We start from the raw sequence: 115343 nt of genomic DNA on the forward strand, positions 1-115343 counted from the left end.
TAGGAAAGATATCGCCTTCGGGTAAATTGCCGTTTACGTTCCCCATACGCTTGGAAGACTCTCCCGCTTATAGCCTGAAAGTATATCCGCAGGACGAACGCCAGAAACAGGATGATATCTTCGTGAATCTGGTAGACGAAAAGGAAACGGATCAGAAGAGCGGACCGACTGCCGATTATGCTGAAGGTATATTTGTAGGTTACCGCTGGTACGACACCAAGCATGTCCCCGTACAATATCCGTTCGGACACGGACTTTCCTATACCACTTTCAACTATTCCGATCTGCAAGTCAAGGCGGACAATGAGAAATTGTATGTAGAACTGAACCTCAGCAATACAGGCAAACGCAGCGGAGAAGAGGTCGTACAAATCTACGTCAGCCGCCCCGATTCCAAGATTGAACGCCCGCTGAAGGAGTTGAAAGGATTCCAACGGGTAGCTTTGCAAGCGGATGAAAGTAAATCTGTAAAGATAGAAATTCCTCTTGAGAAGCTGCGCCATTGGGATGAAGCAGCCAATGATTGGAAGTTGGAACCGGGTGCTGTGGAAGTACAAGCAGGCGGTTCGTCACAAGACATCAAGCTAAACCAGACAATAGATATTAAATAGATTCTCAGACACCAGTCCCTGTCATGACAAACACTTGTGTTTGTTGTGACAGACACTTGTGTTTGTCACGATAGACACTGGTGTCTGTCATGACAGGGACTGGCGTCTGTCAAACGCCTCAATATCAATGCTGAAGACATCCCTTTTATTCTCCGAACAGCCACTTATTCAGCCATCGGTTTATATAGACATTCGCTACCGAGCACCCGATGCCGATTGCCGCTCCCGCCAATACATCGGTCGGATAATGCACCCCCTCGTTCATACGCGAGACTCCTACGGAGCAAGCCCACAAAGCAGACGGCGCTATCACATACCACTTGGGATACTTTATGCACAAAGAGGTGGCAAGCGCAAAGGCTGTTGACGTATGCGACGAAGGAAAAGAAGGACTGCTCTCATAACTGTACGGATGCACGCGGTCAGGATATCTGTCATAAGGGCGTGCGCGGTCTACCAAGTATTTCAGACCATAAGTCACAACAAACGTTCCGGCAACGCTTGTCCCCACATACACCGCATCTTTCAATAATTGCTTATCATGTTTTACCCAGGCCGCCACAGCCATTGCTACCGGAATACCGAGAACAACATAAGGTTCCGACCGGGAAATTATCTTATTATAATTACGGATAAATTTACCATCCCAACTGTTTATCTCGTGCAGAGTATTGATATCCCAATTTTGCGCCGAAAGACTGAATACAACAATGGAGATAAAATATACAAAAAAAAAGGTCCTTTTCATGAAGTCTTCACGTTAGTTTGGCGCAAAGATAGTCCAAATAGTTAGAGTTTTCATAAAAATATCCTATCTTTGTTGCCACATTTATAATAATTCGCCTATCATTTCATGACATTGGATACTTGTTGTACGCGGCAAATTGACTGTGCGTTATGTCCCCAAAAATCAGAAGGAGTATTGATCTACAGACAATACCCCCAAGGGCAACATTTTTCTGCTGAAAAGTGCACACAAAACTGCATGATATTTTTGCTAAAAGGTGAATTGCTTGTAAATAGCGAAGAATATCCCGGTACTACTCTTCAAAGTCGCCAGTTCATACTGCAAGCAATCGGCTCCAAAGTCGAACTTTTAGCATTGAGCAATGTAGAATATATCGTTTATTGGTTTACCGAACTTCCGGTACTCTGCGAGGAACGTTACAAAGAAATTCTGAAAAGTGCGGAATCTCCTTTGACGTATGCCCCGCTAACAGCCGTTTCCATACTCGAAAACCTGCTGAAAAACCTTGCCGGCTACTTCAGGGAACAACCCTATGCCTGCAGCAAGTATGTCGACATCAAATGCCAGGAACTGGTGTATATCCTGACCTGTTACTATCCGCTACGTCAGATCAGTACCTTCTTCTATCCTATCAGCACTTATACGGAAAGCTTCCAGTACTTCGTCATGCAGAACTATGACAAGGTGAAGAATGTGGAAGAATTTGCCCATCTTGGCGGATATACCACCACCACATTCCGCCGTCTTTTTAAAAACATGTATGGAGTGCCGGTGTACGAATGGATTCTGGACAAGAAACGCGAAGGCATATTGAACGACCTCCAATATACCAAGCAACGTATATCCGTCATCAGTGCCCGCTATGGTTTCGACTCCTTATCCCACTTTGCACACTTCTGCAAGGACTCTTTCGGAGATACCCCCCGCTCCTTGCGGAAACGTGCGGCCAACGGAGAGAAAATTTCCATAATCTGTAAGGAAAGAGGAGACGCTTCGGGCAGGGAACAAGAAGACGAGGAAGAATAATCTGTTTCCTGCCTTATTCTCTTATCAACTTCCTCCCTCCCCGATTACGGAATTATTTCTTTAATCGCTTGTTTAATCAAGGTATTTCATCTATTTTTGCGAGAAATTAGCATAACGTCTCTTAATAGAATATATTTTCAAACTATTAAATAACTTAAATTCAATCATTTATGTGGTTAAGTAATTCATCTGTAGGAAGGAAAGTGGTGATGAGCGTTACCGGTATCGCCCTTGTCCTGTTTCTGACGTTTCACATGGCGATGAACCTGGTTGCATTGATCTCGGCCGAGGGATACAACATGGTTTGTGAGTTCCTGGGAGCAAACTGGTATGCCCTGGTGGCTACGGTAGGTTTGGCTGCCCTCTTCATCATTCACATCATCTACGCTTTCTGGCTGACGATGCAAAACCGCAAGGCACGCGGTAGTGAACGTTATGCAGTAGTAGACAAACCTAAAACCGTAGAATGGGCTTCTCAAAACATGCTCGTGCTGGGTCTTATCGTAATTGTAGGTTTGGGTCTGCACCTGGTAAACTTCTGGTCTAAAATGCAGCTTCCCGAGTTGATGCACAACATGGGCATGAATGCCGATGCCGGTGCTCTGGCGTATGCTGCCAACGGTGTTTATCACATTGAGAACACATTCGGCAATCCGGTGTACGTAGTGCTTTACCTCGTTTGGCTGGGCGCATTGTGGTTCCACCTGACTCACGGTTTCTGGAGCTCCATGCAATCTTTGGGTTGGAACAACAAAGTATGGATTAACCGTTGGAAATGCATCTCCAACATCTACTCCACTATCGTTGTTGTATGCTTCGCCCTGGTAGTTGTCGTATTTTTTGCTAAATCATTATGCGGCGCTTGCTAAATTATAAATTGTAAATGATTAAATTGTAATAGCATTATGACTAAGATAGATTCTAAAATACCGGAAGGACCGGTGGCTGAGAAATGGACCAACTATAAAGCTCACCAAAAATTAGTAAACCCCGCTAACAAGCGCCGTTTGGACATCATCGTAGTAGGAACCGGACTGGCAGGTGCCAGTGCTGCCGCTTCACTCGGTGAAATGGGTTTCAGAGTATTCAACTTCTGCATCCAGGATTCTCCGCGCCGTGCACACTCCATCGCTGCACAGGGAGGTATCAATGCTGCCAAGAATTACCAAAACGACGGTGACTCCATCTACCGTCTGTTCTACGATACAGTAAAGGGCGGTGACTACCGTGCCCGCGAAGCCAACGTTTACCGTCTGGCCGAAGTTTCAAACAGTATTATCGACCAGTGCGTGGCACAAGGCGTACCTTTCGCCCGCGAATACGGCGGTTTGCTCGACAACCGTTCTTTTGGTGGCGCACAGGTATCACGTACATTCTACGCTAAAGGCCAGACCGGTCAGCAGCTGTTGCTGGGTGCTTACTCTGCACTGAGCCGCCAGGTGAACGTAGGTACTGTGAAACTCTTTACCCGCTATGAAATGCAGGACGTTGTCCTCATCGACGGACGCGCCCGCGGTATCATCGCAAAGAACCTCGTAACCGGTAAGCTGGAACGCTTCGCTGCTCATGCAGTGGTAATCGCTACCGGTGGTTACGGAAATGCATACTTCCTCTCTACCAACGCTATGACTTGTAACTGTACAGCTGCTGTAGCTTGCTACCGCAAGGGTGCTTGGATGGCGAACCCCGCTTACGTACAGATTCACCCGACTTGTATCCCCGTACATGGTGACAAGCAGTCCAAGCTGACTTTGATGTCCGAGTCTCTGCGTAACGACGGTCGTATCTGGGTTCCCAAGAAACTGGAAGACGCCAAGAAGTTGCAGGAAGGCACTCTGCAAGGAAAAGATATCCCCGAAGAAGACCGCGACTATTACTTGGAACGCCGCTATCCGGCATTCGGTAACCTCGTTCCGCGTGACGTTGCCAGCCGCGCTGCCAAAGAACGTTGCGACAAGGGCTTCGGTGTAAATAACACCGGTCTGGCCGTATTCCTCGACTTCTCCGATGCTATCAACCGTCTGGGCAAAGACGTAGTGGCACAACGCTACGGTAACCTCTTCGATATGTACGAAGAAATCACCGACGTCAGTCCGTACGATAATCCGATGATGATTTATCCGGCTATCCACTATACGATGGGTGGTATCTGGGTAGACTACGAACTGATGACCTCTATCAAAGGTCTGTTCGCTATCGGCGAATGTAACTTCTCCGACCACGGTGCCAACCGCCTCGGTGCTTCTGCATTGATGCAAGGTCTGGCCGACGGTTATTTTGTATTACCTTACACCATTCAGAACTATCTGGCCGACCAGATCACCGTTCCCCGCTTCTCTACCGATCTGCCCGAGTTTGCAGCTGCCGAAAAGGCTATCCAGGACAAGATTAACTGGATGATGAACATCAAGGGTAAGAAGTCCGTAGACTCCATCCACAAGGAACTGGGCCACGTGATGTGGGAATATGTAGGTATGGGACGTACTGCCGAAGGCTTGAAGACCGGTATCCAGAAGATGAAAGAAATCCGCAAGGAATTCGAAACCAACCTCTTCATCCCCGGCGATAAAGAAGGTATGAACGTAGAACTCGACAAGGCCATTCGTCTGTATGACTTCATCATCATGGGCGAATTGGTAGCTTACGATGCCCTGAACCGCGACGAAAGCTGCGGTGGTCACTTCCGTGAAGAATATCAGACCGAAGAAGGCGAAGCCAAGCGCGACGACGAAAACTTCTTCTACGTGGCTTGCTGGGAATACCAAGGCTCCGACGAAAAGGCTCCGGTATTGCTGAAAGAACCGCTGGTTTACGAAGCAATCAAGGTACAGACTCGTAACTATAAGAGCTAATCGGGAAGTTGAACATTTAAAGAACTAAAGAAAATGGATAAAAATATATCATTTACGCTCAAGGTATGGCGCCAGAAGGGTCCGAAAGCGAAAGGCGCTTTTGAAACATACCAAATGAAAGATATCCCCGGTGATACTTCATTCCTCGAAATGCTGGATATCCTGAACGAACAGCTCATCAGCGAAGGTAAAGAACCGGTTGTATTCGACCACGACTGCCGCGAAGGTATCTGCGGTATGTGCTCGCTCTACATCAACGGACACCCGCACGGACCGGCAACCGGTGCTACCACTTGCCAGATCTACATGCGTCGTTTCAAGGATGGCGATACTATCACCGTAGAACCGTGGCGTTCTGCCGGTTTCCCGGTTATCAAGGACTTGATGGTAGACCGTACGGCTTATGACAAGATTATGCAGGCCGGTGGTTACATCAGCATACGTACAGGTGCTCCTCAGGATGCCAACGCTATCTTGATTCCGAAGCAGGTTGCCGACGAGGCTATGGATGCTGCCAGTTGCATCGGTTGCGGTGCTTGTGTAGCAGCTTGTAAGAATGGTTCTGCCATGTTGTTCGTTTCTGCCAAGGTAAGCCAGTTGAACCTGCTGCCCCAAGGCAAACCGGAAGCATTGCGCCGTGCCAAAGCTATGCTGAGCAAGATGGACGAACTTGGTTTCGGTAACTGTACAAACACCCGTGCATGCGAGGCCGAATGCCCGAAGAACGTTTCTATCAGCAACATCGCCCGCTTGAACCGCGACTTTATCATCGCAAAGCTGAAAGACTAATCAGCCTTATTTGATTAATATCACAAGAAGCTCCTCTGCCGGGAAACTGGTGGGGGAGCTTTTTTTACAAGTAGCCTGCATCTTCATCACCCGACATATACTTCCACGAAAGCGCACACAAATACAACCAAAAGCGTTATCTTTGCAGTCATTATCCCAAAGAAGAAGATTATGAAAGTCATTGTCGACAATAAAATACCCTTCATAAAAGAAGCGATCGAAAAGATAGCTGATGAGGTGGTTTACCTTCCCGGAAAAGACTTTACGCCTGTAGCGGTAAAAGATGCGGATGCACTGATTATCCGTACCCGCACCCATTGCAACCGGGCACTGCTGGAAGGCAGTAAAGTCCGCTTCATAGCTACCGCTACCATCGGTTTCGACCACATCGACACGGAATACTGTCGTGAAGCCGGTATCATCTGGACCAATGCTCCGGGTTGTAACTCCGCTTCTGTAGCCCAATACTTGCAATCTTCCTTCCTATTATTACAGGAAATTCGGGGGAAAAAGTTATCCGAACTGACATTGGGAATTGTGGGAATAGGCAACGTAGGCAGTAAAATCGTTGAGGTGGCCCATGAAATGGGGATGCGCGTACTGCAAAACGACCTGCCCCGCGAAGACAAAGAAGGAAAAGCAAACTTCTGTTCCTTACAAACACTGGCGGAAGAATGTGATATCCTCACCTTTCATGTACCTTTATATAAAGAAGGGAAATACAAAACCTACCACCTGGCAGATGATGCTTTCTTTCAATCACTAAAGCGTCGCCCGGTCATCATCAACACCTCGCGCGGCGAAGTAATTGAAACCGGCGCATTGCTGAGCGCCTTAGAGAACGGACAAGTTTCCGATGCCATTATCGATGTTTGGGAGAACGAACCGGACATCAACCTTACCTTATTATATAAGGTGTTCCTTGGAACTCCACATATTGCCGGCTACTCTGCCGACGGAAAAGCGAACGCCACACGCATGTCGCTCGACTCACTTTGCCGCTTTTTCCATATAGAAGCAGACTACCACATCACACCACCCGAACCGGAGAATCCCATCATCATTGCAAACACACCGGCAGAGGCATACTTGCAGATGTACGATCCGCGACGAGACAGCGAAGCGTTAAAGAATCATCCCGAACTATTCGAGAAACTGCGTGGCGACTATCCCCTAAGAAGAGAAAAAGGTGCTTTCACACTGGGTTCAGAAGTTCTTCAATAATCTTCGGATAGTACTCGTATTCCAAAGCATGGATGCGCTGCGCCAACTCATCCAGAGTATCTTCCGGCAGTACGGGGCACTTCACTTGGCAGATAACGGCACCTTCATCATAGCGTTCATTCGTATAATGTATCGTGATACCACTTTCCTTTTCGCCCGCTTCTATCACCGCCTCGTGCACACGGTCGCCATACATTCCCTTCCCACCGAACTTAGGCAAGAGTGAAGGATGTATATTTATCATTTTATTAGGATAAGCATGCAAAATGTTATCCGGTACGCGCGCCAGAAAGCCTGCCAATACAACAAAGTCAATGTTGTGCTCGCGCAGCATCGATAAAATGGCCTCGCCACTTTCCCAATCACTCTTGGCAAAGTACGCACAAGACACTTCCAGCCCCCGTGCACGCTCTAAGACGAACGCATTCTGACGGTTAGTCAAAACCAAACAGACACATGCCGACCCTTTTTCGCGGAAATAACGGATAATATTCTCGGCATTCGTACCGCTACCGGATGCAAAAATAGCTATGTTTTTACTCATAAACCCTCCAATCTCTGCACAAAACCGTGAAAATTGTGCAAAAAACTGCATTTAATTCATCAAATATTTGCGAGGAACGATAAATATTTATTCCTTTGCACCGCAAATTTAAAGAAATAAAACTAATTATTAATTAAAAACTTAAAGTTATGTCTGAAATTGCATCAAGAGTGAAAGCTATTATCGTCGACAAATTGGGCGTTGAAGAATCAGAAGTAAAAACTGAAGCTAGCTTCACTAACGATCTGGGAGCAGATTCACTTGACACTGTAGAACTTATCATGGAATTCGAAAAAGAATTCGGCATTTCTATCCCTGATGACCAAGCTGAAAAGATTGCTACTGTGGGCGATGCCGTTACTTACATCGAAGAACACGCTAAGTAATTATCCATCAGTTACAAAACATGGAATTAAAAAGAGTTGTAGTAACAGGTCTTGGCGCCATTACTCCTATTGGCAACAGTGTTCCCGAATTTTGGGAAAACCTTGTGAATGGGCTTAGTGGAGCTGGACCTATTACTCATTTCGATGCTTCCCTTTTCAAGACTCAATTTGCATGCGAAGTGAAAGGCTTCGATGCCACCAAATATATAGACCGCAAAGAAGCTCGCAAGATGGACTTGTACACGCAATATGCCATCGCCGTAGCCCAAGAAGCGGTAGGTGATTCTGGTCTTGACGTCGAAAATGAGGATTTAAACAGAATCGGTGTCATCTTTGGCGCCGGTATCGGTGGTATCCGTACGTTCGAGGAAGAGGCAGGAAACTATGCCTTGACCGGTAAGGAAAACGGTCCCAAGTTCAATCCGTTCTTCATCCCCAAGATGATTTCGGACATCGCTGCCGGACAAATTTCCATCATGTACGGTTTCCATGGTCCCAACTACGCAACATGTTCTGCATGCGCTACCTCTACCAACGCTATTGCCGATGCATTCAACCTGATCCGTCTGGGCAAGGCCAATGTAATCGTGAGTGGCGGTTCGGAAGCTGCTATCGCCGCTTGCGGTGTAGGTGGTTTCAATGCCATGCATGCATTGTCAACCCGTAATGATTCTCCTGAAAACGCATCCCGCCCGTTCAGTGCAAGCCGTGACGGTTTCGTGATGGGTGAAGGTGGCGGTTGCCTCATTCTCGAAGAATTGGAGCACGCCAAAGCACGTGGTGCTAAGATTTATGCGGAAGTTGCAGGCGTAGGTATGTCTGCCGATGCTCATCACCTGACAGCTTCTCATCCCGAAGGTTTGGGAGCCAAGTTAGTGATGCTGAATGCGTTGGAAGATGCAGAAATGAACCCCGAAGAAGTAGATTATATCAATGTTCACGGTACATCTACTCCGGTAGGTGATATCTCGGAAGCTAAAGCCATCAAAGAGGTATTCGGTCAGCATGCTTATGAACTGAACATCAGTTCTACGAAGTCCATGACCGGTCACTTGCTGGGTGCAGCCGGAGCGGTAGAATCCATTGCAAGTATTCTTGCAATTAAGAATGGTATTGTTCCTCCGACCATCAACCACGAAGAGGGTGATAATGACGAGAACATCGACTATGACCTGAACTTCACGTTCAACAAAGCACAAAAGCGCGAGGTGAACGTAGCTTTGTCCAATACATTTGGATTCGGCGGTCATAATGCATGTGTTATTTTCAAGAAATACGCAGAATAATAGTCGTGTTACGCAATCAAATAGACAAGATAAGACTCCTATTCCGTAAGGATAGAGAGTCTTATCTTTGTTTTTATAAGATACTCGGCTTCTTTCCACGCGATATTCAGGTTTATCAGCAGGCATTGCTGCATAAGTCCATTTCCCTGCGCTCCGAAAAGGGACGCCCCATCAACAACGAGCGGCTGGAATTTCTGGGTGACGCCATACTCGACGCCATCGTGGGGGATATCGTCTTCAAGCATTTCGAAGGCCGTCGCGAAGGTTTCCTCACCAATACACGTTCCAAGATAGTGCAGCGCGAGACGCTGAACAAGCTGGCGGTAGAAATAGGGCTGGATAAACTGGTAAAATACTCCGCCCGCTCCTCTTCACACAACAGTTACATGTACGGCAATGCCTTCGAAGCATTTATCGGTGCCATCTACCTGGACCAGGGCTACGACCGCTGCATGGAATTCATGGTGAAGAAAATATTCAAGAATCACATCGACCTCGACAAAATGTCCCGCAAAGAGGTCAACTTCAAGTCAAAGCTCATTGAGTGGAGCCAGAAGAACAAGATGAAGGTATCTTTCGAGCTTATCGAACAGTTCCTTGATGCCGATTACAATCCGATGTTCCATACCGAAGTGCACATTGAAGGTGTTTCGGCAGGCACCGGCACGGGATATTCCAAGAAAGAGTCGCAACAGAATGCCGCACAAATGGCATTAAAGAAAATCAAGAACGACGATGCTTTCAAAGCAGAGATCCAGGCTGCCAAGGAGCGCAACCACACAACAGACACTCCCGCAGAAGAAGAAACCTCTGCGGAAGAAGAATGTCTTATAGAGCAAGAGAACCTTGCAGAACCGGAATCAGCCGAAACAGATTCCCATCCTACGGCCTTGAACGACTAAATCAGTGTCTTCGGTCACCAGCTTCAGCTTACCGGCAATCTCATCCAAGGGTGCAGAAGAAATCTCATCCCCTTTCAGTGTAACCATACGTCCGAACTGTCCGGTCGCAATCAGCTCCGTGGCATGTCCGCCCATGCGGGTAGACAGGTTACGGTCAAAAGGCGTAGGCGAACCGCCGCGCTGAATATACCCTAACACCGTTTCGCGGGTTTCAATCCCTGTCTCATATTCTATTTCCTGCGCAATGTACTCGGCAGCACGCTTCCGGCCGTCCGTAAGGATACCTTCGGCCACAACTACGATGGAATACGGTTTCCCTTTCTTCAAGCGGTTCAGAATGGTTTCGCCGATATTATGGATGTTATAAGGTATTTCCGGTATCAGAATGACGTCTCCGCCACCCGCCATACCGGAGTATAGAGCAATCCAGCCGGCCTTATGCCCCATTACCTCAATCACCATCACACGTTTGTGCGAGCTGGCAGTGGAGTGCAACCGGTCTATGGCATCCGTAGCAATGCTCACGGCAGAATCGAAGCCGAAAGAGAAGTCGGTACCCCAAATGTCATTGTCAATAGTTTTGGGCACGGAGACGATGTTCAACCCCATAGCGGCAAGCTTTGACGCAGTCTTCTGCGTACCGTTGCCACCGATGCAGACAACGCAGTCCAGCCCCAATTCTTTGACGTTCTCCTCTATCAGAGCCGGTTTATTTACATCAGACATCACCCCGTTCTTCTTGAACGGTTTCTCGCGGGAAGTGCCCAGCATAGTGCCTCCGAGATTCAGCAATCCCGACAAGGATTTATCGGTAAAAGACTCCACGTCTTTGGTCAACAGTCCCTGGAAACCGCTATGAATACCAATCACTTCCATTCCATAATGGTTAATGGCTGTTTTGCACACGCCGCGAATCGTAGCGTTAATGCCGGGACAGTCGCCTCCTGAAGTCAAGATACCTATTCTCATGGCAAATATGTTTAAATGTCGTTTCTTTTTGCATATACGGACGTAAAGATAGAAAAAAAACAGAAAAAAGATAGAGATGCCAATAAATAAGATTATTTTTGCGCTTTAAATTAGATTTCAACAAGAACGATGAATATAACAAAGTTTCTGAATAAGGTATACTTTACCCCCCGTCTGAAAGAAATCGAACAATACACCAGCCATGCCGGTGAATTGCAGCAGCGTGTATTGCAGCGTCTTCTCCGCATGGCGGCAGGCACAGAATGGGGGAAGAAACACGATTATGCCTCTATCCGTACTTACGAAGATTTCAAAAAACGCCTACCTATACAAACTTACGAAGAAATCAAGCCCTACGTGACCCGTCTTCGGGCCGGCGAGCAGAATTTACTCTGGCCTTCGGAAATACGCTGGTTTGCCAAGTCGTCGGGCACTACCAACGATAAGAGTAAGTTCCTCCCGGTGAGTAAGGAGTCCCTGCACGACACGCATTACAAAGGAGGCCGGGACGCTGTTGCCGTCTACCTGGCACAGAATCCAGAAAGCCGTTTCTTCTCCGGCAAGGGGCTTATCCTTGGAGGCAGCCACGCCCCCAACCTTAACACCAACCACAGCCTTGTAGGCGACCTTTCCGCCATCCTGATAGAAAACATAAACCCACTGGTAAACTTCGCCCGTGTACCGAGCAAACAGACTGCTCTGATGGAACACTTCGAGCCGAAGATGGAAGCCATTGCCCGCGAAACGATCCACAGTAACGTCAGCAGCCTTTCAGGCGTACCTTCGTGGATGCTCGTACTCATCAAGCATATACTCGAAAAGACAGGCAAGCAAACCCTGGATGAAGTATGGCCCAACCTGGAAGTGTTCTTCCACGGCGGTGTAGCCTTCACGCCCTATCGCGAACAATATAAGGAAGTGATCCGTAGCAGCAACATGCACTATGTAGAAACTTACAATGCCTCCGAGGGTTACTTCGGCACGCAGAACGACCCGAACGATCCGTCTATGTTGCTGATGATTGACTACGGTATCTTCTACGAATTCATCCCGCTGGAAGATATCGAGAAAGAGAATCCCCGCACCTACTGCCTCGAAGAGGTAGAACTGAATAAGAATTATGCAATGATAATCTCCACCTCCGCCGGCTTGTGGCGATACATGATTGGAGATACGGTGAAGTTCACCAGCAAGAATCCCTACAAGTTTGTTATCACAGGACGTACCAAGCACTACATCAATGCTTTCGGCGAAGAGCTGATTGTGGATAATGCTGAAAAAGGACTGGCCAAAGCATGTGCCGAGACCGGTGCACAGATTGTAGACTATTCTGCCGCTCCCGTCTTTATGGATGCACGTGCCAAGTGCCGCCACCAATGGCTGATAGAGTTTGCCCAGATGCCGGACAGCCTGGAACGCTTTGCCAAGATACTGGACGATACCCTGAAAGAAGTGAATTCCGACTACGAAGCGAAGCGGCAAAACAATCTGGCGTTGCAACCGTTAGAGGTTATCACTGCTCGCAAAGACTTATTCCACGATTGGCTGGATAGCAAAGGAAAGTTGGGCGGACAACACAAGGTGCCACGCCTCAGCAATACAAGAAAATACATTGAAGAGATGCTGAGACTCAACAAATAAGGATTTCCTACGAACAGATACAAAAGAAAGAGACTGTGCAAGAAGGCGACAAACCTTTACACAGTCTCTTTTCGTTTTATAATAGTTGCAAGCAATCAGAAGTTATACGCCAACCCAATGCCCAGAACTTCTTTAAACTGCACCTTCGCTCCCTTCTTTACCCCGTTGTCATCAAATGTTTTCACATCGTTGTCATACTTCAGAGTTGTATTTATAGTAGCCGATAATACTTTATTAATCTTCATGCTGATAAGTACATCCCAATTTACGTCTACATTTCCAAAATCCTTGTTATAAGGAGTAAAAAAATCAGCCGTAGTAATCAGATTTACATTTTCCATCAGCGGCATTTCCGCGCGGGCTTTCACAAAAGCACCGGCTTCTATCTTGAAGTGGTCGCCCGGATCTACTCCAAACGCCCCCAAATCGGAGAGATAGTCATCGCATACAAAAGTCATTTTAGTAGAGGCAGGCGAAAGCAGCAAAGAGTAATTGCTCTTAGGACGCCATTCCATACCTAAGGCGATATTCGAATAGGCAGGAGCAAAGAAATTGGAAATCTCGTGTTCCTTATCGGGATAGTCGTACCCCTTGGCAAATTGTGTATTCAAATCGCCCATAAGCGTATAAAACCAGACATTGTTGGTAGAATAGCCCAATTGGGTGGAAAGCCCGATTTTATCACTGCTTTTTCTCACTCCCTGAGACTTGGTTTTGGACAAACCATAGTCCAGTACCACATTACTCACCCAAAGCCAGTTCCCCTTTTTATGCGTCAGCGATGCGTTCATATAAGCATTTCCGGCAATGGAGTTCTCACCTCCCGCCGACCAGTTCGACATAGCAGTCTGTGACATATTGAGGCCGGTTACTCCTTTCAGTACCCAAGCTCCCTCTTTATATCCTTTATCATCCGTCTGGGCATAGGTCATGGTTGCCATAGCGGCAAATAACATTACAATATATATCCGTTTCATATTACAGTTCGTTTTAAAAGTTTCTCATAAAAAGACGTCTCGTAAGATTAACAAGATTTACGTTCTTTTTGTTCGAGATAGAATAAAACGGATGTTGTAATCAAATAATAATGCCGCCACCCAGCAACAGCCCGCCTTCATCGTAGAAAGCCGCCGCCTGGCCCGGTGCAATAGCCTCCAAAGGCTCTATCAGACGAACGTGCAGCAGCCCCTCCACCGTGAGGCTCACCTTGCAACGGTTTGCCTGCTTGCGATAGCGTATCTTCACAATCACTTCCGCCGCACCCAGCACGCGTCTGGTCTCAATCAGGTTCCATTCCTTCAACCACATCTCCTGTTTATACAATGAAGAGAGTGGCGCAAGAACCACCTCGTTTCTTTCGACAGAGATTTCCTTGACGAAGACAGCTTTATTCAGTTGGATGCCCAAGCCTCTGCGCTGACCGATGGTATAGAAAGGATAACCCTCGTGCCAACCCAGGAAATCCCCGTTTTCATCGATGAATTTCCCTCTGCCGGGCAGTTTTTGGGCACCCACCTCCTGCCGCAGGAAGGAACGGTAATCCAACGGGCAGAAGCATACGCCGATACTGTCTTTCTTCGTTGCCACGCGCTCAAAGCCACGGGCGGCGGCATAAGCACGGGCTTCGTTCTTGGTGAGTTCCCCCATCGGCAGAAGCATACGTTGCAAGATGTCCTGCTTCAAGCCCCAAAGGAAGAAAGTCTGGTCTTTATCTCTATCGGCAGCAGGGGCTATGTAGAACTTGTCATCTATTAAGGCCTTGCGTACATAGTGCCCGGTAGAGATCCAATAAATGCCCTTTTCATCGGCAATTTTAGCCAGGAGCGTCCACTTCAGTTCGTTGTTGCAGAGGGTGCAGGGAACGGGAGTATGCCCCATCAGATATTCATCGAGAAAATAGCGGATGATACGCGAGCGGAACACTTGCCGTGCATCGTAAGTAATGTGTTCTATTCCAAGTCTCGCAGCCAGTGCACGTGCGTCTTCCAAGTATTGTGTCTGCCCTTCTGCCTCGTAGAAACGAAAGGTCACGCCGACCACCTCATAACCCGCTTCTTGCAACTTCATGGCAGCAACAGAACTGTCCGTACCGCCGCTCATACCTAATATTACACGTTTATCTGACTTCATGGATGCAAAAGTAACAAAGGAAAAATTAATTCACTACATTTGCACCGCTTAAAACAATAAAAACAGAACTACTATGGACAATCATTTTAATTACAGCTCAGTACCCTTCCATTACATCCACTGCCTTAACCAGGCTTGTCCACGCGGTGAAAACTGCCTGCGCAGAGTAGTCGCGCTACATGTTCCCAAAGAGGTGCCGGCTGTCATGACCGTAAATCCGGCCCTTTATCCCAAAGACGCCAACCGCTGTCCCTACTTCCGCAGTACCGAGAAATTCCGTTATGCCTGGGGGATAAATGCACTTTTCGACGAAATCCCCTACAAACAGGCGCTGCTACTGAAAAGAGAAATGCACGACCTCTATCCCAAGACAACTTACTACCGCATCTTACACCAAGAACGCCCCCTCTCGCCGGCAGAGCAAGCTGTCATTGCCCGGCTGTTTACAAAAAGCGGTGTCTCCACGGCGCCGGTATTCGACTACTATACTGAAGAGTATAACTGGGAGATGTAACACATCCCTCCGTAAAAAACGCGTATAATACACTTACTATCAAGCACATCAAGGTCCCACCATTTTCTTTCATAGTGGGACCTTAGTTCCGTCGTATAGGGAGGGTAGTTCCATCGTATAGGGAGTGTACTTCCATCGTATAGGGAAAGTACTTCCCCCGTATTGGGACTATGCCTCTATATACTTTCACGCCATACTCCATATACCAGCCGGGCGGGCCGAAGAAGCTTCTTTGCTCTACTATTAATACCCCGGATTTTGTTCCAAGTTAGGATTCTGGTCCAGTACAGATTGGGATATAGGCAACTTATAATAGTTCTTATTGAACAGATTACCCAACGGTGCACGCCCTGCATCACGGTTTGGAAGTGAATTCATCACCTCTTCCACCTTTCCCCAACGTACAAGGTCATACCAACGTTGTCCTTCCAACGCCAGTTCAAGCCTGCGCTCTTTCATCAAGGCTTCAAAGGCTGCTTCCTTGCCAGAAGAAGCAGAAGGAGACAATTCAGCCAGTCCGGCACGATGCCTTACCTGATTAATAATACCTACCGCTTCACTCACATTGCCACTACCCAACAACAGAGCCTCAGCCTTCAACAGCAACACATCCGCATAACGATATTTGATGACCGTGGAATAAGAAGAACGGATCTTATACATAAACGGATAATGTTCTCTCGGGTAGTGATTATCCCACTGACTTTGATAATAAACCACCGTTTCATTCAGACGTTTCTTATCCCCTGCCTCTTCGAAAGCCGCCAGCAAGTCTCTGGACGGTGTTATCCATTTGGCATACGTAAACTGTTTTTCCCAATCGTCCAGGAAGCGTCCTAAAATATTAGGCAACCAAGTCCCGCTTCCGGAAAAGTATTGCGCTTCTAAAATAGATTCAATTGTATTTCTGCATTTGGCATCTATTGCCGGATTATTCAAGCCCGGAGGCAAGGTATCATCCTGAAGTTTCACACCAAACAAGTCATTAAAATCATCTACCAAGCGGAAACCGTCAGCCTCCACCTCGTCGCAATATTTAATGACCTTCGCATAATCACGAAGAGGCTCTTCCGCATACACCTTGGCCAATAAAGTACGGGCTACAGATTTGCTGAAACGCGTCTTATCTACCGGATTATTATCCGGGGCAGCCGTAAGAGCTTCCAGCAGGTCTTTCTCTATCTGAAGATATACTTCCTCCTCTGTGTTCTGCGAAGGGAAATAAGCCGGATATACCTCTTCTACCGTTTCTGAAGTAATATCCCCGGCCTCGGTAGTTACCACCGGCACTCTGCCCCAATTACGCACCATATCAAAATAAATCATGGCTCTGAAAATTTTGGCCTGAGCTTTATAAGACTCACGTTCCTGTACGGTTAATGAGGCATCCGGCACCGCATCAATGTTGCATATCAGTTTGTTTGCCCGTGCAATATCCTCCATAAAGCGGTTCCATCCACGTTGCAAAGGGGGAATTGTACTTGGAATCGTATTACTTTCAAAATATTGCGGAGCACCCGACCGTGTTCCGGCGTATGCATTGTCAGCATGTGTGTCTCCAATCAGGAACATATCTTGATACCAGTGTTCCTGGCGATCACGCATCTGGTCATAAAGGGTCTGCAAGTGGGCCTCCACCGCTGCTTTATCTTTAAAGACAACTCCTTTATCTTCTTCCTTCTGTACTCCTTCCGTTACATCCGAGTACATATCAACCGGATCGTAATCCAGTGAGCACGAGGCAGCAGTAAGGATCAGGCTGCTTACCAATAATCTGAGAATAGATATATGTTTCATAGTCCGTTTCATTTAAAATTCAATATTAATACCAAATACAAACGACTTGCTGTGAGGATAAGATCCCCAGTCAATACCTTGTACCCCACCGTCATTACCCCATTCGTTCACTTCAGGGTCCATACCTTTGTAACCGGTAATTGTCAGCAGGTTATTTGCCGTGAAATAAGGTTGTAAACGCGTAACTCCCCAACGTTTCAATAATTTTCCGGTGAAGTTATAGGAGAAAGTCAAATTCTTGAGCCGCAGATAACTGCCATCTTCTACAAAATAAGAAGAGTTCTTGATCGCAAATCCTGCTTTCGGAACATCCGTAATCTGTCCCGGCTCTCTCCACCTCTTCAGTACCCGTGTAGATTGATTCTTACCGTCAAACATGGCCTCTGTCTCAATACGCGAAGCATTATACACATCATTCCCTTGAGAACCCTGAATAAAGAAACTCAGATTGAAGTTCTTCCAGGAGAAGGTATTCGTCATACCATACGTAAAATCCGGATTAGGATCACCGATATACGTGCGGTCCAAGGCAGAGATAATACCGTCGTCATTCAAGTCCCGATACATCAACTCTCCGGTTTGAGGGTCAACTCCGTCACTGATATAGCCATAGAAGCCTCCCAAGGGGCGTCCCGGTTCATTGCGTACCACATATTCTTTCAGGATATCACTGCTGAGTTGTGCTCCCGAGTATATCTTCTGTAATTCCAGCTTTTCAAGGCGGTTTCTGTTGAAGGATATATTGAAGTCCGTGTTCCAGGTAAAGGCGCCTCTAAAATTCTGTGTACTGACAGAGAATTCAAAACCTTTATTGGTCATTTCTCCCTCGTTACGCACAATATTGTTGGCAGCAGCGGCACCGGCAGGTAAAGAAACATACATCAACATATCGGTAGTCCGCTTGTAATAATAATCCATGGTAACATTGACACGGCTGTTGAACAAAGTTATATCCAGGCCGATATCTGTTTGGGAAGTGGTTTCCCAAGTCAAATCGGAAGTACGCAGATTGGCTTGCGTAATGGTAGGCAGAGCATTGTCATTACCTTCTTTGAACCACTCCTGACGGGTGATGTTATATTTCTGCAAATATGCATAATCGCCTACTCCCGACTGATTACCGGTTTGCCCCCAACTGGCGCGTACTTTCAGATCGTCCAGCCATTCCAAACCGCTCATAAACTTCTCGGAAGACATGCGCCATGCCGCTGATACGGAAGGGAATGTGCCCCAACGATGGTCCGGGTGTAACTTGGATGATCCGTCTCTACGTACATTGGCAGTCACCATGTATTTCCCGTCAAAGTTATAGGACAAACGCCCGAAGTAGGACATGATTCCCCATTCTGAAGCACCGGTACCCGTATTATTCCAGGCTATTTTATTAGCTACGTTCAGTGTTATGATATCGGAGTTCCTGAAATGCGAACCATTAATCCAACTATTCTTATAATTGGAGGTAGTCCATGAAGTACCTGCCATGCCTTCCACATTATGCTTATTGAAAATCTTGTGATAAGTAAGCACATTATCAAAAACAATCACCGTATTCATATTCCGGTTATCCGAAGCACTACCCCATTCGTCAATGCCCTCGATATGTACAGGCGGAGTAAAAGTGGTCTTGATATAGTTCCTACGGTCCAACGTAAAAGAACTCTTTAAGGATAACTCCGGCAGGAAGGTAACAGTTGCATTTCCCGAAGCAATCAAACGGGTTTCCTGGGCTTTATTATCTTTACCGTTCTCCATAGCCTCCACAGGATTCACCAGGTTCATGCCATAGAAATTGCGGTTATAATAATTGTTTTCATCGTTCCATACCGGTACACTGGTCGGAAGATTGATAACAGCCAGCACCACGCCACCACGGTTAGAACCCATTCCGGTAGTAATACCGTTCTTGGCATTATCCGAATAAGAGATATTGGCACCCACTTTCAGCCAGTCCCTTACCTTATTTTCCAGATTGGCACGAAAGTTATACCTGCGGAAGAAAGCTGCCTTCAACACGCCTTGCTCATCCAGATATCCTGCAGACAAATAATACTTGAACTTTTCATTTCCATTCGATACAGATACTTGATAGTTCTGGGTAAGTCCGGTTTGATAGACCTCATCATGCCAGTCGGTAAGATCGGTAGTACCCGGATTGAGGATTGCTCCTACCTCTTCCTGCAACTCCTTGTATTGCACAGCATTCAGGGATTCTATCTTATTAGATACCGAATTGATGCCAATCTGCGCGTTCAGTGCAACCTTCGCCTTCCCCGTCTCTCCTGCTTTGGTAGTAATCATAATCACACCATTCGCCGCCCGGGAGCCGTAAATGGCTGCCGAAGAAGCATCCTTCAATATCTGCATACTGGCAATGTCATTGGGAGAAAGGAAATTGATATTATCCACTGCTACTCCATCCACAACATACAGCGGATCGTTACTGCCATTGAAGGAAGTAGTACCACGCACGCGGATAGACATTTCGGCACCCGGCGTACCGCTGGGTTGCATCACATATACTCCGGCTGCCTTTCCCTGCAATGCCTGTGCAGCCGATACAATAGGACGTTCGTCAAGATCCTTTGTCGATACGCTGGAAATTGCCGTTGTCACATCCTTACGCTTCTGTGTACCATAGCCGATAACCACAATTTCGTCCAGCAACTCCCCATCTTCTTTCATGCGGATAATCAGGTTAGTCTGCTGTCCTACTTTTACTTCTTCCGTCTGATAACCGATATAACTGAAAACAAGAGTTGCATCGGCCGAAGAGACATTCACCTGGAAGTTACCATCCATATCGGTGATGCCTCCGGTTGTCGTACCTTTCACTTGTACGGACACTCCGATCATTGTCTCTCCCGTCACATTATCAAACACCTGCCCTTTGATTGTTCTTTGTTGCCCGTAGGCTTCAAGAGCAAATAGTTGTGCCAGCATAAGCAGCGCCAGCATCCATAAATTTTCTTTTTTCATGTGTATCAATTTAAGTTCAACTGTTTATTGTACGTCTATAAATCCATCCGTTTCCATACTTTTATCCCTTACACCTGCTGCTTTTGCCTTCTCCCTGGCATCCTGACGCTGCTGGCGCAAGTATTTCGAGGCATCATTGCCGGTCATTACCAACGGAGGCGGTATCTCTCCGAAGTTCTGCATATAGTCCTGCAGCTTCTGCAACATTTCTTTGGCCTTCTCCGGATATTTGTGGTATACGTTGTATTGTTCGCCTACATCTTCCCGAAGATTGAAAAGTAATGTATCATGGGCTGCAGTGGAAGTTCTCCAGAAGTTGCCTTTAATGCCGGGAGCAGGTAGAGAGATTTTCCAGTCACCGGAACGGTAATCGGTTATGTCGCGGTTATTGCGGAAGTAGGCATAATCTTCGCTTGCGCGCTTGCCACTTCCCTTCAATACATTTGTGATGTCATATCCGTCCAGTCGCACTTCCGGCAAAGAGGCTCCGCTTAGATTGGTTACCGTCGGAAGCCAGTCCAGCAGACTCATGACATCCGTATTTACCATCGGCTTTATTTGTCCTTTCCAGTAGGCTATACAAGGTACACGTACCCCACCTTCATAGGCTGTGGTCTTGCCCTCGCGCAGCGGTAAAGCCCTGCCACCCAACGGCCCCTCCTGCAACCATGGACCATTATCACTTGTAAACACAACCAATGTATTATCATCAAGTCCCAATTCACGAAGAGTCTCCATGATTCTCCCTACGCTCCAGTCCACTTCCAACACCGCATCACCGTAAATACCGGCACCGGACTTTCCTGCAAATTCTTCGGAAACATAAATAGGTACATGCATCATGCTATGAGCCAGGAAAAGGAAGAAAGGCTGGTCAGCTTTTCTGCGGATATAGTCGATGGCTTCCTCCGTATATTTCTTGGTCACATTGTTGATGTCTATATGAAACTCTTCCACTTCATTGCCCCGCAGATAGACCTGGGCACTCATATCATTGCTATACGGAATACCGAAATATTCGTCGAAGCCTTGCTGCAACGGCAAAAACTTTTCACGGTTTCCCAAGTGCCACTTTCCGATACAAGCCGTTGCATAGCCTTGCGTTTTAAGGACTTCCGCCATTGTAACCTCATCCGGCGCCATGCCGGTATAGCTGTCCGGATAGAATACGCCCTGAATCCCCATACGCGCCGGATAGCGTCCGGTCAGGAAACCCGCGCGGGAAGGGCTTGAAATTGGCGAAGCTGCATAGCAGTCCGTAAACTTGATGCCTTGTTCTGCCAAGGCATCGATGTTCGGAGTCGTCCATCTGGTCTCTCCATAACAACTGACGTCCGAATAGCCCATATCGTCCATATAAATAAAGACGAAGTTAGGCTTTTCACTTTTGGGAAGAGTGGATGCCGTACAAGAAACTCCGATAGCTCCCAATGCACTTCCCCATACCCAATTAAGATAATTCCTCATGCTTTTCATACTAAATAGTTTTTGGATGAGGCAAAAATAGGAGGAAAAAGCAGGCGGATTTTAGCGGTTAAGTCGAAATGAAGATTAATGAAGTCATCTAAGAAGTCAATAACTTAATATACAATTGATTACCACCCATCTCATTTAGGGAAAAATGAGATAAAGAGGAAAAGGATAAGAAGAAATAAAGCTGATTTATTCGGTAGACAGCGTACCGATTTTCATAATCAGTGACTCAAAAGATTCCTTGGAAACCACAGACTTGTTCTTAGCTTTGGAGCGTATATTATAAATCGTATTAATGGAATAACGAAGCATACGGGCAATTGTAGCACTGTCACTGAACCCTAAACGTATCAACGCAAATACACGCAACTCGGAAGTCAACGTTTTACGTTCCCTTTGCTTGTCAGTCAATAGTATTTTGTTTTCTTCTGCCATCAGTTTATTGTATTCTTCGATGAAATGGGGGAATATGGAGAGGAAGGCCTCATCAAAGTTGGCATAGAATTCCTCTAAATCTTCATTATCCGCGCTGGTGCATAAAGTCATTCGGAGTGCTTCCTCGACTTTCCCTTTCCGAAGGGCTTTATTAATTTCCAGTTTAAACTTCTGGTTCTTGTCTATATACTCAGAGTTCAATCGAATGAAATGTGCCACATAATTCTCTTTGATATAGTTGTTCTCTACCAGCTCATTATTTATATCATTCAAATGCACATTAACGTCCGCCAGTTTCCGGCTCAAAGCATTCAAACTGTCATTAGATTCCTGTAGTTTACGATGCATGCGCGAGAGTTTATTCTTCTGTACCACTACAATAACCAATATGCCTACGCAGAAGAAGAACAACAAGAAGATAACCACTACCCGTGTACGAAGGCTAGTGATATAACTCTGATTTTTCTTTTCATAAGCCTGGGTTACCACCGGGAGTGTCTTGGCAATTTGCAAACTACGCAGATTGGCATTATAAAAATAAACATCTTCCATACATATCTGTATATAACTTGCCGCCCGCGACACTTCGTCCCAATCGTACAAAGTACGGGCTATGCGATGCAAAGAAGCATGATCCTTAATACACTGCCGCATATCTTCCACGGCAGAGTTCAACATAGCCTCAAAGAAGCCCTCTTTATCCCCCATACTATTCTTTGCATCCCCAATATTATACCAGACAGCAGCACACTCCCTGTCTCCGGGCACGAGTAATGCCAACCGATTCTCCGACAATTCCAAGGCCTCGACATATCTCTTTTCATCCATATACTTCTGTATATAAACCTCATAACAGATGGTAGAACCACTATCCACCACCGCAAGCAGAGAATCCTGATATACCTTTGCCAACGGAGCAAACATTTGTTCCGCAAGGATTTTGTCTTTGGAGATATAAGCCTTTTGACGATAGATAAGGTTATAAGCCCGGTAATACGTATCAAGCAGTTCTTCGCTGACCTCTGTCCTCTTGATAGAATCCATAAGTACCAGCGCTTCCAGATACATACCCGATTTAGCAAGATAAATGGCCAGCGATATCTCTGACTCCATCGTCTTATAAGGGTCCTTCAGTTGTTTGGAGAGCTTGATGTTTTCATAGATGTAGTATATCAGTGAATCGCATATATAGCCCCGATACAATTGCTGTATATCTTTATTCAGGTCATATCTTTTTGGAGACAGTGCCGGAAGCCTGCCTAATATTTTTTTGGTATTCTTGATATCTTGCTCTTTTTTCTCCTGAAACTGGGGACGCAGGTCAATGAGGCTATCGAGTGTAGCCAACTGCTTCTTATATAATGATACAGGAGACTGACGGTCTGCACATGCAGCAAAACCAATTGCAAAAACAATCAGGACAAAGAGGTAGTATCGATGAAAAAGAGATGTAGCAGTGTTCTTCATATAGATAGTATCGTTATAGTGCGGTTTACTTCTATCAGGCATAGAATATTTGCGCAAAAATAGCAATAAATACAATTTACTCTCTATAAACTCCTGAAATTAACCTTTACCCTAAAACCAGGTTTTGCAGGATTATCTCTCTCTGCCTGGTAGTATTAGCTTTAAAAATCCTTACCAAGAGGCATATCTTCATATATTTATTATACCTTTGTGCTCTTAAAAGAATTAATATTCAAACGTTATGGAACATCAATTGACGATTTACAACACCTTAGATAGGAGAAAAGAGCTATTCGTGCCTCTGCACGCTCCGCATGTAGGCATGTACGTTTGCGGACCGACTGTTTACGGCGACCCGCACCTGGGGCATGCACGTCCTGCCATTACTTTTGATTTACTTTTCCGCTACCTTACCCAACTGGGCTACAAGGTACGTTACGTACGCAATATCACCGACGTAGGCCACTTGGAGCACGATGCCGACGAAGGCGAAGATAAGATTGCCAAGAAAGCACGTCTGGAACAATTGGAGCCTATGGAAGTGGCGCAATACTACATCAACCGCTACCACAAGGCAATGGAAGCGCTGAACGTCCTCTCCCCCAGTATCGAGCCGCACGCCAGCGGACATATCATAGAGCAGATAGAACTTGTCAAAGAGATTCTGAAGAACGGATATGCCTACGAAAGCGAAGGCTCCGTGTACTTCGACGTAGAGAAATACAATAAAGACCATCACTACGGCAAGCTCTCCGGCCGCAACCTGGACGACGTACTGAACACCACCCGCGAACTGGACGGACAGAGCGAGAAGCACAATCCCGCCGACTTCGCCTTGTGGAAATGCGCCCAGCCCGAACATATCATGCGCTGGCCCTCTCCGTGGAGCGACGGTTTCCCCGGCTGGCATGCCGAATGTACCGCGATGGGGAAGAAATACCTGGGCGAGCACTTCGACATTCACGGTGGTGGCATGGACCTCATCTTCCCGCACCACGAATGCGAGATTGCACAATCCGTAGCCTCGCAAGGCAGCGACATGGTGCACTACTGGATGCACAACAACATGATTACCATCAACGGACAGAAGATGGGCAAGAGTCTGGGCAACTTCATCACCCTGGAAGAGTTCTTCACCGGCTCCAACAAGGCACTGACGCAGGCTTACAGCCCTATGACCATTCGCTTCTTCATCCTGCAAGCGCACTATCGCAGCACGGTGGACTTCAGCAACGAAGCCCTGCAAGCTGCCGAAAAGGGACTGGCACGACTGATGGATGCCATCCACGGACTGGAAAAGATTACGCCTGCCGCTACCTCTACGGTCGATGTGAAGCCGCTGCGTGCCAAGTGCTACGAGGCGATGAACGATGACTTGAATTCTCCGATAGTCATTGCACATCTCTTTGACGGCGCAAGGATGATTAATAATATCATCGCCGGAAACGACACCATCACTGCCGATGACCTGAAGGAGCTGAAAGAAACGTTCCACCTCTTCAGCTTCGACATCTTGGGATTGAAGGAAGACAATGCCTCCAATGAAGAGCGCGAAGCGGCATTCGGCAAAGTGGTGGATATGTTGCTGGAAGAGCGCATGAAGGCAAAAGCCAATAAAGACTGGGCTACATCGGACAAGATTCGCAATGAACTTACCGCACTCGGTTTCGAGATTAAGGATGGTAAGGAAGGATGCGAGTGGAAACTGAATAAGTAAAAGCCCGGGAAGCTCTATATACGCAGGAGGATGTGCTAAAACTTTAATGATATGCTCATTAAAGTTTTGGCACATCCTTCTTTGATTAAAATTGCTTAGAATACAAAGCCGAACCCTGCATACCAGCCCAGCTTCTTCGTCTGATTGGACCAATTCAGCTGTACTTCCAACGGTCCCAGGAAGCTATTGTACATATAGCCTACCCCTGTACCTACCAAATCAGACGACTGCGATGCTTCAAAAAGCTCATGCAGTTTTCCGGAGCTTCGTCCGTAATTCCCTGTCACTAAGATATACTGATTCTTCAATATCCGCTGCCGAAGTTGCAAGCCGGTGACTATCAGCGTACCCGAAGCCAACTCGGCACGGTTAATTCCTACGAACGGAATTTGCTGTGGCATATAGCGCCCGGCAATGCTCCCACCCAACAAGTTACTCACCGCAAAAGTATAGTCATCCTTGCCCCCTGCCAATACACGTCCGTCGATGGAAGGAATAATCGTGAAGTCCCTCGTCGGCGTGAAGCATCCCTGCCAATGTGCAGAAAAGGCAGAAACCGGATTATGATCCTTATACCGGAGCAAGTTATCGGTATAAAGATTGTAAGTCACCGCCCACGACATGCCTTTCGTCGGCACACTCCTACCGTTCAGGCTATTGAACAGCAGCCCTGCATAATAGCTGAACAAAGCGCCATTCTTGAACATCACCGCATCCAAGGGCTCCAGTGAAAGCAAATCATGATAGCGGTAATAATCGAAATCAATGCCTGCACTTACCTGAACCTGGTTCCAGTCCTTCGCCACACCCGCACGGACCAGTTGATGGGTAAACGTCAAATCGAGTGTCCGCTTGCCTTCATTATAGATATTGATATCCTTGTAATCGAACTGATAGGCAAGCCCCGTCTGCCATCCCCTGCTCCACTGGTAGTTATAACCGAGCTGCGCCGAAGTGCGTTTCCCCAAACGTGCCGTCAGGCTGATTTGCGAATCCTTCCGTTTGCCCAGGTAAAAGTCCGTATTTGCCTGCAATGCCGCCAGTTCTTCCGTATCGAACCGCAGCCCTACATTCAACTTATTCTCCCGTACGGCAGGCGCGGCTATCTGCGGGTCTACAGCGATGGCCTCGCTTTCCACAGCATCGGGTATCGGGAACGGTCCGGGACGGCGGGGCTGGTAATCTGCACTCAGTCCCAGCTTCTTCTTCAAAGCAAGCAGTTTATCCCAATCCGCCTTTGCAGCATGTTCTCCGCGGACAATCAAAGTATCGATGGCTTCCTTTGTAAAGCTCGCCGCCGAATAACCGGTAACATCCACTTTTATATGTACATCCGTCTTGCGCAGATTCTCCTGATATTTCTTCTCTCCTTGCAGGTTGATAATCTGTCCGAAGATATCCTTCACCGATTTCAATCCCGATGCATCCAGCAGGGGACTTTGCACATCTACCCCTATCACGAAGTCGGCCCCCATCGCCAGCGCCACATCCACCGGATAGTTGTTCACCATTCCGCCGTCCACCAATACCATACCATTCAAGTCGATTGGAGCAAATACTCCGGGAATCGACATACTGGAACGCATTGCCGTCGCCAATATCCCCTGATGAAACACCACCTCACTGCCATTCACCAGATTCTCGGACACACAAGCAAACGGGATGGGCAGACGGCTGAAACTGACGGAATCCTGATAACCGTCCGTCAAGACAGAGAACAGTCGTGCCAGGTTCGTTCCCTTTATAATCCCCGCATCCGAAACGGTGGCTGATTTAAAGGAAAAAGGAATGGAAAGTACGTATCGTTCCGACCTCAACCGGTCGTCCAGCAACAAGTTCTTCGGATTGGGAGCATCGGACAGCAGAAACTTCCAGTTCTGCGCATTCACCATGCTGTCCAGTTGCTGCGGTGTATAACCGATGGCATACAGTCCGCCTACAATGGCGCCCATGCTGGTGCCCACTACATAATCTACGGGAATACCCGCTTCCTCTATCACCTTCAAGGCGCCGATGTGCGCCGTGCCCTTGGCACCGCCACCACTCAGCACAACGGCTACCTTCGGACGGTTCTGTGCCCAAAGCAGCATCGGAAAGAGAAATAAACAAGCTAAGAATCTGTACCTCATCGTTCATATCGTTTTTCAGCCCTCGCTCACCCGAAAGAGGGCAAAGGATTATAGAAACAACCCGCCCCGGCAGATAGTTCACACTATCAGCCGGAACGGGTTGCCGAAAAACCACACGAAGTAATCGAGAGATTATATAGTAACTACTACCTATTGTTATTCTCCATAAGGTATCATATCCGACAAGATACCTTCCTTATACCAGGGATCGTCTATTTCCTTCAGAACCTTGCCCATCTCTGCACACAATTCTTTCACCACTTCCGGGTTCTCTTCCAAAGAAAGGTTATTCATCTGGTACGGGTCTTTCACGTCATCGAACAGCAGACTCTTCACCAACTTGCGGTTCTCGCGGTCGATGTAAAGCGCCAGCGTATAATGAGCCGTCTTGAATCCGCGTGAAGAAGGGAAGTAAGACCGCACCTTGCCGTCCGCATCCTTCTCTCCATCCAGGTTCTGAATGTAGAGCGCACCGGTGGGGCGTACAATATCCGCCTTTTCATCGAGGAAAAGCGGCGCATAGTTGCGTCCCTGCACCTCTACCGGGATAGACCGGGACAAACCTGCCAAGCCGAGCAAAGTAGGCATAATATCGGGGGAAGACAGCATCAGGTCATCCACCCGCGGCTTTATCTTATCCGGAAAGCGGACAATAAACGGAACGTTCATGGACTCGGAATACGGAGAGTTCTTCGGGTCGTCCGTACGCTGGCTGCACATGGTTTCACCGTGGTCGGAGGCAAAGACGACAATCGTATTCTTATCCAGCCCGAGTTCTTTCAGTGCATCGAGAATCTGCCCGAAGGCACGGTCTACACCCGTTACCGAAGCAAAGTAGTAGCGGGCAGACTCCGCCTTTGCCATCTTGGGGTCGGCATTGGGACGGATGAGCAGGCTATCCAGCGGCTGGTTTTTATAGAGATTGAAATCCTGCTCCATACAGTCGTCCAGGGAGCGGTACGGGCTGTGGGGCGGGTTCATACCTACCATGACGAAGAAAGGTTTCTTCGGATCGCGCACATTTCCCTCGTTCTTCAGGTAAGAGACAACCATGCCCGACTCGTGCAGCGGTGACCACTCGTGCGGGTCGTGCCGGCGACCGTCTGTATCCCAGTAATGCGGATTCTTATGCTCGTCGAAGGTGCCGTAAGAGTACCAGTAGTTGAATCCGTGGCGCCGCTCTTTCGGTGTATAGGCATCCCATGCCGGTACGCGGTCTTCCACGTACTTGCCCGGGCGTTCGGGGTCATTGGGAGTAGGAAAATCGGCATGCAGTTTGCCAAAGTAAGCACAGTCATATCCGGCTTTGCTGAATACATCGCTTACACACTCGGCATCCTCGCGCAGGGAGCTGATGGGGCGGTCGGCATTGCAGTTCAAAGGAACACCGCTCTTATTAGGATACATTCCGGTAAGCAGCGAACCGCGGTGGGGGCTGCTCAGCGGACAGTTACTCATAGCCGAAGTCAGCACCAGCGACTCGCGGGCAAAGTCGTTCAGACGGGGAGTGTGTACCGGGTCGTTCCGGAAGTTTACCTTCTCACGGAAACCGTCTTGTCCCCAGAACTCCATTGCCTGATTGCGGTATTGGTCGGGGAAGACATAGATTACATTCGGTTGCAGGACTTGTCCGTCCTGCGGGGCTTTGCAGCCCTGCAAGGCGAACAGACCTAAACCACCAAACAAAATATTTAATTGAGCTTTCATTTCTCCAAATCTCTTTTACGCATCAGTCCTTCCAGGAAGTAATAATCGGCATAGTTCAAAGGTACATCGATTTCGGCACCATGAGGAATACTGCCTACAGAGTGCATCAGGATGAAGTTTCCGTTGGTTCCTACCTTTGCACGGTAAGCGGGAGAACCAAGACTTTGCATGATCCGGTCGGCTGTTTCCTTGTATCCCTTGTCCGGCAGGTAAGTGCTCAGTTCGTAAAGGGCGGAGGCGGTACATGCGGCGGCAGAAGCGTCACGAGGTTCGTTGGGGATGTTGGGGGCATCGTAGTCCCAATAGGGAACCAAATCCTCGGGAAGGTTCTTATTGTTGAAGATGAAGTTGTAGACCTTCTCGGCCTGATCCAAATATTTGGCATCGTGCGTGTAGCGGTAGCACATGGTGTAGCCGTAGAGAGCCCATGCCTGTCCGCGTGCCCAAGCCGATTCGTCGGCATAACCCTGCGCTGTCTGTTTCTTGCGCACGGCGCCGGTTTCCGGATCATAGTCCACTACATGATAGCAGCTGTTATCGGCACGGAAGTGGTTGGCCATCGTAGTATCGGCATGCTTCCGGGCTATATTATAAAAGGTGGAGTCGCCGGACAGCCTGGTAGCCTCGAACAGCAGTTCCAGGTTCATCATATTATCAATGATAACGGGGCATTTCCAACCGCGTTCGGCCTGCCAGCCCTTGTCGGCATCCCATGACTGGAGAACTCCGGCAGCGGGACGGAAACGGGTAGACAGAGACTTGGCAGTCTGTATGATGACCGGTTTATACGCTTCTTTATTGGCAAAACGGTAGCCGTTCAGGTAGCTGGCGCCAATCATGAAGCCTACGTCATGGTGCCAGGTGAGGTATTGTACAGAGTCCAGCGCTTCGGTATATTTCTCGGCCAGGGGCAGCCACTTCTTGTCACCGGTCAGCTCGTAGGTATACCAGATATTACCGGGGAAAAAACCGGAACACCAGTCATCGATCGGTACATAGACAATGCTGCCGTCTTTGTTGATGGTACGCGGGTTCAAAATCTTACCGGATTGTTCGATAATGTCTGTCTGGATTGTTTCCTGAGCCACGGCATTATCAATGTTTTCTTGGATGAAGTTGCTTTCGGCCTGCTTTTGCCCTGCGCAACCAGCCAGTACAAGGAGGGAAATTCCCAATGTAGTGAGGACTGTTTTCATAATAAGGGATTTATTTATTAAAGTTTTGTGATTTCTCTGTTGCAAAAGTAGGGCAAGTTTACAGAATTGACCCTCACAAATAATCCAATTAATGGGTAAAATCGTTACTTTTGCATCCGAAATCGTGTTTTTTCACAAGCAAATCACTAATAACCACTAAATAAGTATGACCCCACAAGAGTTTTTCAAGAATGACCGTTTTGCCGAAAGTACAGGCATAGAACTGTTGGAAATAAAGGAAGGATATAGCAAAGCCCGCCTGGTAATCACCGAAGAACACCTAAATGCCGGACACCGCACACAGGGCGGAGCGCTCTTCACCCTTGCCGACCTGGCACTGGCCGCTGCCGCCAATTCACACGGGGCACTGGCTTTCTCGCTCTCTTCCAATATCACCTTCCTGCGCAGCAGCGGACCGGGCGATACACTATACGCCGAAGCCCGCGAACGATACATTGGCCGCACCACCGGTTATTATCAGATTGATATCACCAATCAAAAAGGGGATTTGATAGCTACCTTTGAATCGAGTGTGTTCAGGAAGGGAGACGCACTGCCGTTCCAGCTCTGAACTCTTATTTCTTCCCCACAATAGAGGTCATCGGATAGCGATTGCCCCTCACACTCTTAAAGAAAGCTTTCGCCGAGCCGAAGTTCAGATACATATCCAGGCGGATGGGGAGGTGATTCTTGTCATCAGACACAAAGAAAGTGATGACTTCTTTCTCTTTCCCTTTCTTATATTCTACAAAAGAGAAGACCAGGCAACGGTAAATCGTATCATTGTTTGCCGTAACATTCTGCTTACCCCGATAAATAAGGGTTTGTTCCTCCACCTTACGGCCCGTAGCCATAGGGAAAAGGATTTTATCACCTTCTTTAAAGGTATTCACATCATAAGAACGGGCTTGCGCCAAAATACTCAGCATATCAAAGATGCAACGCTCATCGCTATACTCCATTTCCTGAGGGTCACGGTCTAGCCAGGTCCGCTTCTGCTTCACATTCGCCGTACCGTTGTTATACGAGAACCACGCCTCGTCTACCGTATAGCGGCTGCCTTCTTCGGCTGCCTTACGAAAATAAAGCGGTTCCAGCTTGTCACTGACATAGCAAGTCAGTGTATCACGCATCTTAAAGAAGAAATCGGTCTTTTTACTACCCACACAGAGCAGGTTAAAGCGGAAAGCAGGCTCGGAATGATAGGTCGTAGCATTCGTCGTGAGGCTTGCCAACCCCACTTTCTTCCAAATGAACTTCCAGTTGAAATATAAATCGTACATCACGTGCTCGCCCGACTGGAATGCTTCATTCTTTGCCGTACATTGAGCTTGAACAGACTGGGAGGCTCCGAAACCAATCACTACTCCCATTACCAATAGAACGAACAACCGCTTCTGCCTAATAACTATAGCCCCGACCGCTGTTGCGGCCGCTGCTGTTATTGCGGTTATTCTTGTTTTTGTTCTTGTTTTTCTTGTCTTCATCTGGTTTTTGTTTTTTTAGTTCGTCCGGTTTTTGCTTATCCAGGGTCTTTGCATGAACGTCCCAATTCTGAGTCAGTTCAAAGTTTGCTTTAAGCTCCAAAACCTGCGGATAATAATAAACCATTTCCGGTTGGCGTTTCTCGGCATAGTCTCCCGTATCCCAAACGCCATTCCCGTTTGTATCATTAATCAATCGTGCTCCGTACTTACCCGGATTCAAAAAGTAGAAATCGGCTTTGCCGTCCACTACCGGCACCGTACGCAGCACTTTGTCCGATCCGTCCAGCAACTCTACGAATGCCAGCGAATCGGCGCCGCTTACATTAAAGAAGATCTGTCCGTATTCATCCAGCTTCTTTGCCTTGAATTCCTTCTTTATCTTGTCGGTGAACAAACCATACAAGCCATGTATGGCAGCAGAATCCACCTCAAAGGAGTAGCTTTCTCCGGGTTCCCACTCGGCAAACACGTTATATCGTTTTATGTCGAGCGAGTCATGGACAAGGTCGAACGGAATATCCTGCCACAACGAATCGACTTTCAACTTCACATGGAAGGCAGCAGTGTCTACACTTGCCACCGGCTCTTCAAAGGATAAAGTGATGTAATCGTATACATCCATTGCAGAGGGCACGTATTGGTCTGCTTTGAGGAATTCAATGGGTTCCGGTGCTTCGGTACCTTCTTCATCGGCTTTCTTCTTCTTTTTCTTATCCCGCTCTTTCTGTTCCTTTTCTTTTGCTTCCTGAATCTGCTTCTGCTGCTTGGCATAAGTCAGTTTAGCCAGTAAGTTCAAAGTATCGGTGCGGGGTACCAGTTGTTGCAGGCTATCCGTATATAGATAAGTGAGGCTCATCTTCAAAGTATCCTGTTTGTAGAGCAGGGAGTCTTTTATCCAATAATGAATCGTATCGTTACGTCCGGTAGTCTGTTCTACAACAAACGCATCCTTCTCGTCAAAATTCAGTCCTTTCAGCAGTGGTAGGGTGTCCGCCGGAGCCGTAAAGTAGAAGGAGAATTTCTGGGGAGTGAGGCGTTCGCTCTTTGCCAGACGCTGCGTGAAGTATTTTTCCTTAAAGCTGCGCAGCAGCACGTCATCCGGCAGGTAGTAGGTATACTTCCGTTCCACGATGGTATCTACCGTCAACGAGTCCACCCAAGTGGTATCCTGGCGCACACGCTCTTCCATGGAAGGGATGATAATGGAATCGCCGAAAGCTATGATTTCCGTCGGCTGGGAGTAAGCAAAATTCTGGTCGGCATCCTGCAAACCGTAGATGCGGTACTTACCGGGAGCTACTCCACGGATGGAGAATTGCCCGCGACTATCGGTACGCCCCACTCTTTCAAAAGGAAGCTTCGTAAAAGCCGAGTCTGCCAGATTGGAATGCAGGCCTACCAGCATCCCCTTTACCGGTTCCAGATTCGCAGCATTCAGCAGGGTACCGGCCACCGCCATAGAGTCGAGCCTTTCGCCCGTAGAGAAAGAATACGAGAAGTTCTCCAGCGGATTGCCTTCGTTATTGTCCTGAATGGCATCGCCAAAGTCTATCGTATAAGTGGTGTTAGCCTTCAACGTATCTTGCAAGGTGATGACAACTTTCTTGCCGCTGGCCTTTATTTCGGGCTGTTGCACCTGGGGAGGAGATATTACAATCTTCTCATTGGGCTTGTCGAGTTTGATGAATTCATCGAACACAATCGATATCTTATTCTTGTCGTTATGGAGTCCACCCGGCGCCGGGGTACTGGAAATAAAACGCGGAGGGGTCTCATCAAGAGGTCCTCCCTCGATGCGGCCTACACTGGCGCAAGAATAGAGTACAGCCCCTATAGCGACAGCCCCCAACAACCTGCGGAAAAGCGGTTTCATCTTATTATGATGTTTACAGTCTAACATGCTGCAAAAATAAGGGTTCTCCGAGAATTAGCAGTATGCTTTACAGTATTTTAATGTAAAAACAAGCATTTGTTTTTATCCATGTATAAAACATAGTTAAAAAAGAAGGCATTACTCACCTTATATACTAAGAAAAGAATAATTTTGCGGACGAAAACTGAACAGGGGTGTTCAGTTTTCTTTTCTACCTTTGTTGAGAAGCATGGATTACACACAGAACACTTATCAAAAGAAGAATATAAAAATTATACAGAGAATAAAAAAGAGTATGAAGAGTAGATTAGTATTATTGGTATGTTGCCTGGCACTGCTCAGCAGTTGCGGACAAGGTGACAAAAGCACGGGCACAGCACCCGAATTTGCAGTAATCGAGGTGAAAACTACGACTGCTAACTTGACAAACAGCTACCCTGCTACCATCAAGGGTAAACAAGATGTGGAAATCCGCCCGATGGTAAGCGGATTCATCACCAAACTACACGTGGACGAAGGTTCTGTAGTACGCAAAGGCCAAGTGTTGTTCAGCATTGACCCCGTACAATATCAGGCTGCCGTAAACTCTGCCAAAGCTGCCGTTGAAACAGCAAAAGCTGCCGTAAACACGCAGGAACTCACCGTAAACAACAAGCGTGAACTGAACAGAAAGAACATCATCAGCGACTACGACTTGCAAATGGCCGAAAACCAGTTGGCACAGACCAAAGCGCAACTGGCACAAGCGGAAGCCCAACTGGTAAACGCTAAGAACAATCTGTCCTATACCAGTGTGACCAGCCCCAGCGATGGTGTTGTAGGTACTGTTCCCTACCGTGTAGGTAGCCTGGTAAGCCCCTCTACAGCCACTCCTCTGACTACTGTTGCCGATATTTCCGAGATGTACGCTTACTTCTCCATGACCGAAAGACAACTGTTGTCTCAGATTCGTGAAGGCGGCAGCACCAAAGAAATCCTGGAAAAGATGCCCGATGTACAATTACAGCTTATCGACGGAACGATGTACGCCGACAGCGGACGCGTGGAAACCATCAGCGGCGTGATAGACCAGGCAACCGGTTCCGTAACAATGCGTGCCCTCTTCCCCAACAAGCACAATGTGCTGCGCAGCGGAAGCACCGGCAATGTAGTATTCCCCAACCCGATGGAAAATATTATCATGATACCGCAGTCGGCTACGACAGAGGTACAGGACAAGAAGTTCGTATTCGTCCTGCAGGGTGACAACACACTGAAGAATACGGAAATTAAAGTATTCAGCCTGAATGACGGCAAATACTATTACGTGACAAGCGGTCTGAAAGCAGGTGACAAGATTGTAATCGAAGGTGTACAGAACCTGAAAGACGGACAAACCATCAAGCCTATTACTCCTGCCGAGAAAGAAGCAGAGTATCAGAAAGCTTTGAAAGACCAAAAAGAAGGTAATATCCAGACAGCGTTTAACTAATGATGGACTCTAATCATTAATCGTTGAACATTAAACATTGAAAACATGAAATTAGATAGATTTATTAACCGTCCGGTACTATCAACGGTAATCTCCATCCTGATAGTGATACTGGGTCTTATTGGTCTGGCAACCTTGCCTATCACCCAATATCCGGACATCGCACCCCCTACCGTTTCGGTACGTGCCACCTATACCGGTGCCAATGCCCAAACGGTATTGAACTCTGTCATCGCACCGCTGGAGGACCAGATCAATGGTGTGGAGAACATGATGTACATGACCTCCAATGCCACCAACACTGGTTCCGGCGATATTTCCATTTACTTCAAGCAGGGTACCGACCCGGACATGGCAGCCGTCAACGTGCAGAACCGTGTCTCTATGGCGCAAGGTCTGCTGCCTGCCGAGGTAACCAAAGTCGGTGTAACGACACAGAAAAGACAAACTTCCATGTTGATGGTAATGTCCATCTACGATGAAACCGACCAATACAACATCGAGTTCCTGGAAAACTACGCCAACATCAACCTTATTCCTGAGGTGAAGCGTATCAACGGTGTGGGTGATGCCATGGTGCTCGGTACGGACTACTCCATGCGTATCTGGCTGAAGCCCGACATCATGGCGCAGTACAAGCTGATACCTAACGATGTAGCAGCTGTATTGGCAGAACAGAACATTGAAGCCGCTCCGGGACAGTTCGGTGAACGAGGCAAGCAGTCATTCCAATACACCATCCGCTATAAAGGACGTTTGCAACAGCCGCAGGAGTTCGAGAACATTGTTGTCAAAGCGCTGGAAAACGGCGAAGTGCTCCGTCTGAAAGATATTGCCGAAATTGAGCTGGGACGTCTGACATATAGCTTCAACAATACCGTAAACGGTCATAAGGCCGTCAGCTGTATCATCTTCCAGATGGCAGGTACCAATGCTACACAGACTATCAGTGACATTGAAAAACTGCTGGACAGCTATTCCGATAAACTGCCTTCGGGCTTGAAGATAAACGTTGCCCAGAGTGCCAACGACTTCCTCTTCGCCTCTATCCACGAGGTTGTGAAGACATTGATCGAGGCATTTATCCTGGTATTTATCGTGGTATATATCTTCTTGCAGGATATGCGTTCCACGTTGATTCCGGCCATTGCCATCCCGGTAGCCCTGATTGCTACGTTCTTCGTATTGAAACTGATTGGTTTCAGTATCAACTTGCTGACCCTCTCTGCGATGGTGCTCGCCATTGCGATTGTGGTCGATGATGCCATAGTCGTCGTCGAGGGCGTCCATGCGAAGCTGGACCAGGGGTATAAGTCTGCCCGTGCCGCTTCCATCGACGCCATGAGTGAATTGGGTGGTGCTATCGTTTCCATTACGCTGGTCATGATGTCCGTGTTTATCCCGGTAAGCTTCATGGGTGGTACGGCAGGTACGTTCTACCGCCAGTTCGGTCTGACGATGGCTATCGCTATCGGTTTCTCGGCTTTGAATGCATTGACGCTGAGTCCGGCATTGTGTGCCATCTTCCTGAAACCCCACGAAGAACACGGCGAAAAGAAATCGACCTTCGTAAGCCGCTTCCATACGGCATTCAATACCACTTACGACAACCTGTTGCAGAAGTACAAAAAGCGCGTGCTCTTCTTCATCCAGAAGAAGTGGTTGTCTTTAGGTCTGGTAGTAGGTTCCATCGTATTGCTGATTTTCTTCATGAAGATTACCCCGACCGGTATGGTGCCTAACGAAGATACAGGTACTATCATGGGTGTAGTAACCCTGCCTCCGGGCACATCACAGGAACGCGCCCAGGAAGTGCTGCACCGTGTGGACAGCCTGGTGGCTGCCGAACCTGCCGTCGAATCACGTACCTTAATCTCCGGTTATAGCTTTATCGGCGGCCAGGGACCTTCCTACGGTTCTATCATCATCAAATTGAAGAACTGGGAAGAACGCTCCACCATGCAGAACTCCAACATTGTTTATATCACGCTCTTCATGCGTGCAAGGAAGATTATAAAGGAAGCACAGGTGCTGTTCTTTACTCCGCCTATGATTCCGGGTTACTCTGCATCCAGCGATATCGAGTTGAACATGCAGGATAAGACCGGTGGTGACTTGAACCACTTCTTCGACGTGGTAAACAGTTACACTGCCGCCCTGGAAGCACGTCCCGAAATCAACTCCGCCAAGACCAGCTTCAACCCGAACTTCCCGCAGTATATGCTGGACATCGACGCAGCAGCCTGTAAGAAAGCAGGCCTCAGCCCAAGCGACATCCTCAGCACCATGCAGGGATACTTCGGCGGTCTGTATGCTTCTAACTTCAACAGCTACGGTAAGATGTACCGCGTAATGATACAAGCCGAACCCGAGGCAACGAAGAACCTCGAATCCCTGTCGAGCATCAAGGTGCGCAACGGCAATGAGATGGCACCCATCACCCAATTCGTTTCTATCAAGAAGGTGTACGGACCGGATATCATCAGCCGTTTCAACCTTTATACCTCTATGAAGGTGATGGTTGCTCCTGCCAGCGGTTATACTTCAGGTCAGGCACTGGCTGCCATCTCCGAAGTTGCGAAGGAAAACCTGCCTACCGGCTTTGCTTATGAGCTTGGTGGTATGGCGCGTGAAGAGTCCGAAACCAGTGGCAGCACCACCGGCCTGATCTTCGTGCTCTGCTTCGTGTTCGTTTACCTGTTGCTGAGTGCACAGTACGAAAGCTACATCCTGCCGCTTTCCGTATTGCTGTCCATTCCGTTCGGTTTGCTGGGTAGCTTCCTGTTTGTCAACGGTATGAGTGCCATCGGTAACATCTCCTTTATGAAGATGATTATGGGCTCCATGTCCAACGATATCTACATGCAGATTGCATTGATCATGTTGATGGGTCTGTTGGCAAAGAATGCCATCCTGATTGTAGAGTTCGCCCTCGAACGCCGCAAGATGGGTATGAGCATTACATGGGCCGCCGTACTGGGTGCTGCCGCCCGTCTTCGTCCTATCTTGATGACGTCTCTGGCCATGATCGTAGGTTTGATTCCGTTGATGCTTGCTACCGGTGCAGGAGCCAATGGTAACCGTACACTGGGTACCTCGGCCATCGGCGGTATGTTAATCGGTATGATATTGCAGATTTTCGTAGTGCCCGCCCTGTTCGTAGCCTTCCAGTATCTGCAAGAGAAATTCAAGCCGATGGAATGGGAAGATGTGGACAACTCCGATGCTGAACCGGAAATTGAACAGTATACTAAGTAGTAAGTAGTTAGTAGATAGTAGTAAGTAGAAGATACTTGAAAGAATATGAAGAAACAAATTATAACTTTGATGTGTGCAACTGCCTTATTGAGCAGTTGCCACATCTACAAATCATACGACAGACCCGATGATATCACGGCTGCCGGACTGTATCGCGATACGACTGCCGTAAACGATACGCTTGCCGCAGATACAGCCAACTTCGGTAACCTGCCTTGGAGGGAAGTGTTCACAGACCCACAGTTGCAAACACTGATTGAACAAGCACTCGCCAACAATGCCGACCTGCGCAGTGCAGCCCTGAACGTGAAGAAAGCAGAAGCAGCCCTTCTGTCTGCACGGTTGGCTTACGCACCCATGCTGGCACTGTCTCCGCAAGGAACCGTCAGCAGCTGGGACAAAGGAAAAGCTACACAGACTTACTCACTGCCCGTAACGGCAAGTTGGCAAATCGACCTCTTCGGCCAGTTGCTGAACCCGAAGCGCGGCGCACAAGTGTCGTTGAAGCAGACCCAATTCTACGAACAAGCAGTACAGACGCAAGTCATTGCCAACGTAGCCAATATGTACTATACCTTGCTGATGCTCGACCGCCAGTTGCAAATCACCGAAGGTACTGCGGACATCCTGAAGAAGAATCTGGAAACCGTGCAAGCCATGAAGGATGCAGGTATCTACGGCACTACTTCCGCTGCCGTAGAGCAGAGCCGCACTGCCTATGCCCAAGTCATGGCCTCCCTGCCCGGCATACGCCAGAGCATCCGCGAAACCGAAAATGCACTGTGCCTGATGCTGAACCAGCCGGGACAAAGCATCACTCGCAGCACGCTGGAACAGCAACAACTGCCTACGGAGTTCTCTGCCGGCATTCCCTTGCAACTGCTGTCCAACCGCCCGGACGTGAAAGCCGCCGAAATGTCGTTGGCTGCAAGTTATTACAGCACCAACAGTGCACGTGCTGCCTTCTATCCTCAAATTACGCTGAACGGTTCGGCAGGCTGGACCAACAGCGCCGGTTCGGCAATCGTCAATCCCGGTAAGTTACTGGCTTCCGCTATCGGCTCACTGACTCAACCGTTGTTCTACCGTGGTGCCAACATCGCCCGTCTGAAACAGGCAAAGGCACAGGAAGAGCAGGCAAAGATTCAGTTCCAGACAGCTCTACTGAAAGCCGGAAACGAAGTAAGCAATGCCCTGTATCAGTACCAAATGGTAGCCGAAAAGACCGCTTCACGTCAGATTCAAGTTAATTCTGCCCGTAAAGCTTCGGAAGATACAAAAGAATTGTTTAACTTAGGCACGTCAACCTATCTGGAAGTCCTGTCTTCTGAGCAATCTTATCTCAGCGCACAACTTTCTGAGGTATCAGACACATTCGACTGCATGCAGGCCGTAGTAAGCTTGTATCAGGCGCTTGGAGGAGGAAGAGAATAACTTAATACCTAATTATTATGATTAGTCCATTAGCTTATGTAGATTCTACCGCAAAAATCGGTAAGAATGTAACGATCCAGCCTTTCGCTTATATCGAAGGGGGTGTGGAAATCGGTGACGATTGCGTAATCATGTCCGGTGCCAAGATCCTTAAAGGTACCAGCATGGGAAAAGGAAACAGAGTGCATCACGGCGCCGTGTTGGGCACCGAGCCGCAAGACTTCCATTACGAAGGTGATGAGAGCCAGTTGGTTATTGGCGACAACAATGACATCCGCGAAAATGTAGTGATCAGCCGCGCTACGTATGAAGGCGGCTGCACCCGCATCGGCAATGAAAACTACCTGATGGACGGTGTACACCTCTGCCACGACGTGCAGATAGGCAATCATTGTGTATTGGGCATCAAGACGACCGTAGCCGGAGAGTGTCAGATAGATAACTTCACCATCTTGAGTAGCAACGTCATCCTGCACCAGGCTTCCCACATCGGAAGCTGGGTATTGATACAGAGCGGTTGCCGCATCTCGAAAGATGTCCCTCCCTATGTCATCATGAACGGGAATCCCGCAGAATATCACGGTATCAATGCTGCCGTACTTCAGCACAAGCACGAAGTGAGCGAGCGCATACTGAGACATATCGTGAACGCCTACCGTTTGGTGTACCAAGGCAACTTCAGCATACACGATGCCTTGCAGAAGATTGAAGACCAAGTGCCGATGAGCGATGAGATACATAATATCATCAACTTCATCAGAGCATCCAAAGGGATTGTGAAGTAATAAGAAGGAAAGACTTATTCTATATAAATAAAGACCGCATTGAACTACCTTGATGCGGTCTTTTATTTTGTTACAAACTTGTTAGTTATCAGTTTTTCTATTTATCTTTGTCTCCCACTGTAAGACAGTTATCCGGAATATCAACGAAGCATTCCCGTTATGAATGCTCAAAAGAGCTCCCCAAAAAGATGAAACGTATTGTATTTTTAGATTATGTACGCGTGTTTGCATGCTTCCTTGTGATAGTGGTGCACGCCAGTGAGAATTTCTATGGCGCTGCCGGCTCTACAGATATGGCAGGACCGCAGTCCTATCTTGCAAACGAGGCCGACCGACTCTGGGTGTCTGTATACGACGGTTTTTCACGCATGGCAGTCCCCTTGTTCATGATAGTCTCCGCCTTTCTTCTTGTGCCGATGAAGGAAGAACAGACCACCTGGCAATTCTACCGCCGACGCTTCACCCGCATCTTGCCGCCATTCTTCATCTTTATGATACTATACAGCACGCTGCCCCTGCTGTGGGGACAGATAGACGGGGAAACCTCTGTAAATGACCTGTCGCGCATCCTGCTGAACTTCCCTTCGCAGGCCGGGCATTTCTGGTTCATGTATCCACTGATCAGCCTTTACCTCTTCATCCCCATGATATCTCCCTGGCTGAGCAAAGCCACAGCCAAAGAAGAACTTTTCTTTATATGCCTGTTCCTGATATCGACCTGCATGCCGTACCTCAACCGATGGTTCGGTGAGGTATGGGGACAATGTTTCTGGAACGAATACCACATGCTATGGTACTTCTCGGGCTACCTGGGATACCTCGTACTGGCGCATTATATCCGCGTACACCTTACGTGGGACCGCTCCAAACGCCTAACCATAGGAACCGTCTTAATGATTGTGGGAGCTGCACTGACTATTTACTCATTCTATGTCCAGGCTATACCCGGAGAAACGCTTACCACCCCCGTAATAGAAATAGGATGGGCTTTCTGCACTATCAACTGTGTGATTCTCACTGCGGGCACGTTCCTTATGTTCACATGCATCAACCGCCCGAATCCTCCGCGGATCATAACAGAAATGTCGAAACTCAGCTACGGTATATATCTTATGCACATCTTCTGGCTCGGACTGTGGGTAACCGTGTTCAAGCATACGTTAGGATTGCCCACCGTTGCTGCCATACCATGCATTGCGGTAACCACATTTGCCTGTTGTTTTGTATCGACAAAGATTATCTCGTACATACCGGGCAGTAAATGGATAATAGGATAAATATACTGAAATACTACTTCAAGTATAGTGAAAGCACAAAAGACTTTACTAAAACTATAGATATTCTAAAAGAAAATAAGGGTGAAATGTCTGCATTTTGGAATAAATGCAGTATATTTGCACCGTAAGCCGAGGAGAAATACGGCGTATTGAAGCAATTTTTTGACGACGAAAAAACTGGTAATTTTATTTAAGTCAAAGAGAACTACTTCAATGAATTTGTTTCATGCGGGCGACTTAAGGTCGGTCGTGTGAACATATTTATTAGTAGTTCGGGTATACCAGTACCTTTCGTCGGATAGATATGCAGTAGCACGTCCGACTTCTTTTTGCTTAAAAGGAACAAGGGCAATTATATACTTAAAATCTAAGGATAATATGAAAACCCTTGATGAAGAACTATTTAACGTTGTCCGCACAATGAAACGGCAGACTGAAAGTCAAATAATGAAGATCCTTGCTCCATTGAACATGCAATACAATCTCATTATTGAGGACAATCAGATTTTGTTTCTCTCTCCGCCTTCCGATTCCAATAGTGAAGCCGTTGTGGAATACTGGTTAGACATTGAAGATATATTCAGCATACTCTATAGAGACCAACTCCTTTTTATTTTAACCCACAACTGCCTGCTACATATTTTCAACACCGAAACCCTTGTATTGGGATTTTGGGAACCCACTAATGAAGAAGTATTGATTAAGTTAGCCCGATGGAGTGGCCGAACCAGAATGGAAACAATATGCCTTAAGCTTCTGAATAAAATCAAGAAATTAATTATCTATTGTTCCTGTTTAACCTATTAATAGTTTTATAGATTGGCCGGAACCTGAGATGCCTCCTTCCCCGCCGTTCGCAACAAACGGGGAGAAAGACCGAAGTTCTTCTTGCAGAAGTTAGAAAAGTGGGGCAAGGATTCGAAACCGTATTTATAGCAAATTTCGGAAATAGTGGCATCCGTGTGTTGCAGTTCGTACATGATGCCCTCTCTGCGACGCTCCTGCATCCACTCATAAACCGGTTGATGGAATACGGAAGTGAAGATACGGCGGAATGTTGTAGTAGTATATCCTCCCAACTTTGCCAGTTCTTCTACCGTCTTGACCTTATTATGGTTTTTGAGTACGAAATACTCAAAGCTGTTGGTATATTTGGAGAGAGGATGCACCAGCATGGAAAGCTCATAATCCGAATAATACTGTCCCAAGAGGAATCCCAATTCCTTTTGCTTGAATGCCAGCAGTTCCTTGCAAATCCGAGCTTCCCGCATGTAGGATTTGGAAGCATCCAGGAAGTATTGCACTTCGGGCTTGATCTTTAAAGGGGAATAAATCAGGGGAGGTTCCACCTCATTTGCAATATGTTTATAGCGGGTTTCACAGAAGAATCTCGGTTGTTCGAAACGATAGCAGACGCATTCCACATCGGTCATAGCCAGAATTTCGTACTTCGAACCTATTGCCTGAAGAATAAACTCGCCGGCATGCAAAGTGGTTCCCGCGTACTCATTACTATTAACAAGTACTTCTCCTTTCAACAAAAAAATCAAGATATTCTCTTCACATTTCTGTGCAGGAAGGTGAAAACCCCTCGGATGGGAGGCGTAAATAATGATATTGTCAGTAGCTTTAGAACAGCTGTGACAATCAATGTTGGTTGCTCCACATACGGAGGAATTTGGCATTGTAGTATTAAGTGTTTATAGCTTGCTTGTTTGCTGCGACAAATATAAACAGATAATACCAGAAAAAAAACTATATTCCCCGAAAACTTCGAGAAAGAGGTTTTCGGGGAATAATTAGAGGGTAGTTTTATTTTTCTACATTAGTGTCATCCGTCGTATTCCATGCACCAAGTTCAGGAACAACAAAGGTTACCTTTGCACCTCCATTTGCTAAGGTCAATGTATATCGTATCTTCTTACCAGGTTCCCAAGCTGTCGTTTCCTTCAAATCAATGGAGGAGGTTACATCACCTATTTGAACATCTTTATTATAAATATCATATGTTAAATTGATTGCAGCACCGGTAGTTGGTAAAGTTTGAGGCATTAGCATCCAAGCAGCATTGATCTCTTTACCTGCTTGAAGCACTTCCAAACCAGAAGCATCAATTGTATGTGCATAAGTAGCAGGTTCTGCTTGTGCGGTCCATTTTGAAGTACCAAAATCATAAGTTCCCTTACTATATACTCCTGATATTGAAAGTGATTTCAATTTATAAGTCAAGGCATCAGCTGTTTTAATGGTAAAGTTTATTTGAGTGAGCGCATGAGTGAATGCCAGAGAAACACCACTTGCATCGTCTGTCTTATTAGCATCGAGTGCACTTGCAACAACAAAGTCTGTCTGTGCAGCTACATCCGCTACTGTATAAGTAATAGAAGGAAATTTATTGCTGGCATCCGGTGCACTATACGCCAAAGTAGCAGTACCAGGATTTCCATACGCAAAGAACTGAATTTTATCTGTCAACGGCCAATAATATGGACCACCAGTTAAATTCCAATCTGTGCTGGCAAAGGTTGCTTTTGCACCAGTCATAAATGCTTTCATATCAGTACCTGCTGTTACAGCATTCATTTCACTACTGCCTGAATTATAGGCATATACAGTAAATCCTACATCTGCTTTTTTCAATTCTGTCAAATCAGTAACTGCTGCTCTTGTAGTAGTACTTACCGCTGTTCCAAATCTGATCTCCGCCTTCTGTCCGGCATTCTCAATCTCCTCATTCTGTGAACAGCTAACCATTCCGGCTGCTGCCAACGCTACTAATAAAATCTTCTTCATAATAGTTTGTTTTTATAGTTAATATATTTATTTGCTTTCAATTCACGGGCAAATCCACATTCGTTTCATCGTCCCAATCACCTACATCACCACCAATTCCGCCGCTGCCTTCTCCACCGGTACCCGGTTCCAACTCATCTACCACAATCTCACCATCCGGAACCGGAACTTCAATATGTATTTCCGTACCAGGCTCAACATCGGGCTCTCCTTCGCCTCCCCCGACAGGAGGAGGTGCAATCAAGTCTTCAATATCCACCTCCAAAGCCTGAACCGTATTGTCCCGTTTCACAATCTTCAACGTCAGCTTCATCGGACTGGCAGCGCGGGTTTTAGCATCTTTCAGCAATACAAAGTGCGAGAAATAGCCCCACAACAACCCGTTTTCTTGTTTTGTATCTACGCATATCGGTTTTTCACTCAGCCCGCAAGTATGTTTTCCCATAAAACAGCTTCCATTCAAGCCATCTACGTAGCAAACAACATTTGAAATCCTGTCCCAACCTTCAACCTTTATATCAAAAGAGTAACTATTCACCACCGCTTCCGGCTTCCACTCCAACCGGAGTGCCACATCACTCTGTTCTATTTCTACTTCATCCACAGCAACCACATACAAGGGGTCGGGCGACCAGACCATATCCTCATCCGCATTCACCCCCGTGCAATGCCCCGTAAAAGCTTCAATCGTTTCGTAACTCTCATCGCCCCGTATCTGTACGCTTTCGGTGAGATAATTGTAGGCAACTACTGCATAGCGTCCCGGCGGGACTTTCAACTCTCCTCCTCCGGCATCCATAAAAGTATCAATCTTTCTGCCATCACCATCTTTCGGATAAAAGATGACCCGCATCGTCCCCGGCAGTTTGTCCGTCACCCCCGTCCAGTCCAGCTTGACCTGAACTCCGCTGACAGGGTAATCGTCCAACATATCCCGGAATTCGCATCCCTCCAACACCAGCAACAGCCCGGAGAAAAGCATCAGAAATATACAATGCACGCTTTTCATTCTCTTCATCTCCTTGCCGTTATGAGCCACACCAAAGAAACTTTAGCTTTTGTAGGCCCAATGAAATGATACTTCCCACTGCTGGTCCAGACCAGGCTGTTATTATAAGCAGTGTATTCACGGTACTCCGTATCCAAATAGCCGATACCTATACTAAACTCAATGGCCAGATGCCGGGACATCGGATGTGTGTAGCCGTAAGTCACTCCTGCAGCCGCATAGTATTTACCCCGGTATCCTTTTTCCTCCTTCAACTGGAAATCATATTCACCACCTTCGGCATATATTCCCAGAAAATGGCCGGTCAATCTTCTACGTGTACGACGGTTTCCTAACCAGTAGCGCGTTTCTACTCCTCCTGAAATGAGCTGATAGCAGAAATCGTTCCGGCTGCTCGACCACCAAGGACATTTATACTCAACATTCAAAGACCAACGTTGCCCCATTGGCAACTCTACTTCTATATTCGGAGCCAAGGCCAGGTCGTAAAGCAGGTTGTTCTTTATCGCCAGCACCGTTTTGTGAGACGGCGCCGGCTTTTCCTCTTTTCTTTCCTCTCTATTTTCAGATACAACAAACGATTTTTGCTGTATCTGTCCCATTATTAACGAAGTAGTTTCCGGCAGTTTCAATGCTGCCATGTATAATGTATCTCTTACTCTTTCTCTCCTTTCAATCCTCGGAAGCAAATGCTTTGACAAATAAGCGTAAGCTCTGCCTTCGTTCAGATAACGTAACAAGCTTTCCAGCCTTTGAGGTTCTTCGTTATGATGCTGAATCAATATCAAAACTTCTTCCCTATCCGGCACTTGCTCATCCGCCAACACCCGATTATAGATTTCCGTCCACTTATTCTGCCCTACTGCCGCCCCTGATATAATACAAAAAAAGAGTAGCCAAAGAACATATATATAAGTGCGTTTCTCCATAACTTCGCGTTGTATGTCAACAAAAATAGAATATATAAATTTAATAATAGCGGCCAATTCCAACTCTTTTCAAGGCCTGAAAGGTTCTGTGAAACGATTGAAACAGATTTGCAACTTTTGCAACCATCGCCCCACATTTCTTACCCTATCTTTTGCTTTTATCCTCTTTCCCTATCTCCACCCCGAAGAGAATTATCATTTAGCTACAACTCACCTTGTATTGTAATCAAAAAGACACATCGTGCACGAAAACAGTGAAATTCAGTGAAAGAATTATAAAAGAGAGAGAAGACGTAAACCCAAATTTGGAAGATATTGCCTGAAGCCTTACATTTGCAATGTGATTTTTTTCATAGTATTAGATTTAAGGTTAACAAAGGTTGGAGTACAGCGGTACTCCTTTTTTTATTTCTGCAGGCAGACTACTTATCCATTCGACACATTCGACAAGCCAATTTCCTAAAAACCAATAGAAATCATCCTAATAAACAATATATTTTAGTATTTTTGTAACGTAAATCAGTCAAAGCATGAAGAGGTTATTATATATACTATTTGCCATCATTTTACTTGGGTCCGGGTGTACTCAGCGACGGACCACACCTGCCAAGATACCTATGACCAGCGCACACCGCGGCGCCAGCGCCATTGCTCCCGAAAACACAATGGCGGCCGTAGATTCATGCATCAAATATGGCGTAGGCAACATGGAGTGCGACGTATGCATCAGCAAAGACAGCGTCTTCTACGTCCTGCACGACTCTACGCTGGACCGCACCACCAACGGGACAGGCGATATCGTCAACTGGATGTCTGCCCACATCGACACGCTGGATGCCGGCTCCTGGTTTGCTCCCGAATTTGCCGGACAGCGGGTGCTACGTTTTGAAGACCTGCTGCGCAGAGCTAAAGAAAGCGGACTAAGAGTTACTATCGACTACCGCAACGGTGACCTGCAGCAGCTATTGGCCCTCATCAAGTCCGAAGGCATGCTGGAAAACTGCAACTTCACCTTCAGCCAGGAAGAAGACATCAAAGCGTTCAAGAAGATAGCACCCGAAGTAAAAACATTGCAAGCGTACGCCAGAAGCGAAAAAGACTTAGAACGGATTGCAAAAGAAGTAGGTGCCAACATCGCCGTCGCATGGATTGACTCCCTCACCCCGCAATTTGTAGAGAAATGCCGTAAGTACAACTTGCAGGTACTGGCTTTAGTCTTAGGCTTGGACGACAAGACAGAAGACAACCAGAAAGCGGTAGACCTGGGCGTTGACATCATAGCCACAGACCGCCCGATAGAGTTCATCATGAAATACGGAAAAGCAAACCCATAACACAATGAAACTAAAACTCCTCTTTCTATTTTTATTGCTCACCATCGGCCTAAAAGGATTTTCAGCTTCTTCGCCGTTAGACACATTGCTCATACAATTGGACCAGTATCTGGAGAAAAGTACTGAATATGTCGATAAGAAAGAAGCCCGAATTGCCGAATGGCGTCGGGTTCTTGGAAAATCCGTATCTGATGAAAAACGCTACGAAGCCAGCATCCACCTTTTCGAGGAGTACAAATCTTATAAATATGATTCTGCCTATTCATACGCCCACCACTCTTTGCAACTGGCCGAACGTTTGCAAAATCCAGGATACATAGCCGAATCCAACGGAGCCATTGTCTTCTGCCTGCTTTCATCGGGCTTGTTTAAAGAAGCCTTCGACGTAATAGGAAAGATCGATATCAGCCATGTCCCGCTTGCCAACAAAATTTCCTATTATTCCTTATATAGCAGACTCTATTATGACATTGCCGACTATAACCACGAAGCTCCTTTCCAGGACGAATACATCAGGAAGGGCAGCCTTTATACGGACTCTTTATTAACCCTTTTACCGGAAAGGGGAGTGAAGTGGTGGTACTTCACCAGCCAGAAGCAGATGAAAGAACGACAATACGATGCTTGTATCTACTCCTTCAAAACCATGTTACAGCGAAAAGATGTAGACCCACACACCGAAGCCATCATCGCATCCAGTCTGGGATGGGTATACGGTGAACAGGGGGATGAAGAGCAAGCACTCACTTACTTGATACACGCCGCTATCGGTGACATCCGCTCGGCAACGAAAGAGACAACCGCCCTGCGCGTGCTGGCCGGGCTGCTCTATGAGCGTGGAGACATCAACCGTGCCAACCGATACGTAAAATCGGCCCTTGAAGATGCCAACTTCTACAATGCCCGCCAACGCAAAATAGAAATAGGCTCCATCCTGCCCATCATAGAGCAAGACCGCTTCGACATTGTAAAGAAGCAACGCAACGTGCTCATCGGCGGCATCACACTCTTCTCCATACTCTTCATTCTGCTTTTCACCGCCACCCTCATCATCTACAAGCAGATGAAGAAACTGCGTACCGCCCGGCAAACCATTGTGGAGCGCAACCAGCAACTGCAACAGATCAACGAACAGTTGTCCGAAGCCAACAACATCAAGGACGAATATATCGGCTATTCATTCTATCTGAACTCCGAGTATATCGGAAAGATGGAGAATCTCTACAAGATGATAAACCGCAAGATTGCTGCCAAGCAATTCGATGACCTGCGCACCTCGTTCAAAGAATCGACCCTGAACAATGAACGAGACAACATGTACGCTTCCTTCGACGAAACGTTCCTGAAGCTATTTCCAGGGTTCATTACTGCCTATAACAAACTCTTTCCTCCCGGAGAAAACAGCCATAATGAGAATGGCCAGTCACTCACTCCCGAAATGCGCATCTTCGCCCTCATCCGTCTGGGCATCTGCGAAAGCGAACGCATCGCCAAGTTCCTGAACTATTCCGTCCACACCATCAACACCTACAAAACACGGGTAAAGAATAAATCCATCGTGTCCAACGAACAGTTTGAAGCTAAAATTATGGAGATAGCAGCGGTAACTCTTTAAGTTCCAGGTTTGCTCAGGTTCACTCAGGTTTGTTCAGGTTCATTTCCCGAGTGCTTACACATTATACAAGAGATACGTCATCAAACAAGCAACTTCTTAATAATAAATATATTACAATACGTCAACTTTCTATTTTCATTATATAAAACAACCAACTATTCCTTTTCCTGAATCAAGTGTGTACTTTTGTATCAAAATGTTACACCTCAAAACAAAGAAAAAAAAATGAGACACAACTTGATTCTAAACGTATGCGGCACAGTGCTTTTATTGTTGGTAACTAGCTGCATGGAGAAAACAGACTTGTACAATCCCGAAAGGATTAATGAAGAAATCAAAGCCAGTTTTGACTTTAGGACAACGGTAAATTGTCCGGTAGAAATAACTCTCGGTCGGGAAGCTCTAATTCGCATTTATGCGGACAATCCTGAAAAGGCAAATGACTCCAAACAACTTTACGTTGCCTACACCGACAAGAACGGACACTACAATGGCAAGATGACTTTGCCAAGCGAATACATCGGCAAAACAGTATATGCCAGCGCTTACGGCATCAATATTCCTGCTACGGTATCTACCGAAGGACTGAAATTCAATGTTGCCAACAATCTGGCAAGTACCCGCGCACTAACAGCAGACATAGATTTATGCACAAAGTTAAAGCAGAAATTCATGGACCGCTTACCTGAAAATAAGAATAACACAAGCCAGTTGGAGAATGTGGACAACATCAATCTAAAGGTAGTAGAGAGCGATACGGAAGTACTATTCTCTTTTGTTTACTCGGGTGCAAGCCGTACTGCACAGATATACTATTATTATTATCCCACAGATTTCAATACGAACCAAGGGGGTAACCCAGGCAGCCAGAACTATTTTTATAATGCCGAAAAAGGATATGGAGACTACGAGCGTATAATAAGCAGATTCAAAAATGATAAGTTCCTGCTGACCAAAGGATATGGAGACAACGGCTACATCAATATCAGCAATAATAACAAAACAGGTTTTAGCATCCCAGTACAATTCTACGGCGAAGACGGAAACGCTACAACAGGCAGCAATTTCCCTGAAGGATACTCCATCGGCTTCTTTATCATTTCGAGTTGGCCGGACGTGTTCGAACCTATATTCACTGACTGGTGGTGCAATTCCCACCAAGACGGCGGTATCAAACATCACACCAATCAGTGGCAACATAACAACAAGCAAGCCGTTCGCTTCAAAGACTCGGAAAGCGGAAAAATTATTTTCGGCTTCGAAGACATAGCGCTCAATGAAACAACAGAGGATAAGTGCGACTTCGACTACAACGACTTCCTGTTTCTCATCACCACCAGTCCCGACATCGATAAAGAAGATATACCGGAACTGAATGAAGATATTACCGAATCAGTTGAAGGCACCCTCCTCTACGAAGACCTCTATCCTTCCGAAGGAGACTATGACATGAACGATGTTATCATAGAATATACCTGGACGAAATACTTCGATGGCAGTAACAAACTGACGAAGATAGACTATGAATTCACCCCGGTGCATGATGGTGCCAGCTATACCAGCAACTTTTCACTAATGATAGACGGCTACGTGAACCAGCCCATCGAAATATTTGAGGACCACAAGGCATCTCTGAACCAGGCATTCCGAGGCAGTATCACCGAAGGCATTGCCGGTAAACAGAAAGATGATATATCCTGGGAGAGCTTCAACCCCTTTATCACCGTAACCGGAAACGGTCGCGAAGTACATCTCACCAAGAAAAAAGCATCTGCCAATGCCAACCTGGATGGACTGGACGAGTATCAGAAAAACTATGTCTCTGGCATTGGAGAGTATCCGTTTGCCATGAATATCCCCAGAAAAGGTTTCATCCCTGTAACCGAGAGTCAAAGAATAGAAACAGATTATCCGGACTACAAGCATTGGGCAGAAACGAAAGGGAAAGAAAACACGGATTGGTACAACCATCATAAGCAGTAATATGGATTTTTTAGATTAATTGGGGTTTTACCTAATTTAGAGTGGGAAGAGGTCGTATAAACGACCTCTTTTCTCAGTATACAGGCTTATATTCCACTTATACAACCTGAGAGGCAAGACAAAGTCAAACATCTATTTATTAAACAATTAGCATCTGGTACATCCTTTAATTCGTTATACAAACCGTAGGTATTTTCCAGTTCTCCCTTCAATCCTATACTTTTGCAATGTCAACCGGAAGAAACGGCTTCCGCTGACCAATGCATTGTAATAGTTAACCTGATTTATTTACTTAAAATTACAACCTATGAAGGCATTCAAGACTATCCATGCTTTTCTATTGTTTTCGTTACTCGTCACTGGGCTGTGCCTCACGGCCTGCAACGATACCGAAGACGGATCTTACGTAGCCCCCATCACCCTGGGTGAGAAAATCAACGGCAAATGGGTGCTCTCTTCCATGAAACAAGTAGATGAAATCGCTGCCAAGGATATCGACCTGAGCGGGCAACTCGATTTCATGTCATTCAACATCGACTTGCAAGCCGATGCTGAAAACAATCCTACCACTTTCAGCGTAACGGGTAATGCGCCTGCCCTGCTACCCGCATCGGGAAACTGGGAAATGGAACACCCTTTCACCAACTCCGACGGTACACCTGCCCGGATATTCCTTTATTCAGGCAGCGACAAGAGCCAAAAGGCCGCAGTACTGACCGTGACCGCTACTCCGGGAGCCAACCGCATCCTGGAATTCAAGCTGACCCGCAAGCAGAAAGGTCAGGCATTCGTTTCATACATCTATAACCTGGTACCCGCTACCGCAAACAAGTAAGGAGGAGTGAATATGAAGAAAATCTTATCTTTCGCCATCGTGCTGATGTGCACACTGTTGCCTACAAAATTATGGGCGCAAGTAGAAGCCGGTTCTCCTTACAAGATATGGACAGACCCGGTAGTTTACCGTGCTTCCGACCAGGTGACCTGGTACTTCGACATGACCGACACCAAGTTCAAAGCCGGCGAAGACCTCTACCTCTGGAGCTGGGCGCCGAGCGAACCCGATGCAGGCAACTGGGACAGCTCCTCGGACTTTGCCAAGCTGACCTACTTGGGCGATAACATCTACGCCATGACCATGATTCCCGAGAAATACTACGGCGTGCCCGCAGCCGATATGAACGCCAACGATGACATCTTCTGGGGACGACTGAAAAACAAAAACGGTAGCACCCAAAGTGACGTATTCCAAGTAAACACCTCGCACGCAGATTGGATAGCCTTCCAAGAGAGCGGCGAAGCCTGGAAGTCCTTCCCCGAGAAGTTCGGATTGAAAGACCCGTTCTCTCTCCTGGTAGACATCAACAAACTGGTATTTGCCGGAAAAGCCGGCGGACTGAACGACATCAGTTGGGAGTCCCTGCACTTCCATAGCGGACTGGATGACTGGAGCGTATCTCAAGAAGCACAGATGTGGCTGCCGGAAATCGTAGAGAAGACCAAACTTACCCATGTAGAAGGTAGCATCTACCGCATGGACCTGGTTCCGATGGAGTACTACGGCGTGGAAAGCGACTATGAGGCCGAGAACATCGCCTGGCTCATCACTACCCATAACCCCGACTGGGCAGGCACCAGCCCCGATGCCGTCCTGAAAGCTGCCGCCGCTGCGCCTTATCCCGACCCGCAGTTCTCTTTCTTCCCGCAGAAGTTCAGTGCACTGGACATCCTCACACTGACCCGCCAATACAATGGGAAGACCGACGGTGACCTAAGCTACACCATCACCGCCGGAGAGAAGACCATCACGGGAACACTGATAGGCAACCGCGACAAGCGCGAAACCGTAATCAATCTGGCTAAAGAACTGGCAGGAATGACCAGCCTCACCAAGATCCACCTGAAGATAACGAACAGCAATGACGTAACGGTAGTCGATACCGACCTCCCACTCGTTCCGCTGTCGGAAATCACTTACGAATAATCAAACCGGAAAAGATATGAAAAACAAAACCATATATACCATTTGTTCCCTCTTCACGCTACTCGTACTGCTGGGAACAAGCCAAAACCTGTTGGCACAAAACATCACAGCTACCGGTAAGGTAGTAGACAAAAACCAGGAGCCACTGATTGGCGCCAACGTAAAGGTAACGGGCACTCAAGGCGGCACCATCACCGGGCTGAACGGAGACTTCACCCTGAGTTGCCCGCAAGGAAGTACCCTCGAAATATCCTTTATCGGATTCATCACCCAACAAGTGCCCGCCGGCAGTAACCTGACCATCACCATGCAGGAAGATGCCATCGCACTGGAAGAGACAGTGATTGTGGGTATCGGTTACGGAACCATGCGTAAAGGCGACCTCACCGGTTCCATCGCATCCGTCAGCGCCAAGGACATGAAACAGGGCGTCATCACCAGTGCCGAGCAATTGCTGCAAGGCAAAGTAGCCGGCCTCTCCGTAGTGCAAAGCTCCGGTGCGCCCGAAGCAGGTGCCAGCATCCGCCTTCGTGGCGGTACGTCGCTCTCCGCCAGCAACGGCCCGCTGATTGTAGTGGACGGCATCCCCGGTGTGGACATGAACTCCGTGCAACCCACAGAGATTCTCTCCATCGACGTGCTGAAGGATGCCTCGGCAGCTGCCATCTACGGTTCGCGCGGTGCCAATGGCGTCATCATCGTCACCACCAACCGCGCTTCCACCGACATGGAACAGAAGAGCATACAGTACAACGGTTATGTAGCTATCGGCCAAACCGCCAAGCATATGGACCTGCTTAGCGCCAACCAATGGAGAGCCTACGTACGCGACAACAACATAGGCAACGCCATCGACTACGGTTACGACACCGACTGGCAGGACGAACTGGAACGTACCGCCATCTCGCACTCGCACAACGTATCTATCAGCAACTCAAAGAAGGAAAGCGGTTATCGCGCCTCTATCACTTACCAGGACAATCAAGGCGTCATCAAGCGCAACGACATGAGCCGCCTGGCAGGTAGCCTCGCCGCCTATCAGACCGGATGGGATGGACGCCTACGCATCGAAGCCGGTATCAACGCCAACTTCGATAAATGGAACCCCATCGACACGCGTATCTTCGAACGCATGGCAAACATGAACCCGACGTTCCCCGTCCGCAACCCCGACGGCAGCTTTGCCCAGATAGGCGGAACGAACACCGAGAACCCGGTAGAACTGAACACCAACCGCACCGACGACCAGAAACGCCATCGCTTCCTGGGCTACGGAAAGGTAGAACTGGAACTGCTGAAAGGACTGAAGGGCGTAGCCAACGGCTCATACGAATACCAATCCACCGAAGGCGGACTCTACAAGCCCACCTATGCACAGTTGGAAGGACAAAGCGAAAAAGGCTGGGGACAACGCACCCATGGCGAATACAACAACCAGCAACTGGAAGCCTACCTGAACTACGACGTAACACTTGCCGAGATTCATAAACTGAACGTAATGGGCGGTTATTCTTACCTGAAGACCACTGCCGAAGGTTTTGGCTCCACCCGCAGCGGTTTCGATACGGATGCCTTCGGTTACAACAACTTGGCTGCCGGTAGCGACTTCCGCGCCACGGACGTTTACTCCTACAAGAACGAATCGAAACTGATCTCCTTCTTCGGCCGCGTGAACTACAACCTGATGGGTAAATATATGCTGACGGCCACCGTCCGTCACGACGGTTCCAGCCGCTTCGGCGACAATCACAAGTGGGGTACCTTCCCGTCCGTCTCCCTGGCATGGCGCCTCAGCGACGAAGCCTTCATGCAAGGCACTTCCGGCTGGTTGAACAACTTGAAACTGCGTGCAGGCTACGGCGTGACGGGTAACCAGAACGGTATAGAGCCCTATAAGTCGCTCGCCATCTTGAGCGCCGACGGAGCCAGCTACTACGATGCCACCACCGGCACCTGGAAGAAAAGCTACGTACAGGCACAGAACACCAACCCCGATTTGAAGTGGGAATCTACCGCCCAGCTGAACATCGGTCTGGACTTCGGCCTGCTGAACCGCATCAACGGTACTATCGAATACTATCATAAGAAGACGAGCGACCTGCTCTGGACCTATCCTGTTCCACAACCTCCTTACCTGGTGGGCACCATGCTTGCCAACGTGGGTGACTTGGTGAACAAAGGTCTGGAAGTAACCCTGAATGCCAACATCTTGCGCGAAAGAGACTTGACACTGGATGCCAACGTCAGTTTTGCCTACAACAAACAGGAGATTACAAAACTCTCTAACGACACCTATCAGGCAGTAGGCCTGCAAGCCGGTTCGCTCCACGGACTGCGCGGCATGTCGGGACAATACTCGCAGATTATCAAAGAAGGTTATCCTGCAGGCGCCTTCTACGGACCGAAGTGCCAAGGAATTGATGAAAACGGCAAGTACATCATCAACCGCGATGAAGACGGTAATCCGATCAGTGAATATCTGGGCAGTGCCATGCCCAAGTTCAACCTCGGCGTCGGTATCAACCTGGCGTATAAGGACTTTGACCTCGCCGTAGCGGGTTATGGTATGTTCGGACAGAAAGTACTGAACGCCACCCGCATGGCAATGTTCGACCCCACCCGCCTCCCGGCACAGAACGTACCCGACGACTTGCTGACCAGCGGCGTCAAGGACGACCTCATTTTCTCCAGCTATTTCATCGAGAAAGGCGACTTCTTCCGCCTGCAATCCGTCACCTTGGGCTACACCATTCCGGGTGTCAAGAAGATAGGCTTGCAAAAAGTGCGCTTCTACCTCACGGGCGAAAATCTTTTCTGCATCAGCGGATATAGCGGCATCGACCCCGAAGTCTCCATCCCCGATAACGTGCTCGACGGCCCCGGCATCGACTGGTTCAACAGCTATCCGCGCCCGCGCACTTACTCTATCGGTGTAAACATCTCGTTCTAAAAAACTCGTAATCAAAAGAAACTATGAATAAGAAATATCTATCCACCCTGCTTATTTCTTCGCTGCTGTTCGGCGCATGCACCGACCTGGGCGAGACATTATACGACAAGGTATCCATGGACGACTACGGCAAAACTCCCGCCGAAGTACAAACCATCGTTTCGGGAGCCTACGCTACCCTGCGCGGATACGGCGCCGACACGCCCGAAGGTAACGGCGTAAACTGCTACCCCACATGCGAATACGTATTCTTCCTCGAAGAGTGTGCTTCTGACGAAGCCTGCATACCGACCCGCGGCACCGACTGGTACGATGGCGGACGTTACCAGCAAGTACAGTTCCACACCTGGACACCGGACAACCAGATGGTACTTAGCGCTTGGCGCTACTCCTTTACCGGCGTATCCAAAATCAATGCCATCATCTACCAGGTAGAAGCTTCCGAACTCTCTGACGAAGCCAAAGCCAGCGTGACAGCAGAGCTACGCGGACTGCGTGCCTACTACTATTGGCAACTGGTGGACAAGTTCGGCAACGTGCCCATCACCACGGATTTTACCGAAACCGACCTGCCTACCACTTCCAGCCGTGCAGCAGTGTTCAGTTTCATAGAGCAAGAGTTGAAAGAGATTCTGCCGTTGCTGCCCACAGGCGTACAATACGGACGCTTCACTCAAAACGTAGGCTATACGCTGCTGGCCCGTCTTTATATCAACTCCGAAGTCTACACCGGCACCCCGCGCTGGCAAGACTGCCTCGACGCTTGCGAGAAAGTGACCGGATATAGCCTCGCCGCTTACTTCGACAACTTCGCCATTCAGAACGAAACGTCACCCGAAATCATCTTTGCCATCCCCTACGACCACAAACAAGGCACCGTAGGCAACTATCTGGCATCCATGACCTACCATTACAACCAGAAGGTAGCCTTCGACCCGAACGGCGTTTACCAATGGTGCGGTAACGGTATCTGTGCCCAGCCGGGCATCTACTCCTCATTCGAGGCAACCGACGTACGCCGCCAATCGCTGCTCATCGGCCAGCAAAAGAGCGCCAAAGACGGCAGCGACGTGCTGATGGACAACGGCGAACCGCTGAACTATACCGAAACCATCGAGAACTACACCAATGCCTTGCAGAACGAAGGTGCCCGCCTGGACAAATATGCCTGGGCACCCAACGATGCCTGGGAACGCGACAACGACTGGGTACTGATGCGCTACGCCGAAATCCTGATGATGCAAGCCGAGTGTAACTTCCGCCTGGGCTATCCCGATGCAGGTCTGCCCTACATCAACCAGGTGCGTACCCGCTCCGGCGTGGCTGCGCTGACCTCGCTCACCGAAGAGGCGCTGGACAAGGAATGGTTGCGCGAATTTATCTTCGAAGGCATGCGCCGCACGGTAAATATCCGCTTCGGCACCTTCTTCAAAGCATGGTGGGAAAAAACAGATGACCCGGCAGACAAGCATACCGGCATCTTCCCCATTCCGAAGGAAGAACGTGACAAGAACCCGGGATTGACGCAGAATCCGGGATATTAATAAGAAGTTTTTTAGTGTCGGCACCTGATGTTCCGAGAGCATCATATGTCGACACTGATTCAAATAAATAACCAGTTTAATATATCCTCATAATGAAACCATTTGTATATACCCTCCTACTGGCAGCCCTCCTATTGGCAAGCACTGCTTGCGGCAGTGAGAATGGCAATTCCGGCGGTGGAGGTGGCGATGGCGGTAAGGAACTGCCCGGCGCCCTCGATCCTGCCAATGTAGTAAAAAGCAACCCGATGAAACTCTATGTCCACTACATGCCCTGGTTCGAGACTCCCGCTACCTCAGCCGACAAGAAGTGGGGGCAACATTGGACAATGGCCACCTGCAATCCCGACCAAAAGGATGCCAACGGACGGCGGCAGATAGCCTCGCACTATTATCCCCTCATCGGGCCCTACGCCTCGAGCGACGCCACGGTACTGAACTATCACCTGCTGACGATGAAATACTCCGGAATAGACGGCATCATGATAGACTGGTATGGCACGCAGGACAAATATGACTATGCCGCCAACCGCCGCAATACCGAAGAAGTAGTGAAAGCCGCCGAACGTGTCGGCCTGCAATTCGCCATCGTCTACGAAGACCAGACGCTTTCCGAACTGCCGGACAACAGTTCCAAAGTGGTGCAAGCCATCCGCGACATGCAGTACCTGCAAACCAACTTCTTCGGTAAAGTGAATTATGTAAAAGCAGACAGCAAACCCCTACTCCTCGTCTTCGGCCCGCAAGCCATCACGACACCCAAAGACTGGACAAGCGTTTTCGGCAATCTGTCCGTCAAACCCACCTTCGTAGTGCTGAACAACCATCTGCACCTGGCCAATAACGCCAGCGAGAAGAACGCTGCCGGCGAATACCTGTGGGTGAACCCCGACCCAGCTTCTTATTATAGCAAGACGGGCGACATGGAGCTCTGCATAGGCGGTGCCATGCCTGGCTTCTACGACTATTACAAGCAGGGAGGATGGGGCAACAGCTACACCACCTACGATGCCGAAAACGGGGCCCTCTTCGACCGACAACTTGCTGCCGCCAAAAGTGCCGGACTGGACTATCTGCAAATCAGCACCTGGAACGACTTCGGCGAAGGCACCACCATAGAGCCCGCCGAAGAGTACGGATACAATTACCTGACCAAGCTGCAACAGTTCTCCGGGACATCTTACAACGAGCACGTGTTGAAGCAGATCTACCGTTGGTACACACTGAAGCAGCAATATGCAGGCGACAAAGGCGATGCGGCCAAATATCTGTCGCAAGTCTTTTACTATTTTATAGCTCTGCAACCCGACAAGGCAGAAGAATTGATGAACGAATTAAATAATTTATAATATAAATAGGTATGAATATAGATAGATTAAAACGGCTAACCGGCAATTGCCTCTGTGCTCTGTTACTGACCGCGTGTAGTAGCGGAACAGCAGAAACCTTGCAGTCGCCCGACGGTCGGCTCAGCCTGACAGCCGGAGTGAAGGACGGCTGTCCCTACTACTCGCTGGCACAAGGTACGGAAACCCTCATCAACCCCTCCGCCCTCGGCTTCATCCTCGAAGACGGACCGCTGGACGATAACTTCCGCCTGAAAGAGGTACGCCATAGCACCTTCGACGAAACTTGGGCACAGCCTTGGGGCGAGGAAGTGGAAGTACGCAACCACTACAACGAGCTGACCCTCGACCTGGAGGAACGAAACGGACTGAAGCGCCGTCTCAGCATCGTATTCCGGCTCTTCGATGACGGACTGGGATTCCGCTACGTTTTCCCCGAACAGGAGAACTTGAAGCAATTCGTCATTATGGATGAGAAAACCGAATATGCTTTCCCTTGGGATGCCAAAGCATGGTCTATTCCCACCAATGGTACCAAGTATTACGAAGCCCTCTTCACCGCTTCGCCGCTCAGCCGGAAAGATACCATTTCCACCCCCGTCACCCTGGAAGTGAACGACAGCCTCTACATGGTGTTGCACGAAGCCGATCTGACGGACTACGCCAGTCTGAACCTGACACCCGGAACTAACAAACAGGAAAAAGGCGTGACGCTTCGCGCCGCCCTTACCCCTTGGAGCACGGGCGAGAAGGTATTTGCCGCCGCTCCCTTTGCCACGCCTTGGCGTACGATTATCGTGGGCAAGACACCCGGCGACCTCATGCTCTCGCGGCTGATGCTGAATCTCAATGAGCCTTGCAAGCTGGAAGACACTTCCTGGATAGAACCGGGACGCTACGTCGGCATCTGGTGGGGTATGCACATGGAGAAGTATACTTGGGCACAAGGTCCCAAACACGGGGCAACCACCGCCAACACCATGCGCTATATCGACTTTGCCGCCAAGCACGGCTTCAGCGGTGTGCTTGTTGAGGGTTGGAACTACGGCTGGGACGGCGACTGGACGGAGAACGGCGATGCCTTCAGCTTCACCAAACCTTATCCGGATTATGACCTGAAGAAGCTGGCTGACTATGCCCGTCAGAAAGGTGTACGCCTCATCGGTCACAACGAAACGGGCGGAGCCGCCACCAACTATGAGCAACAATTGGACAGTGCCTACGCTCTCTACCGTTCACTCGGTATCAATGCCGTAAAGACCGGCTACGTCAACCCGATGCTCGACCATAAGGAGCTACAACATAGTCAGTACGGCGTGCGCCACTACCGCAAGGTCATCGAAACCGCCGCCCGCTACGGAATCATGATAGACAACCATGAGCCCGCCATGCCCACCGGCTTGCAGCGTACTTATCCCAACCTGATGACCCAGGAAGGTGTGCGCGGACAAGAGTACAATGCCTGGAGTCCCGACGGCGGCAATCCGCCCGAACATACTTGTGTCCTTCCCTTCACCCGTGGACTGGCAGGACCGATGGACTTTACTCCCGGCATCTTCAATTTCCGGAATCCGGTTTTCCCCGGTACCCATCCGCAGACTACGCTTGCCAAGCAGTTGGCACTGTACGTAGTGCTATTCAGCCCCTTGCAGATGGCAGCGGATATGATAGAGAATTATGAAAACCAGCCGGCATTCTCGTTCATCACTTCTTGCCCCACAACCTGGGCAAAGACGGTAATACCGGATGCAAAGATCGGCGAGTTCGTCACCATTGCACGCAAGGACCGCAATAGCGAAGATTGGTTTGTGGGCAGCATCACCGATGCCGAAGCCCGCACGCTAGAGTTACCGCTCGATTTCCTGAGCCTGGGTGCCAGCTACAAGGCCACTGTCTATGAGGACGGCGAAGGAGCCGATTACAAGACGAATCCCTATCCCGTGAAAATAACCGAAGAAGAAGTAACGGCAGACAGCATACTGACACTACAGTTGGCACCAGGCGGAGGAACAGCCATACGGATTGAAAAACTGTAGGACACCGCTCAATACCTTAGATATTCATATAATTAGGCACGGATTACACAAGTCTCACGTAATCCGTGCCTGATTATATAAATGCACATCTAGAATTCCTAGGCTTGCCACACCAGGAGCCGGACAATTAAACAGATATGCCTTCGTCTCTGGACTTCTCAGCAAAGTACATTTGAACGAATAAGAAAACCGGAGTCGCTTCTTTCCGCCTTATCTTTGCCGTCAGAAAATTCAAACCCTTTAAAATGTAGAGATAATGAAATTCTTAAAGCAAATCAAGAAAACAGTGTGGGCCGTCCTCTCCCTCCTCTTCATTGCCGGAGGAATATCCACCGCCAGCGGACAACGGAAGTACACCAACGCGGACTTCTACAAGAACGGCATTTTCCAAGAAGACAAGGCAAAGGAGGCTGTCAGGCAACTGATACTTGCCCACGGCGAACTTTACACCCCGCTGATAGACAAGCAGCTTTGGGTGAGCGACTTCGGCCTGGGCGACTACGAGCACGTGGGCTTGGCCAGCGTTACGTGGTTCAACGACCCCGTGCACAGCTACTTCGCCATGACCATGTATCTGCTGCCCGGACAGATGATTCCCGAACACATCCACCGCCCGATAACGGAAGCGCCTGCCCGCCCTGCCAAATATGAGTCGTGGAAAGCCGTCCGGGGATGGGTGTACAACTTCTCGGAAGTAGGGACACCCACCCCCAATCCGCCCGCCATCCCGCCCTCCTTCGGAAAGGTTATCAGCAAGAGCTTCTCTGTCATGAAGGCAGGAGAGACACAACCGCTGAAGAAGACCGAAACCTGGCACTTCATGATGGCAGGGCCGGAAGGTGCCATTGTCGATGAATACGGCGTGCATCATGACCGCCGGGGGTGGTTCAGCTCCAATCCGAAGGCGCATCCGACGAAGAAGCTGTAAAATGATAAATACAATAATGAACATCTCAATAAATAATATCTCAAGAAGAATGAAAGACTTTAATTTTTATGCTCCAACCGAAGTGGTGTTTGGAGCAACTGCCGAAGAGCAGACCGGGAAACTGATAAGACGGTATGGCGGAAAGAAAGTATTGGTGCACTACGGCGGAAAGAGCGTGGAACGCTCCGGACTGCTCGACAAGGTGTGCCGGTTGTTGGAAGCGGAAGGCCTGGCATACGTCAAGTTAGGCGGCGTTGTCCCCAACCCCCGTCTCTCGATGGTGCATGCGGGCATCGGGCTGTGCCGCAAGGAGAACATTGATTTCATCCTCGCCGTGGGCGGCGGAAGCGTCATCGACTCCTCCAAAGCCATCGCCTACGGAGTGCCTTACGACGGTGACGTGTGGGACTTCTACACCGGCGCAGCCGAACCACACGCCACTCTCCCCGTAGGCACCGTGCTCACCATCCCGGCCGCAGGCAGCGAGATGAGCAACAGCAGTGTCATCACCAACGAAGCGGGAGGCATCAAGTTGGGTTACTCCAACAACATCGCCCGCTGCAAATTCGCCGTAATGAACCCCGAACGGAGCTACACCCTGCCGCCCTACCAGACGGCATGCGGAGCGGTGGACATCATGATGCACACCATGGAACGCTACTTCTCGCACGAGGACGACATGACACTGACCGACGAACTGGCAGAAGCCTTGCTGCGCACCGTGAAGGACAGCACGCTCGAAGTGCTTGCCTGCCCCACGGACTACCGCCACCGCGCCCAAATCATGTGGGCAGGCAGCCTTGCGCACAACGACCTGACGGGTTGCGGCACCGTGGGCGACTTCGCCACCCACATGCTGGAGCACGAGCTCAGCGCCCTCTTCGACGTGGCTCACGGCGCGGGACTGGCAGCCGTCTGGGGCAGTTGGGCACGCTATGTATATAAGGAGAACATCGCCCGGTTCGTCCGCTTCGCCGTCAACGTCATGGGTATCACCAACGACTTCACCCGGCCCGAACACACAGTGCTGCTCGGCATCCGGGCAATGGAGGACTTCTACCGCACCATCGGCATGCCCACCACTATCAAGGAACTTATCGGCAGGGACATCACCGACGAAGAGACAGACAAGATGGCGGACAAGTGCAGCCACAACGCCACCATCACCGTGGGGAACTTCAAGAAGCTAAGCCGCGAGGACATGAAAAACATCTACCGGCTGGCAAGCAAGTAAGAGGAGCGCATCTGTCATTCAGGGAGGACTATGCTGAATGGCAGATGCTAATAATAAGTATATATTTGCTTAATTCAGAAACGAATACCTATCTTTGCACCACTATTACCATACGCATCCTCATGGACGAAGAAATACATGATAACTACATCGACACCTTTTTCCGCTGCATAACGGAGAAGAACAAGGTTTGCGAAAACATGATTACCGACCACATGCTTGCCTACGTCGTGTCCGGCGAAATGATACTGCAGACCACCGACAAGCGAACCCTCCTCAAGAACGGTGAAGCCGTATTCATCCGCCGCAACCACCTGGTGCGCAAGATAAAGCAACCGGGACGTAACGGCGAACCCTTCAAAGGCCTCTTCCTCCATCTGAGCGCCTCCTTCCTGCGGAAACTCGCCCGGCAGATAATGATTCCCAACGTGCAGCCGGACAAGGCACTGCTCAACGCCCTGCAGATACCGATACCCGCCCATCCCTTCCTGACGGGGCTTTTCCAGTCATTGGACAAGTACTTCAGCATGGGGCAGTACCCCTCCAAAGAACTGGTGGAAGCGAAACTGCACGAAGCCGTCTTGGTGATACTGCAACTGAAGCCCTCCCTCGGCAGCCTCCTCTTCGACTTCAAGGAGCAGTGGAAGCCCGATTTGAAGGAGTTCATGGACAAGAACTTCATGAGCGACCTCACCGTGGAGGAGTTTGCCCACTACACCGGCAGAAGCCTCTCCACCTTCAAGCGCGACTTCTCCGAAACCTACAAGGAAACACCGAACCGCTGGATTGTGAAGCGCCGTCTGGAAAAAGCCTACACCCTGCTGCAGACCCACCACGAACAGCCTTCGGAGGTCTATCTGAAAGTAGGGTTCAAGAACCTGTCCCATTTCTCCACGGCTTTCAAGAAGCAGTTCGGGGTGGCACCGTCGCTGATTTGAGAACCCCACTTTTGTATTTTATTTAATAGATTGCACTTGATGCAACAGAGGTCGAACACCTCGATGTTGAAATTCTTAACGCCCGTCTTCTCCCATGCAGCCCAATCCGCCGTAAAGGCTGTCCTGTTTCAAATAACCAGCTTCGGTAATAGCCTCTTGTGAATAGAGTTTCATAGTACTGAACAAGCACGCTAAAACGATGAAAAATAGTTTATTCATATCAAATATAAGTTAGTTTAAATGATAAATCCCGCCCACCATTGTCTTCACCACCCCTTTCATTTCCAACTCAAAGAGTAGCGCACTCATACGGTTTACAGGTATATCGGCCTCTACTACCAGGGCGTTGATATGCAGATCCCCCTGGCGCGTAAGGATGCGGACAACGAGCTCTTCCTCTTCCGTCAGTTCGGGGAAGAGATTGCGCTGAATACCTGCTTGTTTGGCATGCTGTTCCGGTTCCACCCATCCCATGGTTCGTACAAAGTCCTCGGCATTCTGAATAAGGGCGGCCTTGTTGTCACGTATCAACTGATTGCAGCCAATGGAAGAGGCATCCGTGACGCGTCCCGGAACGGCAAAGCAGTCGCGGTGGTAGCCTTCGGCCAGCTCGGCGGTGATGAGGGAGCCACCTTTGACAGCGGACTCTACTACGATGGTGGCATCGCTCATACCTGCCACGATGCGGTTGCGGCTGACAAAGTTATGCCGGTCGGGATTGGTTTCGGTGAGGAACTCGGTAAGCAGACCGCCGGTTGCCAGCATATCGATGGCTGTTTTACGATGAACATAGGGATAGATGCGGTCCAGTCCGTGGGCAAGGACGGCAACGGTGGAGAGATTGTTTGCCAATGCCGCACGATGGGCATGGATGTCGATGCCGTAAGCCAAGCCGCTCACTACAAGTACATCGGGACAAAGGGCGGACAAATCGTGCAGAAAGTCGGCACAGAACTGTTTGCCGTAGTCCGTAGCACGGCGAGTGCCTACCATGTCGATGACATGAAGGCGGTTGAGGTCGGTGTTGCCTTTAAAGAAAAGAACAGCCGGAGCATCCTCACACTCACGCAGGCGGGAAGGGTAAGCCTCGTCCTTCAAAGTCAGACAGGAGAGGCGGTTTTTCTCTACGAATTCCATCTCCCGCTCGGCACGCAGGAAGGCAGCGGGGCAATCGAGTGCCGTCACTACCGAAGGACTTATCCCGGGAAGAAGTTCGGGAAGCTCTTTCCGCTGATGGAATACCTGGGCGGCACTGCCTATACCGTCAATTAAACGTTTTGCCCCGATATGTCCTATACCGGGGCAAAGCGTGAGGGCTATACTGGAAACGCGTTCGTCGCTATTCATTGATATGTGTTTTTATAGGATGGATACTCCGTGATGACAGACACTGGTGCTTGTCATGACAGACACTGGCGTTTGTCGTGATAGACACTGGTGTTTGTCAGGATAGACACAAGTGTCTGTCAGGATGAACACTGGCGTCTGTCAAAGCAAACATAAGTATCTGATAAGCAAGTGTTTGTCATTCCGTTTTCAGATAGGGAGCGAAGAGTTTGTCGAACAGTTCGCTGTCGGACAAACGTCCGTTCACTACGCAGACGGTTTCTACAATCCCTTTCAGGGCAACTTTATGGTCGCTTTTACGGAAGATGTCTTGGTAGAAAACATACTTGATGCCTTCTTTCTTTATATACAGTTTGGAGATGAATTCATCACCGCTCTTCAAGGGCGTTTTGAATGCCATGTTGATGCGCGCCACCACCGGGTCTACTCCCTGCTCGTGCAGCGCGGCAAAGCTGACGCCCGTAGATAATAGGAATTCATGGCGTGTATGCTCCAGATAATGCTGGTAGTTGGCGTTGTTGACGATGCCTTGCAGGTCGCATTCGTAGTCGCGGACTTTCATCGTCAGTTCGTAAATGTACTTTTCCATATCCTATCAACCTCGCTTTTGTTCTACATCCAGCCCCTTGAACTTCTTCAGTTCTTCAACGGAGACCAACTTATAAAGTTTGTCGCTGGGACGTATTTTGGGCGATTTCATCGAGAAATGTTGCCCTTTGCACACAGTGTGCACCGGCTTCAGATCAACGCGAGCTTCGTCCAAAGTCAGGAATTCGGCGCCCGTTGTAGGCCCTGTTATCAGCAGCTTGTCTCCTACGCTGATTTCGGCTGCCTCTACCAGAAATTCTGCCACGCCGATGTTGGAGAAATAGCGGATGCCTTTGCCCACGTAGATCTTGCGCTCCGTAGCGGCAGAGCCGTAGTTCTTGGTCCATTCTCCGAGGCGCTGCCCCAGGTAGTAGCCGTCCCAAAAGCCGCGGTTGAATACGGTTTTCAGGCGTTCGTCCCAAGCGGCAATCTTCTCGTCGGTGAACGTATCGTCCAGATAGGAGCGAATGGCTTCCTTATAGCATTCCACCACCGTGCGTACATACTCCGGTCCGCGGGCACGGCCTTCAATCTTGAAGACACGCACGCCGGCATCCAGCATCTTGTTCATAAAGTGGATGGTCTTCAGGTCCTTGGGCGACATGATGTACTGGTTGTCAACTTCCAGTTCCACATCCGTCTCCTTGTCGCGCACCACGTAGCTGCGGCGGCATACTTGCATACAAGCGCCACGGTTGGCGGAGTGGTTCATCTCGTGCAGAGAGAGGTAGCACTTGCCGCTGACGGCCATGCATAACGCACCGTGGCAGAACATTTCGATGCGTATCTGCTGTCCGCTCGGTCCGCAGATGTTCTCTTCACGGATATGGCGATAGATTTCAGCCACTTGTTCCAGGTTCAGCTCGCGCGCCAGCACCACTACGTCGGCAAACTGGGCATAGAAACGGAGCGCTTCCACATTGCTGATGTTGAGCTGCGTACTGAGGTGCACTTCCTGCCCTATCTGTCGGGCATAACTCATCACCGCCACATCGGCCGCAATCACGGCGGAGATGCCCGCAGCCTTTGCGGCATCTACAATGGTGTGCATCAACACAATGTCCTGGTCGTATATAATAGTATTGACGGTGAGATAGCTCTTCATCCCATGCTCGTCGCAGGTTCGGGCAATCTCGCGCAGGTCGTCGATCGTAAAGGTATTTGCCGAACGGGCGCGCATATTCAGGTTCTCGATGCCGAAATAAATAGAGTCCGCACCCGCTTGTATGGCTGCCGCAAGAGACTCGCGCGAGCCGACGGGTGCCATGATTTCAAAGTCAGTGATTGAGGGTTTCATCATTTCTTTTTGAATTAGAGTATGCAAAGGTAGGCTTTTTTCCGTACTTTTGCGGATAAATTCCTCCAGAATATGAAGATTAAAGACATAGACCTGGGCCCGCGCCCCATCCTCCTCGCCCCAATGGAGGACGTCACCGACCCTGCCTTCCGCCTGATGTGCAAGCAGTTCGGTGCAGATATGGTATATACGGAGTTCGTATCTGCCGACGCACTGATACGCTCCGTCAACAAAACCGAACAGAAACTGAATATCAGCGATGCCGAGCGCCCCGTAGCCATACAGATATATGGGCGGGACACAGAAACAATGGTAGAAGCGGCGCGCATTGTAGAGCAAGCCCACCCCGATATACTCGACATCAACTTCGGCTGCCCCGTGAAACGCGTGGCAGGCAAAGGTGCCGGTGCAGGCATGTTGCAGAATATCCCCAAGATGCTGGAAATCACCCGTGCCGTAGTAGATGCGGTGAAGATACCCGTCACCGTAAAGACCCGCCTGGGCTGGGATGCAAGCAACAAGATCATCGTCGAACTGGCCGAGCAACTACAAGACTGCGGTATCTCCGCCCTCACCATCCACGGCCGCACCCGCGCACAGATGTACACCGGCGAAGCCGACTGGACGCTCATCGGTGAAGTAAAAAAGAACCCGCGCATGCACATCCCCATCATCGGCAACGGCGACGTCACCACTCCCCAACGTGCCCGTGAGTGCTTTGACCTCTACGGCGTGGATGCTATCATGATAGGCCGTGCCAGCTTCGGCCGCCCGTGGATATTCAAGGAAGTAAGGCATTATCTGGAAACCGGCGAAGAACTCCCCCCGCTCAGCAGCGAATGGCGTCTGAACGTGTTGCGGCAGGAAGTGGAGGACAGCGTTAATCTGCTGGATGAACGCCGAGGCATCCTGCACGTGCGCCGCCACCTGGCAGCAAGCCCGTTATTCAAAGGCATTCCCAACTTCCGGGAGACGAGAATAGCCATGCTGCGCGCGGAAACAAAGGAAGAGTTGTATCGCATCTTCGACGAAATCGGTCCGCTACTACCTTGATTCAAATTCAAAATAACGTTCTTACTATGAAATCAGAAAACAACCGCATAGAATACAAACTACATCTCACCGATGATTTAGAAAAAGAGGCTGTCGCCTTTTTAAACTATAATGAAGGAGGGATTATATACATTGGCGTTCACAAAACAGGAACCCCCATTGGGGTTGAGGATATAGATGGCGAGATGCTAAAAATTAAAGATCGCTTAAGAAACAACATCATGCCATCTTGCATGGGACTATTCGATGTAGCAATAGAGAACATTGAGTCAAAGGATGTAATCAAAATTACTTTTGCCAGTGGACCGGAAAAACCATATTATATCAAAAAGCACGGCATGTCGGAGAAAGGTACATTTATACGTGTCGGAACGGCGGCAGAACCTATGCCGGTAAGAATCATCGAATCACTATTCTCAAAACGTACCCGAAACTCTATCGGTAAAATCAAGTCATTAAACCAACGTCTCACGTTTGAGCAACTTAAGATATATTATGAAGGTGCCAATAAAATACTAAACCAACAATTTCCATCTAATCTTGAATTACTTACAGAAGATGGACAATATAATTATGTAGCTTATCTATTGGCAGATGTAAATGGGATATCCATAAAAGTAGCAAAATATGCCGGATTGGATAGAGCAGACTTAATTGAGAATAATGAATACGGTTATTGCTCATTAGTAAAAGCGACAAAAATGGTGCTGGATAAGATTGAAGTAGAAAACAAGACATTAGCTAAAATTACTCCCAAGGAACGGGAAGAAAAGAAATTATGGAATCCGGTAGCCTTACGTGAAGCTATAATCAATGCAATAGTCCACAATGACTATAGCTCGGAAATACCACCTAAATTTGAATTTTTCGATGATCGGCTTGAAATAACCTCTTTTGGCGGTTTGCCACAAGGCATTACAGAAAAAGAGTTTTTTGAAGGTTATTCTGTTCCGCGGAATAAAGAATTAATGCGCGTTTTCAGAGATTTAGATTTAGTTGAGCATTTAGGTTCAGGTGTGCCCCGCATTCTGAGAAGCTATGAAAAAGAATGTTTCAAATTTACAGAAAACTTCTTAAGGATGACCTTCCCAGCCCTTGAACAAGTCACCCCGCAAGTCACCCCGCAAGTCACCCCGCAAGTCACCCCGCAAGTTGAAGAACTTATTAGAATATTGGACCAAGAGATGAATAGACAAGAAATACAGAATAAACTAAAGCTATCGGACAGAGAGCATTTCCGGTTAAGTTATCTAAAACCTGCATTAGATTTAGAACTTATCGAAATGACAATACCCGATAAACCTAATAGTAGCCTACAAAAATACCGCTTGACAAAGAAAGGTGAACTAATAAAAGGCACCAGGAAACAAGAGGGACACACATTCTTCTAAAGCCCTTTATTACGAGCGGTTTCCCCAACGTAATCCTCCGGAATATAAAGGAGAAACAGAGGAACATAATGTCCTAAATGCAGCTTTCCCCTATCTGTTTTGTCTCTTTGCCTTATCCGTTTCTTCGTCCTTGGGCTCGAGGCTGTTCGGGGGACGGTTGCGGGCTGTACAGCCCTCGTATGGGAACCGTTCGGCCCACAGCCGAGGGACAAAGAAACAGATAAGGGCGAAGGGGATTATGCACAAGGCTGAAGGACAAAACTGACAAAGCAGATGCGTATTCTTCTTTAGGACAGAAGAACAAAAGAACATACTTAGCATCATTCCTTCTTCTGTTCTTATGTTCTTTTGTCTATCTGTTTCGGTTCAGAAATGCAGAGGTAAACGCCGAAAAGCCCTATATTTCGTGTTAATAGATGTTATTTAGCCACGTTTGTAGAAAGCTTGCAAGGAGAGAGTATAACAACTGTATATAAGCGAGTTACAATAAGAACATGTTAAATATTAGTCTCAAAAAGCGTGCTGGTAACCATTTACCGTCACGCTACCAACACGCTTACCAACACGCATTAATATCATGGTAATCAATTGACTACATACAAGAGTGACGGAGTGTTGGAGATAACATCAAAAACATTCATTTAAGAAAAAGAACCAGGTGCTCAATATTTCCCGTCACTTTCTTTGCAAAAGAGAAAAGAAAGCGTATTTTTGTCTTTGCAAGAAAGAAACATTTCGAAGAAACTGTCTTTATGAAGAAGAAAGAACTGCTAAAACAACTGATTGCGAGCTTCCAGCATTCAGTGCCGATGGAAGTTTATCCGCGTGAACTGAAATTGCCGACAGACAGCGGAAAGATTATCACAGTACCGGGAGTCCGCCGTTGTGGTAAGTCCTCTCTATTTCTATTAGTTATCAACCAATTGCTTACCGAGAAGCACATCCGAAAGGAACAGATACTGTTCTTAAACTTCGATGACGAACGTCTGCAATTCAATGCTGAGAACCTGGACGAGATATTACAAGCCTATCGTGAATTATACCCTGACATTCCTCTGAAAGATGCCTATCTCTTTTTTGATGAAATACAGATGGCAAAAGACTGGCAGCAATTTGTACGCAGAATCTACGAACAAGAATGCAAACATATCTTCATTACAGGCAGCAACTCGCGTATGCTTTCTTCCGAACTTTCGACTTCTCTGCGTGGACGGACTTTGCAATATGAAGAATTCCCTCTTTCATTCCGGGAATACTGCTCGTTCAAAGGGATAGATACTAACTTTTATATTCCCGAACATCGGGCACGCATCACCAATGCTTTCAAGGAATACCTGCATCAAGGTGCTTTTCCTGAAGTTGTGCTTGCCGCTCCCCTACTGAAAGAGCGTATCTTACAAGAGTATTTCTTCGTCATGCTATACAAAGACTTGGTAGAACGGTATGAGATAAAGAACCCCGAACCGGTACGATACTTCATTAAAAGAGTAATGAGCAATCTGACAAAACCTACCTCTATCAATCGTATCTACAACGAACTGAAATCCCAAGGCGTCAGCATCGGAAAGAATACGTTGTACGATGTGATAGTACAAACCGAATCTATCTATTTGTTCTTCGCACTGACTAAATATGAACCTTCGCTCGTCAAAGAAAGCAGTGGCGACAAGAAGTATTACTGTATTGACAACGGGCTGCGTTCCGTCTTGCTCAATCCCCAAAGTGAAGACAACGGAAAGTTGTTGGAAAATGCGGTTTACCTGCATCTGCGCCGGAATCTGTCGGTAGAAGCCGGTCTGCATTATTACAAAGGTAAGAAGGAGTGCGACTTTGTGCAGACTTCTCATGGAGAGGTAATCCACCTGATTCAAGTGACCTACTCTCTCCATGATGAAGACACGCGCGCCCGTGAAGTGGAAAGTATTCTGGAAGCTGCACAAGCTACGGGATGCCGCGATTTGCTTATTCTTACTTTAGAAGAAGAGGAAGAAATAGAGAAAGGCAACCATACCATCCGGGTACTTCCCGTTTGGAAGTGGATGCTGGCAGAGTAAGTACCGTCATTTGAACATCGGCTGCGCAAACCAGCGCTTAAACATCCACGTAGCCACCATATAGAGCAAGAAGGCGGAGAGGAAACCGGCAATGGCATCAATCAGATAATGCGCCTGGATGTACACCGTAGCACCGCAAAGCAGCAGATAGAAAGGAAACAGGCAAGCAAACAAACGTCGGTTGCCACGCCACGCCATAATCATCAGGATGGTAGATATGCCGACATGCGAACTGGGAAAAGCCGCCGTAGGACGCTCACCCACCTGCTGGGAACCTTCTACCAGGTTGTAAAAGAAGCCATGCTCATATCCGGGTCCCGGAAGAAGCTCCTGGTGATGATGGAAATAATCGCCGATAGAAGGGAATATGCCCCGCGCCACATTATCGTCGCCGATGGCGGGGAAATAGAATTGCGGCCCGGCAACCGGAACGAAGATATAAATCAGATAATAGATAAAGAAAGCGGTGACAATGACGAACGACACCTTCTCGAACAACTCGAAACGGCAGAAGAAGTACCATAGCACCACCACCAGAATCATCGGATAATAAGAGAAGTACCCCAGATTGAACGGCTCGCTCACCCACATCTGCGGGAGTTTGGCACAGAACCACACCGCCGGTTGTCCGCCGAATATCCATTGCTCCGCCGAAGCAAAGACATGGTCGAGATTGGGGAAGATCCGGTTGAACTCGAACGTATCGGGATACCAATAGGAAAGCAAGGACATCTGAATGGCTATGCGCACAAAAGCGGAGAACTTGCAAGGCGCCAGGCGGTAAAGATACATCAGCAGGAACGTCATACCGGCAATCACGGCACGGTCGATGAGCATCTGCAACGGATGGTCCATCTCCTGAAAGAGAAACAGAATGAGAATCGAAGTCAACAGATTGTATATCAGTGTTATCTTCTCAACTGCAAAAAGCCCTTTGCGGGTTTCTACCTTTTTAAATAAATCTAAAGCCATCCTTCTTCCTTATACCAGGCGATTGTTTCCTTTACTCCCCGTTCCAAATCGTACTCAGGATGGTAACCCAGCTCCTTGACGGCCGGAGTAATGTCACATTGCCAGTTGCGTTGTTTCATTATTCTATACTTGTCCGAATTGAGCGTACTGGTTTTGTTCTGCCGCTTCGCCCAGAATTCAGCGAGCAAAGATACTAACTTTAAAACAATTAACGGACATCTGAAGCGAATAACAAACGGATTGCCCAATTCTTTTCGTATCAAGTCGGAGAATGTACGGCTCTGATACACCTTTCCGTCTGCCAGGAAGTAGGCGCGGCGAACCACTTTCTTTTCGATGCCGAGGAAGACGGCCTGCACGATGTCTTTGACATATACAAACGTGAGATCCTGGCGACGGAAGCCGACAGACAGGTCCGTATGTTTTTTGATGGATTTCGCCATCAGGTAGTAATCTTTCTCGCGTGGCCCGTACACTCCCGTGGGGCGATAGATGACGTATGGAAAGCCGGGGATGCTTTGCAGATAAAGTTCCGTCTTCAGTTTGCTGAGCCCGTAGGCCGTATTTGGAAGGGGGACATCGCTTTCCGAAATCGGTTCGTAGTCCTTCTCGCGAACGGGGCCGAATACACTCAGCGTGCTGACGAAGATGAATTGCTTGGGTATCATGTTCAACTCTCTCAACGTATCTACGAAGTATTTCGTCTGAAGGAAGTTCACCCGGTCGAATTCGTTCTTGTCCAGACACTTGGTGACACCGGCGCAATGGACGATGTAATCGAACTTGTTGTAAGTCCCCTTATGCCCGGAAAGCTGGGCGCGGAGTTCGTTGGGATGGGCAAAGTCCAGTTCAAGGATATGTATCTTGCGGTTCTTCAGATACTCGCGGCTACTGGACGAACGAATGCCCGCCCACACACCAAACTTGCGCTTCAACGCTTCTTCCACGATGAAACTCCCGATAAATCCACTTGCTCCTGTAATTAAGATACTTTCCATGATTACTTCGTTGGTTCTACATGAATACTGACAAGCGTGCTCCGTCCGAATTGCTCTCTCAACTTGTCTTCAATCGCCGTTGCCGTGCGGTGGGCTTCCTCCAATGATATCTTGCCGTCCATGCGCACATGCACCTCGATGGCGCAATAACTACCGATACGCCGGGTACGGAGATTATGAGGCGAACTGACACCGGGAAAAGACAGAATCGTTTCCTTCATCCTGTTCTCCATCTCGGCAGGTAGCGACTTTTCCAGCAACTCATCTACACAAGGAATCAGTAACTGCACAGCCACTTTCATAATGAAGAAGCTGACTATCACCGCCGCCGCCGGATCCAGCACCCGCCAATGACTGCCCAGAAGAATGGCTCCGCCGATACCGATTGCCGTACCTATGGACGAAAGCGCATCACTCCGGTGATGCCACGCATTGGCTATGACCGCCTGCGAGTTCAACTTCTTTCCCTTGAATACGGTATATTGATAAAGCGCTTCTTTGAAAACGATGGAAACAAGTGCAGCCACCAGCGCCAGCATACCGGGCTCCTGCAAAGATCCACCCCGCAGGAAGCGGTAGATGGACGAAGCTCCGTTCCAGAAGATGCCAAATCCCACAAACAACAAGAAGATGCCGATAATGGCGGTTGCCAACGTCTCGTACTTGCCATGTCCATAGTCGTGGTTTTCATCTTCAGGCTTGGCGGATATGCGCACGAATACAATGACGATGATATCCGTAACAAAGTCCGACAAAGAGTGGACGGCATCTGCCAGCATAGCGGCACTATGCCCTGCAATACCTGCAAAAAACTTAAAAACAAGCAACAGGAAGTTTACGATACTCCCCACTATTGTCACCCGGTAAATACCTTTTTCACGTAGGATGTCTTCTTGGTTCATGGCTTGCATTTTCATGTTGCTTTTTGCTAAGTCGCTGCAAATATAGTACATAAATCTGTTACGTGTAGCCGTTCTTCCATTATTTTGAGTCTGATAAGAACATTTTGGGGAAAGATTGAACTACCGAAAACATTTATTTGTTTACTTTGCAGGAGAAGAAATACATTATCATTATGGCCAAGAAGAAAGAAAAGAAAGCCGGCAAACGCATGAAGAAGAAAGAGCTTGTTGCCGCCCTTATGGAGTTTTTCCATTCGAAAACCGACGAAGTTATGTCCCTGAAATACATTTTCGAGCAACTGCACCTCACCACGCATCCCCTGAAGATGCTATGCATGGACATCTTGTCCGAACTCTCGATGGACGACTACATCACGGAAGTAGATAAAAATAAATACAAGCTCAACAACCACGGCGTAGAAATGACCGGCACCTTCCAGCGCAAGAGCAACGGAAAGAACTCCTTCATCCCCGAAGGCGGCGGCGACCCGATATTCATCGCCGAACGCAACTCGGCACACGCCATGAACAACGACCGTGTGCGCATCGCCTTCTACGCCAAACGCCGCGGACGCGAAGCCGAAGGCGAAGTAATCGAAATACTGGAACGAGCCAACGACACCTTTGTAGGCACGCTCGAAGTAGCCAAATCGTACGCCTTCCTCGTTACTGAGAACCGTACGCTCGCCAACGATATCTTTATCCCCAAAGAAAAGCTGAAAGGCGGAAAGACAGGCGACAAAGCCATCGTCAAAGTAGTAGAATGGCCCGATAAAGCCAAGAACCCCATCGGCCAGGTGATCGACATCCTGGGCCGTGCCGGAGACAATACCACCGAGATGCACGCCATCCTCGCCGAATTCGGCCTACCCTACGTCTACCCCGCCGCCGTAGAGAAAGCCGCCGACAAGATACCTGCCGAGATCTCCGCCGAAGAAATAGCCCAGCGCGAAGACTTCCGCGGCGTCACCACCTTCACCATCGACCCCAAGGATGCCAAGGACTTTGATGACGCCCTCTCCATCCGACGGCTGAAAGACGGACTGTGGGAAGTAGGCGTACACATTGCCGACGTCACCCACTACGTGAAAGAAGGAGGCATCATCGACAAGGAAGCCGAAAAACGCGCAACGTCCGTTTATCTGGTAGACCGCACCATCCCCATGTTGCCCGAACGGCTCTGCAACTTCATCTGCTCCCTCCGCCCCGACGAAGAAAAACTGGCCTACTCCGTCATCTTCGAAATCACGGAGAAGGGAGAGGTGAAGAACTCGCGCGTAGTACATACGGTCATCAAGAGCGACCGCCGCTTCACCTACGAAGAGGCGCAGGAGATTATCGAAACCGGACGGGGAGACTTCAAGGAAGAAGTGCTTCAGCTGGACAAGCTCGCCAAGATACTCCGCGAAAACCGCTTCAAGGCAGGCGCCATCAACTTCGACCGCTACGAAGTGAAGTTCGAGATAGACGAGAAGGGCAAACCCGTCAGCGTCTACTTCAAAGTATCGAAGGATGCCAACAAGCTGGTAGAAGAATTCATGTTGCTTGCCAACCGCACCGTAGCCGAGAAGATAGGCCGCGTGCCCAAAGGCAAGAAAGCCAAAGTATTACCTTATCGTATCCACGACCTTCCCGACCCGGAGAAGCTGGACAACCTCGCCCAATTCATCGCCCGCTTCGGCTACAAGCTACGCACCGGCGGAACAAAGACGGACGTTTCCAAGTCCATCAACCATCTGCTGGACGATATCCAAGGGAAAAAAGAAGAGAACCTGATAGAAACCGTCTCCATCCGCGCCATGCAGAAGGCACGCTACTCCGTGCATAACATCGGGCATTACGGACTGGCATTCGACTATTATACGCACTTCACCTCGCCCATCCGCCGCTTCCCCGATATGATGGTGCACCGCCTGCTCACCAAGTACCTCGACCAGGGCGGCCGTAGCGTGTCCGAACAGAAGTACGAGGCACTCTGCGAGCACAGCAGCTCCATGGAGCAGATAGCGGCCAATGCCGAACGTGCTTCCATCAAGTACAAGCAAGTAGAATTCATGATGGAACACCTGGGACAGACCTACGACGGCGTCATCTCCGGCGTAACGGAGTGGGGACTCTATGTAGAACTGAACGAGAACAAGTGCGAAGGCATGATTCCTATCCGCGACCTGGACGACGATTACTACGAGTTCGACGAAAAGAACTATTGCCTGCGCGGACGCCGCAAGAACCGCACCTACAGCTTGGGAGACGCCATCACGATCAAGGTGGCACGCGCCAATCTGGAGAAGAAGCAGTTGGACTTTGCACTGGTGGAATAGACGTACCTTTAATTTATCTTATGAAGACAATCACTATTACAGACCCTGCACAAATAAAAGAGATCATCAACAAATGCCCCTATTGCATGGTCGGCATTACCGACGCGGAAGGCAATCCGTACGTAGTCCCCATGAACTTTGCCTACGAGGACGGAGTGATTTACCTGCACTCCGGTCCCGAAGGCAGCAAGATAGAATGGGCAACGTTTCACCCCCGGGTATGTATCACCTTCTGCGAAGGACACGAGTTGGTGTATATGCACAAGCAAGTGGCATGCAGCTACAGCATGAAGTCGCGTAGCGTCATTTGCCGCGGCAAAGTACATTTCATCGAGGATATGGAAGAAAAACGCCAGGTGCTCGATATCCTTATGAAGCAATACACGGAGAATGAATGCAGATATGCCGAACCTGCCTTGCGCAACGTAAAAATTTGGGAAGTGAAGATAGAGGAAATGACGTGCCGATCGTTCGGACTACGCCCGAGCGAAGTCTAAAAGCGTGCTACCATTATCTGTTAGTTATGCGAATCAGTAGTTAAATGATAATTTAGTGCGTGCGTGATAACAAGTGTATCTCAAACTCCTCCGCCTGAAAGGGGAGGTGCCCGCTTGCGGGCGGAGGGGTCTTACATAAATAGAAAGCAACTTTGTGCAAGTCCCTTCGGATGTGAAACCCCTCCGCCCTACGGGCACCTCCCCTTTCAGGCGGAGGAATTTAAGATACTCCGGTAAATTTCCATTTATATGCTGATTCGCATTAGTTATATTTAGAGCGGGTACTCCTCGAATGCATACAGCAACGTCGAGAGATAGCGTTCTCCCGTATCGGGCAGCAGGGCTACAATCGTTTTCCCTTCATTCTCCGGCAACCGGGCCAGACGGGCGGCAGCGGCAACGGCGGCACCGGAAGAGATGCCGACAAGCAGTCCTTCGTACTTTGCCAACTCGCGTCCGGTGCGGATGGCGTCGTCATTGGATACCTGCAACACTTCGTCTATCACTGCGCTGTTGTAGTTCTTCGGTACGAAGCCTGCGCCGATACCCTGTATCTTGTGAGCTCCGGGCTTACCGCCCGAGAGTACGGGAGAATCTTCCGGCTCCACGGCTACTATCCTGACCTTCGGATTATGCGCTTTCAGAGCAGCGCCTACCCCGCTCACCGTTCCGCCCGTACCCACACCGGCAACGAAGATATCGACCCGGCCATCCGTATCGCGCCATATCTCCTGCCCTGTGGTACGCTCGTGCATGGCAGGATTGGCAGGATTATCGAACTGCTGGAGAATGAGCGAACCGGGAGTAGCTGCCTGCAACTCTTCGGCACGGGCAATGGCACCCTTCATGCCGTCGGCACCGGGAGTCAGCACCAGTTCCGCACCAAGTGCTTTCAGGAGGTTACGACGCTCCAGACTCATTGTGTCGGGCATGGTCAACGTCAGTTTATAGCCTTTGGCGGCGGCCACAAAGGCCAGTCCCACACCGGTATTCCCACTGGTGGGCTCGATGATGGTGGCGCCGGGGGCCAGCAGGCCTTTCGCCTCGGCATCTTCTATCATGGCGAGGGCCACGCGGTCTTTCACGCTTCCGGCGGGGTTAAAATACTCCAGTTTGGCAATGACATGGGCACGCAGGCCTTTCTGCTTGTTGTAATTGTTCAGCTCCAGCAAGGGAGTGTTGCCTACCAGGTCGGTAAGGCGTTGGGCTATCTTCTTCATAACTTATAAGTTTTTCAACCCCTCACCGTATTCTTCTTTTTTGTTCAGGAGAGTGAGGAGTTTTTCATTAAGACAAAGGTAGTGCGGAATTGGTTCACCCAAAATACCACAAATATGGTAAATCCGTACTATAAATGAGGGATATGTAGGATATTTGGCGAGTATTTCTTACCTTTGTTGCCACTTTTAAAACTTAAGGATATCACGAATGAGTCCACTCAACTTTACCCACATTTTGACACAGGCAGTCGATGAGCTATCGGAAAGCGAATCTTACAAAGGACTGTTTCATCAGCATACGGACGGCAACCCGCTGCCTTCGGCAAAAGTCCTGTATGACATCATCGAACTGGCACGTGCCATCATCTTCCCCGGATATTTTGGAAACTCCACGGTCAATAGCCGTACGGTAACCTACCACATCGGCGTCAACGTAGAGCGTTTGTTCGACCTGCTGACGGAACAAATCCTTGCCGGCCTTTGCTTTGCCGGAGACGGCGAATGCAGTTGTTGCACCGAGCTCCAACGGGAAGAAGCCGCCTTGCTGGCTGCCAAGTTCATCAGCCACCTGCCGGAGATGAGACGCGTACTTGCCACCGATGTGGAAGCGGCCTACAACGGCGACCCTGCCGCCCATTCGTTCGGCGAGGTCATCAGTTGCTATCCTGCCATCCGTGCCATCAGCAACTACCGCATTGCGCACGAGTTGCTGAAGTTGGGTGTACCCCTCATTCCACGCATCATCACCGAGATGGCGCATAGCGAAACGGGCATCGACATCCATCCGGGAGCCGAAATCGGTGGTTTCTTCACCATCGACCACGGCACGGGTGTGGTTATCGGCGAGACGTGCATCATCGGTAACAACGTGAAGTTGTATCAGGGTGTCACCCTCGGTGCCAAGAGTTTCCCGCTGGACGAAGACGGCAAGCCCATCAAGGGCATTCCGCGCCATCCGATATTGGAGGATAACGTCATTGTCTACTCCAACGCCACCATACTGGGACGCATCACCATCGGACAAGGAGCCACCGTGGGCGGCAACATCTGGGTGACGGAGGACGTACCGGCAGGAGCACGGATCGTACAGACGAAAGCTAAAAAGTAACTAAGAGAGTCAATAAGACAAATCAAAACAACATAGTAAATAAATAGATGAGCGAACAATCTTTTGAAATGATTGCCAAAACCTTCCAAGGACTGGAAGAGGTATTGGCGAAAGAACTTACCGCACTGGGAGCCAACGATATTGAAATAGGACGCCGCATGGTGTCTTTTAGTGGCGACAAAACAATGATGTACAAAGCCAACTTCTGCCTGCGTACAGCCATCCGCATTCTGAAACCCATCAAGCACTTCACGGCCAAAGACGCCGACGAAGTCTACGAACAGATCAAGGCCATCCATTGGGAAGACTTCCTGGACACAGACAAGACTTTTGCCGTAGACGCGGTTGTATTCAGCGAAGAGTTCCGCCACTCCAAGTTCGTCTCATACAAGGTGAAGGATGCTATCGTGGACTATTTCCGCGAGCAGTCGGGCAAGCGTCCCAGCGTGCGCATCAACAAGCCGGACGTGTTGCTGAACATCCACATCGCAGAAACCAGATGTACCCTTTCGCTCGACTCCAGCGGTGAGTCCCTGCACCGTCGCGGCTATCGCCAGGAAGCGGTAGAAGCTCCCCTGAACGAAGTGCTGGCTGCCGGCATGATACTGATGACGGGCTGGAACGGCGAATGTGACCTGATAGACCCGATGTGCGGTTCGGGTACCATTCCCATCGAAGCGGCTCTGATTGCCCGCAACATTGCTCCGGGTGTATTCCGCAAGGAGTTTGCCTTCGAGAAGTGGGTGGACTTCGACCAGGAGTTGTTCGACGAGATTTATAACGACGATAGTCAGGAACGCGAGTTCACTCATAAGATATACGGCTACGACAACAGCCCGAAGGCAAACGAGATTGCTACGTATAACATAAAGGCCGCCGGAGTGAGCAAGGATGTAGTGTTGAAGCTGCAACCCTTCCAGCAATTCGAGCAACCGGCGGAGAAGTCCGTCATCATCACCAACCCTCCTTACGGAGAACGTATTTCGACCAACGACTTGCTGGGCTTGTATTCCATGATCGGCGAGCGCCTGAAGCATGCGTTTACCGGCAATACGGCCTGGATTCTTTCCTATCGCGAAGAGTGTTTCGACCAGATCGGTCTGAAGCCTACCACCAAGATACCTTTGTTCAACGGTGCCTTGGAGTGCGAATTCCGTCAGTACGAGATATTCGACGGTAAGTACAAGGAGTTCCGCGAGGGCGGAGAAGAGCTGAGCAAAGAGCTTAAGCTGGCTTCGGGAGAGAGAAGGGAAGTGAGAACCCGCGAGAGAAGAGAGCCCGGCAGGGAGAGACGTGAGTTCGGAGGAGAACGCCGTCCGCGCGAGTTCGGTGGAGAAAGACGTGAGTTTGGCGGAGAGCGCAGACCGAGGGAATTTAATTCAGGAGAGAAGCGGGAATTCAGACCGAGAGAAGGACGTGACTTCAAAGACGGGGAAAGACGTGACTTCAAGCCCCGCGAATATCGTCGTCCGGCAGATGGCGAGAGAAGCTTCCGAGGCGAAGACAGGAACTTCCGGGATGGGGAAAAACCGAGAGGGGAATCTTATCCGGAAAGGAAGAGAAGGGAGCTCAAGGAGAAAGGAGAAGAGTAAAGTGGGTGCAATTTGTGACGAGTTACTTGCTAAATAACTGAAAGACAGTATAAGGTTCCAAATTGTCACCTTAAACACGGTAAATAATGGATGAGTTAATCATTATTGAAAACAAGATATACGAAATCAGGGGGCAGAAGGTGATGCTGGACTTTGATTTGGCGGAGATGTATGAGATAGAAACTAAACGCTTAAAAGAACAAGTACGACGGAATATTGAACGATTTCCTGAGGATTTTATGTTTAGACTGACCAATTCAGAGGCTAACTCATTGATTACTAATATAAGGTCGCAAAATGCGACCTTATCAGATGATTGGTTTCGTTATCCCCCTTTCGCCTTCACCGAACAAGGCGTCGCCATGCTCTCCGGCATCCTGCGAAGTCCTAAAGCGGTTGAAGTCAACATCAACATCATGCGTGCTTTCGTCCACATGCGGCAATATCTCCTCTCCCATGCCCCGAAGCAAGAGTTGGAAGAGCTGAGAAAGAGAATAGAATATCTGGAAGAAGACGTATCTTCGGACAGAGATAGCTACGAGAGACAGTTCGACGAACTCTTCTCCGCCTTTGCCAAATTGAGTGCAGCTGTTCAAGTGAAGAGCTCCCCATGCGGAAGAATAGAAATTAAAGGATTCAGAAAAGACAATAACAATAAAGATAATGAATGCGAAGCAGATAAATAAGAGCCTCCCGGCATTGCTGATAGCAATGTCCGCTCTGTTTACAACAAACGTTATGGCACAAGAAACAAATGTCGGCGGGCGCGAGCTGAAGAAGCTGACACTGGAAGACTTATTCGCCGGAGGTGAGACTTACCGCCCGATTGAGAACAAGGAGTACCAGTGGTATGGCGACGCTGCCTGTCTGGAATTGGGTACCGACCGTATAGAAGGCACCTGGGCGGTGAACGGTCCCGGAGTGAAAGCAGGCAAGAACTTTACCGCCCTCACCCTGGAAGAGGCCAACAACCTGCTGGCAGAGAAGGAACTGGGCAAATTGCGTAACTTCCGGGCTACAAAAGCCGTCAATACCACCCGAAACGTCAACCTGGGAATCCAAATCCAGATAGACCCGCTTCTGCTTCTGAACACCGGCACACACCGCGCCCTCATCAACTGGAAAAAGAAAGAGTTGTTGTGGAGCCAGCCTTGCCCCGAACAGGCCGCAAACGAAGACTGGAACGAAGTAAGCCGTCACCTGGCCTATACCCTCAAGAACAACCTCTACGTAATGACCGCCGACGGACAAGTACAGCAAGTGACCAACGAACCCGAAGGCATCGTCTGCGGACAATCGGTGCACCGCAACGAGTTCGGCATCTCCAAAGGCACCTATTGGAGTCCCCGGGGAGACAAGCTCGCCTTCTACCGCATGAACGAAAGCATGGTGACGCCCTATCCTTTGGTAGACATCACTCCGAGAGTGGCTTTAGTCGATAAGGTTCGTTACCCGATGGCAGGCATGCTCAGCCACCAGGTGAAAGTAGGCATCTACAATCCGGAAACACAAAAGACCGTTTACCTGAACGCCGGCGATCCCAAAGACCGCTACTTCACCAACATCAGTTGGGCACCGGACGAGAAGAGCCTCTTCCTGATAGAGCTGAACCGCGACCAGAACCACGCCAAGCTCTGCCAATACGATGCTGAGACAGGCGAACTGATGAAAGTGCTCCTCGAAGAGAGACACACCAAGTACGTGGAACCGCAGAACCCCATCCTCTTCTTGCCCTGGGACAGCAACAAGTTCATCTACCAGAGCCAGCGCGACGGCTTCAACCACCTGTACCTCTACGACCTGAAGAAGCTCGCAGAGCAAAGCGCCCGTCCTCTCACTGCCGAAGAAGCTGAGAACCTGTGGAAGCAAGTGAAAAAAGCCGGAAACGGAAAAGGCACCAAAGAGGCAGCAGGCATACAGCTGACGCAAGGCGAATGGATGGTACAGAAGATTGTAGGTTTCAACCAGCAGACGCGTAGCATCATCATCCAAAGCACCGAAATCTCCCCACTTCAGAGCAACATCTATGCCGTCTCCCTGAAGAATGGGCAACGAAGCCTGATAGGAAATGACGAAGGCGTGCATGCCGCACAGATATCCGGCTTTATGGGCACCAGCCTCGTAGACAAAGCATCTTCGCCCACTTGCCCCCGCATCATAAAGCTGATGTCCACCAACCCGAAGAAGGAGAAGGAATACACCTTGCTGACTGCCCCGAACCCCTACGAAGGCTTCGACCTGCCCAGCATCGAAACCGGAACCATCAAGGCTGCCAACGGAAAGACCGACCTGTACTACCGCATCACCAAGCCTGCCGACTTCGACCCGAACAAGCAGTACCCTGCCATCGTCTACGTCTACGGCGGACCGCACGCACAGATGATCACCAACGGCTGGCTGAACAGTGCCCGCCCCTGGGACATCTACATGGCAAACAGAGGCTACATCATGTTCACCCTCGACAACCGCGGCAGCAGCAACCGCGGACTGGAATTTGAAAATGCCACCTTCCGCCACCTCGGCATCGAAGAAGGCAAAGACCAGGTGAAGGGAGTAGAATTCCTGAAGAGCCTGCCATACGTGGACGCCAACCGCATCGGCGTGCATGGCTGGAGCTTCGGCGGACACATGACGACGGCACTGATGCTGCGCTATCCCGAGATATTCAAAGTAGGTGTTGCCGGAGGACCGGTCATCGACTGGAGCTACTACGAAATAATGTACGGCGAGCGATATATGGACACCCCGCAGAGCAACCCCGAAGGCTACAAGGAATGTAACCTGAAGAACCTGGCGGGCAACCTGAAAGGCCATCTGCTCATCATCCACGACGACCACGACGATACCTGCGTGCCCCAGCACACGCTTTCCTTCATGAAGGCTTGCGTGGACGCCCGCACCTATCCCGACCTCTTTATCTATCCCGGACATAAGCACAACGTCATGGGACGCGACCGCATCCATCTGCACGAGAAGATAACGAGGTATTTTGAAGACTATCTTTGATGTAAGAAGAAAGAAGAGAACAAAAGAGAGAATAAATCATTAAGTATAACAATCTGTACAACTTACCTGACGCCCCACAGCGCAGCCAAATTGTACATTGTAAATTGTAAATGAACCCATGAAAGTATTATTATTAGGCTCAGGAGGCCGCGAGCACGCTTTGGCATGGAAGATAGCCCAAAGCCCGAAAGTAGAGAAGTTGTACATCGCCCCCGGTAACGCCGGAACAGGCGCGGCAGGCGAGAATGTGAACATGAAAGCCACCGACTTCCCCGCTATCAAAGCGTTTGCCCTTGAACAGAAGATAGATATGATTGTAGTAGGCCCCGAAGACCCGCTGGTAGAAGGCATCTTCGACTACTTCAAGGGAGACGACGCCACCCGCCACATCGCCATCATCGGCCCCTCGGCCAAAGGCGCTACGCTGGAAGGCAGCAAGGAGTTTGCCAAAGAATTCATGCAACGCCACGGCATCCCCACCGCCCGCTACCGGAGCGTCACGGCACAAAACCTGGACGAAGGACTGGCTTTCCTCGAAACACTGGAAGCTCCCTACGTGCTGAAAGCCGACGGTCTGTGTGCCGGCAAAGGCGTACTGATTCTTCCTACTCTGGAAGAAGCTCAAAAGGAGTTGAAAGAAATGCTCGGCGGTATGTTTGGCGATGCCAGCGCCACGGTGGTCATTGAAGAATTCCTCAGCGGCATCGAGTGCTCCGTATTCGTGCTGACGGACGGACACCACTACAAAGTCCTCCCCGTAGCCAAAGACTACAAGCGCATCGGCGAAGGCGACAAAGGCCTCAACACCGGCGGTATGGGCAGCGTCACCCCCGTACCTTTTGCCGACGAAGTGTTTATGGAGAAAGTACGTACCCGCATCATCGAACCCACCGTCAACGGACTGCTCGAAGAAGAGATTACCTACCAGGGCTTCATCTTCCTCGGACTGATCTGCGTAAAAGGCGAGCCGATGGTCATCGAATACAACGTCCGCATGGGCGACCCCGAAACCGAAAGCGTCATGCTGCGTATCAAGAGCGACCTGGTGGAACTGCTGGAAGGCGTGGCCCAAGGCAACCTCGACCAATGCACGCTGGAGCTCGACCCGCGTACAGCCGCCTGCGTCATGCTGGTGAGCGGCGGATATCCCGAGGCTTACGAAAAAGGCAAGGTAATGACCGGCTTCGAGCAGGCAGCCCGGACGGACAGCATCCTCTTCCACGCCGGCACCGCCCTGAAGGACGGAGAGATAGTGACCAACGGCGGACGCGTCATCGCCGTCTGCTCCTACGGAGAGACGAAGGAAGAAGCCCTCGCCAAGAGCTACAAAGTAGCCGATATGATCAGCTTCGAGAAGAAGTACTTCCGAAGAGACATTGGGTTTGACCTCTAAATGAATGTACATTGTACATCGTAAATGGTAAATAAACAAGTTGAGAACAAAGAGATTTCAGAACCGGATAACCACGGGCCGCTTCACGCTGCCCTCTGCCATCTTGATATCAGCGGCCTGCTGGTTGCTGACGGCCGTCTTGCTACCCGATATAGAAACACAAAAGAGCAGTTACCCGCTGTGGGAGACATTCTGTAGTTTCTGCATCCCCGGCTGGGCCGACCGTATTTGCAGTTTCGTCCTGTACAGCATCATCGGTTACTTCCTGATACAGCTGAACAATACGTTCGCCATCATCCGCATGCGCGCATCGGTGCAGACGTCCGTCTACTTCCTGCTGATAGCAGTATGCCCCAGCATACACATACTGTATGCGGGAGACGTGGCAGCTGCCGCGTTCCTTATCGCTCTGTTCTTTCTCTTCAAGAGTTATCAGCAGGCACGCCCCACGGGCAACATTTTCCATGCCTTTGTATTCATCGGACTGGGCAGCCTTCTCTTCCCGCAACTCATGCTGTTCGTTCCCATCTTCTGGATAGGAGCCTACAACTTCCAGTCGCTCCACCCCAAGAGCTTCTTTGCCTCACTGGTGGGTTGGAGTGTGCCTTACTGGTTCTTGCTGGGACACGCCTTCTTCTACGGGGAGATGGAACTGTTCTACCAACCCTTCCGGGAATTGGTGACGTTCACACCTATCCGGTTCGACTTCCAGCCGTGGGAACTGGCTACCCTGGGATATCTGTTTGTTCTGTTCATCGTCAGTTCGGTGCACTGCCTGGTGGCGGGTTATGAAGATAAGATACGCACACGGAGCTATCTGCACTTCCTCATACTGCTGAACTTCTGCATCTTCATCTACCTGATACTGCAACCGGCGTTGGGTGTTCATCTGCTATCACTGCTGCTTATCGGCACCAGCATTCTGGCAGGACACCTGTTCGTACTGACCAGCAGCCGCAGTTCCAACATCTTCTTCATCTGTGCACTGGCCGGACTATTCATTTTATTTGGATTCAATATATGGACGCTTTTGTAGATACACTCATACATCTCTTGATAGACTGGGGATATTGGGGCATGTTTGTCTCCGCGTTGCTGGCCGGCAGCGTCATCCCGTTCAGCTCCGAACTGGTGCTGGTAGGGTTGATACAGTTGGGGTTGAACCCGGCAGGCTGTGTGATGGCCGCCACGGTGGGCAATGTGATGGGTGGCATGACATGCTACTACATGGGTCACCTGGGCCGCGTGGACTGGATAGAGAAATATTTCAATGTAAAGAAGGAAAAGATAGACAAGATGCAACGCTTCCTCCAGGGCAAGGGTGCACTGATGGCTTTCTTCGCCTTTCTGCCCATCATCGGCAGTGTTATCTCCATTGCGCTGGGCTTCATGCGCAGCAACGTGTGGTTGACGGTGACGTCGATGTTCGCAGGAAAGCTGATACGATACATCGTGATAGTGCTGGCCATGCAAGGGGCGATTTCGATGATTGGCTCGTAAGGAGTTGACAGACACTTGTGTCTGTCCTGACAGACGCCAGTGTTTGAGCCGACAGACACCAGTGTCTGTCGTGACAGAGGCCAGTGTCTGAGAAGACAAAGACCAGTGTTCAACAAACGAGATATAAACAACTGTAAATGAAACGTATAATAGAGACAACCGAAGACGGAAGCGCAACACTGTTTGTGCCGGAACTGAATGAGCATTATCATTCGGTGAAAGGGGCACGTACGGAGTCGCAACATATCTTCATCGACATGGGGTTGAAGGCAAGCACTGCCCCGGCACCGCATGTTCTCGAAATAGGCTTCGGCACGGGACTGAATGCGCTGCTTACGCTGGAAACAGCCGAGGCGGAGCATCGGCATGTCCATTATACCGGTATCGAGCTTTATCCGCTGGCATGGCGAGAGGTGGATGCGCTGCACTACAGCGATCATCCGCTGTTCCAGGCATTGCACCGGGCACCGTGGATGGAGGATGTTGCCCTCACTCCTTACTTCACGTTGCAAAAAGTGCAGGCAGATGTACAAACAATAGACAGCAGCCGCTTGTTAATGATTAATAAATCTCCGTTCGACGTTGTCTATTTCGATGCCTTTGCACCCGAGAAGCAACCGGGGATGTGGGAGGAAGATATTTTCCGGACTCTCCACGCTGCAATGAGCATCGGCGGAGTGCTGACTACCTACTGTGCCAAAGGAGTGGTGCGCCGCATACTGCAAGCCGTAGGTTTCAGGGTAGAACGGCTCCCCGGCCCTCCGGGAGGAAAACGGGAGATACTGAGGGCGAGGAAAGAATGAAAAATAAAGGTTTCCATTCGGATTACTTGCGCAGCAAGCCTGAAGGGCTTTCAGCTACTTAGTGCAGCAAAGCCTGAAAGGCTTTTATCTATTAGCCCAGGGCAACGCCCTGGGTTTAAGAACGCCCCTCATCTTACGCCCTGAAAGGGCATAAGATTGTATAACGAACGGGCTTTTGCCCTTTCAGGGCGCAGAGATAGGAGCGCATTATTACCCAGGGCGTTGCCCTGGGCTAATAGATAAAAGCCTTTCAGGCTTTGCTGCACTAAGTAGCTGAAAGCCCTTCAGGCTTGCTGCGCAAGTAATCCGAATGGAAACCTTTATTTTTCATTCTTTCCTCGCCCTCAGTATCTCCCGTTTTCCTCCCGGAGGGCCGGGGAGCCGTTCTACCCTGAAACCTACGGCTTGCAGTATGCGGCGCACCACTCCTTTGGCACAGTAGGTAGTCAGCACTCCGCCGATGCTCANGTAATCCGAAGGGAAACCTTGCCGGGGCGCTACGCCCCTAAATTATCATTTAACTACTGATTCGCATTATGTATATTGTATATATTATAGATTAAGAACGAAAGAATGAAAAAGAGTTATTTACTGATTCTTATAGCCCTGCTGGTCCTCTCTTGCAAGCAAGGAGGACGACGGAGCAAAACGGAGGACGGCAAGCCCGTCATCACCGTCACCATAGAGCCGTTGCGCTATTTCACCGAGGCCATTGCGGGCGACCGGTTCACCGTCACCAGCATGGTTCCCAAAGGTTCCAGCCCGGAGACTTACGACCCCACGCCGCAGCAACTTGTAGACCTCGCCCGGAGCAAGGCCTATTTCCGCATCGGCTACATCGGCTTCGAGCAGACGTGGATGGACAAGCTGACGGACAATGCACCCCATCTGCAATTCTTCGATATGTCTCAAGACGTGGATCTCATCTTTGATGACAGCCATGTGCATCATCACCACGGAGAAGAAGGGCATGTCGAAGGAGAGCATCAGCACGAGGAGATTGGCGTGGAGCCGCATATCTGGAATTCGACCGCCAATGCCGAAATCATTGCCGGAAACATTATGAATGCCCTTTGTACCATCGACAAAGGAAATGAAGAGGTATACATCGAGCGCTACAAAGCCCTCTGCCGTCAGATAGAGCATACAGACAGCCTCATCCGCCAGGAGCTTGCCACGCCCAGAGCCGACCGTGCTTTCATGATTTACCATCCGGCGCTTTCTTACTTTGCCCGCGACTATGGCCTGCATCAGATTCCGATTGAAGCCGGTGGCAAGGAACCCTCTCCTACCCATCTGCGCGAACTGATAAACACATGCCGGGACGAGAAAGTACACGTCATCTTCGTGCAACCGGAATTCGACCGCCGCAACGCGGAGATCATTGCGAAACAGACGGGGACAAGGGTGGTCGACATCAATCCGCTCTCTTATGATTGGGAGGCGGAGATGCTGAAGACGGCGCGGGCGTTGAAGGAAAGTAAATGATAATTTAGCGTCGTGCGATAACAAGTGTATCTCAAACTCCTCCGCCTGAAAGGGGAGGTGCCCGCTTGCGGGCGGAGGGGTCTTACATAAATAGAAAGCAACTTTGTGCAAGTCCCTTCGGATGTGAAACCCCTCCGCCCTACGGGCACCTCCCCTTTCAGGCGGAGGAATTTAAGATACTCCGCAAATTCCCATTTATCTCTCATCCAAACAATAAATATACAATCTCTAAATAAAGAAGCAATGCCAAACCCGATTATCGAAATCAAGAACCTCAGCGCCGGATACGACGGCCGTACGGTACTACGCGACGTGAACCTGACCGTTTACGACCGTGACTTCCTCGGTATCATCGGCCCCAACGGCGGAGGAAAGACCACGCTGATAAAATGCATCCTCGGCCTGCTGAAACCTACTGCGGGAGAGATACAATATCGTGCCTGTCGCGCGGCGAACTCCGCAGAAGCGCCAAACACTGACATCCGGCTCACCATGGGCTATCTGCCGCAATACAACAGCATCGACCGCAAGTTCCCTATCACCGTCGAAGAGGTCATTCTGTCGGGCCTCAGCAGCAAGAAGCCCCTCGCTTCCCGCTTCACCGCCGCGCATCGCGAGAAAGCCCGCAATGTAATCGCCCGCATGGGCCTGGAAGGCATGGAGCAACGTGCCATCGGCGCCCTGAGCGGTGGCCAACTGCAACGCGCACTGTTGGGACGCGCCATCATCTCCGACCCCGAAGTCGTGATTCTCGACGAACCCAGTACCTACATCGACAAGCGTTTCGAAGCCCGCCTCTACCAGCTGCTGGACGAAATCAACCGCGACTGCGCCATCATCCTCGTCAGCCACGACATCGGCACCGTGCTGCAACAAGTTAAGTCCATCGCCTGCGTCAACGAAACCCTGGACTACCACCCCGACACGGGCATCAGCGGCGAGTGGCTGGAACGTAACTTCCAATGCCCGATAGAACTCCTGGGTCATGGCACATTGCCACATAGAATATTGGGAGAACATAAGCATTAGGAAATAATCCCTCAATGCTCAGTTCTCCCAACAACTCACAATCAAAAACAATCTATTAACCTATTCTCTCACTTACCTTACTTATTATCATTCAGTATCTGCTTGGATGCCAATACCATATACATAAACCAGGTAGCATGTCCGCCCAGGCAGTACTCACCCTCTTGCCATAAGAAGGGGAAGTTGAGCAGTTCGGGCAGGTCGGGGCGAATCAAGTTGGTGCCCGGAGATACTCCACCCGGAATGTACGACCAGTCAGCACGGTTCGTACCGTAGGCAGCCTTCATCGTCTCGGCACCTACACCGGTTACGAATGCTGCCTGGTTGCGTCCCGGGTGCATACCCAGCAGGTACTGCATACAGTTGAAGATATAATCAGGGGCAAACAAGTCGGGGTAAGCCGCATTCAGGTAGCAATAGTTATAGCCCAGGTGCTGCGGTTCCCAGGAACCGGAAGAGGTATTCCCCCTGTCGTGAGGCACTCCGTACGGAGTCTTCGCGCTATACTCCGCATACATGGCCTGCAAGGCGGGCAATGCGACACGGACAGCCTTACTGAAACGGGCATTTCCCACAGCCTTGTCAAAGCGGCCGATGAACCATCCCGTCTGACGGATATTCTTGCAGATATAATCTTGCTGCTTCAGGACGAAGTCGCGGTATTGCGGCTCTTTCGTGGCAAGGTAGAGTTCTACGCCTGCATGTATCTTGGCAGTCATCACCCAGTTGTTGTCGGTACGGGTGGTCTTGAACAGCTCGCGGGCTATCTCAAGGCAGTCTGCTGCCAACGCATCGTTGTGGCCTTTCAGTACGCGTGATATGCCTGCCAACCACGCAGCTACCTGCAACTCGCGTCCCGGATTATCTTCCGTGAATACCCAGCGGTCATCGTCCGTTCCACTCACGTGGTCGGTATGCGCCGATGCATCGCCCAGGTGGGCATACTGGCGTACGGTGGGACAAAGAATGCCGCGGTACAGACGTCCCAGGGCCTTCCAACCTGCCACTACGGTCAATGCGCCGTTTTCCACCTGCTGCAGGAAGTCGTTCTTGCCGTCCGGCTGGTGTATCTCTACAATCTGCTTATCAAAGTCGATGGAAGTTTCGTCCCAATAAGCTCCGAAGTTCTCCACAGCCATAGCGAGGATATAAGCTTCACCGGCTTGCGACTCCACGCGCAGGTCATAGTCGCCCGCATCGTGCCATCCGCCGATGTTCAAGCCCGGAACGATGTCGCCCGGCTGATACTTGCACAGCGTAGAGGGACCCTGTTCGTAACCGTCGATATGATTGATGTCCGTCTTGGCCATGCGTGCATCATCGTGGTGGCAGAAGTCATGCCATACACGATACTTGTCGTTCACGCGCATGTGGCACATCTGTATCGGCAGGAAGTATTCGATCTCCGCCTGCCAGATGCCCTTATCCCAAACGTCGCCCGCAATGCGGAACACCGGAGAAGCCACATCACCGTACATCACCTGATAGAGGCCGTCTTCCCTTACGTCGCTAAAGTCGAACTGCAAATAGTGATAACGCAAGAAGTCGCCCCATTCCTGGGCAGCCTGCTGCTTCACCAGTTTACGACCGTCGGCAGCAATGCGGTAGAGGGCGGGTTGCTTGAAATTCTTGTCGCGCTTATCCAGTTCGATAACGGCAAACTTCTTCTGTGCCGGATGGTAGCCCACCTGCGAAGTCTGCACCACCGGTGCATACCGCCACTCCTTGCTGACCGTAGGACGGATAATCCACTTCACGGCACCGCCTTTTGTTCCTGCGGCAAACTCCGAACGGAGTATAAACCAACCGTTATTGTGGTTGATGCGGCCATCATACAGTTTCAGGTCGCCCTTCTCACTTTCGATCGTAATCTTGGCCAGATCGTCCTGCGGATTGAGCACGAACTTCTTTCCGGCGGCAAGAGGAGCAGACACGATATCGTCGGCAATCATCGGGTTGTAGGTCTTTCTATCCAGCAGCAACTGGTCCAGATCGGCCTTGCCTGCGGGATTGAAGTCTCCGATATGCTCCATATTGGAAACCTGCTTCATGGTAGGTCCCATGGCCTGATGCGGGAAGACTCCCGTCTGATTGTCCATAATCCAGGGCTTGCCCAGGAGAGTGGAGGGAACCAGTTCCAGGTTGAAACCCAGCTTGTCAGCAAAGCGTTCGGGCACCGGCTGGTCAAGGTCGACGGTCAGCACCAGATAGTCTTTCTCGCCTTTCACCTTGACGGTATAGTTGAATACAAAATCGGGGTAAATCATCGGATTGAATCCCGTCATGTGCTTGGTAGAGTCGGGATAGCTCAGTGTCACGCGGATTTCGTTGTTTGCCTCGTCCACCACGCGGCTTCTCACTTTAGGCAATCCCTGCCACTGTCCCTGCGATATCTCAAAACGCACATCACCGCCGGCAGCCCTGCGGTCTCCGTTCAAGACCAGGGTTACACCGCCCTGGTGGCCTTCGGGATAAACGTCACTGAACACCATCACATTGGCCCCGTGGTCTTCGAAGTAGCCGGCAGAATTGATCTTGAAATTCTGGGCTCCCAAAGCGGAACAAAGCATCAGTGATGCTGCACACATCATTAATTTCTTCATAAATACTATTTTAAACGATTATACATTTCTACTCCTAAGCGTACCGTATGATAAGGGCAACGCCACATGCTCACCTTGGGAGCATCCTTGCCGGGCTTTCCGTCAAAGCAGTCGCTATACCATTCACCGTACTCGGTGTCTATCATGTTCTGCTTTACAAACGTCCAGACCGTGTCGGCAGCATGCAGATAGGATTCATCCCCACTGATTTGCCAGGCGTTGATGCAGGCAATCATTGTTTCTATCTGTCCCCACCAGGAACAGTGCTTGCTTGCCTTGCCGCCTTTCTTCTCGTAAGTCATATATCCTTTCTCGCTCATGCCTTCGGCCAGGCAGGTCTTGGTTACGTCCAGCGCTATTTGGTCTGCTTTGTCAATCAAAACCTGATCGCCCAATACGTGGGCAGCGTCGCACAGCAACCATCCCGTTTCCACATCGTGCCCGTAGGAGTCCATTTCTACCAGACTGTTCCACTCGTTATCGAAGAACAGCTTGAAGTGCTTCCGTTGCGGGTCGTAGATGCGGTTCATAAACAAGTCTACGCAGAATTTGAGCCGTTGTTTCAGTCCGCTGTCCTGCCAGCATTGGTACAGGAGGGCGTAGGCTTCCAATACATGCAAATGGGCATTCATGGTCTTGGGAGCGTTGTTGTCGTACATATCCAGCAGCTTCCAGTCTTCGGTGAACGACTCTACATAGCCGTCATTCTGCGGATCGCGCCCTTTCTCTTCCAGGGTACGGTACAGGCTGATTGCGGTCTGAAGACTTTCGTCATTACCCGTTGCCAGATAGTGTTCGGCCAGTCCATAGATGGCATAGGTCATGGCATAGGTATATTTCGAGGCGTTCAGCACCTCGCCGTTGGGGTTGACCAACCAATATACTCCGCCATTCACCTTGTCGATGAATGTATCTATGAAATAGCGCTGCGACTGGTCGGCCAGTTTCAGGTAGGCATCATCCTTGAAGGTACGGTAGGCTGCCGAGAAGCTCCACAGGATGCGGGCATTCAAGACTCCACCGCGCGGGGCATCCTCCACAGGAGTACCGTCCCGCAATACCGAACCATAAAAACCGCCGTCGGCTGCAACTGCATAGTTCATCCAGAACGGCAAGACGTCATTCTTGATGTCAGCCACAACCTCAGAACGCAATGTCGAGGACAAATTTACTTGTTCGGATTTACATCCGTACAAGTTCAAGCCGATAAATAAGGCAAACAGATAAATAACTTTCTTCATAAACCATATAAATATAATAACGGTGATATACAGAGTATCTCTCATTCCCCTCCTCTTAGGAGGAGAATGGAGATAGTCTCATTATCATTAATAGCCCGGGTTCTGGTCTGCCTGACTGATTTCCGGGTTAGTCAGAATTTCACTGGTAGGTATCGGGAAGAGTTCCTGATATGCCTGATGTTCAAAGTATCTGAAAGAGTCGCCCGTCTGCAAGCACTCTTCCGGTGAAGAGTTGGCGGCAGTCTTGGGGTACTCGCACTTGAACCATTCGTCACACATGCCCATACGGCAGAGGTCGTGATAGAGTGAGAACTCAGCATTGAGTTCATAACGTCTCTCCATCATCACGGCTACTTTCCATAATTCGGAAGTATAACCCTTCTTGGCCTTATACTGGGTATAGTAAGTCTTGGCATCGGGCACTTCTACAGTTTCGGTGTTCAACCATCCTGCAGGGAAGTAGGCTACAGTAGTTCCCGGCTCCAGGTTACCCCAGGCACGGTTACGCACTTGGCGGATCATTTCCCAGGCGGTATCTTCGTCACCCGTTTCAAAACAGCATTCCGCATAGTCCAGCATTACACCTGCAAGGCGCTTCAACGTCAAAGAAATAGGATTGTAAACCTGGTTGTTATCACCCGGCTTGCATCTCCAATACTTCAAAGAGTAAACGGTAGGCATATTCTCAGAGCCCTGGAACAGCCCGTCGAAACTGGGAGTCACACCCACCGTCTGACCGGTGAACGGGTTTGTATCTCCTCTGGCAACGATAGAATACTGACGTCTTTTGTCACCCGGTTCAAAGGATTTTGCCAATTCCCAGGAAAGACACATAGAACCCCAACCTCCCCATTCGGGAGCCGCACACATAAAGCCGTACCAGATCATCGCATCGGAAGAAGCATTGGCGCCCCAACCCATGTAGCTTTGCTCATGATACATGATTTCGAAGATAGACTCTTTCGTCCAGTGTGTATCGAGGTTATGCAGATTACCGTAGCAAGGTTCCAGTGCGTACGGCCCTTCTTCTATAATACTCTTCAACTCTCTCTTGGCAGAAGTATAGTCTTTCTTTATCATGTAGAGTTCGGCGAGATAAGCCTTGCAGAAACCTTTCGTAACACGGCCGTACTGTCCGTTCAACGGTTCCCAGCCCAGAATGTCCCTGCTGTAAGCCAAATCCTCTTCAATAACCGAATAAGTCTCGTCCAACGTTTCGGGACGCGGCTTGCCGGGACTGGAAGAATAAGTTTCGCCCGGAAGCAGCATAGGCACTCTTCCGTACAGCTTCGTCAGATACAGATAGTTGTAAGCACGGATGGCACGGGCCTCGGCTTCGTAGATATCTTTGGACTTGCTCTCGGCAAAGACAGACATATCCGCAGTTTCCAAACCTTTCAGGAAGCGGTTGGCACGGTCAATGGCACGATAGCTCATACGCCAGGCCGATTCCAACGATTCTTTATCAGGCTTCCAGGCATGGCGTTGCCACTCTGCATCCCAACCGGAAGCCTGGCAGTCCATCGTGGGATGGTTTGCTGCAAAGACATGCGGCTTGAAACCCCACACCTGGTCATCACCCAAGCCGGTCTCCTGGTCAGTATAGAACGTATCGTAAATACCATTCAATCCGGTGAGGATATTGGCCTCCGTTTTGAACATATAGTCGGGCGAAAGTATCTCGTACTGATCTACTTCCAGATAATCATCGCAAGATGTTGTGGTGCCCAAGGTAAAAGCACCGGTCAACAATAGATAGATATATTTCTTCATAATCGTATTTTTAATCAGTTAGTATTAGAATTGCATACTCAGACCGAAGGTTACAGACATCGGGAACGGATAGCGTCCACCGTCAAAACCGGAGAACAACACGTTGGTATCACCGATTTCCGGATCACCGTACTTATTGTAAGGAGAGATCGTACATACATTGTCAACGCTGACAAAGACACGTGCATTCTCCATCTTCGCCGGTTTCAGGATGTGCTTCGGGAAGGTATAGCCTACCTGGATGTTAGATATCTTCAGATAATCACCTTTATGAACGTAGGCATCCGATACACGCATGTTGCGGTTGTAGTCGGTCTTCGAGATACGGGCATATTTGGCATTCGGATTGTCCGTAGACCAGGCATTGTTAAGGTACTCTGCCAATACATTCTGATAACCTCCATCGGGAGCATAGATAGAAGTCAGGCGGGCCGAAGAGTAAGAAAGGATGTCCACACCTGCCACACCGTACATGTTCATGGAGAAATCGAAGTTCTTGTAAGAAGCAGACAGGTTCAGACCGTAAGTAAACTTAGGATATCCGTTGCCGATGACCGTACGGTCGGCATCTGTAATCTGGCCGTCACCGTTAAGGTCTACAAACTTGTAGTCACCCGGCTGAGTGGTTTCTTCCTGATACATTCCGGTTGGGGACTTGCTGTCCAAAGCATCAATCTCCGCCTGGTTCTGGAAGATACCGGCAACCTTATAACCATAATAAGCACCTACCGGATCACCGTTCTTTGTAATAGAGTGGTTATCCCACTTGTCACCGTCCTGAGTAGAGCTTGATTTTGCGAAGATAGGATCACCCACTTCGATGGCTTCATTCTTCAAGGTAGAACCATTGAGCTTGACACCTACATTCCAGTCGCGGCCCAGACTCTTGTTCCAGGCAGCGGTAAACTCGAAACCTGAGTTACGGATATGTCCGGCATTGGTATATACATTGATGAAACCGGTAGAAGGACGGACCTGGCGATAGAGCAACAGGTTCTTGGCATCGCGGATAAAGTAGTCTGCCGAGAACGACAGTTCGTTGTTCATGAAAGCGAAGTCAAGACCGATATTGGTCTGCTCGTTCGTTTCCCACTTCAGGTTGGTATCGATTTCTTTTTGTTGTGCCACGCCCGGAGCATTCACTACCTGGTTTCCCTGATAGAAATAATACATGGCATGAGCTGAAGAAAGCTGGTTTACGGACAAGTTGGTAGGATTACCGGCATTACCCGTCTGTCCCCAACCTGCACGTACTTTCAGGTTGCTAAAGATATTCAAGTTCTTGATGAAATCTTCTTCCGATGCACGCCATGCCACAGAAGCCGACGGGAACGTACCGTAACGATTGCCCGAACCGAAGTTGGAAGAACCGTCGCGGCGAACGGTTGCAGTCACGATGTAGCGGTCGTTCAACGAGTAAGTCAGACGTCCGAAGTAAGACAGGTAGCGGGTCTTCATTCCCAGTCCGCCGTCTGTCTCACGGGTAGAGGGATCGTTGGTCAGTGATATGCGGCGGATGTTGTCATCGGGGAAGTCGCTGGCACTGGTGTTGATCCATGAGCTGAAAGAGTCGCTGATAGAGAAACCTGCCATTGCACTGACGCGGTGGTGAGCGTTGGACCAATCATAGTTCAGGAACGTTTCCAGTCCCAAGTCGTTGTATTGGTTCTCTTGCATGGAGAAAGAGTCCTTTCTGTCCTGGGTACCGAAAGTACGGCCATTGTATGCAGAGTAGTTGTTATAGTCTCTTGCAAAGAAGTTATAGTTGGCAATTGTCTTGAAGGTCAATCCCTTGTACAAGTCCAGTTGCAAGAAGGCACTTGTCACCAGGCGGTTCCAGTAATTCATGTCGTTGGCTGTCTTTGCAGCTGCCACCAGGTTATCGGCTCCCTTGTTCACGTCACCGTTACCTTCTTTCTTATAGTGTCCCCAAGTTCCGTCGGGAAGCACAATCGGCATGGAGTAGAACTTGCCGTCTTCCACATAGTCCATGGTAGGGATTGCGGTGGCATAACGTCTCAGGTTACCGCCGCCGTTCTTCTGGGAATGCGAGTAGGCAACGTTCAATCCTACGTGGATAAAGTCCTTCACTTTGTGCGTGATGTTGGCACGTGCCGTCAAGCGGTCGAACTTCGAGTTGATGATGATACCCTCGTTATTCAGGTATCCTATTGACAAGCTTGCCTGGGTAGCGTCGCTACCGCCGGATACAGACATGTTGTAGTTCTGTTGCAGAGCCGTGCGGGACATTTCATCCTGCCAGTCGATGTTATTCAGCTTACCGATGTACTCTTCGCCGTAGGCCAGGTTGGTCATGGCAGTATTGTCGTTCTTCACGGCCGTACGTACTCCCTGTGCAAACAAGTTGGCATCAGCCACATCTATCTTATTGGCGTTGAACTGGAGACCGAAATTGGCGGAGAAGTTCAGTACAGCCTTGCCCTTATTGGCGTTCTTGGTCGTAATCATGATTACACCATTGGCACCACGTGTACCGTAGATGGCTGTTGCAGAGGCATCTTTCAAGATTTCGATGGATTCTACATCATTCGGATTAAGGAAGTCGATGGAGGAACCTACCTGCACACCGTCCACTACATACAGCGGGTCGGCCGAACCGTTTACGGTGGCGATACCGCGGATACGGATCGAGAAACCACCTTCCGGGTCACCGGAGCTTCTGATAACAGATACACCGGCAGCAGCTCCCTGCAAGCCCTGTCCCAGGTTCACCGGGTTGCGCTTCATCATTTCGTCGGCATTGACAGAAGCCACGGAACCGGTCAGGTCGGACTTCTTCATCGTACCGTAACCTACTACTACCACTTCGTCCAGCGTTTCGGAATCTTCTTTCAGGACGATCTTCAGAATACCTGTATCAGTCACCTTAACGGTTCTCGGCAGATAGCCGATGTAACTGATCTTCAGGTTGGAACCTACGGGACACTGCAACGAGAAGTTACCGTCCATGTCGGTAATCATACCGTTGGTGGTACCTTCTACAATGACATTGGCACCAATGATGGATTCTCCTTTCTCGTCCACCACTTGACCTTTCGCAGTGATTACACTCTGTTGTACGGCGGCAACGCTTGCAAAGGGCTGCACGCTTGTTGCGAAGAGAGGACCGGCAAATGCCAACGACATTGACATCACGCCCAAATACTTCATCACATTTTTCATAAATATCAAATACTTAGGTTTAACAATAGTCCTTGCGGGAGAGAAACCGGGGAACTCCCTGCCCACCCCCGCAAGGGGTGAATTAATTATAGTTTTATGAGGGATTACTTATAAGCTCAGGGTAGTGCCTTCGACCTTGTTCAGCAACTGCGGCTTTCCTTTTCCACAATCCACTTTCACAGGCTGAATGCGGTTATCCGTCGGCAGACAGATGATACCTTCCGCTTGCTGCTTGTCGGCACTGTATACCTTCAGACTGATCTTGCTCCAGTCCATTTCGGCGGTAGATTGTGCCAGCTTCAGGTGGGGCAGTACGGAACCGTCGCGCACCAGCATGATGATGGGCAGGCTACCGGCTTCGATGGTGTGCCATCCACCTTCGTATACTTTGGATGTCTGGTAGTCAATCCATTTGCCTTGGGGCAAATAGACCGTGCGGCCGGTGATGCCCGATTCGAGCAACGGGGCAACCAGAATCTGAGAACCGAACATATACTCGTCTTCCACCTTCCATGTACCCGGATCTTCGGGGAACTCAACGAACAGGGCTCTCAGCATCGGCAGACCTTTCTCGGTACATTCCTTGGCCTGGGCATATACGTATGGCATCAGTCGATACTTCATCTCGGCACTGCGGCGGAAGATGTCCTGCACACGCTTGCTGTCGTACAGCCACGGCTCTGTGGGAGGCGCACCGTGTGCACGGGTATGTGAAGTCAGGAAGCCGAAAGGCAACCAGCGGCAATACAAATCTTCGGGGGTAGACTTCACGAAACCGCCCATATCGTGGCTCCAGAAGGAGAAACCGGACAAACCGAACGACAGACCTGCGCGAAGCGTGCCCAGCATACCGGTATTGGTGGTTGCAGCATCGCCTCCCCAGTGCAGCGGATAGCGTTGGGAACCAGCCCAGGCAGCACGTGCCCACATGATGTTTTCGCCATGCAGCTTCTTGGTAATCTCGGATACCGCCATGTCATAGCGAACCGGATAAAGGTTGTGTTCGTACCAGCCGGTCTTGCCCGAAGCATAGATGCCATTCAGCGGGGCAGCCTCACCGAAGTCCACCTTGATGGCGCTTACGCCCATATTCAGCAGTCCTGCCAGCTTGTCCTGATACCATTTTACGGTAGCCGGATTAGAGAAGTCGAGTACAACATCTTCGTAAGGCAATTCTCCATTGTCATTCTTCACATACATATTCTTCTCTATCAGTTCCTTGAAGTAGGTGTTCTTGGGGGTGAAATAAGGTAATTGCCACAAACATACATGAAAACCTTGAGACTGCAAATCCTTTAACATCTGTCCGGGGTTATCGAAACGGTTCTCGGAGAACTTGTAGTCGCACTGCCAGTCTACGTCGAACCAGCCCGTATCGAAGTGTATCACGTCACAGGGGTACTTGTTCTTGCGGATATTGGCGGCAACGTCATATCCTTCTTTCTCGCTGAAGTAAGTGATACGGCTCATCCAGGTACCGAAAGACCAGAGCGGCGGCATGCCGGGCTTTCCTACCAGGTCGGTGTATTCGTTCAGGATATCTTTCGGTTCGCCGAAGAAGACGAAGAGGTCGAGGTTCTCGTCACCCATGAACAGCTTGTTCAGTCCGATGTAAGTGGCGCCGAAGTCGCAAGTCACGGGGGCGGAGGTGTGCATGAACATACCATATCCTCTGTTACTCATAAAGAAAGGAATGGGTTTGTACATCTGGTCTGTTTCCGGTCCCTGGGGGTCGGTGACGAACAGATTTACTTTCTGGCCCACCTTGTTCAGTCCGGTTGCCGACTCACCGCAACCGAAGATCATTTCGTCCGCCGTCAGCGTGAACACCGGATTGATGCGGCGTGCATTGTCGCTTCCACGCTTGATGAAGTTGAAAGGAGTGTACTTTACCTGTGTAGAGTCCGCGTCGCTCAGCGTGGCGGTCTGGCTCATGATGCGTCCGTTCTTGTCTTTCAGGACGATTCTCCAGGGGTTCTTGTTGATCTGGATGGTTCCGTAGGGGCTGGTGTAGACAATGCTCCGGTCTGTTTCAACAGCTTTCCAGTTCGTATCTCTGCCCGGTTCCTTTGCCAGCATGACAGAAGTAGAGGGCTTCGGCTCTACCGGAGTGGTGAGCATGCGGATGCGTACGGTGCGAGGGGTTACGAAGTCGATCTTAAACTTCAGACTGGGGTCGTTTACATAGGCGGGCGAAGGGAAATCGAGCATTCTCAACTTGCCCGGTTGCGCGCCGTTCGTATTGAAGGCCTGGCGGGTGACCAGATGCCCGCGCTTCCAGTTCACCAGTCCTTCGCCTGACTTCAGGTCGAACGACTCCAGATGGTCGGTGAAAAACATCGTGTTACTTAAATCGCGGAAGTCGGTGCTCATATCCAACGCCTGGTTCAGCAGATACGGTGTACCGTCAACTATCCGGGATTGTGCCATTGAACTGCCGCAGACAGACAAGAGCACTGAAATCGCTAAAAATACTTTTCTCATAATATCAGATATTTAAATTCCTGGCAGCAAATGTATCTGCAATTTGCCAAAGAGAGAGGCAGGAAAATAGTATTATAAGAGCCGCTTTTGTTTCATCCGATGCTTTTTAGACGGCTAGGAAACAAAATAAGCACTCATTTTCCCCAAATGGTGAATATCGTCACCGGTCAATATCGAGATTCCCGCTTGCCCGTTCAAAGGATTATGCCTAAGTTTGCAGATACAACATCATTGCCCACCTACTTAATAAAGAAGATACCATGAAACAACTACTTTCAATCCTTATATGCTGCCTCCTTTTCACGGCAGCCGCCTTCGGAAGTTCCGTCGAGTCTCCGCCGGCCGTCATGTTCAAGCAGCTTTCTACTACCGAGGGATTGTCGAACAACAGCGTGCGGAGCATCTTCAGAGACAGCCGCGGCTTTTTGTGGATAGGTACGGAATCGGGACTCAACAAATACGACGGTTATTCCTTCCAGCGCTACTACCGCAACAACTCGGAACTGCTGAACGATGCCATCAGCGATATATTCGAAGGACCGGACGGCAACATCTGGGCAAGAATGGCCAACGGCTACAGCATCTGCGACTACAAGACCGGACGGTTCAACAACGACTACAAGCAGGTACTGGAACAATACGGAATACCCGGCAAGAACATCCTCCGGGCAGGCGTCACAGAGGCCGGCGAGTTCTGGGCCTACGATTCGTCGAAACTCTACATCCGCAACGACGGCAGCAGCACCATCAAAGCCTTTTCACTGCAGGCCGAGAAGATCATCAATATATCCATCGGTTCGCAGTTCATCTACATAATGTACGCCAACGGCAGCCTGTACAGCATCAACAAGCAGACTTCCGAAACCCGGGAAGTCGATATTCCCGCCTCCTACAAACCCCTTCTCGACAGCCAAGAGCCCTATATATATGTAGACCGGAGCGGAAGCCTTTGGATATACACCATCCAAAGCAGCCTGCTGCTGCACCGTAACAGTACCGCACAGGAGTGGGAGGAAATCAGCCTGAACAACGACAAGGACATACAGTACAACCGCGTACAGCGCATCCTCGACCTGCGCGACGGCAACATCTGGATACTCACCAGCCACCGCGGACTGTTCATCTACAACCCGCTGAACAAATCGCTCACCAACCTCGTGCACAACCCGCTGAAACCGCATACCATCGCCAGCAACAACCTGAGCACCATCTACCAGGACAAGGACGGCATCGTATGGCTGGGCAACTTCAAGCACGGCATCTCCTACTACAGCCCCCTGTCGCAAATCATCCTGAGCCACAAATCCCTGGAATACGACGACGTGCTGACCTTCTGCTGCGATACCGGCAACGAACACATCTACTACGGCACGGACGGCACAGGATTGATACGCCAGTCTCTGAAGACCGACGCCTACGAGATGATACCAACCCCCGCCAACATCGTCGTCGACTTATCCACCGACGCCAAAGACCGCCTCTGGATCGGAACCTATCAGAAAGGACTTATCTGCTACTACAAAGGGCAGATCCGGCAATATACCACCGCCAACAGCCAACTGCTGGAAAACAACGTCTACACCGTAGAAGTAGACCGCCACGGCTACGTATGGATAGGCACCATGCGGGGCTACCTACAGAGGCTGAACCCCGAAACCGGCCAGTTCGACACCATCCTCTACCGCCCCGAAGAATTCTTTGTGCACGACATGTACTACGACAATGACCACCAGCTCTACGTAGCCACCAGCGGCGGCCTCATCGTCATCGATACCGAAACCCAGGCCTACAACATCTATTCCGAAACCAGCCGCTTCAAGGAAAACAACATGCTGACCGTGTACAAAGACAGCCGCGGCCTGCTCTGGATAGGCCATCCGCACGGTCTCAGCATCTGGGACCCGCAGACCGACTCGCTACACTTCATCGACCAGAAGAACGGCCTCGCCGCCAACCTGGTCAGAGCCATCATCGAAGACAACAACCGGCAGATGTGGATAGGCACCGGCAACGGTATCTCACGCATACAGTTTGCCAACGGCGCCTATTCCATCGTGAACTACTCCGTAAGCGACGGGCTGATATGCAACGACACCAACGTCCACGCCATCCTCAAGCTGGACAACGGCAATATACTGATAGGTACCCCCAAAGGTTACCAGACCATCATCCCCCAGGAAATCCTGGCAACGGACTACAATACCGACATCTACCTGACCTCCATCGAGCTGAAGTCCGGCAAAGCCCTCGATGACATGCTTGGCGGAAACTCGCCGGAATGCGCCCAGACGCTGACCTTCACCGAAGAGAACAACTCCTTCATCCTCTCCTTCTCCGCCCTGGACCTCGTAGAACCGGACAAGATAAAGTATGCCTACAAGATAGACCAGAGCCACTCCAACTGGATCTATGCCGAGAACAACAAAATCACCCTGTCCATGCTGCCCGCCGGCAACTATACCCTGTCGGTGAAGGTATGCAACTCACAAGGGATATGGAGCCCTAACGTCAAGAACCTGCGCATCATCGTGCTGCCCCCGTGGTGGCGCACCTGGTGGGCATACACCATCTACGCCGGCATCGTGCTGTTCCTCATCTCGTTCATCGTCCGCTACCTGCGCATACGCCACAAGGAAAAGGAAATCCTGCAAGCCATCGAACAGGAGAACGAGCGGCAGCAGAAGGTGAGCAACATGAAGCTGCAATTCTTTGCCAACATCAGTCATGAGCTGAGGACGCCTCTGTCGCTCATCATCAACCCGCTCGAAGAGTTCTTCGAGAACTACCCCGAGCACCGCAAGGGCATACTCGATATGGTAAAGCAGAATGCCGACTACCTGCTGGAACTGATCAACCAACTACTGGACTTCCGCAAACTGGATGCCAATGCCGAGACGCTGAAATACCGGCACGACGACATCGTCATCATCCTGAGCGAGATATTCCACTCCTTCAACCCCATTGCGCAGAAGCGGAACATCAGCTATACGTTCTCTTCTCCGCAGCACTCCATCTTCATGGACTTCGACTACGACAAGATACGCAAGATAACGACCAATATACTGTCCAATGCCTTCAAGTTCACCCCCAACAAGGGAAGTATCTCGCTGAACGTAGAAGTGACGGGGAACAACCTGCAACTGATCTTCTCCGACACCGGTTGCGGCATAGACGATGCCGCCAAAGAGAAGGTGTTCCAGCGGTTCTACCAGTCCAGCAAGAACCAGTCCAGCAGCGGAGGCAGCGGCATCGGGTTGCACATCGTATCAGAGTACGTGAAGATGCACCAGGGCAGTATCTGCGTGCGGGATAACCAGCCCTGCGGCTCGGTCTTCGTCATCACCATGCCCCTGCACCAGAACGGCAACGAAGCCGAAGACATAGAAACAACCGTCCTGCAGGCAGCCGAAGAAGAGCCTCATCCGTTCACCATCTTGCTGGTAGATGATAACTACGACTTCATCAAGTTCCTTTCGGAGAGTCTTTCGAAGCAATACCAAGTGTTGAAGGCAATGAACGGGAAGCAGGCGCTGGGCGTGCTTGAAAGGGAGGACGTCGACCTGGTGGTGAGCGACATCATGATGCCCGAAATGGACGGGCTGGAGCTGTGCGCCGCCATCAAGAACGACATACGCTACTCCCATATCCCCATCATCCTGCTCACTGCCAAAGCCAGCGAGGAGCATCAGTTGGAAGGGCTCAGCGTAGGGGCGGACGATTATATCACCAAGCCTTTCAACATGGGCGTGCTGAAGCTGCGCATCAACAAAATTATCGAGATGACGGCCAAAAGGCAGGAGCTGTTCAACCGGGAGATACGGATAGAGCCCAGCCGAATTACAATTACTCCGCTGGACCAGCAACTGGTAGAAAAGGCCATCCAGATTGTGGAAGAGAACATCAGCGAGACGGAATTCTCCGTAGAGGAGCTTGCCAGCAGTCTGAATATCTCGCGGAGCTACTTCTACAAGAAGATGATTAAGATAACGGGGAAGAAGCCCATCGAGTTTATCCGCACCATCCGCATGAAGCGGGCGCAACAACTGTTGGCCGAGAGCCAGATGCAGGTGGCGGAGATTGCTTATACGTTGGGGTATAACTCGCCGAAGGTATTCTCCAAGCACTTCAAGGAGGAGTTTAATATAAGCCCGTCGGAGTTTATGAAGCAGCAAGCGGAGACATCCGCTTCGTCTTCGTGAGGGATAAATGATAATTCAGCGCAGCAAAGCATCAGCGCAGCAAGCCTGAAAGGCTTCCATCTATCAGCCCAGGGCAACGCCCTGGGTAATAATGTACCTCTATCTCTGCGCCCTGAAAGGGCATAAGATTGTATAACGAGCTTTTGCCCTTTCAGGGCGTAAAGTGAAGGGGCGTTCTTAAACCCAGGGCGTTGCCCTGGGCTGATAGATGGAAGCCCTTCAGGCTTGCTGCGCTAATTGATGAAGGGCTTTCAGGCTAAAGATACGCAAACATATCGAATGAAATTTTTTGCCGGGGCGCTGCGCTGGTAAATTCCCATTTCCTGCATCTATAGATGCAACGTGCTGGGTATATAGATGCAACGCGCTGGATATATATACCCAGCNGATGAAGGGCTTTCAGGCTAAAGATACGCAAACATATCGAATGAAATTTTTTGCCGGGGCGCTGCGCTGGTAAATTCCCATTTCCTGCATCTATAGATGCAACGTGCTGGGTATATAGATGCAACGCGCTGGATATATATACCCAGCAAGATGTTTATATATAGCCTCTCCACTTACCCAATAAATCAGATACCTCCAATATCATAAATCAGATATCCCAATATCATAAATCAGATCCCCCAATATCATAAATCAGATCCCCCAATATCATAAATCGGCGCCCCACCCCAAATAACAGAGTGAGACGCCGAAATCAATCTATTGTGAAACCTATTGTTGTTATGCAAGCGTCGGAATCACTTCCAGCGCCCCATATCTTAATATCCCGGATTCTGATCGGCCTGCGTAATGCCGGCATTCGTCAGAATCTCCTGAGTCGGGATGGGATAAAGCATCTTGTTCGGATCGAAGACGAACGTCCGGGGAGTACAAGGTTCGCCGGCTTCATTGTACCTCACGCCGCCATTGATCGGATATTCGCAATCCAGGAACTCCTTCGCCATGCCCGAGAGGCACAAGTCATACCAGAAAGAGTATTCGGCCAAGAACTCGTGACGACGTTCAATGGTCAGAGCCACCTTCCATACATCCGAGGTATACCCCTTCTTTGCCTTATACTGGGTGTAGAAAGTCTTGGCATCCGGCACCTCCACCAGCGAGTGATTGAACTCATACGGGAAGTTCTCAATCGGCACCTGCCCTACTTCCATATTTCCCCAGGCACGGTCGCGGATGGTCTTAATCTGATTCCATCCTTCCTGCGAATCGGGTCCTTCCGTCTCGAAGCAACATTCGGCATAGTATAGCAATACGCCTGCATACCGCAGGTGGAAAGCAGAAATCGGAGTATATACCTTAACACCCGCCTTTTCTTTCCACAGCTTGATGGAGTAGTTGTTCGGCATGTTTTCCGTACCTACAAAGTCACCGTCGCGTCCGGGGGTAGTGCCTATCGTCTCGTTGGTATAAGGCTGAGTTTCACCTTTGGCCACGATGGAGTATTGCCGGCGTTTGTCACCGGGCTCGAAGGAACGGGCAAATTCGTAAGAGATGTACAAAGCTCCCCAACCGCCATATTCGGCAGCAGCCGTCAGGTAAGTTCCCCACCAGATGTCGTCCGTGGTGCCGTTGGCACTCCAGTCCAGGTTGTTCCAGTTGAAGAAGGAGATTTCCCATACACTTTCCTTGTCCCAATAGTTGTTGTACTGATGGATTTCTCCAAAACAGGGTTTCAACCGGTAAGGACCGTGGTCTACGATATCTTTCCAAAGAGTCTTTGCCGAGGTGTAGTCCTTCTTATACATATACATCAAGGCGGAATAGGACATGGCCATGCCCTTGGTGATGCGTCCGTAATCGCCATTCTCGGGTATCCAGTCCAGATGTTCGTAGGCAAACTTCAGATCGTCCAATACGAAATTGTAGGTTTCATCCAGGCTTTCGGCACGCGGCTTCGCAGGGGTACTGACGTACGATTCTCCCTCCTTCAACATCGGCACGCGTCCGAAGTTCTGTGCCAGGTAGTAATACCAATAGCCGCGGATGCCACGCGCCTGGGCTTCTATCTTGTCCTTTCCGGTCTGCCCTTCGGCAAACAGAGAAGGATCGGCATCTTTAAGCTGTTCGAGGAAAGTATTGGCACGGCTGATGGCACGGTAGGCATACTGCCAGGCTACCCTGAACATGTCCTTATCCGCCATCCAGGCATGACGCGTAAACTCGTTGTCCCATCCGTCGGCCTGGCAGTCCAGTGCCGGATAGTTGGAGAAAGCCAGGTGGGGCTTGATGTTCCAGTTCTGTTCGATGTCGATGCGGCTGGAAGACAGCGGCAGGAAGGTGTCGTACAGTCCGTTCAGTCCCTGATTGACGTATGACTCGGAACTGAACACTATTTCGGGCGGCAATATATCATAGCGGTCTACATCCAGGAAACCTTCGCCACACGAATTCATTGCTAACAGGGAGGATACTCCCAGCATCCATATATATATCTTTTTCATATCTGTTCCTTTTTTAAGTTATCGGTAAATAAACATCAGAATTGCAGGCTAAGTCCGAAAGCATAAGTCCGCGGGAAAGGATATCGGCCACCGTCGAAACCGGTCTTCAGTACGCTGTTGTCGCCTACTTCGGGGTCGCCATACTTATATCCGGTGATGGTAGCCAGGTTCTCTACACTGACAAATACGCGCAGGTCTTGCATCCTGAGGTATTTGGTCCATTCTTTGGGGAAAGTATAGCCCACCTGAATGTTGGAGATACGGAGGAAGTTACCGTTCTTGATGTGAGCATCGGACACGCGGGTGTTGTGGTTGCTGTCCTTACGGCTCAAGATGGGGTACGTATTGCTGTGGTTCTCCGGAGTCCAGGCGTTCTTTATGTATTCCGCCAGGGCGTTCTGGTAGCCGTCCGTCGGGTTCTTCACCGTGGTGAGGCTGGCATACGAGTAAGAGAGAATGTCCTGTCCCAATACGCCGTACATATACATCGTGAAGTCCCATCCCTTGTAAGCGGCAGTCAGGTTCAGACCGTAGTTCAGCGTGGGATAGCCATCGCCCAGGATGGTCTTGTCTTCGTCGCTGATGTAACCGTCGCCGTTCAAGTCCTTGTATTTGAAGTCACCGGGACGGGTTTCGGGGGCTTGGTATGCCTTGATTTCTCCATTTGTCTTCTCCGATGCCAGGCGGTTCAGTTCGTCTATCTCGGCCTGGTTCTGGAAGATACCGGCTACCTTGTGCCCGTAGAAGGAACCTACCGGGTGACCGTTCTTCGTGGCGGAGTAGTTGTCCCAATAGTAACCGTCGGCTACATCGCCGGAGTAGAAGATGTCATCGCCCACGTCGATGGTCTTGTTCTTCAGGGTAGAGCCGTTCAGGGTGGCGCCGAAGTTCCAGTCGCCAACCGTCTTGGTGTAGTTGATGGAGAACTCGAATCCTGAGTTGCGGATGTGTCCGGCGTTGGTATAGATATTGGTATAACCGGTAGAAGGACGCATGTTGCGATAGAGCAGCAGGTCTTTGGCATCGCGCACGAAGTAATCCAGCGTGATGTTCAGGCTGTTGTTGAAGAAGCCCAGGTCGAGGCCGACGTTGGTCTGTTCGTTGGTTTCCCACTTCAGGTTGGTGTCTATTTCGGCTGTCTTGGCAAGACCGGCGCCGGATATGTAACTACCGTTGTTCAGCCAGTAGTACATGATGCGGTTCGGAGATACCTGGTTCACGGAGAGGTTGGTAGCGTTTCCGGAGTTACCGGTCTGTCCCCATCCCACTCTTACCTTCAGGTTGCTGAAGAGGTTGAGGTTCTTGATGAAGTCTTCTTCGGATGCACGCCAGGCCAGGGAGAGGGAGGGGAAAGTACCGAAGCGATTGCCCGAACCGAATTTGGAAGAGCCGTCGCGACGGACAGTTGCCGTGAAGAGGTACTTATCCATGAGCGAGTAGTTGACACGGCCGTACCATGACACATAGCGCACCGGAGTGTTGAAACCTCCACTTCCCCTAATGGTACTCATGTCCTTGGTCAGGGTTATCTGACGGATGGACTCGGCTACCAGGTTCTGCGAGGTGGCGCTTACTTCGGAGCTTTTGTAGTCGCTTACCGAGTAACCGGCCATCAGGTTCACGCGCTGGTTCTTCAGCTTGAGGTCGTAGGTGAAGTAAGATTCCAGTCCCAGGGAGTTGCCTTCGGAGGAGCTGATATTGAAAGCGTCGGGACGGCTCTGGTCCATATAGGTACGCGGGTTGTTGGGCGTATAACGGTCGTAGGCGCTGCCGTAGTAGTTATAGCTACCGATGGTCTTGAAGGTAAGGCCCTTCAAGAGATCGATTTCGAAGGTGGCGCTGGTTACGACGCGGTTGTACTTGTTCAGGTAGTCGGCAGTCATGGCTGCGGCGTAGGGGTTGTCCTGCTCCTTGCTGAGGTCACCGTTGCCTTCGAGGCGGAAGTGTCCCCAGGTTCCGTCGGGATATTGCACGGGGACGTTCATCAGGTTGCCGTTATCGTCTACATCGTCCATCGTGGGGATGGTGCGGGCATAGCTGAAGAGATTACCGCCACCGGTCTTCTCGGCATGCACGTAGGCTGTACTCAGGCCCACGCGGATGAAGTCCTGAATCTTATGCGTGACGTTGACGCGGGCCGTGAGGCGCTTGAAGTAGGAGTTCACGATGATACCATCGTTGTTCAGGTAGCCGATGGACAGACGCGACTGCGACTTGTCCGAACCGCCGGAAGCCGACAGGTTGTAGTTCTGCTGCAAAGCAGTACGTGCCATTTGGTCCTGCCAGTCGATGTTGTGCAGGCGGTTGGTGAAGTCGGGGTTCTCCCATGCCTTGTTGGTGAACACGGCATCGTCGTTGATCTTGGAAGCACGGATGCCGGTTACGAACTGGGCGGCATTCGCCACATCCAGCTTGTCGCTCAAGGTCTGCAAGCCGAAGTTTGCCGAGAATTTCAAGGTGGTGTGTCCTTTGGTACCCGGCTTGGTAGTAATCAGGATAACGCCGTTGGCACCCTGCGAACCGTAGATGGCAGTGGCGGAAGCGTCTTTCAGGATTTCGATGGATTCTACGTCCGCCGGATTCAGGAAGTCGACACTGGTACCCACCTGCACGCCGTCTACTACATAAAGCGGGTCGGCGGAACCGTTGACCGTGGCCACACCGCGGATACGTATCGAGACGCCGCCTTCCGGGTCGCCCGAAGTACGCATGACCGAAACACCTGCCGCAGCTCCCTGCAAGCCTTGTCCCAGGCTGACGGGGTTACGTTTCATCATTTCGTCGGACTTGACGGAGGTTACGGAGCCGGTCACGTCGGTCTTCTTCACCGTACCGTAGCCCACAACGACCACCTCGTCCAGTGTCTCGGCGTCTTCCTTCAATACAATCTTATATGTTTTCATTCCCGGAACAATCTTCACCTCCTGGGTGATGTAACCGATATAGGAAATCTGGAGGACTCCCGTCTCGGGAACATCCAGAGAGAAGTTCCCGTCAATGTCGCTTATCATACCCACAGTGGTTCCTTTTACCAAAATATTAGCCCCGATAACGGGCTCTCCATTCGTATCGACAACAACGCCTGTAATCTTTACAGTAGATTGCAGCATTCCTGCCACCGACAGTACTCCTGAGTTTGCAGTCAAACCGGCATAACTCTCATGACCTATGCCTATCGACATAAGCACCGCAAGACTTGCGATTTTAAAGTTAACTTTGTTTTTCATAAGATATTATTTAACGTAAGTTCGATAGTGAAAAGGGCGTAGAATGCCCTAGCCAAGCCTTCGGACGGAGTGTGAAGGGGGACTTTTTTCCCCGTCCGAAGACCCGGATAAGATGAGGCAGGCGCGGGGGCCTGTTAGTTCAGTAAAGTGATGAAGCTGATGGCGGGCATGTGGACCGTGGCCTGGCCATTCTGCACCTTGACGGTGCTCTTCTTCATGCTGTCCTTGGTATTGGTCACGTAGACCGTGAGCTCCGTTACTCCTGCCGGAATACCGGAAATGACAGCATTGCAATCGGCTCCGTTATTCACCATGTGAACGGCATACTCGCCGCGCGTGATGTTGCCGAAAGCAGCACAGTTCACCTGCTTCTTGCTGCTCTGCACCGGGATGGCCAGGGCATCGGCAGGCGTGGAAGCCAGCTGCTTCATGTTCCAGAAGCGTTGCGTGGGATGCAACGGGCCTTTGGAACCGTAGATGCCGTCGCCCCACAACAGCGAGTAGTCCGACGTGAGCTGCCATTGCAGGATGGACATCGGCTGGGAGATGGCGCAGATGCGTGTGTACAGGTTGATTTCGTAAAGAGCGAAAGTAGATTCGTTGAAAATCTCGGCATAGCTGTGGGCAGCAGCGTCCGTACTGCCTTCGCCTACCAGCAGAGGTACATTCAGCGTCTTGGCGGCAGCACCCCATTTGCGCAATGTCTCGTCATCGCAACCACGCCAGGAGTGGAAGGAAACGGCGCCGATGTACTTATGAGTAGTAGGGTCGCCCAATGCCGGAAGGATGAAGTCGTAAGTGGTTGCATCCGAATTGTCGCCCAGCAATAAGCGGGTGGGCAGATTCAACTTCGCCAGGTAAGCACCGAATTCGCGGATGAAGTCGGCATGTTCCTGTCCGGTATGCAGTACGTCGATACCCAGGTCCGATTCATTGAAGGAGAACATGGCAAACTCAATGCCGTATTGCTTCTTAGCATACAGTATATAGTCGGCAAGCGACTTGTATATCTGCTGTTTCTTCTTCGGGTCCAGACGGTAGGCCATCACGCCGCCTTGACGCTTGTAGCTCTCGGGACCACCGTCGATGGCCCATGTAGGTGGGAACCAGCAGCTCAATATCACCGGCATGCCCATGGCACGAAGGCGCTTCGCCATCAGCATGCTCTCTTCGACGTGCTGGTGCAGGGCTACGCTTTGGGGAGCGGTCAGCGGGTTCTTTCCCAACTCTGCTTCCCATATCCGCCACGGCAGTTCCACACGGCCGTAGGCTACGCGCAGGTTTTCAAGGCAGTAGTCTATTATTTTAGGATCTGCCTTGGGGTTCTGCAGGCGGAAGTTTCCTCCGAAGCCCGTAAAGAGGCTGCCCGGGTTCTGTACGTCCAGTGCTATCTGTGCATCGCTGTGGTCGATGACTCCCGAAGCGCGCAGTTCCATCGTCACCGAGGTCTTTTCGCCTTTCTTTAAGGATGGCATCAACTGCACGTAAACAGCCGTGTTATCCCGTCCTTTCTCAATGGTAGCACTCATAGACTTGCTGAAACTGAAATCCAGCTTCCGGTTGGCCGAAGTAATGGTGAGCCGTTTGCCGCCTGCCTTTATCTTGGCGTCGGCATAGTTTTCGGGGTCTAAAGTAATGCAGAAATAAGCCGGCTGGTTCAGCGTGGTGTCCGAGGCGGCATCGATGGAGATTGCTACCAGTCCTCTCTCCTTATCGGTTACCTTCTGATAGAATTTCAGGCCACGCACAGTGGTGGTCACTTCCTGCGTATCGCCTTCACGGTGATAGCGGGGACGTTGTCTCTCCTTTCCGGTAGCGTCCATGTCTCCTTTCAGATTGCCGACGCAAAGAGAAGACTCAAAGTCTATCAGTTCGCCGTCCACACGGACACCCGTCATATTGCTCCATGCCATTACCTCCGTCTGGGCAGCGAGTGGCAGGGATAAGGCGCTGCACAGGAGTGCAGCCGCACACACTTGGAAAATTCGTAAGTTCTTCATAATACATATATAATTAAGATGTGGTTTTAGTCTATTCACTCAGTCTGGCATCGATCTCAAAGCCCATCCGGCTGTTGTGGTACGGGCAGTTCCACATACTGGCTTTGGGCTCTTTGTAACGGGGAGTGCCGTCCGGCTCCACCGTTCTGAACCATTCGCCGTACTCCTTATCTATCACCCGCGACTTGACGAACTCCCACATGCGCTTCGCACTGTCCAGATAAGATTGCTTTCCGGTCAGCTGCCATGCGTTGACGCATCCCACGATGGTTTCGGCCTGGCACCACCACGAAAAGTCCCGGCGGAACTTGTCTTTATGCCGCTCGTATATCATGCCGCCCAGTGGAGCCAGACCTTCCTTCAAAGCCGAGTTCGTCAGGTCCAGGGAGATCTTCTTGCACTTCTCAAAGACGGCAGGGTCGCCCAGGGCTTCGGCAGCTTCGGTCAGCAGCCAGGCGGTTTCGATGTCGTGGCCGTAGGAGTCGATGTCATCCAGGTTCTTCCAGTTGGAGTCGCAGTAGAGTATCAGGTGATGCGTCTTGCTGTCGTAGAGTTTGGTAGTCAGCAGGTCGATGATCTTCGCAAGGCGCTGGCGAAGGCCGGTGTCTCTCCATACTTTATAAAGCAAGGTATAGGCTTCCAGCACGTGGATGTGGGTATTCATGGTCTTGGTGGCAACGCCGTCGCCGTCATAGCCCAACTTCTCGGGGGTTCCCCATGAACGGGTGAAGGATTCGATGTAACCATCGCTTACGGGGTCTTTAATCTTGCTCTCCATCGTATGATAGACGTCGATGGCACGCTGCAGGCTTTCCATGTTTCCGGTTGCCCGGAAGTGTTCGGCCAGCCCGTAGATGGCGTAGGAACAGCCATACGTCTGCTTGTCTGTATTCAGCGGGG

At 49.7% G+C, this 115343-nt stretch carries 82 protein-coding genes and 1 pseudogene (2 of these 83 cut by a window edge); 47 read left to right on the forward strand and 36 right to left on the reverse strand.

Going from position 1 to position 115343, the window contains the following annotated elements; translation table 11 throughout:
* A protein-coding gene (locus AAE250_RS08585; RefSeq protein WP_294596359.1) for a glycoside hydrolase family 3 C-terminal domain-containing protein crosses the window boundary here: on the forward strand, window positions 1-611 show its 3' portion. Its footprint begins 1615 nt before the window's first position; the window shows 611 of its 2226 coding nt (coding positions 1616-2226); its start codon lies off the left edge, out of view; its stop codon occupies window positions 609-611.
* 145 nt (window positions 612-756) lie between these two features.
* Here the strand turns inward: AAE250_RS08585 and AAE250_RS08590 are convergent, their stop codons facing one another.
* Window positions 757-1359, reverse strand: a complete 603-nt coding sequence (locus tag AAE250_RS08590; RefSeq protein WP_294596360.1) for a phosphatase PAP2 family protein — start codon at window positions 1357-1359, stop codon at window positions 757-759.
* 105 nt (window positions 1360-1464) lie between these two features.
* On the opposite strand from AAE250_RS08590, the gene AAE250_RS08595 reads away from it, so the two are divergent.
* The 5 genes from AAE250_RS08595 to pdxB all read left to right on the forward strand — a co-directional run bounded on the left by AAE250_RS08595 (window position 1465) and on the right by pdxB (window position 7250).
* A complete protein-coding gene (locus AAE250_RS08595) occupies window positions 1465-2385 on the forward strand; it encodes a helix-turn-helix domain-containing protein (protein ID WP_294596363.1) in 921 nt (306 codons plus the stop codon).
* Between the two features lie 170 nt (window positions 2386-2555).
* Window positions 2556-3254, forward strand: coding sequence for a succinate dehydrogenase/fumarate reductase cytochrome b subunit (locus AAE250_RS08600; protein WP_294596366.1), 699 nt, complete (start codon window positions 2556-2558; stop codon window positions 3252-3254).
* 36 nt (window positions 3255-3290) lie between these two features.
* Entirely contained in the window at window positions 3291-5237 is a 1947-nt protein-coding gene (locus tag AAE250_RS08605) for a fumarate reductase/succinate dehydrogenase flavoprotein subunit (protein ID WP_294596369.1), read from the forward strand.
* A 33-nt stretch (window positions 5238-5270) separates the two neighbouring features.
* Window positions 5271-6026, forward strand: a complete 756-nt coding sequence (locus tag AAE250_RS08610; RefSeq protein WP_294596372.1) for a succinate dehydrogenase/fumarate reductase iron-sulfur subunit — start codon at window positions 5271-5273, stop codon at window positions 6024-6026.
* Window positions 6027-6197: 171 nt separating this feature from the next.
* On the forward strand, window positions 6198-7250 hold the full coding sequence (gene pdxB, locus AAE250_RS08615) for a 4-phosphoerythronate dehydrogenase PdxB (RefSeq protein ID WP_294596375.1): 1053 nt from the start codon (window positions 6198-6200) through the stop codon (window positions 7248-7250).
* Here the strand turns inward: pdxB and purN are convergent.
* Entirely contained in the window at window positions 7222-7794 is a 573-nt protein-coding gene (gene purN / locus AAE250_RS08620; protein WP_294596377.1) for a phosphoribosylglycinamide formyltransferase, read from the reverse strand. The genes pdxB and purN overlap by 29 nt on opposite strands.
* A gap of 149 nt (window positions 7795-7943) precedes the next feature.
* Here purN and AAE250_RS08625 point away from each other — a divergent pair, with 149 nt between their 5' ends.
* Genes AAE250_RS08625 through rnc form a run of 3 tightly spaced genes read left to right on the forward strand, consistent with a single transcriptional unit; the run spans window position 7944 to window position 10368 of the window.
* Window positions 7944-8180: an acyl carrier protein gene (locus AAE250_RS08625; RefSeq protein WP_294596380.1), complete on the forward strand. Its 237-nt coding sequence runs from the start codon at window positions 7944-7946 to the stop codon at window positions 8178-8180.
* A gap of 20 nt (window positions 8181-8200) precedes the next feature.
* Window positions 8201-9466 carry a beta-ketoacyl-ACP synthase II gene (gene fabF, locus AAE250_RS08630; RefSeq protein ID WP_294596383.1) on the forward strand — a complete coding sequence of 422 codons (1266 nt, stop codon included), beginning with the start codon at window positions 8201-8203 and terminating at the stop codon, window positions 9464-9466.
* A gap of 5 nt (window positions 9467-9471) precedes the next feature.
* Window positions 9472-10368: a ribonuclease III gene (rnc, locus tag AAE250_RS08635; RefSeq protein WP_294596386.1), complete on the forward strand. Its 897-nt coding sequence runs from the start codon at window positions 9472-9474 to the stop codon at window positions 10366-10368.
* Here the strand turns inward: rnc and AAE250_RS08640 are convergent.
* Window positions 10327-11337 (reverse strand): ATP-dependent 6-phosphofructokinase, encoded by a 1011-nt coding sequence (locus AAE250_RS08640; RefSeq protein WP_294596388.1) that lies wholly within the window; start codon window positions 11335-11337, stop codon window positions 10327-10329. The two genes, rnc and AAE250_RS08640, sit on opposite strands and share 42 nt — an antisense overlap.
* Window positions 11338-11466: 129 nt before the next feature.
* On the opposite strand from AAE250_RS08640, the gene AAE250_RS08645 reads away from it, so the two are divergent.
* Window positions 11467-12978 (forward strand): GH3 auxin-responsive promoter family protein, encoded by a 1512-nt coding sequence (locus AAE250_RS08645; protein WP_294596391.1) that lies wholly within the window; start codon window positions 11467-11469, stop codon window positions 12976-12978.
* Window positions 12979-13073: 95 nt separating this feature from the next.
* Here AAE250_RS08645 and AAE250_RS08650 read toward each other — a convergent pair whose 3' ends face one another.
* Window positions 13074-13955, reverse strand: coding sequence for a DUF3078 domain-containing protein (locus tag AAE250_RS08650; RefSeq protein WP_294596394.1), 882 nt, complete (start codon window positions 13953-13955; stop codon window positions 13074-13076).
* Between the two features lie 100 nt (window positions 13956-14055).
* Window positions 14056-15108: a tRNA 2-thiouridine(34) synthase MnmA gene (mnmA, locus tag AAE250_RS08655; protein ID WP_294596397.1), complete on the reverse strand. Its 1053-nt coding sequence runs from the start codon at window positions 15106-15108 to the stop codon at window positions 14056-14058.
* Between the two features lie 73 nt (window positions 15109-15181).
* Between mnmA and AAE250_RS08660 the strand changes: the two genes are divergently transcribed.
* Window positions 15182-15622: a DUF6078 family protein gene (locus AAE250_RS08660; protein WP_294596400.1), complete on the forward strand. Its 441-nt coding sequence runs from the start codon at window positions 15182-15184 to the stop codon at window positions 15620-15622.
* A 243-nt stretch (window positions 15623-15865) separates the two neighbouring features.
* Here the strand turns inward: AAE250_RS08660 and AAE250_RS08665 are convergent, their stop codons facing one another.
* The 4 genes from AAE250_RS08665 to AAE250_RS08680 form a co-directional block, all read right to left on the reverse strand.
* Window positions 15866-17419 (reverse strand): RagB/SusD family nutrient uptake outer membrane protein, encoded by a 1554-nt coding sequence (locus AAE250_RS08665; RefSeq protein ID WP_446715740.1) that lies wholly within the window; start codon window positions 17417-17419, stop codon window positions 15866-15868.
* Window positions 17420-17431: 12 nt separating this feature from the next.
* Complete coding sequence (locus AAE250_RS08670) at window positions 17432-20395, reverse strand: SusC/RagA family TonB-linked outer membrane protein (protein ID WP_446715741.1); 2964 nt, start codon at window positions 20393-20395, stop codon at window positions 17432-17434.
* 24 nt (window positions 20396-20419) lie between these two features.
* Window positions 20420-21871: a sulfatase family protein gene (locus tag AAE250_RS08675; RefSeq protein WP_342288865.1), complete on the reverse strand. Its 1452-nt coding sequence runs from the start codon at window positions 21869-21871 to the stop codon at window positions 20420-20422.
* Window positions 21872-22057: 186 nt separating this feature from the next.
* Complete coding sequence (locus AAE250_RS08680; protein WP_294596408.1) at window positions 22058-23770, reverse strand: DUF6377 domain-containing protein; 1713 nt, start codon at window positions 23768-23770, stop codon at window positions 22058-22060.
* A gap of 241 nt (window positions 23771-24011) precedes the next feature.
* Between AAE250_RS08680 and cysS the strand changes: the two genes are divergently transcribed.
* Window positions 24012-25487: a cysteine--tRNA ligase gene (gene cysS / locus AAE250_RS08685; protein ID WP_294596411.1), complete on the forward strand. Its 1476-nt coding sequence runs from the start codon at window positions 24012-24014 to the stop codon at window positions 25485-25487.
* Window positions 25488-25582: 95 nt separating this feature from the next.
* Here the strand turns inward: cysS and AAE250_RS08690 are convergent, their stop codons facing one another.
* The 3 genes from AAE250_RS08690 to AAE250_RS08700 form a co-directional block, all read right to left on the reverse strand.
* Window positions 25583-27616, reverse strand: a complete 2034-nt coding sequence (locus AAE250_RS08690; protein ID WP_294596414.1) for a patatin-like phospholipase family protein — start codon at window positions 27614-27616, stop codon at window positions 25583-25585.
* A 156-nt stretch (window positions 27617-27772) separates the two neighbouring features.
* Window positions 27773-29323 (reverse strand): sulfatase family protein, encoded by a 1551-nt coding sequence (locus AAE250_RS08695; protein WP_294596416.1) that lies wholly within the window; start codon window positions 29321-29323, stop codon window positions 27773-27775.
* Complete coding sequence (locus tag AAE250_RS08700) at window positions 29320-30519, reverse strand: glycoside hydrolase family 88 protein (protein WP_294596418.1); 1200 nt, start codon at window positions 30517-30519, stop codon at window positions 29320-29322. Before AAE250_RS08700 ends, AAE250_RS08695 begins: the two co-directional genes overlap by 4 nt.
* 166 nt (window positions 30520-30685) lie before the next feature.
* Here AAE250_RS08700 and AAE250_RS08705 point away from each other — a divergent pair, with 166 nt between their 5' ends.
* On the forward strand, window positions 30686-31090 hold the full coding sequence (locus AAE250_RS08705) for a PaaI family thioesterase (RefSeq protein ID WP_294596420.1): 405 nt from the start codon (window positions 30686-30688) through the stop codon (window positions 31088-31090).
* A 4-nt stretch (window positions 31091-31094) separates the two neighbouring features.
* Here the strand turns inward: AAE250_RS08705 and AAE250_RS08710 are convergent, their stop codons facing one another.
* Entirely contained in the window at window positions 31095-31892 is a 798-nt protein-coding gene (locus AAE250_RS08710; RefSeq protein ID WP_446715742.1) for a DUF3108 domain-containing protein, read from the reverse strand.
* 28 nt (window positions 31893-31920) lie between these two features.
* Window positions 31921-33879, reverse strand: a complete 1959-nt coding sequence (locus AAE250_RS08715) for an Ig-like domain-containing domain (protein WP_294596426.1) — start codon at window positions 33877-33879, stop codon at window positions 31921-31923.
* Window positions 33880-34174: 295 nt separating this feature from the next.
* On the opposite strand from AAE250_RS08715, the gene AAE250_RS08720 reads away from it, so the two are divergent.
* The 6 genes from AAE250_RS08720 (at window position 34175) to AAE250_RS08745 (ending at window position 42911) form a co-directional block, all read left to right on the forward strand.
* Complete coding sequence (locus AAE250_RS08720) at window positions 34175-35350, forward strand: efflux RND transporter periplasmic adaptor subunit (protein ID WP_294596429.1); 1176 nt, start codon at window positions 34175-34177, stop codon at window positions 35348-35350.
* A gap of 45 nt (window positions 35351-35395) precedes the next feature.
* Window positions 35396-38608 (forward strand): efflux RND transporter permease subunit, encoded by a 3213-nt coding sequence (locus AAE250_RS08725; protein ID WP_294596431.1) that lies wholly within the window; start codon window positions 35396-35398, stop codon window positions 38606-38608.
* A 45-nt stretch (window positions 38609-38653) separates the two neighbouring features.
* Entirely contained in the window at window positions 38654-40042 is a 1389-nt protein-coding gene (locus AAE250_RS08730; RefSeq protein WP_294596434.1) for a TolC family protein, read from the forward strand.
* 17 nt (window positions 40043-40059) lie between these two features.
* The gene (lpxA, locus tag AAE250_RS08735; protein WP_294596437.1) at window positions 40060-40827 is read left to right on the forward strand and encodes an acyl-ACP--UDP-N-acetylglucosamine O-acyltransferase; all 768 of its coding nucleotides are present in this window, start codon (window positions 40060-40062) and stop codon (window positions 40825-40827) included.
* A gap of 188 nt (window positions 40828-41015) precedes the next feature.
* Window positions 41016-42104, forward strand: coding sequence for an acyltransferase (locus tag AAE250_RS08740; protein ID WP_294596440.1), 1089 nt, complete (start codon window positions 41016-41018; stop codon window positions 42102-42104).
* 378 nt (window positions 42105-42482) lie between these two features.
* Window positions 42483-42911, forward strand: a complete 429-nt coding sequence (locus AAE250_RS08745) for a hypothetical protein (protein WP_294596443.1) — start codon at window positions 42483-42485, stop codon at window positions 42909-42911.
* Between the two features lie 5 nt (window positions 42912-42916).
* Here the strand turns inward: AAE250_RS08745 and AAE250_RS08750 are convergent, their stop codons facing one another.
* The 4 genes from AAE250_RS08750 to AAE250_RS08765 form a co-directional block, all read right to left on the reverse strand.
* Window positions 42917-43789, reverse strand: a complete 873-nt coding sequence (locus tag AAE250_RS08750; RefSeq protein ID WP_294596445.1) for a helix-turn-helix transcriptional regulator — start codon at window positions 43787-43789, stop codon at window positions 42917-42919.
* Window positions 43790-43916: 127 nt separating this feature from the next.
* Window positions 43917-44897, reverse strand: coding sequence for a fimbrillin family protein (locus tag AAE250_RS08755; RefSeq protein ID WP_294596448.1), 981 nt, complete (start codon window positions 44895-44897; stop codon window positions 43917-43919).
* Window positions 44898-44934: 37 nt separating this feature from the next.
* Window positions 44935-45915, reverse strand: coding sequence for a DUF5119 domain-containing protein (locus AAE250_RS08760; protein ID WP_294596450.1), 981 nt, complete (start codon window positions 45913-45915; stop codon window positions 44935-44937).
* Entirely contained in the window at window positions 45912-46835 is a 924-nt protein-coding gene (locus tag AAE250_RS08765) for a DUF3575 domain-containing protein (protein WP_294596453.1), read from the reverse strand. The genes AAE250_RS08760 and AAE250_RS08765 overlap by 4 nt, the downstream gene beginning before the upstream one ends.
* A gap of 530 nt (window positions 46836-47365) precedes the next feature.
* Here AAE250_RS08765 and AAE250_RS08770 point away from each other — a divergent pair.
* The 12 genes from AAE250_RS08770 (at window position 47366) to AAE250_RS08825 (ending at window position 64727) form a co-directional block, all read left to right on the forward strand.
* Complete coding sequence (locus AAE250_RS08770) at window positions 47366-48169, forward strand: glycerophosphodiester phosphodiesterase family protein (RefSeq protein WP_294596456.1); 804 nt, start codon at window positions 47366-47368, stop codon at window positions 48167-48169.
* A 4-nt stretch (window positions 48170-48173) separates the two neighbouring features.
* Entirely contained in the window at window positions 48174-49784 is a 1611-nt protein-coding gene (locus tag AAE250_RS08775) for a DUF6377 domain-containing protein (RefSeq protein ID WP_294596459.1), read from the forward strand.
* Between the two features lie 288 nt (window positions 49785-50072).
* Window positions 50073-51767, forward strand: a complete 1695-nt coding sequence (locus tag AAE250_RS08780) for an LruC domain-containing protein (RefSeq protein WP_294596462.1) — start codon at window positions 50073-50075, stop codon at window positions 51765-51767.
* 307 nt (window positions 51768-52074) lie between these two features.
* Window positions 52075-52602, forward strand: a complete 528-nt coding sequence (locus AAE250_RS08785) for a DUF5004 domain-containing protein (RefSeq protein WP_294596464.1) — start codon at window positions 52075-52077, stop codon at window positions 52600-52602.
* A gap of 12 nt (window positions 52603-52614) precedes the next feature.
* Complete coding sequence (locus tag AAE250_RS08790) at window positions 52615-53751, forward strand: hypothetical protein (RefSeq protein WP_294596469.1); 1137 nt, start codon at window positions 52615-52617, stop codon at window positions 53749-53751.
* Window positions 53752-53767: 16 nt separating this feature from the next.
* On the forward strand, window positions 53768-56701 hold the full coding sequence (locus AAE250_RS08795) for a SusC/RagA family TonB-linked outer membrane protein (RefSeq protein ID WP_294596471.1): 2934 nt from the start codon (window positions 53768-53770) through the stop codon (window positions 56699-56701).
* Between the two features lie 23 nt (window positions 56702-56724).
* Complete coding sequence (locus tag AAE250_RS08800) at window positions 56725-58245, forward strand: RagB/SusD family nutrient uptake outer membrane protein (RefSeq protein ID WP_294596474.1); 1521 nt, start codon at window positions 56725-56727, stop codon at window positions 58243-58245.
* A gap of 92 nt (window positions 58246-58337) precedes the next feature.
* Window positions 58338-59594 carry a glycoside hydrolase family 71/99-like protein gene (locus tag AAE250_RS08805; RefSeq protein ID WP_294596477.1) on the forward strand — a complete coding sequence of 419 codons (1257 nt, stop codon included), beginning with the start codon at window positions 58338-58340 and terminating at the stop codon, window positions 59592-59594.
* A gap of 11 nt (window positions 59595-59605) precedes the next feature.
* Complete coding sequence (locus tag AAE250_RS08810) at window positions 59606-61627, forward strand: glycoside hydrolase family 97 protein (protein ID WP_294596480.1); 2022 nt, start codon at window positions 59606-59608, stop codon at window positions 61625-61627.
* A 256-nt stretch (window positions 61628-61883) separates the two neighbouring features.
* Entirely contained in the window at window positions 61884-62555 is a 672-nt protein-coding gene (locus AAE250_RS08815) for a hypothetical protein (RefSeq protein ID WP_294596483.1), read from the forward strand.
* Window positions 62556-62604: 49 nt separating this feature from the next.
* The gene (locus tag AAE250_RS08820; RefSeq protein ID WP_294596486.1) at window positions 62605-63789 is read left to right on the forward strand and encodes an iron-containing alcohol dehydrogenase; all 1185 of its coding nucleotides are present in this window, start codon (window positions 62605-62607) and stop codon (window positions 63787-63789) included.
* Between the two features lie 65 nt (window positions 63790-63854).
* The gene (locus AAE250_RS08825; RefSeq protein ID WP_342288867.1) at window positions 63855-64727 is read left to right on the forward strand and encodes a helix-turn-helix domain-containing protein; all 873 of its coding nucleotides are present in this window, start codon (window positions 63855-63857) and stop codon (window positions 64725-64727) included.
* 75 nt (window positions 64728-64802) lie between these two features.
* Here the strand turns inward: AAE250_RS08825 and AAE250_RS08830 are convergent, their stop codons facing one another.
* From AAE250_RS08830 to AAE250_RS08845, 4 genes are all read right to left on the reverse strand, one after another.
* The gene (locus AAE250_RS08830) at window positions 64803-64946 is read right to left on the reverse strand and encodes a hypothetical protein (RefSeq protein ID WP_294596489.1); all 144 of its coding nucleotides are present in this window, start codon (window positions 64944-64946) and stop codon (window positions 64803-64805) included.
* A gap of 12 nt (window positions 64947-64958) precedes the next feature.
* Window positions 64959-66074: a DNA-processing protein DprA gene (gene dprA, locus AAE250_RS08835; RefSeq protein WP_294596492.1), complete on the reverse strand. Its 1116-nt coding sequence runs from the start codon at window positions 66072-66074 to the stop codon at window positions 64959-64961.
* Window positions 66075-66252: 178 nt separating this feature from the next.
* Window positions 66253-66663 (reverse strand): acyl-CoA thioesterase, encoded by a 411-nt coding sequence (locus tag AAE250_RS08840; protein WP_294596495.1) that lies wholly within the window; start codon window positions 66661-66663, stop codon window positions 66253-66255.
* Window positions 66664-66669: 6 nt separating this feature from the next.
* Window positions 66670-67959, reverse strand: coding sequence for a peptidase U32 family protein (locus AAE250_RS08845; protein ID WP_294596566.1), 1290 nt, complete (start codon window positions 67957-67959; stop codon window positions 66670-66672).
* 72 nt (window positions 67960-68031) lie between these two features.
* On the opposite strand from AAE250_RS08845, the gene dusB reads away from it, so the two are divergent.
* From dusB to AAE250_RS08860, 3 genes are all read left to right on the forward strand, one after another.
* Window positions 68032-69012, forward strand: a complete 981-nt coding sequence (dusB, locus tag AAE250_RS08850; RefSeq protein WP_294596498.1) for a tRNA dihydrouridine synthase DusB — start codon at window positions 68032-68034, stop codon at window positions 69010-69012.
* Window positions 69013-69038: 26 nt separating this feature from the next.
* Window positions 69039-70403 (forward strand): Fic family protein, encoded by a 1365-nt coding sequence (locus AAE250_RS08855; protein WP_294596501.1) that lies wholly within the window; start codon window positions 69039-69041, stop codon window positions 70401-70403.
* Between the two features lie 752 nt (window positions 70404-71155).
* Window positions 71156-72457 (forward strand): ATP-binding protein, encoded by a 1302-nt coding sequence (locus tag AAE250_RS08860; protein WP_294596503.1) that lies wholly within the window; start codon window positions 71156-71158, stop codon window positions 72455-72457.
* 6 nt (window positions 72458-72463) lie between these two features.
* On the opposite strand, the gene AAE250_RS08865 is transcribed toward AAE250_RS08860, so the two are convergent.
* Genes AAE250_RS08865 through AAE250_RS08875 form a run of 3 tightly spaced genes read right to left on the reverse strand, consistent with a single transcriptional unit; the run spans window position 72464 to window position 75329 of the window.
* Window positions 72464-73429 (reverse strand): phosphatase PAP2 family protein, encoded by a 966-nt coding sequence (locus AAE250_RS08865; protein WP_294596506.1) that lies wholly within the window; start codon window positions 73427-73429, stop codon window positions 72464-72466.
* Window positions 73420-74427 (reverse strand): NAD-dependent epimerase/dehydratase family protein, encoded by a 1008-nt coding sequence (locus AAE250_RS08870; protein ID WP_294596509.1) that lies wholly within the window; start codon window positions 74425-74427, stop codon window positions 73420-73422. The genes AAE250_RS08865 and AAE250_RS08870 overlap by 10 nt, the downstream gene beginning before the upstream one ends.
* 2 nt (window positions 74428-74429) lie before the next feature.
* A complete protein-coding gene (locus tag AAE250_RS08875) occupies window positions 74430-75329 on the reverse strand; it encodes a cation diffusion facilitator family transporter (protein WP_446715743.1) in 900 nt (299 codons plus the stop codon).
* Between the two features lie 173 nt (window positions 75330-75502).
* Here AAE250_RS08875 and rnr point away from each other — a divergent pair, with 173 nt between their 5' ends.
* Window positions 75503-77650 carry a ribonuclease R gene (gene rnr / locus AAE250_RS08880; protein ID WP_294596516.1) on the forward strand — a complete coding sequence of 716 codons (2148 nt, stop codon included), beginning with the start codon at window positions 75503-75505 and terminating at the stop codon, window positions 77648-77650.
* A gap of 20 nt (window positions 77651-77670) precedes the next feature.
* Complete coding sequence (locus AAE250_RS08885) at window positions 77671-78147, forward strand: pyridoxamine 5'-phosphate oxidase family protein (protein WP_294596519.1); 477 nt, start codon at window positions 77671-77673, stop codon at window positions 78145-78147.
* 272 nt (window positions 78148-78419) lie between these two features.
* On the opposite strand, the gene cysK is transcribed toward AAE250_RS08885, so the two are convergent.
* Window positions 78420-79367 (reverse strand): cysteine synthase A, encoded by a 948-nt coding sequence (gene cysK, locus AAE250_RS08890; protein ID WP_294596522.1) that lies wholly within the window; start codon window positions 79365-79367, stop codon window positions 78420-78422.
* 208 nt (window positions 79368-79575) lie between these two features.
* On the opposite strand from cysK, the gene epsC reads away from it, so the two are divergent.
* The 8 genes from epsC (at window position 79576) to mnmD (ending at window position 88769) form a co-directional block, all read left to right on the forward strand.
* Window positions 79576-80475, forward strand: a complete 900-nt coding sequence (epsC, locus tag AAE250_RS08895) for a serine O-acetyltransferase EpsC (protein ID WP_294596525.1) — start codon at window positions 79576-79578, stop codon at window positions 80473-80475.
* 47 nt (window positions 80476-80522) lie between these two features.
* On the forward strand, window positions 80523-82067 hold the full coding sequence (locus AAE250_RS08900; protein ID WP_294596527.1) for a THUMP domain-containing protein: 1545 nt from the start codon (window positions 80523-80525) through the stop codon (window positions 82065-82067).
* An 86-nt stretch (window positions 82068-82153) separates the two neighbouring features.
* Complete coding sequence (locus AAE250_RS08905; protein WP_294596530.1) at window positions 82154-82753, forward strand: ORF6N domain-containing protein; 600 nt, start codon at window positions 82154-82156, stop codon at window positions 82751-82753.
* Window positions 82731-85073 carry a S9 family peptidase gene (locus AAE250_RS08910; protein WP_294596532.1) on the forward strand — a complete coding sequence of 781 codons (2343 nt, stop codon included), beginning with the start codon at window positions 82731-82733 and terminating at the stop codon, window positions 85071-85073. The genes AAE250_RS08905 and AAE250_RS08910 overlap by 23 nt, the downstream gene beginning before the upstream one ends.
* A gap of 118 nt (window positions 85074-85191) precedes the next feature.
* Window positions 85192-86466 (forward strand): phosphoribosylamine--glycine ligase, encoded by a 1275-nt coding sequence (gene purD / locus AAE250_RS08915; RefSeq protein ID WP_294596535.1) that lies wholly within the window; start codon window positions 85192-85194, stop codon window positions 86464-86466.
* Window positions 86467-86506: 40 nt separating this feature from the next.
* On the forward strand, window positions 86507-87502 hold the full coding sequence (locus tag AAE250_RS08920) for a hypothetical protein (protein WP_294596538.1): 996 nt from the start codon (window positions 86507-86509) through the stop codon (window positions 87500-87502).
* A complete protein-coding gene (locus AAE250_RS08925) occupies window positions 87487-87966 on the forward strand; it encodes a YqaA family protein (protein ID WP_294596540.1) in 480 nt (159 codons plus the stop codon). Before AAE250_RS08920 ends, AAE250_RS08925 begins: the two co-directional genes overlap by 16 nt.
* A gap of 137 nt (window positions 87967-88103) precedes the next feature.
* On the forward strand, window positions 88104-88769 hold the full coding sequence (gene mnmD, locus AAE250_RS08930; RefSeq protein ID WP_294596545.1) for a tRNA (5-methylaminomethyl-2-thiouridine)(34)-methyltransferase MnmD: 666 nt from the start codon (window positions 88104-88106) through the stop codon (window positions 88767-88769).
* A gap of 327 nt (window positions 88770-89096) precedes the next feature.
* Here mnmD and AAE250_RS08935 read toward each other — a convergent pair.
* A pseudogene (locus AAE250_RS08935) lies at window positions 89097-89228 on the reverse strand (MnmC family methyltransferase); the annotation flags it as partial.
* Window positions 89229-89342: 114 nt separating this feature from the next.
* Between AAE250_RS08935 and AAE250_RS08940 the strand changes: the two are divergent.
* Both AAE250_RS08940 and AAE250_RS08945 read left to right on the forward strand, forming a co-directional pair.
* Entirely contained in the window at window positions 89343-90257 is a 915-nt protein-coding gene (locus tag AAE250_RS08940) for a metal ABC transporter solute-binding protein, Zn/Mn family (protein ID WP_342288868.1), read from the forward strand.
* Window positions 90258-90500: 243 nt separating this feature from the next.
* Entirely contained in the window at window positions 90501-91286 is a 786-nt protein-coding gene (locus AAE250_RS08945) for a metal ABC transporter ATP-binding protein (RefSeq protein WP_294602705.1), read from the forward strand.
* 77 nt (window positions 91287-91363) lie between these two features.
* Here AAE250_RS08945 and AAE250_RS08950 read toward each other — a convergent pair whose 3' ends face one another.
* The 5 genes from AAE250_RS08950 to AAE250_RS08970 form a co-directional block, all read right to left on the reverse strand.
* Complete coding sequence (locus tag AAE250_RS08950; protein ID WP_294602707.1) at window positions 91364-93889, reverse strand: glycoside hydrolase family 9 protein; 2526 nt, start codon at window positions 93887-93889, stop codon at window positions 91364-91366.
* A gap of 5 nt (window positions 93890-93894) precedes the next feature.
* Window positions 93895-95130: an AGE family epimerase/isomerase gene (locus AAE250_RS08955; protein WP_294602708.1), complete on the reverse strand. Its 1236-nt coding sequence runs from the start codon at window positions 95128-95130 to the stop codon at window positions 93895-93897.
* Window positions 95131-95217: 87 nt separating this feature from the next.
* Window positions 95218-96903, reverse strand: coding sequence for a RagB/SusD family nutrient uptake outer membrane protein (locus AAE250_RS08960; RefSeq protein WP_294602711.1), 1686 nt, complete (start codon window positions 96901-96903; stop codon window positions 95218-95220).
* A gap of 24 nt (window positions 96904-96927) precedes the next feature.
* Complete coding sequence (locus AAE250_RS08965; protein WP_294602713.1) at window positions 96928-100086, reverse strand: SusC/RagA family TonB-linked outer membrane protein; 3159 nt, start codon at window positions 100084-100086, stop codon at window positions 96928-96930.
* 108 nt (window positions 100087-100194) lie between these two features.
* A complete protein-coding gene (locus AAE250_RS08970; RefSeq protein WP_294602716.1) occupies window positions 100195-102570 on the reverse strand; it encodes a glycoside hydrolase family 31 protein in 2376 nt (791 codons plus the stop codon).
* Between the two features lie 260 nt (window positions 102571-102830).
* Here AAE250_RS08970 and AAE250_RS08975 point away from each other — a divergent pair, with 260 nt between their 5' ends.
* Window positions 102831-106769, forward strand: coding sequence for a hybrid sensor histidine kinase/response regulator transcription factor (locus AAE250_RS08975; protein ID WP_294602719.1), 3939 nt, complete (start codon window positions 102831-102833; stop codon window positions 106767-106769).
* Window positions 106770-107533: 764 nt separating this feature from the next.
* Here AAE250_RS08975 and AAE250_RS08980 read toward each other — a convergent pair.
* The 4 genes from AAE250_RS08980 to AAE250_RS08995 all read right to left on the reverse strand — a co-directional run.
* Window positions 107534-109216: a RagB/SusD family nutrient uptake outer membrane protein gene (locus AAE250_RS08980; protein WP_294602721.1), complete on the reverse strand. Its 1683-nt coding sequence runs from the start codon at window positions 109214-109216 to the stop codon at window positions 107534-107536.
* 35 nt (window positions 109217-109251) lie between these two features.
* Window positions 109252-112443 carry a SusC/RagA family TonB-linked outer membrane protein gene (locus AAE250_RS08985; RefSeq protein WP_294602724.1) on the reverse strand — a complete coding sequence of 1064 codons (3192 nt, stop codon included), beginning with the start codon at window positions 112441-112443 and terminating at the stop codon, window positions 109252-109254.
* A gap of 134 nt (window positions 112444-112577) precedes the next feature.
* A complete protein-coding gene (locus AAE250_RS08990) occupies window positions 112578-114443 on the reverse strand; it encodes a hypothetical protein (RefSeq protein ID WP_294602726.1) in 1866 nt (621 codons plus the stop codon).
* Between the two features lie 31 nt (window positions 114444-114474).
* Window positions 114475-115343, reverse strand: the 3' portion of a protein-coding gene (locus tag AAE250_RS08995; RefSeq protein WP_294602728.1) for an AGE family epimerase/isomerase. Its footprint extends 388 nt past the window's final position; only the last 869 of its 1257 coding nucleotides appear in the window; its start codon lies beyond the right edge, outside the window; its stop codon occupies window positions 114475-114477.

The organism is Bacteroides sp. GD17 (genome assembly GCF_038448625.1).
In the GTDB taxonomy this organism is placed as follows: Bacteria; Bacteroidota; Bacteroidia; order Bacteroidales; family Bacteroidaceae; genus Bacteroides.

Bases quoted from the DNA above. Each gene is read 5' to 3' on its own strand.
- AAE250_RS08715 (WP_294596426.1), bottom strand. From the start codon at position 33,879: ATGAAACCGCTTTTCCGCAGGTTGTTGGGGGCTGTCGCTATAGGGGCT.
- AAE250_RS08625 (WP_294596380.1), top strand. From the start codon at position 7,944: ATGTCTGAAATTGCATCAAGAGTGAAAGCTATTATCGTCGACAAATTG.
- AAE250_RS08860 (WP_294596503.1), top strand. From the start codon at position 71,156: ATGAAGAAGAAAGAACTGCTAAAACAACTGATTGCGAGCTTCCAGCAT.
- AAE250_RS08950 (WP_294602707.1), bottom strand. From the start codon at position 93,889: ATGAAGAAATTAATGATGTGTGCAGCATCACTGATGCTTTGTTCCGCT.
- AAE250_RS08875 (WP_446715743.1), bottom strand. From the start codon at position 75,329: ATGAACCAAGAAGACATCCTACGTGAAAAAGGTATTTACCGGGTGACA.
- AAE250_RS08885 (WP_294596519.1), top strand. From the start codon at position 77,671: ATGAAGACAATCACTATTACAGACCCTGCACAAATAAAAGAGATCATC.
- AAE250_RS08945 (WP_294602705.1), top strand. From the start codon at position 90,501: ATGCCAAACCCGATTATCGAAATCAAGAACCTCAGCGCCGGATACGAC.
- AAE250_RS08910 (WP_294596532.1), top strand. From the start codon at position 82,731: ATGAATGCGAAGCAGATAAATAAGAGCCTCCCGGCATTGCTGATAGCA.
- AAE250_RS08645 (WP_294596391.1), top strand. From the start codon at position 11,467: ATGAATATAACAAAGTTTCTGAATAAGGTATACTTTACCCCCCGTCTG.
- AAE250_RS08865 (WP_294596506.1), bottom strand. From the start codon at position 73,429: ATGGCTTTAGATTTATTTAAAAAGGTAGAAACCCGCAAAGGGCTTTTT.
- AAE250_RS08855 (WP_294596501.1), top strand. From the start codon at position 69,039: ATGAAATCAGAAAACAACCGCATAGAATACAAACTACATCTCACCGAT.
- AAE250_RS08800 (WP_294596474.1), top strand. From the start codon at position 56,725: ATGAATAAGAAATATCTATCCACCCTGCTTATTTCTTCGCTGCTGTTC.
- AAE250_RS08595 (WP_294596363.1), top strand. From the start codon at position 1,465: ATGACATTGGATACTTGTTGTACGCGGCAAATTGACTGTGCGTTATGT.
- AAE250_RS08605 (WP_294596369.1), top strand. From the start codon at position 3,291: ATGACTAAGATAGATTCTAAAATACCGGAAGGACCGGTGGCTGAGAAA.
- AAE250_RS08690 (WP_294596414.1), bottom strand. From the start codon at position 27,616: ATGAGGTACAGATTCTTAGCTTGTTTATTTCTCTTTCCGATGCTGCTT.
- AAE250_RS08775 (WP_294596459.1), top strand. From the start codon at position 48,174: ATGAAACTAAAACTCCTCTTTCTATTTTTATTGCTCACCATCGGCCTA.
- purD (WP_294596535.1), top strand. From the start codon at position 85,192: ATGAAAGTATTATTATTAGGCTCAGGAGGCCGCGAGCACGCTTTGGCA.
- AAE250_RS08745 (WP_294596443.1), top strand. From the start codon at position 42,483: ATGAAAACCCTTGATGAAGAACTATTTAACGTTGTCCGCACAATGAAA.
- AAE250_RS08925 (WP_294596540.1), top strand. From the start codon at position 87,487: ATGGACGCTTTTGTAGATACACTCATACATCTCTTGATAGACTGGGGA.
- AAE250_RS08795 (WP_294596471.1), top strand. From the start codon at position 53,768: ATGAAAAACAAAACCATATATACCATTTGTTCCCTCTTCACGCTACTC.
- AAE250_RS08870 (WP_294596509.1), bottom strand. From the start codon at position 74,427: ATGGAAAGTATCTTAATTACAGGAGCAAGTGGATTTATCGGGAGTTTC.
- AAE250_RS08830 (WP_294596489.1), bottom strand. From the start codon at position 64,946: ATGAATAAACTATTTTTCATCGTTTTAGCGTGCTTGTTCAGTACTATG.
- AAE250_RS08770 (WP_294596456.1), top strand. From the start codon at position 47,366: ATGAAGAGGTTATTATATATACTATTTGCCATCATTTTACTTGGGTCC.
- AAE250_RS08720 (WP_294596429.1), top strand. From the start codon at position 34,175: ATGAAGAGTAGATTAGTATTATTGGTATGTTGCCTGGCACTGCTCAGC.
- lpxA (WP_294596437.1), top strand. From the start codon at position 40,060: ATGATTAGTCCATTAGCTTATGTAGATTCTACCGCAAAAATCGGTAAG.
- dusB (WP_294596498.1), top strand. From the start codon at position 68,032: ATGAAGATTAAAGACATAGACCTGGGCCCGCGCCCCATCCTCCTCGCC.
- AAE250_RS08665 (WP_446715740.1), bottom strand. From the start codon at position 17,419: ATGAAACATATATCTATTCTCAGATTATTGGTAAGCAGCCTGATCCTT.
- AAE250_RS08765 (WP_294596453.1), bottom strand. From the start codon at position 46,835: ATGGAGAAACGCACTTATATATATGTTCTTTGGCTACTCTTTTTTTGT.
- AAE250_RS08985 (WP_294602724.1), bottom strand. From the start codon at position 112,443: ATGAAAAACAAAGTTAACTTTAAAATCGCAAGTCTTGCGGTGCTTATG.
- AAE250_RS08705 (WP_294596420.1), top strand. From the start codon at position 30,686: ATGACCCCACAAGAGTTTTTCAAGAATGACCGTTTTGCCGAAAGTACA.
- purN (WP_294596377.1), bottom strand. From the start codon at position 7,794: ATGAGTAAAAACATAGCTATTTTTGCATCCGGTAGCGGTACGAATGCC.
- mnmA (WP_294596397.1), bottom strand. From the start codon at position 15,108: ATGAAGTCAGATAAACGTGTAATATTAGGTATGAGCGGCGGTACGGAC.
- AAE250_RS08790 (WP_294596469.1), top strand. From the start codon at position 52,615: ATGAAGAAAATCTTATCTTTCGCCATCGTGCTGATGTGCACACTGTTG.
- AAE250_RS08900 (WP_294596527.1), top strand. From the start codon at position 80,523: ATGAGCGAACAATCTTTTGAAATGATTGCCAAAACCTTCCAAGGACTG.
- AAE250_RS08590 (WP_294596360.1), bottom strand. From the start codon at position 1,359: ATGAAAAGGACCTTTTTTTTTGTATATTTTATCTCCATTGTTGTATTC.
- AAE250_RS08760 (WP_294596450.1), bottom strand. From the start codon at position 45,915: ATGAAGAGAATGAAAAGCGTGCATTGTATATTTCTGATGCTTTTCTCC.
- AAE250_RS08940 (WP_342288868.1), top strand. From the start codon at position 89,343: ATGAAAAAGAGTTATTTACTGATTCTTATAGCCCTGCTGGTCCTCTCT.
- AAE250_RS08820 (WP_294596486.1), top strand. From the start codon at position 62,605: ATGAAAGACTTTAATTTTTATGCTCCAACCGAAGTGGTGTTTGGAGCA.
- AAE250_RS08670 (WP_446715741.1), bottom strand. From the start codon at position 20,395: ATGAAAAAAGAAAATTTATGGATGCTGGCGCTGCTTATGCTGGCACAA.
- AAE250_RS08610 (WP_294596372.1), top strand. From the start codon at position 5,271: ATGGATAAAAATATATCATTTACGCTCAAGGTATGGCGCCAGAAGGGT.
- AAE250_RS08650 (WP_294596394.1), bottom strand. From the start codon at position 13,955: ATGAAACGGATATATATTGTAATGTTATTTGCCGCTATGGCAACCATG.
- AAE250_RS08680 (WP_294596408.1), bottom strand. From the start codon at position 23,770: ATGAAGAACACTGCTACATCTCTTTTTCATCGATACTACCTCTTTGTC.
- AAE250_RS08740 (WP_294596440.1), top strand. From the start codon at position 41,016: ATGAAACGTATTGTATTTTTAGATTATGTACGCGTGTTTGCATGCTTC.
- rnr (WP_294596516.1), top strand. From the start codon at position 75,503: ATGGCCAAGAAGAAAGAAAAGAAAGCCGGCAAACGCATGAAGAAGAAA.
- AAE250_RS08750 (WP_294596445.1), bottom strand. From the start codon at position 43,789: ATGCCAAATTCCTCCGTATGTGGAGCAACCAACATTGATTGTCACAGC.
- AAE250_RS08640 (WP_294596388.1), bottom strand. From the start codon at position 11,337: ATGAGAATAGGTATCTTGACTTCAGGAGGCGACTGTCCCGGCATTAAC.
- AAE250_RS08600 (WP_294596366.1), top strand. From the start codon at position 2,556: ATGTGGTTAAGTAATTCATCTGTAGGAAGGAAAGTGGTGATGAGCGTT.
- AAE250_RS08805 (WP_294596477.1), top strand. From the start codon at position 58,338: ATGAAACCATTTGTATATACCCTCCTACTGGCAGCCCTCCTATTGGCA.
- AAE250_RS08960 (WP_294602711.1), bottom strand. From the start codon at position 96,903: ATGAAGAAATATATCTATCTATTGTTGACCGGTGCTTTTACCTTGGGC.
- AAE250_RS08975 (WP_294602719.1), top strand. From the start codon at position 102,831: ATGAAACAACTACTTTCAATCCTTATATGCTGCCTCCTTTTCACGGCA.
- AAE250_RS08785 (WP_294596464.1), top strand. From the start codon at position 52,075: ATGAAGGCATTCAAGACTATCCATGCTTTTCTATTGTTTTCGTTACTC.
- pdxB (WP_294596375.1), top strand. From the start codon at position 6,198: ATGAAAGTCATTGTCGACAATAAAATACCCTTCATAAAAGAAGCGATC.
- AAE250_RS08905 (WP_294596530.1), top strand. From the start codon at position 82,154: ATGGATGAGTTAATCATTATTGAAAACAAGATATACGAAATCAGGGGG.
- fabF (WP_294596383.1), top strand. From the start codon at position 8,201: ATGGAATTAAAAAGAGTTGTAGTAACAGGTCTTGGCGCCATTACTCCT.
- AAE250_RS08710 (WP_446715742.1), bottom strand. From the start codon at position 31,892: ATGGGAGTAGTGATTGGTTTCGGAGCCTCCCAGTCTGTTCAAGCTCAA.
- mnmD (WP_294596545.1), top strand. From the start codon at position 88,104: ATGAAACGTATAATAGAGACAACCGAAGACGGAAGCGCAACACTGTTT.
- AAE250_RS08970 (WP_294602716.1), bottom strand. From the start codon at position 102,570: ATGAGAAAAGTATTTTTAGCGATTTCAGTGCTCTTGTCTGTCTGCGGC.
- AAE250_RS08780 (WP_294596462.1), top strand. From the start codon at position 50,073: ATGGAGAAAACAGACTTGTACAATCCCGAAAGGATTAATGAAGAAATC.
- AAE250_RS08965 (WP_294602713.1), bottom strand. From the start codon at position 100,086: ATGAAAAATGTGATGAAGTATTTGGGCGTGATGTCAATGTCGTTGGCA.
- cysS (WP_294596411.1), top strand. From the start codon at position 24,012: ATGGAACATCAATTGACGATTTACAACACCTTAGATAGGAGAAAAGAG.
- AAE250_RS08755 (WP_294596448.1), bottom strand. From the start codon at position 44,897: ATGAAGAAGATTTTATTAGTAGCGTTGGCAGCAGCCGGAATGGTTAGC.
- AAE250_RS08840 (WP_294596495.1), bottom strand. From the start codon at position 66,663: ATGGAAAAGTACATTTACGAACTGACGATGAAAGTCCGCGACTACGAA.
- AAE250_RS08730 (WP_294596434.1), top strand. From the start codon at position 38,654: ATGAAGAAACAAATTATAACTTTGATGTGTGCAACTGCCTTATTGAGC.
- AAE250_RS08695 (WP_294596416.1), bottom strand. From the start codon at position 29,323: ATGAAAGCTCAATTAAATATTTTGTTTGGTGGTTTAGGTCTGTTCGCC.
- AAE250_RS08660 (WP_294596400.1), top strand. From the start codon at position 15,182: ATGGACAATCATTTTAATTACAGCTCAGTACCCTTCCATTACATCCAC.
- AAE250_RS08845 (WP_294596566.1), bottom strand. From the start codon at position 67,959: ATGAAACCCTCAATCACTGACTTTGAAATCATGGCACCCGTCGGCTCG.
- AAE250_RS08990 (WP_294602726.1), bottom strand. From the start codon at position 114,443: ATGAAGAACTTACGAATTTTCCAAGTGTGTGCGGCTGCACTCCTGTGC.
- AAE250_RS08700 (WP_294596418.1), bottom strand. From the start codon at position 30,519: ATGAAAACAGTCCTCACTACATTGGGAATTTCCCTCCTTGTACTGGCT.
- AAE250_RS08980 (WP_294602721.1), bottom strand. From the start codon at position 109,216: ATGAAAAAGATATATATATGGATGCTGGGAGTATCCTCCCTGTTAGCA.
- AAE250_RS08675 (WP_342288865.1), bottom strand. From the start codon at position 21,871: ATGAAAAGCATGAGGAATTATCTTAATTGGGTATGGGGAAGTGCATTG.
- AAE250_RS08810 (WP_294596480.1), top strand. From the start codon at position 59,606: ATGAATATAGATAGATTAAAACGGCTAACCGGCAATTGCCTCTGTGCT.
- AAE250_RS08725 (WP_294596431.1), top strand. From the start codon at position 35,396: ATGAAATTAGATAGATTTATTAACCGTCCGGTACTATCAACGGTAATC.
- AAE250_RS08815 (WP_294596483.1), top strand. From the start codon at position 61,884: ATGAAATTCTTAAAGCAAATCAAGAAAACAGTGTGGGCCGTCCTCTCC.
- cysK (WP_294596522.1), bottom strand. From the start codon at position 79,367: ATGAAGAAGATAGCCCAACGCCTTACCGACCTGGTAGGCAACACTCCC.
- epsC (WP_294596525.1), top strand. From the start codon at position 79,576: ATGAGTCCACTCAACTTTACCCACATTTTGACACAGGCAGTCGATGAG.
- dprA (WP_294596492.1), bottom strand. From the start codon at position 66,074: ATGAATAGCGACGAACGCGTTTCCAGTATAGCCCTCACGCTTTGCCCC.
- AAE250_RS08955 (WP_294602708.1), bottom strand. From the start codon at position 95,130: ATGAAGAAAGTTATTTATCTGTTTGCCTTATTTATCGGCTTGAACTTG.